At 70.8% G+C, this 112,360-nt stretch carries 108 protein-coding genes, 10 tRNA genes, 1 other RNA gene and 1 pseudogene (2 of these 120 running past the window's edge); 58 read left to right on the top strand and 62 right to left on the bottom strand.

The features are described from left to right. A protein-coding gene (locus AB0B50_RS30205) for a helix-hairpin-helix domain-containing protein (RefSeq protein ID WP_362338840.1) crosses the window boundary here: on the top strand, positions 1–604 show its 3' portion. The gene continues 71 nt to the left of window position 1, outside the view; the window shows 604 of its 675 coding nt (coding positions 72–675); its start codon lies beyond the left edge, outside the window; it ends in the stop codon at positions 602–604. Here AB0B50_RS30205 and AB0B50_RS30210 read toward each other — a convergent pair. Together AB0B50_RS30210 and AB0B50_RS30215 are read right to left on the bottom strand one after the other, a co-directional pair. Next, positions 587–1,243: a response regulator transcription factor gene (locus AB0B50_RS30210; RefSeq protein WP_362339109.1), complete on the bottom strand. Its 657-nt coding sequence runs from the start codon at positions 1,241–1,243 to the stop codon at positions 587–589. The two genes, AB0B50_RS30205 and AB0B50_RS30210, sit on opposite strands and share 18 nt — an antisense overlap. Positions 1,244–1,329: 86 nt before the next feature. After that, positions 1,330–2,439 (bottom strand): histidine kinase, encoded by a 1,110-nt coding sequence (locus AB0B50_RS30215; protein WP_362338841.1) that lies wholly within the window; start codon positions 2,437–2,439, stop codon positions 1,330–1,332. A 205-nt stretch (positions 2,440–2,644) separates the two neighbouring features. Between AB0B50_RS30215 and AB0B50_RS30220 the strand changes: the two genes are divergently transcribed. The 10 genes from AB0B50_RS30220 to AB0B50_RS30265 all read left to right on the top strand — a co-directional run bounded on the left by AB0B50_RS30220 (position 2,645) and on the right by AB0B50_RS30265 (position 14,515). Further along, positions 2,645–3,337, top strand: coding sequence for a hypothetical protein (locus AB0B50_RS30220; protein WP_362338843.1), 693 nt, complete (start codon positions 2,645–2,647; stop codon positions 3,335–3,337). 70 nt (positions 3,338–3,407) lie between these two features. Next, on the top strand, positions 3,408–4,283 hold the full coding sequence (locus AB0B50_RS30225) for a DUF2797 domain-containing protein (RefSeq protein ID WP_362338845.1): 876 nt from the start codon (positions 3,408–3,410) through the stop codon (positions 4,281–4,283). Positions 4,284–4,461: 178 nt separating this feature from the next. Then, a complete protein-coding gene (locus AB0B50_RS30230) occupies positions 4,462–4,842 on the top strand; it encodes an antibiotic biosynthesis monooxygenase (RefSeq protein WP_362338846.1) in 381 nt (126 codons plus the stop codon). A gap of 10 nt (positions 4,843–4,852) precedes the next feature. Further along, complete coding sequence (locus AB0B50_RS30235; protein ID WP_362338848.1) at positions 4,853–5,782, top strand: amidohydrolase family protein; 930 nt, start codon at positions 4,853–4,855, stop codon at positions 5,780–5,782. 84 nt (positions 5,783–5,866) lie between these two features. Next, positions 5,867–6,622: a response regulator transcription factor gene (locus AB0B50_RS30240; RefSeq protein ID WP_362338850.1), complete on the top strand. Its 756-nt coding sequence runs from the start codon at positions 5,867–5,869 to the stop codon at positions 6,620–6,622. Between the two features lie 44 nt (positions 6,623–6,666). Further along, entirely contained in the window at positions 6,667–8,403 is a 1,737-nt protein-coding gene (locus tag AB0B50_RS30245; protein WP_362338851.1) for an ATP-binding protein, read from the top strand. 26 nt (positions 8,404–8,429) lie between these two features. Beyond that, positions 8,430–9,857 (top strand): bifunctional glycosyltransferase family 2/GtrA family protein, encoded by a 1,428-nt coding sequence (locus tag AB0B50_RS30250; RefSeq protein ID WP_362338852.1) that lies wholly within the window; start codon positions 8,430–8,432, stop codon positions 9,855–9,857. Next, on the top strand, positions 9,854–11,995 hold the full coding sequence (locus tag AB0B50_RS30255) for a glycosyltransferase family 39 protein (protein WP_362338854.1): 2,142 nt from the start codon (positions 9,854–9,856) through the stop codon (positions 11,993–11,995). The genes AB0B50_RS30250 and AB0B50_RS30255 overlap by 4 nt, the downstream gene beginning before the upstream one ends. Before the next feature lie 88 nt (positions 11,996–12,083). Further along, positions 12,084–13,637 (top strand): MFS transporter, encoded by a 1,554-nt coding sequence (locus AB0B50_RS30260; RefSeq protein WP_362338856.1) that lies wholly within the window; start codon positions 12,084–12,086, stop codon positions 13,635–13,637. Between the two features lie 83 nt (positions 13,638–13,720). Then, positions 13,721–14,515, top strand: a complete 795-nt coding sequence (locus AB0B50_RS30265; RefSeq protein WP_362338858.1) for a TetR/AcrR family transcriptional regulator — start codon at positions 13,721–13,723, stop codon at positions 14,513–14,515. Positions 14,516–14,543: 28 nt separating this feature from the next. Here AB0B50_RS30265 and AB0B50_RS30270 read toward each other — a convergent pair whose 3' ends face one another. The 3 genes from AB0B50_RS30270 to AB0B50_RS30280 all read right to left on the bottom strand — a co-directional run bounded on the left by AB0B50_RS30270 (position 14,544) and on the right by AB0B50_RS30280 (position 18,658). Continuing rightward, positions 14,544–15,362, bottom strand: a complete 819-nt coding sequence (locus tag AB0B50_RS30270) for a YceI family protein (RefSeq protein ID WP_362338860.1) — start codon at positions 15,360–15,362, stop codon at positions 14,544–14,546. Between the two features lie 202 nt (positions 15,363–15,564). After that, positions 15,565–18,108: a DHA2 family efflux MFS transporter permease subunit gene (locus AB0B50_RS30275; protein WP_362338862.1), complete on the bottom strand. Its 2,544-nt coding sequence runs from the start codon at positions 18,106–18,108 to the stop codon at positions 15,565–15,567. 13 nt (positions 18,109–18,121) lie between these two features. Further along, the gene (locus AB0B50_RS30280; protein ID WP_362338863.1) at positions 18,122–18,658 is read right to left on the bottom strand and encodes a MarR family transcriptional regulator; all 537 of its coding nucleotides are present in this window, start codon (positions 18,656–18,658) and stop codon (positions 18,122–18,124) included. Between the two features lie 175 nt (positions 18,659–18,833). Between AB0B50_RS30280 and AB0B50_RS30285 the strand changes: the two genes are divergently transcribed. Then, the gene (locus AB0B50_RS30285) at positions 18,834–19,034 is read left to right on the top strand and encodes a hypothetical protein (RefSeq protein WP_362338865.1); all 201 of its coding nucleotides are present in this window, start codon (positions 18,834–18,836) and stop codon (positions 19,032–19,034) included. Between the two features lie 122 nt (positions 19,035–19,156). Here the strand turns inward: AB0B50_RS30285 and AB0B50_RS30290 are convergent, their stop codons facing one another. The 9 genes from AB0B50_RS30290 to AB0B50_RS30330 all read right to left on the bottom strand — a co-directional run bounded on the left by AB0B50_RS30290 (position 19,157) and on the right by AB0B50_RS30330 (position 24,828). Continuing rightward, a complete protein-coding gene (locus AB0B50_RS30290; RefSeq protein ID WP_362338867.1) occupies positions 19,157–19,921 on the bottom strand; it encodes a hypothetical protein in 765 nt (254 codons plus the stop codon). 157 nt (positions 19,922–20,078) lie between these two features. Continuing rightward, a complete protein-coding gene (locus AB0B50_RS30295; protein ID WP_362338869.1) occupies positions 20,079–20,942 on the bottom strand; it encodes an RNA polymerase sigma factor SigF in 864 nt (287 codons plus the stop codon). A gap of 244 nt (positions 20,943–21,186) precedes the next feature. Then, positions 21,187–22,023 carry an RNA polymerase sigma factor SigF gene (locus AB0B50_RS30300; RefSeq protein ID WP_362338871.1) on the bottom strand — a complete coding sequence of 279 codons (837 nt, stop codon included), beginning with the start codon at positions 22,021–22,023 and terminating at the stop codon, positions 21,187–21,189. Positions 22,024–22,224: 201 nt separating this feature from the next. Beyond that, on the bottom strand, positions 22,225–22,518 hold the full coding sequence (locus AB0B50_RS30305; protein ID WP_362338872.1) for a Dabb family protein: 294 nt from the start codon (positions 22,516–22,518) through the stop codon (positions 22,225–22,227). A gap of 46 nt (positions 22,519–22,564) precedes the next feature. After that, positions 22,565–22,744, bottom strand: coding sequence for a hypothetical protein (locus tag AB0B50_RS30310; protein WP_362338874.1), 180 nt, complete (start codon positions 22,742–22,744; stop codon positions 22,565–22,567). Between the two features lie 487 nt (positions 22,745–23,231). Beyond that, a tRNA-Ser gene (locus AB0B50_RS30315) sits at positions 23,232–23,316 on the bottom strand. 70 nt (positions 23,317–23,386) lie between these two features. Then, on the bottom strand, positions 23,387–23,818 hold the full coding sequence (tadA, locus tag AB0B50_RS30320) for a tRNA adenosine(34) deaminase TadA (protein ID WP_362339110.1): 432 nt from the start codon (positions 23,816–23,818) through the stop codon (positions 23,387–23,389). An 81-nt stretch (positions 23,819–23,899) separates the two neighbouring features. Continuing rightward, the gene (locus tag AB0B50_RS30325; protein WP_362338876.1) at positions 23,900–24,448 is read right to left on the bottom strand and encodes a hypothetical protein; all 549 of its coding nucleotides are present in this window, start codon (positions 24,446–24,448) and stop codon (positions 23,900–23,902) included. 203 nt (positions 24,449–24,651) lie between these two features. After that, the gene (locus AB0B50_RS30330; protein WP_362338878.1) at positions 24,652–24,828 is read right to left on the bottom strand and encodes a hypothetical protein; all 177 of its coding nucleotides are present in this window, start codon (positions 24,826–24,828) and stop codon (positions 24,652–24,654) included. A gap of 100 nt (positions 24,829–24,928) precedes the next feature. Here AB0B50_RS30330 and upp point away from each other — a divergent pair, with 100 nt between their 5' ends. Further along, positions 24,929–25,564 (top strand): uracil phosphoribosyltransferase, encoded by a 636-nt coding sequence (gene upp / locus AB0B50_RS30335; protein ID WP_362338880.1) that lies wholly within the window; start codon positions 24,929–24,931, stop codon positions 25,562–25,564. Between the two features lie 19 nt (positions 25,565–25,583). Here upp and AB0B50_RS30340 read toward each other — a convergent pair whose 3' ends face one another. Both AB0B50_RS30340 and AB0B50_RS30345 read right to left on the bottom strand, forming a co-directional pair. Next, positions 25,584–26,240 carry a LytR C-terminal domain-containing protein gene (locus AB0B50_RS30340; protein ID WP_362338882.1) on the bottom strand — a complete coding sequence of 219 codons (657 nt, stop codon included), beginning with the start codon at positions 26,238–26,240 and terminating at the stop codon, positions 25,584–25,586. A 119-nt stretch (positions 26,241–26,359) separates the two neighbouring features. Next, positions 26,360–26,656, bottom strand: a complete 297-nt coding sequence (locus AB0B50_RS30345; RefSeq protein WP_003955420.1) for a type II toxin-antitoxin system VapB family antitoxin — start codon at positions 26,654–26,656, stop codon at positions 26,360–26,362. 327 nt (positions 26,657–26,983) lie between these two features. Between AB0B50_RS30345 and AB0B50_RS30350 the strand changes: the two genes are divergently transcribed. Continuing rightward, entirely contained in the window at positions 26,984–28,477 is a 1,494-nt protein-coding gene (locus tag AB0B50_RS30350) for a helicase HerA-like domain-containing protein (protein WP_362339111.1), read from the top strand. 54 nt (positions 28,478–28,531) lie between these two features. Here AB0B50_RS30350 and AB0B50_RS30355 read toward each other — a convergent pair whose 3' ends face one another. Next, positions 28,532–28,729, bottom strand: a complete 198-nt coding sequence (locus tag AB0B50_RS30355; RefSeq protein WP_362338884.1) for a hypothetical protein — start codon at positions 28,727–28,729, stop codon at positions 28,532–28,534. A 94-nt stretch (positions 28,730–28,823) separates the two neighbouring features. After that, a complete protein-coding gene (locus tag AB0B50_RS30360; protein WP_362338886.1) occupies positions 28,824–29,162 on the bottom strand; it encodes a hypothetical protein in 339 nt (112 codons plus the stop codon). 415 nt (positions 29,163–29,577) lie between these two features. Here AB0B50_RS30360 and AB0B50_RS30365 point away from each other — a divergent pair, with 415 nt between their 5' ends. Then, complete coding sequence (locus AB0B50_RS30365) at positions 29,578–31,179, top strand: ABC-F family ATP-binding cassette domain-containing protein (protein WP_362338888.1); 1,602 nt, start codon at positions 29,578–29,580, stop codon at positions 31,177–31,179. A 179-nt stretch (positions 31,180–31,358) separates the two neighbouring features. On the opposite strand, the gene AB0B50_RS30370 is transcribed toward AB0B50_RS30365, so the two are convergent. Continuing rightward, entirely contained in the window at positions 31,359–32,576 is a 1,218-nt protein-coding gene (locus AB0B50_RS30370) for a cation:proton antiporter (protein WP_362338890.1), read from the bottom strand. Between the two features lie 203 nt (positions 32,577–32,779). Between AB0B50_RS30370 and AB0B50_RS30375 the strand changes: the two genes are divergently transcribed. The 3 genes from AB0B50_RS30375 (at position 32,780) to AB0B50_RS30385 (ending at position 35,995) form a co-directional block, all read left to right on the top strand. Then, complete coding sequence (locus tag AB0B50_RS30375; protein WP_362339112.1) at positions 32,780–33,661, top strand: PrsW family intramembrane metalloprotease; 882 nt, start codon at positions 32,780–32,782, stop codon at positions 33,659–33,661. A 339-nt stretch (positions 33,662–34,000) separates the two neighbouring features. Beyond that, complete coding sequence (locus AB0B50_RS30380) at positions 34,001–35,323, top strand: helix-turn-helix domain-containing protein (protein WP_362338892.1); 1,323 nt, start codon at positions 34,001–34,003, stop codon at positions 35,321–35,323. A gap of 45 nt (positions 35,324–35,368) precedes the next feature. Then, positions 35,369–35,995 (top strand): GNAT family N-acetyltransferase, encoded by a 627-nt coding sequence (locus AB0B50_RS30385; RefSeq protein ID WP_362338894.1) that lies wholly within the window; start codon positions 35,369–35,371, stop codon positions 35,993–35,995. Here AB0B50_RS30385 and AB0B50_RS30390 read toward each other — a convergent pair. Next, positions 35,902–36,837, bottom strand: coding sequence for a LysR family transcriptional regulator (locus tag AB0B50_RS30390; protein WP_362338895.1), 936 nt, complete (start codon positions 36,835–36,837; stop codon positions 35,902–35,904). The two genes, AB0B50_RS30385 and AB0B50_RS30390, sit on opposite strands and share 94 nt — an antisense overlap. 189 nt (positions 36,838–37,026) lie before the next feature. Here AB0B50_RS30390 and AB0B50_RS30395 point away from each other — a divergent pair, with 189 nt between their 5' ends. Continuing rightward, positions 37,027–38,007, top strand: a complete 981-nt coding sequence (locus tag AB0B50_RS30395) for a DMT family transporter (protein WP_362339113.1) — start codon at positions 37,027–37,029, stop codon at positions 38,005–38,007. Here the strand turns inward: AB0B50_RS30395 and AB0B50_RS30400 are convergent. From AB0B50_RS30400 to AB0B50_RS30415, 4 genes and pseudogenes are all read right to left on the bottom strand, one after another. Further along, positions 37,944–38,714: pseudogene (locus tag AB0B50_RS30400) on the bottom strand (sensor domain-containing protein); the annotation flags it as partial. The gene AB0B50_RS30395 and the pseudogene AB0B50_RS30400 sit on opposite strands and share 64 nt — an antisense overlap. A gap of 333 nt (positions 38,715–39,047) precedes the next feature. After that, positions 39,048–39,803 (bottom strand): ankyrin repeat domain-containing protein, encoded by a 756-nt coding sequence (locus AB0B50_RS30405; RefSeq protein WP_362338897.1) that lies wholly within the window; start codon positions 39,801–39,803, stop codon positions 39,048–39,050. Beyond that, positions 39,739–40,473: a hypothetical protein gene (locus AB0B50_RS30410; protein ID WP_362338899.1), complete on the bottom strand. Its 735-nt coding sequence runs from the start codon at positions 40,471–40,473 to the stop codon at positions 39,739–39,741. The genes AB0B50_RS30405 and AB0B50_RS30410 overlap by 65 nt, the downstream gene beginning before the upstream one ends. Before the next feature lie 106 nt (positions 40,474–40,579). Beyond that, positions 40,580–40,664, bottom strand: a tRNA-Ser gene (locus tag AB0B50_RS30415). Positions 40,665–40,828: 164 nt separating this feature from the next. On the opposite strand from AB0B50_RS30415, the gene ffs reads away from it, so the two are divergent. From ffs to AB0B50_RS30445, 6 genes are all read left to right on the top strand, one after another. Beyond that, positions 40,829–40,927: signal recognition particle sRNA small type (gene ffs, locus AB0B50_RS30420), an RNA gene on the top strand. 44 nt (positions 40,928–40,971) lie between these two features. Further along, entirely contained in the window at positions 40,972–43,242 is a 2,271-nt protein-coding gene (locus AB0B50_RS30425) for a DNA polymerase III subunit gamma and tau (RefSeq protein WP_362338900.1), read from the top strand. Positions 43,243–43,701: 459 nt separating this feature from the next. Beyond that, the gene (gene purD / locus AB0B50_RS30430) at positions 43,702–44,961 is read left to right on the top strand and encodes a phosphoribosylamine--glycine ligase (RefSeq protein WP_362338902.1); all 1,260 of its coding nucleotides are present in this window, start codon (positions 43,702–43,704) and stop codon (positions 44,959–44,961) included. A 362-nt stretch (positions 44,962–45,323) separates the two neighbouring features. After that, complete coding sequence (locus AB0B50_RS30435) at positions 45,324–47,264, top strand: hypothetical protein (RefSeq protein ID WP_362339114.1); 1,941 nt, start codon at positions 45,324–45,326, stop codon at positions 47,262–47,264. Positions 47,265–47,538: 274 nt separating this feature from the next. Further along, positions 47,539–49,020 (top strand): N,N-dimethylformamidase beta subunit family domain-containing protein, encoded by a 1,482-nt coding sequence (locus AB0B50_RS30440; protein WP_362338903.1) that lies wholly within the window; start codon positions 47,539–47,541, stop codon positions 49,018–49,020. 118 nt (positions 49,021–49,138) lie between these two features. Further along, the gene (locus tag AB0B50_RS30445) at positions 49,139–50,035 is read left to right on the top strand and encodes a phosphoribosylaminoimidazolesuccinocarboxamide synthase (protein WP_362338905.1); all 897 of its coding nucleotides are present in this window, start codon (positions 49,139–49,141) and stop codon (positions 50,033–50,035) included. Between the two features lie 78 nt (positions 50,036–50,113). On the opposite strand, the gene AB0B50_RS30450 is transcribed toward AB0B50_RS30445, so the two are convergent. The 8 genes from AB0B50_RS30450 to AB0B50_RS30485 all read right to left on the bottom strand — a co-directional run bounded on the left by AB0B50_RS30450 (position 50,114) and on the right by AB0B50_RS30485 (position 54,671). Further along, positions 50,114–50,189: transfer RNA gene (locus AB0B50_RS30450), tRNA-Gly, on the bottom strand. 23 nt (positions 50,190–50,212) lie between these two features. Continuing rightward, positions 50,213–50,821, bottom strand: a complete 609-nt coding sequence (locus tag AB0B50_RS30455; RefSeq protein WP_362338907.1) for a response regulator transcription factor — start codon at positions 50,819–50,821, stop codon at positions 50,213–50,215. Beyond that, positions 50,818–52,098, bottom strand: coding sequence for a histidine kinase (locus AB0B50_RS30460; protein WP_362338908.1), 1,281 nt, complete (start codon positions 52,096–52,098; stop codon positions 50,818–50,820). Before AB0B50_RS30460 ends, AB0B50_RS30455 begins: the two co-directional genes overlap by 4 nt. A gap of 51 nt (positions 52,099–52,149) precedes the next feature. Continuing rightward, positions 52,150–52,929, bottom strand: a complete 780-nt coding sequence (locus tag AB0B50_RS30465; protein WP_362338909.1) for an ABC transporter permease — start codon at positions 52,927–52,929, stop codon at positions 52,150–52,152. Further along, the gene (locus AB0B50_RS30470; protein WP_362338910.1) at positions 52,926–53,834 is read right to left on the bottom strand and encodes an ABC transporter ATP-binding protein; all 909 of its coding nucleotides are present in this window, start codon (positions 53,832–53,834) and stop codon (positions 52,926–52,928) included. The genes AB0B50_RS30465 and AB0B50_RS30470 overlap by 4 nt, the downstream gene beginning before the upstream one ends. Positions 53,835–53,981: 147 nt before the next feature. Next, a tRNA-Gly gene (locus AB0B50_RS30475) sits at positions 53,982–54,057 on the bottom strand. A gap of 79 nt (positions 54,058–54,136) precedes the next feature. After that, a tRNA-Gly gene (locus AB0B50_RS30480) sits at positions 54,137–54,208 on the bottom strand. 145 nt (positions 54,209–54,353) lie between these two features. After that, positions 54,354–54,671, bottom strand: a complete 318-nt coding sequence (locus AB0B50_RS30485; protein ID WP_362338912.1) for an Lsr2 family protein — start codon at positions 54,669–54,671, stop codon at positions 54,354–54,356. A gap of 354 nt (positions 54,672–55,025) precedes the next feature. On the opposite strand from AB0B50_RS30485, the gene purS reads away from it, so the two are divergent. The 8 genes from purS (at position 55,026) to AB0B50_RS30525 (ending at position 62,176) form a co-directional block, all read left to right on the top strand. After that, complete coding sequence (gene purS / locus AB0B50_RS30490; RefSeq protein ID WP_362338914.1) at positions 55,026–55,298, top strand: phosphoribosylformylglycinamidine synthase subunit PurS; 273 nt, start codon at positions 55,026–55,028, stop codon at positions 55,296–55,298. Further along, positions 55,295–55,975, top strand: a complete 681-nt coding sequence (purQ, locus tag AB0B50_RS30495; protein WP_362338916.1) for a phosphoribosylformylglycinamidine synthase subunit PurQ — start codon at positions 55,295–55,297, stop codon at positions 55,973–55,975. Before purS ends, purQ begins: the two co-directional genes overlap by 4 nt. Beyond that, on the top strand, positions 55,975–58,224 hold the full coding sequence (purL, locus tag AB0B50_RS30500; RefSeq protein ID WP_362338918.1) for a phosphoribosylformylglycinamidine synthase subunit PurL: 2,250 nt from the start codon (positions 55,975–55,977) through the stop codon (positions 58,222–58,224). The genes purQ and purL overlap by 1 nt, the downstream gene beginning before the upstream one ends. Positions 58,225–58,356: 132 nt before the next feature. Then, complete coding sequence (locus tag AB0B50_RS30505; protein ID WP_362338920.1) at positions 58,357–58,863, top strand: helix-turn-helix domain-containing protein; 507 nt, start codon at positions 58,357–58,359, stop codon at positions 58,861–58,863. A gap of 49 nt (positions 58,864–58,912) precedes the next feature. Next, positions 58,913–59,755, top strand: coding sequence for a M23 family metallopeptidase (locus tag AB0B50_RS30510; RefSeq protein WP_362338922.1), 843 nt, complete (start codon positions 58,913–58,915; stop codon positions 59,753–59,755). A gap of 28 nt (positions 59,756–59,783) precedes the next feature. Next, entirely contained in the window at positions 59,784–60,425 is a 642-nt protein-coding gene (locus tag AB0B50_RS30515) for a TetR/AcrR family transcriptional regulator (RefSeq protein WP_362338924.1), read from the top strand. A 10-nt stretch (positions 60,426–60,435) separates the two neighbouring features. Next, positions 60,436–61,236, top strand: a complete 801-nt coding sequence (locus tag AB0B50_RS30520) for a sterol carrier family protein (protein ID WP_362338925.1) — start codon at positions 60,436–60,438, stop codon at positions 61,234–61,236. 58 nt (positions 61,237–61,294) lie between these two features. Further along, entirely contained in the window at positions 61,295–62,176 is an 882-nt protein-coding gene (locus AB0B50_RS30525; RefSeq protein WP_362338927.1) for an META domain-containing protein, read from the top strand. Between the two features lie 18 nt (positions 62,177–62,194). On the opposite strand, the gene AB0B50_RS30530 is transcribed toward AB0B50_RS30525, so the two are convergent. Together AB0B50_RS30530 and AB0B50_RS30535 are read right to left on the bottom strand one after the other, a co-directional pair. Further along, positions 62,195–63,637, bottom strand: coding sequence for a sulfatase-like hydrolase/transferase (locus AB0B50_RS30530; protein WP_362338929.1), 1,443 nt, complete (start codon positions 63,635–63,637; stop codon positions 62,195–62,197). Positions 63,638–63,686: 49 nt separating this feature from the next. Then, on the bottom strand, positions 63,687–63,971 hold the full coding sequence (locus AB0B50_RS30535; protein ID WP_362338931.1) for a putative leader peptide: 285 nt from the start codon (positions 63,969–63,971) through the stop codon (positions 63,687–63,689). On the opposite strand from AB0B50_RS30535, the gene AB0B50_RS30540 reads away from it, so the two are divergent. The 3 genes from AB0B50_RS30540 (at position 63,961) to purM (ending at position 67,489) form a co-directional block, all read left to right on the top strand. Then, on the top strand, positions 63,961–64,737 hold the full coding sequence (locus tag AB0B50_RS30540; RefSeq protein WP_362338933.1) for a hypothetical protein: 777 nt from the start codon (positions 63,961–63,963) through the stop codon (positions 64,735–64,737). The two genes, AB0B50_RS30535 and AB0B50_RS30540, sit on opposite strands and share 11 nt — an antisense overlap. 114 nt (positions 64,738–64,851) lie before the next feature. After that, complete coding sequence (purF, locus tag AB0B50_RS30545) at positions 64,852–66,378, top strand: amidophosphoribosyltransferase (protein WP_362338935.1); 1,527 nt, start codon at positions 64,852–64,854, stop codon at positions 66,376–66,378. A gap of 37 nt (positions 66,379–66,415) precedes the next feature. Beyond that, positions 66,416–67,489 carry a phosphoribosylformylglycinamidine cyclo-ligase gene (gene purM / locus AB0B50_RS30550; protein ID WP_362338937.1) on the top strand — a complete coding sequence of 358 codons (1,074 nt, stop codon included), beginning with the start codon at positions 66,416–66,418 and terminating at the stop codon, positions 67,487–67,489. Positions 67,490–67,620: 131 nt separating this feature from the next. On the opposite strand, the gene AB0B50_RS30555 is transcribed toward purM, so the two are convergent. Then, positions 67,621–67,872, bottom strand: coding sequence for a DUF3073 domain-containing protein (locus AB0B50_RS30555; protein WP_361172967.1), 252 nt, complete (start codon positions 67,870–67,872; stop codon positions 67,621–67,623). Between the two features lie 311 nt (positions 67,873–68,183). Then, positions 68,184–69,266, bottom strand: a complete 1,083-nt coding sequence (locus AB0B50_RS30560; protein ID WP_362338939.1) for a Glu/Leu/Phe/Val dehydrogenase dimerization domain-containing protein — start codon at positions 69,264–69,266, stop codon at positions 68,184–68,186. Between the two features lie 212 nt (positions 69,267–69,478). Here AB0B50_RS30560 and AB0B50_RS30565 point away from each other — a divergent pair, with 212 nt between their 5' ends. Together AB0B50_RS30565 and bldC are read left to right on the top strand one after the other, a co-directional pair. Further along, on the top strand, positions 69,479–70,324 hold the full coding sequence (locus tag AB0B50_RS30565) for a hypothetical protein (protein ID WP_362338941.1): 846 nt from the start codon (positions 69,479–69,481) through the stop codon (positions 70,322–70,324). Between the two features lie 502 nt (positions 70,325–70,826). Then, positions 70,827–71,033, top strand: a complete 207-nt coding sequence (gene bldC, locus AB0B50_RS30570) for a developmental transcriptional regulator BldC (protein ID WP_003949541.1) — start codon at positions 70,827–70,829, stop codon at positions 71,031–71,033. A gap of 488 nt (positions 71,034–71,521) precedes the next feature. On the opposite strand, the gene AB0B50_RS30575 is transcribed toward bldC, so the two are convergent. From AB0B50_RS30575 to hrpA, 3 genes are all read right to left on the bottom strand, one after another. After that, the gene (locus tag AB0B50_RS30575) at positions 71,522–71,830 is read right to left on the bottom strand and encodes a DUF6274 family protein (protein WP_362338943.1); all 309 of its coding nucleotides are present in this window, start codon (positions 71,828–71,830) and stop codon (positions 71,522–71,524) included. Positions 71,831–72,026: 196 nt separating this feature from the next. Further along, positions 72,027–72,101 (bottom strand) — tRNA-Asp (locus AB0B50_RS30580). Positions 72,102–72,196: 95 nt separating this feature from the next. Beyond that, positions 72,197–76,198, bottom strand: a complete 4,002-nt coding sequence (hrpA, locus tag AB0B50_RS30585; protein WP_362338945.1) for an ATP-dependent RNA helicase HrpA — start codon at positions 76,196–76,198, stop codon at positions 72,197–72,199. A gap of 83 nt (positions 76,199–76,281) precedes the next feature. On the opposite strand from hrpA, the gene AB0B50_RS30590 reads away from it, so the two are divergent. The 4 genes from AB0B50_RS30590 to AB0B50_RS30605 are packed head-to-tail and all read left to right on the top strand — an operon-like array spanning position 76,282 to position 79,467. Further along, positions 76,282–76,689 (top strand): hypothetical protein, encoded by a 408-nt coding sequence (locus tag AB0B50_RS30590; RefSeq protein ID WP_362338947.1) that lies wholly within the window; start codon positions 76,282–76,284, stop codon positions 76,687–76,689. A gap of 59 nt (positions 76,690–76,748) precedes the next feature. After that, complete coding sequence (locus AB0B50_RS30595) at positions 76,749–77,525, top strand: DsbA family protein (RefSeq protein WP_362338949.1); 777 nt, start codon at positions 76,749–76,751, stop codon at positions 77,523–77,525. Next, positions 77,522–78,376, top strand: a complete 855-nt coding sequence (locus tag AB0B50_RS30600) for a cytochrome c biogenesis CcdA family protein (protein WP_362338951.1) — start codon at positions 77,522–77,524, stop codon at positions 78,374–78,376. The genes AB0B50_RS30595 and AB0B50_RS30600 overlap by 4 nt, the downstream gene beginning before the upstream one ends. Before the next feature lie 29 nt (positions 78,377–78,405). After that, entirely contained in the window at positions 78,406–79,467 is a 1,062-nt protein-coding gene (locus AB0B50_RS30605; protein ID WP_362338953.1) for an ABC transporter permease, read from the top strand. Between the two features lie 81 nt (positions 79,468–79,548). Here AB0B50_RS30605 and AB0B50_RS30610 read toward each other — a convergent pair. From AB0B50_RS30610 to AB0B50_RS30625, 4 genes are all read right to left on the bottom strand, one after another. Next, positions 79,549–79,622 (bottom strand) — tRNA-Phe (locus AB0B50_RS30610). Between the two features lie 25 nt (positions 79,623–79,647). Beyond that, positions 79,648–79,722: transfer RNA gene (locus AB0B50_RS30615), tRNA-Asp, on the bottom strand. A 39-nt stretch (positions 79,723–79,761) separates the two neighbouring features. Then, a tRNA-Glu gene (locus tag AB0B50_RS30620) sits at positions 79,762–79,834 on the bottom strand. An 82-nt stretch (positions 79,835–79,916) separates the two neighbouring features. Then, positions 79,917–81,467, bottom strand: coding sequence for a metallophosphoesterase (locus tag AB0B50_RS30625; protein WP_362338954.1), 1,551 nt, complete (start codon positions 81,465–81,467; stop codon positions 79,917–79,919). A 71-nt stretch (positions 81,468–81,538) separates the two neighbouring features. On the opposite strand from AB0B50_RS30625, the gene AB0B50_RS30630 reads away from it, so the two are divergent. From AB0B50_RS30630 to AB0B50_RS30660, 7 genes are all read left to right on the top strand, one after another. Beyond that, the gene (locus AB0B50_RS30630; protein WP_362339115.1) at positions 81,539–81,889 is read left to right on the top strand and encodes a metallopeptidase family protein; all 351 of its coding nucleotides are present in this window, start codon (positions 81,539–81,541) and stop codon (positions 81,887–81,889) included. A gap of 241 nt (positions 81,890–82,130) precedes the next feature. Beyond that, positions 82,131–82,676: a hypothetical protein gene (locus AB0B50_RS30635; protein ID WP_362338956.1), complete on the top strand. Its 546-nt coding sequence runs from the start codon at positions 82,131–82,133 to the stop codon at positions 82,674–82,676. 307 nt (positions 82,677–82,983) lie between these two features. Next, positions 82,984–85,281, top strand: coding sequence for a DEAD/DEAH box helicase (locus AB0B50_RS30640; RefSeq protein ID WP_362338958.1), 2,298 nt, complete (start codon positions 82,984–82,986; stop codon positions 85,279–85,281). Between the two features lie 213 nt (positions 85,282–85,494). After that, entirely contained in the window at positions 85,495–86,259 is a 765-nt protein-coding gene (locus tag AB0B50_RS30645; RefSeq protein ID WP_362338960.1) for a hypothetical protein, read from the top strand. Positions 86,260–86,326: 67 nt separating this feature from the next. Continuing rightward, on the top strand, positions 86,327–87,883 hold the full coding sequence (locus AB0B50_RS30650; protein WP_362338962.1) for an amino acid permease: 1,557 nt from the start codon (positions 86,327–86,329) through the stop codon (positions 87,881–87,883). A gap of 107 nt (positions 87,884–87,990) precedes the next feature. Continuing rightward, a tRNA-Lys gene (locus AB0B50_RS30655) sits at positions 87,991–88,066 on the top strand. Between the two features lie 267 nt (positions 88,067–88,333). Next, positions 88,334–89,593, top strand: a complete 1,260-nt coding sequence (locus AB0B50_RS30660) for an MFS transporter (RefSeq protein WP_362338964.1) — start codon at positions 88,334–88,336, stop codon at positions 89,591–89,593. A 98-nt stretch (positions 89,594–89,691) separates the two neighbouring features. On the opposite strand, the gene AB0B50_RS30665 is transcribed toward AB0B50_RS30660, so the two are convergent. Genes AB0B50_RS30665 through AB0B50_RS30675 form a run of 3 tightly spaced genes read right to left on the bottom strand, consistent with a single transcriptional unit; the run spans position 89,692 to position 91,283 of the window. After that, a complete protein-coding gene (locus AB0B50_RS30665) occupies positions 89,692–90,144 on the bottom strand; it encodes a hypothetical protein (RefSeq protein WP_362338966.1) in 453 nt (150 codons plus the stop codon). 39 nt (positions 90,145–90,183) lie between these two features. Further along, positions 90,184–90,894 (bottom strand): phytanoyl-CoA dioxygenase family protein, encoded by a 711-nt coding sequence (locus AB0B50_RS30670; protein WP_362338967.1) that lies wholly within the window; start codon positions 90,892–90,894, stop codon positions 90,184–90,186. Then, positions 90,891–91,283: a hypothetical protein gene (locus AB0B50_RS30675; RefSeq protein ID WP_362338969.1), complete on the bottom strand. Its 393-nt coding sequence runs from the start codon at positions 91,281–91,283 to the stop codon at positions 90,891–90,893. The genes AB0B50_RS30670 and AB0B50_RS30675 overlap by 4 nt, the downstream gene beginning before the upstream one ends. A gap of 164 nt (positions 91,284–91,447) precedes the next feature. Between AB0B50_RS30675 and AB0B50_RS30680 the strand changes: the two genes are divergently transcribed. Together AB0B50_RS30680 and AB0B50_RS30685 are read left to right on the top strand one after the other, a co-directional pair. Continuing rightward, positions 91,448–92,713 carry a helix-turn-helix transcriptional regulator gene (locus AB0B50_RS30680; RefSeq protein WP_362338971.1) on the top strand — a complete coding sequence of 422 codons (1,266 nt, stop codon included), beginning with the start codon at positions 91,448–91,450 and terminating at the stop codon, positions 92,711–92,713. Between the two features lie 13 nt (positions 92,714–92,726). Continuing rightward, positions 92,727–93,203 carry a hypothetical protein gene (locus AB0B50_RS30685; RefSeq protein WP_362338973.1) on the top strand — a complete coding sequence of 159 codons (477 nt, stop codon included), beginning with the start codon at positions 92,727–92,729 and terminating at the stop codon, positions 93,201–93,203. A gap of 16 nt (positions 93,204–93,219) precedes the next feature. On the opposite strand, the gene AB0B50_RS30690 is transcribed toward AB0B50_RS30685, so the two are convergent. Next, positions 93,220–93,498, bottom strand: coding sequence for a GntR family transcriptional regulator (locus AB0B50_RS30690; protein WP_362338974.1), 279 nt, complete (start codon positions 93,496–93,498; stop codon positions 93,220–93,222). A 161-nt stretch (positions 93,499–93,659) separates the two neighbouring features. Between AB0B50_RS30690 and AB0B50_RS30695 the strand changes: the two genes are divergently transcribed. Then, on the top strand, positions 93,660–94,043 hold the full coding sequence (locus AB0B50_RS30695; protein ID WP_362338976.1) for a hypothetical protein: 384 nt from the start codon (positions 93,660–93,662) through the stop codon (positions 94,041–94,043). 246 nt (positions 94,044–94,289) lie between these two features. Here the strand turns inward: AB0B50_RS30695 and AB0B50_RS30700 are convergent, their stop codons facing one another. From AB0B50_RS30700 to AB0B50_RS30745, 10 genes are all read right to left on the bottom strand, one after another. Next, the gene (locus AB0B50_RS30700; protein WP_362338978.1) at positions 94,290–94,613 is read right to left on the bottom strand and encodes an STAS domain-containing protein; all 324 of its coding nucleotides are present in this window, start codon (positions 94,611–94,613) and stop codon (positions 94,290–94,292) included. 357 nt (positions 94,614–94,970) lie between these two features. Further along, complete coding sequence (locus AB0B50_RS30705) at positions 94,971–95,717, bottom strand: hypothetical protein (RefSeq protein ID WP_362338979.1); 747 nt, start codon at positions 95,715–95,717, stop codon at positions 94,971–94,973. Between the two features lie 35 nt (positions 95,718–95,752). Then, entirely contained in the window at positions 95,753–96,145 is a 393-nt protein-coding gene (locus AB0B50_RS30710) for a hypothetical protein (protein WP_362338981.1), read from the bottom strand. Beyond that, positions 96,142–96,870, bottom strand: a complete 729-nt coding sequence (locus tag AB0B50_RS30715; RefSeq protein ID WP_362338983.1) for a hypothetical protein — start codon at positions 96,868–96,870, stop codon at positions 96,142–96,144. The genes AB0B50_RS30710 and AB0B50_RS30715 overlap by 4 nt, the downstream gene beginning before the upstream one ends. Beyond that, positions 96,867–97,310, bottom strand: a complete 444-nt coding sequence (locus tag AB0B50_RS30720; RefSeq protein ID WP_362338985.1) for a helix-turn-helix domain-containing protein — start codon at positions 97,308–97,310, stop codon at positions 96,867–96,869. The genes AB0B50_RS30715 and AB0B50_RS30720 overlap by 4 nt, the downstream gene beginning before the upstream one ends. Continuing rightward, complete coding sequence (locus tag AB0B50_RS30725; RefSeq protein ID WP_362338987.1) at positions 97,307–97,624, bottom strand: hypothetical protein; 318 nt, start codon at positions 97,622–97,624, stop codon at positions 97,307–97,309. The genes AB0B50_RS30720 and AB0B50_RS30725 overlap by 4 nt, the downstream gene beginning before the upstream one ends. Continuing rightward, positions 97,621–97,989, bottom strand: a complete 369-nt coding sequence (locus tag AB0B50_RS30730; protein WP_362338989.1) for a hypothetical protein — start codon at positions 97,987–97,989, stop codon at positions 97,621–97,623. Before AB0B50_RS30730 ends, AB0B50_RS30725 begins: the two co-directional genes overlap by 4 nt. A gap of 219 nt (positions 97,990–98,208) precedes the next feature. After that, on the bottom strand, positions 98,209–99,726 hold the full coding sequence (locus AB0B50_RS30735; RefSeq protein ID WP_362338991.1) for a phage/plasmid primase, P4 family: 1,518 nt from the start codon (positions 99,724–99,726) through the stop codon (positions 98,209–98,211). Next, on the bottom strand, positions 99,668–100,183 hold the full coding sequence (locus AB0B50_RS30740) for a DUF2742 domain-containing protein (protein ID WP_362338993.1): 516 nt from the start codon (positions 100,181–100,183) through the stop codon (positions 99,668–99,670). Before AB0B50_RS30740 ends, AB0B50_RS30735 begins: the two co-directional genes overlap by 59 nt. A 59-nt stretch (positions 100,184–100,242) precedes the next feature. Continuing rightward, on the bottom strand, positions 100,243–100,506 hold the full coding sequence (locus AB0B50_RS30745; RefSeq protein ID WP_362338995.1) for an integrase: 264 nt from the start codon (positions 100,504–100,506) through the stop codon (positions 100,243–100,245). A 91-nt stretch (positions 100,507–100,597) separates the two neighbouring features. On the opposite strand from AB0B50_RS30745, the gene AB0B50_RS30750 reads away from it, so the two are divergent. Continuing rightward, entirely contained in the window at positions 100,598–101,374 is a 777-nt protein-coding gene (locus AB0B50_RS30750) for an XRE family transcriptional regulator (RefSeq protein WP_362338997.1), read from the top strand. Positions 101,375–101,416: 42 nt separating this feature from the next. Continuing rightward, positions 101,417–103,000 (top strand): site-specific integrase, encoded by a 1,584-nt coding sequence (locus tag AB0B50_RS30755; protein ID WP_362338999.1) that lies wholly within the window; start codon positions 101,417–101,419, stop codon positions 102,998–103,000. 576 nt (positions 103,001–103,576) lie between these two features. Here the strand turns inward: AB0B50_RS30755 and AB0B50_RS30760 are convergent. From AB0B50_RS30760 to AB0B50_RS30780, 5 genes are all read right to left on the bottom strand, one after another. Continuing rightward, the gene (locus AB0B50_RS30760; protein ID WP_362339001.1) at positions 103,577–103,738 is read right to left on the bottom strand and encodes a hypothetical protein; all 162 of its coding nucleotides are present in this window, start codon (positions 103,736–103,738) and stop codon (positions 103,577–103,579) included. Between the two features lie 197 nt (positions 103,739–103,935). After that, positions 103,936–104,202 carry a hypothetical protein gene (locus tag AB0B50_RS30765; protein WP_362339002.1) on the bottom strand — a complete coding sequence of 89 codons (267 nt, stop codon included), beginning with the start codon at positions 104,200–104,202 and terminating at the stop codon, positions 103,936–103,938. Positions 104,203–104,665: 463 nt separating this feature from the next. Continuing rightward, positions 104,666–105,823 (bottom strand): hypothetical protein, encoded by a 1,158-nt coding sequence (locus AB0B50_RS30770; protein WP_362339004.1) that lies wholly within the window; start codon positions 105,821–105,823, stop codon positions 104,666–104,668. A 154-nt stretch (positions 105,824–105,977) separates the two neighbouring features. After that, positions 105,978–107,600, bottom strand: a complete 1,623-nt coding sequence (locus AB0B50_RS30775; RefSeq protein WP_362339006.1) for a tyrosine-type recombinase/integrase — start codon at positions 107,598–107,600, stop codon at positions 105,978–105,980. After that, positions 107,597–108,307 carry a helix-turn-helix transcriptional regulator gene (locus AB0B50_RS30780; protein ID WP_362339008.1) on the bottom strand — a complete coding sequence of 237 codons (711 nt, stop codon included), beginning with the start codon at positions 108,305–108,307 and terminating at the stop codon, positions 107,597–107,599. The genes AB0B50_RS30775 and AB0B50_RS30780 overlap by 4 nt, the downstream gene beginning before the upstream one ends. A gap of 95 nt (positions 108,308–108,402) precedes the next feature. On the opposite strand from AB0B50_RS30780, the gene AB0B50_RS30785 reads away from it, so the two are divergent. The 4 genes from AB0B50_RS30785 to AB0B50_RS30800 form a co-directional block, all read left to right on the top strand. Beyond that, positions 108,403–108,642: a hypothetical protein gene (locus AB0B50_RS30785; protein WP_362339010.1), complete on the top strand. Its 240-nt coding sequence runs from the start codon at positions 108,403–108,405 to the stop codon at positions 108,640–108,642. Positions 108,643–108,881: 239 nt separating this feature from the next. Next, entirely contained in the window at positions 108,882–110,444 is a 1,563-nt protein-coding gene (locus tag AB0B50_RS30790; RefSeq protein ID WP_362339012.1) for a DnaB-like helicase N-terminal domain-containing protein, read from the top strand. A 415-nt stretch (positions 110,445–110,859) separates the two neighbouring features. Further along, the gene (locus tag AB0B50_RS30795) at positions 110,860–111,846 is read left to right on the top strand and encodes a DUF2637 domain-containing protein (RefSeq protein WP_362339014.1); all 987 of its coding nucleotides are present in this window, start codon (positions 110,860–110,862) and stop codon (positions 111,844–111,846) included. A 117-nt stretch (positions 111,847–111,963) separates the two neighbouring features. Next, positions 111,964–112,360 carry the 5' portion of a mobilization protein gene (locus AB0B50_RS30800; RefSeq protein WP_362339016.1) on the top strand. 233 nt of this gene lie beyond the right edge of the window, so 397 of the gene's 630 nt are visible here — the first part of the coding sequence; it begins with the start codon at positions 111,964–111,966; the stop codon falls past the right edge of the window.

Here is a 112,360-nt window from a genome sequence, read left to right on the forward strand (position 1 = left end):
GCTGGCGGCTGTGCCCTTCGGGTGGCTGTCGGGGCGGGTGCGGCGGGTGCGGAACATCGTCATCGCCGCCCTCTACGCGGCCGCCGCCGTCCTCGCCCTCGTGTTCATCCCCGAGGACGAGGCCGCGGCCGACAACTGGGCCGTCGTGATGGCCGCCTGTGTGTGGATCCTCGGCACGGCGCACACGGCCGTCGCCATGAGTGCGCTGCGGCGCGGGGACGCGGGCCAGGAGCGGAGCGTGGGGCAGGTCAACCGCGAGGTGCTGCGGGCCGCGATGGAGCGCGAGGAGTTGCGCAGGAAGGCCCGCGGGCTGCTGGTCGAGCATCCCGTCGCCGCGGCGGAGATGCGGATCGGGCGGCCCGACCTGCCGCGCACCTACGACGACGGCGGCCTGGTCGACGTGAACACCGTGCCCGCCGATGTGCTGGTGCGGCACCTCGGCTGGTCGGCCGAGCAGGCCGAGGAGGTCGTCGCGGTGCGCGAGCGGCTCGGCCGGTTCGCGGACGGCAAGGAGCTCATCGCGTTCACGCAGCTCCCGCCGACGCGGGTGGACGCGGCGCGGGCGGTGCTGGTCTTCTCCGCCCGGCTAGGCGTCGGGGCGTGATGCCAGGCCCGATTCCCAGGCCCAGGCCGCTATGCCCACGCGGTTGCGGGCCTTCAGCTTGGCCTGGATGTTGGCGATGTGGGTCTTGGCCGTGCCCGGCGAGATGAACAGCTTCGTGCCGATCTCCGTGTTCGTGAGGCCGTCCGCGACCAGGAGGGCGATCTCCTCCTCCCGGGCGGTGAGGGGTGAGGGGACGCGGTCCCGGCGCTCCGTGGGCGTGGTCGCCAGGGTCTGCAGGAGGCGGACCGTGATCTGCGGGCTGATCAGGAGGTCGCCGGCCATCGCGGCGCGTACGCCCTCGATCAGCAGGCCGGGGCCCGAGCGCTTGAGGAGGAAGCCGCAGGCGCCGTCGCGCAGGGCCGTGCGGACGTAGTCGTCGTGGTCGAAGGTGGTGACGACCAGGACGCGGGTCGGCTCCGCGGCGTCCGGGCCCGCGAGGCGGCGCGTGACCTCCAGGCCGTCGAGGCCGGGCATGCGGATGTCCGCGATGAGGAGGTCGGGGCGCAGGCGGTGGGCGAGGTCGACCGCCGCGATGCCGTCGGGGGCCTCGCCGATGACCGTCATGTCCGGCTGGGAGTCGAGGATCAGGCGGAATCCACTGCGTACGTCGTCCTGGTCGTCGGCCAGGACTATGCGGATCGGGCCGCCTGGGGCGGCCGGGGCGGCGTGGGTCTCCCGGGTGTCCCGGTGGGGCTCGGGTGCGCTCGCTTCGGGTCCGGGCAGGGTCACTTCGGCTCCTTCTGGGGCTGCGGGGTGTTCGGCAGTACGGCCGTCAGGCGCCAGCCGCCGTTCTCGTGCGGGCCCGCCGTGAGCGTGCCGCCCAGGGCCTCGGCGTGTTCCGTGAGGGCGGGCAGGCCGAGGCCCCCGCGGGTGCGGCGGCCGCGCGGGGCGGCCTCGGGGGAGCGGGCGGGCGCGTCGTTGGTCACCTGGAGCTCCACGCCCGTCGGGGCCGGGGTCAGGGTGATGCGGGCCCGCGGTGCCGTCGGGGCGTGTCTGCGGATGTTCGTCAGGGCCTCGACGACGATGCGGTAGGCGGCCGCGCCCGTCTCGCGGGAGAGGGCGTCGGGCGTGCGCGGGGCCATGCGGAGTTCGGCCTCCGTCGTGCCCGCCGAAGTGAAGTCGTCGATGAGGGCGGGGAGCTGGGCCAGACCGGGGACGGCGTCCTTCGGGGAGGCCTCCGGGCCGTGCAGCATCTCCACCGTGCGGTCCATCGACGCGAGCGCGCTCAGGCCCGCCTTCTCGATGCGTTCCAGGGCGAGGACCGCCTGCGCCGGGTCCGTGGCGGCGACGAAGCGGGCCGCCTGGGCCTGGACGACGATGCCGCTGATGTCGTGCGCCACGAAGTCGTGCAGATCGCGGGAGAGTTGGAGCCGCTGGGCGCGGCGTGCCTCGGTCACCGCGGACCTGCGGCGGAGCTCCACGCGGCGCGGATAGACGCCGGCCGCCACCGCGGCGAGCGCGGGGAGCAGCCAGAACGCGACGATGCCCGTGCTCTCCAGGAACGATCCCTTGATCAGCGGCACGGGCCAGACGGACACCGCGAGGGCCGCGGCCGGGACGGCGGACCACAGCTCCCGCCGGGGCGACCAGCGCGTCACCGCGGCGATGAGGAACAGCAGGAGCGCGGCTTCGGAGAGCTTCCAGCCGGAGCCGGTGCGCAGGTCGATCGCCGGGTAGCCGAAGGTGGCCGCCAGGGACAGGGCCGCGCAGACGGTGGTGGAGTGGGCGTGGCGGTCGGAGCGGGCGCGCGTCAGGGTCCAGGCCAGGGCGCAGGCCGCCGCCGCGGTGGGGAGGGCGCTCAGGGCCGCCGTCGGGATGTGGCCGAGCGTGGTCATCGTGTCTCCCCCCTGGCCCGCTCCCCCTGGGGCCCGTGGTCGTCAGCGTACGAGGGGAAGATCCGTTCGCGCTCTCTGCCGATCGGCAGAGGCGGCGCGCGGGCGGCCTGGATCTTTGTGCTGATCGGCGGATGGGCCCGGGTGGAGGTCGCGGACGAGGCTGGATCCCGTTCGGCAAGGAGCCGTGACAGGACGGGAGTTCACGATGCGGACCATTCAGACCACGCGGGCGGCGCAGACCGGGCAGGCAACGCAGACCGCGCAGGCAGCGCAGACGGTGCGGGGCCTTGAGCCCGAGCAGTCCGGGCAGTCCGAGCAGTCCGGGCAGTCCGGGCAGCCCGAGCAGGTAAAGCAGTCCGTACAGGTCCGGCAGACGGCGCCCGGCGGGTCGCCCCGCGTACCGCGGTCCATCCGTTGGGCCGCGCACGCCGCCGCGTTCACGCTCGTGCCCTCGGGGCTCTGGCGGATCGCCATCGCCTTCGGGTGGGACTCCGGGTTCGGCGGGTTCCTCGACCCCTCCCACTTCCCCGGAAAGGGGTCGTTCTACTTGATCGGCCTGAGTCTGTTCGCCGAGGCGCTCGGGCTGCTGACGCTGGGGCTCGTGCACAGATGGGGCGAGGTCCTGCCGCGGTGGGTGCCGGTGCTGGGCGGGCGGACGATCCCCACGCTCGCCGCGGTGATCCCCGCAGCGCTCGGGGCGGCCGCGGTCACCCTCGTCACCGTCTCCGGTGCGTGCGGATGGAACAACTCGGAGAACATGGGATCGCCCGAAGCGCCGGACGGGGCGCTGTGGTGGGTCATGACCGTCTGCTACGCGCCACTGCTCCTGTGGGGTCCGCTGCTGGCGGTCGTCACCGCGGCGTACTACCGGCGTCGGCGGGGCGGGCGGATCGCGTAGACAAGTGTGGACGCGTACGCACGTCGAATGCGTACGCCGGGACGTATACGTCGGAGGAGGAGTCGCGGGAGTGGAGTGGCGTTGCGCCGGTCTCGGGTGGCCGGAGGGGAAGCCCGTGCTGCGGTGGGAAGGGGGCAGGCGCAGCGCCCTCTCCTACGGGAAGGAGATCGGGTTCCGTGCCGTCGGCGAACGGCGGTGTGTGGGGGCGCGGGGGAACCCGTGCCCCCTGCGGGCCGTGGTGCCGGGGCGGGCCACGCAGGCGCGCTGTCCGGAGTGCGCGCGCCTCGACCGGGCGTTCTCGGTGGCCGCGGACGGGGTGCCCGACGATCCGCGGACGTACCGGGTCTATCTCGCGTGGTTCGGTGCCGGGCTCGTCAAGGCCGGGATCACGGCGGAGGAGCGGGGGGCCGCGCGGCTGCTCGAACAGGGGGCCGTGGCGTTCTGCTGGCTGGGGCGGGGGCCGTTGATGGCGGCGCGGCGCACGGAGGAGCTGTTGCGGGCGGCGCTCGGAGTGCCGGACCGGGTGTCGTACGCGCGCAAGCGCGAGGTGCGGGGCGGGCTGCCCGAATGGGCGGAGCGGGAGCGGGAGTTGGAGGGGCTGTACGGGCGGGCCGTGGGGCTGGACGGATGGGCCGAGGCGTTGGAGCGGCTGCCGTTCGCCGCGGTCGACCATGAGGGGGCGTTCGCGTCGGCCGGGTCGGCCGCCGCTGAGGGCGTGGTGTCGGAGCTGGTCGACGGCGGGGTGGTCGCGGGCCGACTGGTGGCCGCGGCAGGGCCCGACCTGCATCTGGAGGTCGCGGGGCGGGGCGTGCTCGTCGTCGATACGCGGGTGCTGGTGGGGTGGGCGCTGGTGGGGGCCGACGCGGGGGCCGGGGTGACGGTGCCGGTTCAGGAACTGGCCGGGGAGGGCGGCGGCGGGGGTGCCGAGCAGGAGGGGCTCTTCTGAGCCGAGGCCGACCAGTGGCCGCAGGCCGAGGCCGACCAGTGGTCGCAGGCGGAGGCCGACCGTCGGTCGCAGCCGAGGGACGACCGTTTGTCGACCGGAGGGTCAAGTCTGCGCACCCGTGGGTCAAGAGGGGGGTCGGAGGGTGGACACGGGAAGGGCACGGGCCGAGTGTGAAGTCATGAGTGATCACACCGTGGCTCCTGTCGGGCCCTTTGAACCGCCCTACTACGCAGTCGTCTTCACCTCCGTGCGCACCGAGGAGTACGAGGAGTACAAGGGGTACGAGGGGTACGAGGGGTACGAGGGGTACGAGGACACCTCCGCGCGCATGGACGAGCTGGTCCAGGACGTTCCGGGATACCTCGGGACCGAGTCCGCCCGTACGCCGGGCGGCGTCGGCATCACCGTCTCCTACTTCCGTGACGAGGAGTCCCTCGAAGCCTGGCGGAGCAATCTGGAGCACCGCGCGGCGCAGCGGCGCGGGCGCGAGGAGTGGTACGAGTCGTACGCCCTCCACGTCGCCAAGGTCGAGCGGAGCCACGGCTTTGTGCGGGGATAGCGGGGCGGACGTGCCCGGCGCGGGAAGCGCCGACGTCCTTGCCGTACGCCACTTCTGGGAGCGGCTCGGTCTGCCCGGACTCATCGACGTACACACGCACTTCATGCCGGAACGCGTGCTGCGGAAGGTCTGGGCGTACTTCGACGCCTACGGGGCGGACGGCGGACCGGAGTGGCCCATCACCTATCGCCACGAGGAGGGGCAACGAGTCGCGCTGCTCGGGGAGTTCGGGGTGCGGGCCTTCACCTCGATGCTCTATCCGCACAAGGCGGGGATGGCCGAGTGGCTGAACGGCTGGTCCGCCGACTTCGCGCGGCGCACGCCCGGATGTCTGCACACCGCGACCTTCTTTCCCGAGCCGGGGGCGGACCGTTATGTGCGGGAGGCCGTCGAGGCGGGGGCGCGGGTCTTCAAGTCCCATGTCCAGGTGGGGGGTTACGACCCCAACGACCCTCTGCTCGAAGGGGTCTGGGGGCTGCTCGCCGAGGCCGGGGTGCCCGTCGTGACGCACTGCGGGTCCGGGCCCGAGCCCGGCAAGCACACCGGGCCCGAACCGATCGAGCGGCTCCTCGCGCGGCATCCGCGGCTGCGGCTCGTGGTGGCGCACATGGGGATGCCCGAGTACGCCGAGTTCTTCGCGCTCGCGGAGCGGTACGGCGAGGTGCGCCTGGACACCACCATGGCCTTCACCGACTTCAGCGAGGGGCTCATGCCGTTCCCGAAGGGGGAGCTGGGGCGGCTCGCCGACCTGGGGGACCGGGTGCTGTTGGGGAGCGACTTCCCCAATATCCCGTACGCGTACGCCCATCAGCTGGAGTCCCTTGAGCGGCTGGGGCTGGGGGACGCGTGGCTGCGGGGGGTTCTGTACGGCAACGCCTCCGACGTGTTCGGAGTGCGGAAGGGTGTGCAGCACGGGCAGCAGGCGCAGCACGGGCAGTAGGCGCAGCAAGCCCTCTGCCGTTTCTCAGGGAATTCACAGGTTCGCGCAAGAGTGCTCTCAGGGGCGCCCCGCAGGGTGTGGTGCATGACCACGACCACGCCTCAGGCGCGTACCGAACTGCTCAGGCCGGACGGGAGCCCCGTCCGCGTGCTCGTCGTGGACGACGAGGTGTCGCTCACCGAGCTGTTGTCCATGGCCCTGCGCTACGAGGGCTGGCAGATCCGCAGCGCGGGCGACGGCGCGGGCGCGGTGCGGGCCGCGCGCGCGTTCCGGCCCGACGCCGTGGTGCTCGACATGATGCTGCCCGACATGGACGGGCTCTCCCTGCTCGGCAGGCTGCGCCGCGAGATGCCGGACGTGCCCGTGCTGTTCCTGACCGCGAAGGACGCGGTCGAGGACCGCATCGCCGGGCTCACGGCGGGCGGCGACGACTACGTCACCAAGCCCTTCAGCCTGGAAGAGGTCGTGGCGCGCCTTCGCGGCCTCATCCGGCGGGCCGGCGCCGCCGGCAAGCGCAGCGAGTCCACGCTGGTCGTGGGAGACCTGACGCTCGACGAGGACAGCCACGAGGTGACCCGCGGCGGCGACTCCATCCACCTCACCGCCACCGAGTTCGAGCTGCTGCGCTATCTGATGCGCAACCCGCGGCGCGTGCTCAGCAAGGCGCAGATCCTCGACCGGGTGTGGAACTACGACTTCGGGGGCCAGGCCAACGTCGTCGAGCTCTACATCTCGTATCTGCGCAGGAAGATCGACGCGGGCCGGGAGCCGATGATCCACACGCGGCGCGGGGCGGGGTATCTGATCAAGTCCGCCGTCCCCGTCTCCTCACCTTCGTGAGAGTGCCTTCGTCCCCGTCTCCTCGCCCTCGTGAGAGTGCCTTCGTGAGGCACCTCGGCCGGCGGCGGCAGCGGCCGCGCACCCTCCGGACGCGGCTCGTCCTCTCCGCCGTCGCGCTGATCGCCGTCGTCTGCGCGGTCATCGGGACCGTCACCACCATCGCCCTCGAGTCGCATCTGTACGACCAGCTGGACGGGGTGCTCGGCGACGTCGCCAAGCGGGCCGCCGGGCCCGCCGTGCCGCCCGGCGCAGGGCCGCTCCCGGAGGGCGGCAGCGGCCCCGGAACGCACGCCGACCCGCTGGAGTTCGTCTCGCGGGGCCCGCAGGAGCTCGGCACCATCGGCGCGGAGGTCGGACAGGACGGCTCGGTCGGGCGGGCCCTCATCAGCACCGAGCCGGACGGCGACAGCGGCAGCCAGCTGCCGGACGCGACGTCGCTCGGCGAGGAGGAGACCGCCGCGCTCGCCTCCGTGCCCAGGGACGGCGAGCCGCACGACGTCGAGATCCCGGGGCGCGGTGAGTACCGCGCGCAGTACACGAGCGGCGGCAAGGGCGACTTCCTCGTCGCCGTCCCGGCAGCCAAGGCGCAGAACACCCTCGACACGCTGGTCGTCGTCGAGGTCTGCGTCACCGCGGCGGGCCTGGTCGCCGCGTCGCTGGCCGGCGCCGTCATGGTCGGGGTGGCACTGCGCCCGCTCCGCAGGATCGCGAGCACCGCCACGCGCGTCTCCGAACTCCCCCTGCACAGCGGCGAAGTGGCGCTGCACGAGCGCGCCCCCGACGCCGATCCCCACACGGAGGTCGGCCAGGTCGGCGCCGCGCTCAACCGCATGCTCGACCACGTCCACTCCGCGCTCGACGCGCGCCAGCGGAGCGAGACGCGCGTACGCCAGTTCGTCGCGGACGCCAGCCACGAGCTGCGGACGCCGCTCGCCTCGATCCGCGGCTACGCCGAACTGACGCGCCGGGGGCGGGAGTCCGAGGCCACGGGGCCCGACACGCGGCACGCGCTCGGGCGCATCGAGTCCGAGGCCGAGCGGATGACCGGCCTCGTGGAGGATCTGCTGCTGCTCGCGCGCCTCGACGCGGAACAGCAACTGGACGCGGAACAGCCGCTCTCGTACCGGAGCAGTGATCTCGCGCCGCTCGTCGTCGACGCCGTCAGCGACGCGCGGGCGGCGGGCCCCGGTCACCACTGGCGTCTCGAACTGCCCGACGAGACCGACGAGCCCGCCCTCGTCCGCGCCGACACCGCCCGTCTCCACCAGGTCGTCGTCAACCTCCTCGCCAACGCCCGCACCCATACCCCGCCGGGCACGACGGTCACCGCCCGCGTGCGCTCGGACGGGCCCCGGGTGCGCCTGGAGGTCCAGGACGACGGGCCCGGCATTCCGCCCGCGCTCCTGCCCACCGTCTTCGAACGCTTCGCCCGCGGCGACGCGTCCCGCTCGCGTCACGCGGGCTCGACGGGCCTCGGTCTCGCCCTCGTACGCGCCATCGTGAGCGCGCACGGTGGCACGGTGACCGTCGAGAGCGTGCCGGGCCGCACGGTCTTCGCGGTGGCGCTGCCCGCGGAGCCGACACCCGTGCCGGTGGCGCTGCCCGCGGAGCCGATTTCCGTGCCGACCCCGATTCCCGCGGAGCCGATTCCCGTGCCGACCCCGATTCCCGCGGAGCCGATTCCGACAGCCGACCGGGGTGCGACCGAGGCTTCCGCGGCCTCACAGCCGAACCACAGGCTCACCACACAGCCGGATCACAGGCTCACCACACAGCCCTGACAGTCCACTTGACGAGTGTCGGTCCCATGCGAACCGACTCTTCCCCGGGTGCCCTGCCGTCGCGGGAGCACCTTCCCGCCTCCTGGCGCGACGTGCCCGTCCTGGACGTCGTGATCCCGGTCCACAACGAGGAGAAGGACCTCGGTCCGTGCGTGCTCCGGCTGCACGACCACCTCGTCCGCACCTTCCCCTACCCCTTCCGCATCACGGTCGCCGACAACGCGTCCACGGACCGCACCCCGCAGATCGCCGCCGAACTCGCCGCCTCCGTACGGGAAGTGGGCCACGTCCGGCTCGACCAGAAGGGCCGCGGCCGGGCGCTGCGCACCGTCTGGGCCGCCTCCGACGCGCCGGTCCTCGCCTATATGGACGTCGACCTGTCCACCGACCTCAACGCCCTGCTGCCGCTGGTCGCCCCGCTGATCTCGGGCCACTCGGACCTGGCGATCGGCTCGCGCCTCGCGCGCAGTTCACGGGTGGTGCGCGGCCCCAAGCGGGAGTTCATCTCGCGTACGTACAACCTCATCCTGCGCGGCTCCCTGCACGCCCGCTTCTCCGACGCCCAGTGCGGCTTCAAGGCGATACGCGGCGACGTGGCGCGGGTGCTGCTGCCGCTGGTCGAGGACACCGGCTGGTTCTTCGACACCGAGATGCTGGTGCTCGCCGAGCGCGCGGGTCTTCGCATCCACGAGGTGCCGGTCGACTGGGTCGACGACCCGAACTCCACCGTCCACCTGGTGCGCACGGCCACGGACGACCTCAAGGGCGTGTGGCGGGTGGGCCGCGCGCTCGCGGTCGGCGCGCTGCCGCTCGACCGCCTGACCCGCCCCTTCGGCGACGACCCGCGGGACAGACAGCTCACCGGCGTCCCCGGCGGCCTGGCCCGCCAACTCGTCGGCTTCTGCGTGGTCGGCGCCCTCTCGACCCTCTTCTACCTCCTCCTCTACAGCGGCTTTCGTACGTTCACGGGGTCGCAGGCGGCCAACGCGCTCGCCCTCCTGGTGTCGGCGGTGGCCAACACGGCGGCGAACCGGAGGCTCACCTTCGGGGTGCGCGGCAGGGAGCGCGCGGTCCGCCACCAGGCGCAGGGCCTCGTCGTCTTCGGCATCGGCCTGGCCCTCACCAGCGGTTCCCTCGCGGCGCTCGGCGCGGCCTCGGGCGACCCCGCGCACTCCACGGAACTCGCGGTCCTGATCGCGGCGAACCTCGCGGCGACGGTCCTGCGGTTCCTGCTGCTGCGGGCGTGGGTGTTCCCGGACCGCCGTACCGACACGGCCCCTGCCCTCGCATACGACGTCCAGACCCCCGCGTACGACGTCCAGACCCCCGCGTACGAGGTCCAGACCCCCGCGTACGAGGTCCAGACCCCCGCGTACGACGTCCAGACCCCCGCGTACGACATGAACGCGCCCCACGAAACGACCGCACCCCACGACCCGAGGAACGCACGATGACGACCACCTCCCCCACACCGGCGCCGCTCCAGGCGGCACCGGACGGGGCCGCGCACCGGCGTACCCGCGCCCTGCCCGCCCGGCTGTGGCGCGGCCGCCCCGACGACCCCCGCTGGGCGCGCCCCGCGCTGCTCGGTCTGCTGCTCGCCACCGCGGTCCTCTACCTCTGGAACCTCAGCGCGTCCGGCTACGCCAACTCCTTCTACTCCGCCGCCGTCCAGGCCGGCAGCCAGAGCTGGAAGGCCCTCTTCTTCGGCTCGCTCGACGTGGGCAACGCGATCACGGTCGACAAGCCCCCGGCGTCTCTCTGGCCGATGGCGCTCTCCGTACGCCTCTTCGGCCTCAACTCCTGGGCGGTGCTCGCCCCGCAGGTCCTGATGGGCGTCGCGACGGTCGGTGTGCTGTACGCGGCGGTGCGACGCCGCTTCAGCCCCGCCGCGGGTCTGATCGCGGGCGCGGTCCTCGCGCTGACGCCCGTCGCCGCGCTGATGTTCCGCTTCAACAACCCCGACGCGCTGCTCGCGCTCCTGACGACCGGCACGGTGTACTGCGTGCTGCGCGCCCTGGAGAACGGCCGCACCAAGTGGCTGGTGTGGGCGGGCGTCGCGGTCGGCCTCGCCTTCCTCACCAAGACGCTCCAGGCCTTCCTGATCCTGCCGCCGCTCGCGGTCCTGTACGCGGTGTGCGCGCCGGTGAGCCTGCGCAAGCGCTTCGGTCAACTCGCCCTGTCAGCGGGCGCGATGGCCGTCGCGGGCGGCTGGTGGGTCGCGATCGTGGAGCTGTGGCCCAAGTCCTCCCGCCCCTACATCGGCGGCTCGCAGAACAACTCCTTCCTGGAGCTGACCTTCGGCTACAACGGCCTCGGCCGTATCAACGGCGAGGAGACCGGCAGCGTGGGCGGTGGCGGGGCCGGCGGCTTCCGCGGCGGTGGCCCCGGCGGCGGTGGCGGCGGTGGCGGTCAGTGGGGCGAGACCGGTATCGGCCGGATGTTCAACTCCGAGGTGGGCGCGCAGGTCTCCTGGCTGCTGCCCGCCGCGCTGATCCTGCTCGTCGCCGGACTCGTCCTCACCCGCAAGGCCCGCCGCACGGACACCGCGCGGGCGGCGTTCGTGGCGTGGGGCGGCTCGCTCCTGATGACCGCGGCGGTCTTCAGCTTCATGGCGGGGATCTTCCACCAGTACTACACGGTGGCGCTCGCGCCCTCCATCGCGGCGCTCGTCGGCATGGGGGTCACGGTCCTGTGGGAGGAGCGGTCCGCGCGGTGGACGTGCGCCGTGCTCGGCGTGACGGTCGGGGCGACGGCGGTCTGGGCGTACGTCCTGCTGGGCCGGACCCCGGACTACGTGCCGTGGCTGCGCTGGGCGGTGCTGGTCGCGGGTCCGGTCGGGGCGGCGGGCCTGCTCTTCGCGGGGCGGCTCGGGCGGCAACTGGCGCTGGCCACGCTGGGGTTGGGCATGGCGGCGTCCTTGGCGGGCCCGGTGGCGTACACGTTGTCGACCGTGGACAGCGCGCACACGGGGTCGATCGTGACGGCGGGCCCGGCCGCGGCGGGCGGCATGGGCGGCCCCGGGGGCGGCGGTGGCGGCGGTGGCGGCGGGAAGCGGCAGCAGCCGCCGGGCGCCACGGGCCAACTCCCACAGGGCAACGCCCCGCAGGGCAATGCCCCACAGGGCCGACCCGGCGGCGGCATGCCCGGCGGAGGCGCGCTGGGCGGCGGCATGCCCGAGGGCGGGATGCGCGGCGGCATGGGCGGCCTCCTGAACGGCGCGCAGGTCTCCGCCAAGGCGAAGAAGCTCCTGGAGGCGGACGCCGACGACTACACCTGGTCGGCAGCGGCGATCGGCTCCCAGAACGCGGCGAGCTACCAACTGGCCACCGGCGACCCGGTGATGGCGATCGGCGGCTTCAACGGCAGCGACCCGTCGCCGACGCTCGCGCAGTTCAAGCAGTACGTGGCGGACGGTGAGATCCACTACTTCATCGCCGGAGGCATGGGAGGCGGAGGCGGTATGGAAGGCATGGGCGGCGGAGGCGGCAACGGCACCTCGTCGCAGATCACGTCCTGGGTCGAGGCGAACTTCAAGAAGGTGACGGCAGGCAGCGCGACCTTCTACGACCTGACACAGCCCACCAGTTAACGACACAGTCCGCACAGTCCGCACGACCCGAACAGTCCGTACAGTCTGCCGAAAAAACCCTTGTACGCCGTATGGGGCCTGTTCTACGGTGTACGCCGCGCAAGCGTCGTACACCGTAGAACGAGAGAGAGAAGGCTGCATGACGGCAACGACAGCCGAGTCCCCCACCGCCTCCCAGAGGCACCCGCAGCGCTGGCTGATCCTCGGCGTCATCTGCCTCGCCCAGCTCACCGTGCTGCTCGACAACACCGTCCTGAGCGTCGCGATCCCCTCCCTCACCCGGGAGCTGGACGCGTCCACGTCGGACATCCAGTGGATGATCAACGCGTACTCATTGGTCCAGTCGGGCCTGCTGCTCACCGCCGGCAGCTCCGCGGACCGCTACGGCCGCAAGAAGATGCTGATGGCGGGCCTCGCCCTGTTCGGCATCGGCTCGCTGGCCGCGGGGCTCGCGCAGAGCTCCGCGCAGCTCATCGCCGCCCGTGCGGGCATGGGCATCGGCGGGGCGCTGCTCATGACCACGACCCTCGCGGTCGTCGTGCAGATCTTCGACGACACCGAGCGCGTGAAGGCGATCGGCCTGTGGGCCACCGTCAACTCCCTCGGGTTCGCGGCGGGGCCGCTGCTCGGCGGCTTCATGCTGAACCACTTCTGGTGGGGCTCGATCTTCCTGATCAACATCCCCGTGGCGCTGCTCGGCCTCGTCGCGGTGTTCAGGCTGGTGCCCGAGTCCAAGAACCCGCAGGGCGACCGCCCCGACCTCCTGGGGGCACTGCTCTCGACGATCGGCATGGCCTCGGTGGTCTACGCGATCATCTCCGGGCCCGAGCACGGCTGGACGTCGGCGCACGTCCTGGTCTCCGCGGCGGTCGGCGTCCTCGTCCTCGGGGCGTTCGCGTTCTGGGAGCTGCGCATCCCGCACCCGATGCTGGACATGCACTTCTTCCGCAACCAGCGGTTCATCGGCGCGGTGGCGGGTTCGATCCTGGTCGCCTTCGGCCTCGGCGGGTCCCTCTTCATCCTGACCCAGCACCTCCAATTCGTCCTCGGGTACGAGCCGTTGGAGGCGGGTCTGCGCACGGCGCCGCTCGCGGTCACCCTCGTCGTCCTCAACCTCGCGGGCGTGGGCGCGAGGCTGCACGCCAAGCTGGGGACCCCGGTGACGATCGCGTCCGGCATGAGCCTGCTCGCGGCGGGCCTCGCGGCGGTCGCACTGCTCGGCGGCGACGACTACAACGGCATGCTCGTCGGTCTCGTCATCATGGGTGCGGGCATCTCCTTCGCCATGCCGGCCATGGCCAACGCGATCATGAGCGCGATCCCGCCGGAGAAGGCGGGCGTGGGCGCGGGCATCAACGGCACGCTCGCGGAGTTCGGCAACGGCCTGGGCGTCGCCGTCCTCGGCGCGGTCCTCAACTCCCGCTTCGCCTCGCTCGTGGCGGTCTCCGCGGCGTCGTTCCCCGCGGCGATGGCCGCGGCGAAGTCGACGGGCGAGCAGGAGCGGATCGCCGACGCGTTCGCCTCGGGGATCGAGCGGGCCCAGCTGGTGGGTGCGGCGGCGGTGTTCGTCGGCGGCTTCCTGGCGGCCGCGTTGCTGCGGAGGGCGGAGAGGGCAGACTCCGCGGGGAAGACATCGGCATAGCATCGTAGAGAGGGCGGACGGCCCCCTTCCGGAGCGCCGCCCTCTCTCCGGCCTCACCCGCGGAACAACCAGGAAGGTGCGCCATGGTCAAGGCAGCCGGCCGCACGAAGAACCCGGCGCGGACGAGCGTCTGGCTGCACGGCAAGGCGCGACGCGGCAGCGGCCGCAAGGGTGATCAGCCGAGCGGCCTGGACCGGGACCGCATCACGGAGGTCACGGTGCGGCTCCTGGACGCGGAGGGCCTGACCAAGTTCTCCATGCGCAGGCTCGCCGGCGAGCTGAACGTCACGGCGATGTCCGTCTATTGGTACGTGGACACCAAGGACGACCTCCTGGAGCTCGCCCTCGACGCGGTGCTCGGCGAGATGGAACTCCCCGACACGGAGACGGACCCCGAGGCCTGGCGCGACCAACTGCGCGCCCTTGCCGACGAGTACCGCAAGGCGCTGATCGGCCACCCGTGGGTGTCGCAGCTGGTCGGCAGGTTCCTCAACATCGGCCCGAACTGGCTGGCCTTCGCGCTCGCGGTGCAGAACGCGGTACGGAACACGGGGCTTCCGGCGTACACCCAGAACGGCGCGATCTCGGCGGTCTTCCAGTTCGTGTACGGCTTCGGGACCATGGAGGGTCACTTCCTCGCGCGGTGCGCGGAGGCCGGGATGACCCAGGAGGAGTTCTACCAGGAGGCCACCGGCACGATCCGCCACGAGCTGGCGGCGCACGGTGTCATGCAGAACGCGTACGACCTGATGGCGGCGCGGGGCGGCGACACGGTCGAGGAGATGTGGGAACGGGACTTCACGATCGCCCTGGACCTGATGATCGCGGGAATCGAGTCCTTGCTGACCCGAAACCGCCCCGCGGGGGCGCCGGACTGATCGGCGCCCCGCAGCCACGCTCCGCGCCTCACCCCTGCGGCAGCACGTCCCCCTGCACGGCCTGAATGTCCAGCTCGACCTTCAACGTCGTGCCGATCGCCGAGATCCCCGCCTGCACCACCTGGTTGTAGTTCATCGCGAAGTCCTCCCGCCGCAACTCCGCCGTGGCCCGGAACGCCGCCCGCGTCCCGCCCCAGGGATCGGCCCCGGTCCCGAGATAGCTCAGCTCCAGATCCACGGACCGTACGACCCCGTGCATGCCCAGCTCACCATGGACCGTCCACCGGTCCGTGCCGGAAGGCGTCAGACCGTGCGACCGGTACGTGATCTCCGGGTACTGCTCCACGTCCAGGAAGTCCGGCGACTTCAGATGCCCGTCCCGCATGCCGTTCCCGGTGTCGATCGAGGCCGACCGGATGACCGCCTCGACCCGGGACTTCTCCACGTCCTCGGCGATCTCGACGCGGCCCCCGAACTCCGTGAACCGCCCGTGCACGCTGGTGATCCCGAGGTGCTGCGCGACGGCGCCCACGGTCGAGTGCGCCGGGTCGATGGTCCACGGCCCTGGCGGCGGCAGCTCGGTGCCGCCCTGCCGGGCGAGGACGACGTTGCCGACGTCCGCACGCCCGCTGGCCGTGACGAGCGCGGTGGACGCGATGGGCGCGTACCCGACGGCGGTGACGATGACGGTGTAAGGACCCGGAACCAGCTCGGTCCCGTCCCGCACGACGCCCTCCTCGTCCGCCGCGGCCCGCAGCACCTGCGTACCCGTCATGTCCGTCACGGTGACGACGGCGTGCGGTACGGCCCACCCGTCACGCGTACGAATCCGAGCGTTGAGTCCCATCCCGTTCAACTCCTTGCCGGGCTTCCGCATCCGGAAGCCGCACAGTCCAAGCTCGATCAAGCAGAGGGCGGAAAGCAGACGGCCCCCGGCGGCGGTGGCCGGCCGTCCCCTGCCATGAACGCCACCGCCGGCCCGGGGGCCCTTTCCGCGACCGGCCCGGGGCCGCGCCTCCGCTCGGGGCGCGACCGCGGGCCGGGGTCGATCACTCGCCCGGGTGGGCGAGTTCGATGTCGTGGCCGTCGACGCCGCTCCCGGCGACCGAGAGCCCCGTGGCCACCGGCGGGTACCCGGTCGCGATGACCGTGTACTCCCCGCTGTCGAGATCGGTGAAGGCGTACGCACCGTCGGCACCGGTGGTCGCGGTGGCGACGACGTTGCCCGCGGCGTCCACCAGCGTGACGCGGGCGTCGTTCAGCGGCGCACCGCCCGCCCGCACCGTGCCGAGCACCTGCGAGCCGGAGTTGAGCTCCACCTCGACCCGGGTGACCCCGGCGCCGCCCACCTCGACGGGCAGGGCAAGGGGACGGTGACCCGCGGCGTTCACCGCGATGGTGACGGTGCCGGGGACCAGCTCGGCGAAGGTGAACTCGCCCTGCTCACCGGAGAGCCCGGTGGCCAGGACGTCACCGCGGACGTCGGTCACGATGACCATGGCGCCGACGACGGGCAGCTTGCTGTCCGCGTCCCGCACCAGGCCGCTCAGCCCGCTGGTGCCGCTGAGCAGGATGTCGTACGCGAGGGCGTCCTCGCCCACGACGACGGTCGAGGCCTGCGGCTGGAACCCGTCGGCGGAGGCGATGAGCACGTACGACCCGGCGCCGGGGGCGTCGACGGCGTAGGACCCGTCGCCCTGCGCGACCGCACGGCCCAACTGCCGTCCCCCGAGGGAGATCAGCGTGACGGCGGCCTGCGGAACCGGTGCGCTCTCGGCGCCGCGGACGAAGCCGCGTACCGGAATCCCGCCGGTGACCCGGGGCGGAATCCCACCGGCACCGGCCTCGGCGGCCGAGGCCACCGCGGCGAGCTTCTGCGTGCCCTCGGGGCCGGCCTCGGTGTGCGAGGCGACGGAGGCGAGCACGGGCTCGTCGGCGACCGGCGCGGCAGCGGGGGCGGCCGGGGTCGCGCCGTCGGCGGCCTGCGCGGACTCGGAGGCGGCCTGGGCCATCGCACCCGACGTGCGCAGCGGGACCTCCTTGATGAACAGCGTGATCAGGAAGGCGATCAGCGCCATCGGCGCGGCGATCAGGAAGACATCGGCGATGCCGTGCCCGTACGCGCTCTCCATCACCGTGCGGAACGGCTCGGGGATCTTGTCCAGGTCGGGGATGCCACCGCCGCCGGTGCCGCCGTGGCCGAACTCCGCGGCGGCCTTCGGGCCGAGGTCGGTGATGCCGTCCTTGACGTAGTCGGTGATCCGGTTGGCCATGATCGCGCCGAGCGCCGAGACGCCCATCGCGCCACCGAGGGACCGGAAGAAGGTGACGACGGAGGAGGCGGAACCGAGGTCCTGCGGCTCTACCTGGTTCTGCGTGCAGAGCACCAGGTTCTGCATCATCATGCCGATGCCGAGACCCATCAGGGCCATGAAGATCGCGATGTGCCAGTACTCGGTGTCGTACCGGATGGTGCCGAGCAGACCGAGGCCGGCCGTCACCAGGACGCCACCGCTGACCAGCCAGGCCTTCCACTTGCCCGTCTTGGTGATGACCTGGCCCGACACGGTGGACGAGATGAACAGACCACCGATCATCGGGATCGTCAGGACACCGGACATCGTCGGGGACTCGCCCCGCGCCAGCTGGAAGTACTGGCTGAAGAAGACCGTGCCCGCGAACATCGCGACACCCACGAAGAGCGAGGCGAGCGAGGCGAGGGTGATGGTGCGGTTGCGGAAGAGCCGCAGCGGAATGATCGGCTCGCTGGCCCTGGACTCGACGAACACGAAGATCAGGCCGAGCAGGACCGAACCGCCGACCATGGCGCCGGTCTGCCACGACATCCAGTCGTACTTGTCGCCGGCGAAGGTGACCCAGACGAGCAGCAGGCAGACGGCGGCGCTGATGAAGAAGGCACCGGCCCAGTCGACCTTGACGTCGCGCTTGACGACGGGGAGCTTCAGGGTCTTCTGCAGGACGATCAGCGCGATGATCGCGAAGGGCACGCCGACGTAGAAGCACCAGCGCCAGCCGAGCCACGAGGTGTCGGTGATGACACCGCCGAGCAGCGGGCCGCCGACGGTCGCGACGGCGAACGTGGCGCCGAGGTAGCCGGAGTAACGCCCGCGCTCGCGCGGGGAGATCATCGCGGCCATGACGATCTGGGCGAGTGCGGAGAGGCCGCCGACGCCGATGCCCTGCACGACGCGGCAGGCGATCAGCATCCCGGCGCTCTGCGAGAGCCCGGCGACGACCGAACCGCCGACATAGATGATCAGGGCTATCTGTACGAGCGCCTTCTTGCTGAAGAGGTCGGACAGCTTGCCCCACAGCGGGGTGGTCGCGGTCATCGCGAGCAGCGAGGCGGTGACGACCCAGGTGTAGGCGGACTGGCCGCCGCCGAGGTCGCCGATGATCTCGGGCAGGGCGTTGGAGACGATCGTGGACGACAGGATCGCCACGAACATGCCGAGCAGCAGCCCGGAGAGCGCTTCCATGATCTGCCGGTGCGTCATCGGAGCGTTCTCGTCGGGATGGGCTCCGTGCTTGGCATGGCTGCCCCGCACACCGGCTGGTGTGGTTGTTGCCATGGGCTTCCTTTTCTTACGCGGGTGTACGGGTGGTCTCTGAGGTCTGTACGTCGTGGGGGGAGAGGGGGGACTGGGAGGGCTGGGAGCACTGGGAGGACTGGGGAATCCGGGCCGAAGCCGCGCGGCAGTCCCCGAAGCTGTCGCGCAGGCGCGCGAGCAGGGTGCTGAGCTGGTCGACCTCGTCGTCCGACCAGTCGTGCAAGTAGTGGGCGAGTGCCTGCATCGAGAGATCGGAGAGCTCTTCGAACTTCGCCTCACCGGCAGGCGTGAGGCGAAGGATGCGGGAACGCTTGTCCGCGGGGTCGGGATCGCGGTGGATCCAGCCCCGTTCGGCGACGTGGGCGACGTGGCGGCTGGTCACCGACATGTCGACGGCGAGCAGTTCGGCGAGTCTGCTCATCCGCATCTCGCCGTGCCGGTTGAGCAGGGTGAGTACGGCGGCGGACCCCGCCGGGCACTCGGGGGGAAGGACCCGCCCGAGGCCGCGCTTCACGGCGCCGATGGCGCTGAGCTGTCGGGCCAGCTCCTCGTACTGACGCTGCGCGGCCACGGCACCTCCTGAATATTTGTTGCTTAGGGCAACGATAGAAGCAGTTGGTTGCCGCAGGCAAACTAAAACGGGACCAAGGTCCTAAAGAGTCGGCAAAGGTCTGGGGCCGCGGTCGTAAAGTCCCTGGCCAGTGGGGGTTGGGCCGACCGCGCTGGATTCGCTAGGGTCGTGGCCCATGGCACACAACCCCCAGGGTCCCCAGGGCAACCCCGACCCCGCCGGCAGCACGCAGATGTTCCGGGCCTTCGTCGACGAGGCTCCGCAGGGTCGACAGCAGCAGGCGGCCGCGTCCTCCGGGCCTCGGATCGGTCTGATCCTCGGCGTCGTCGTCGGCATTGTGATTGTGGCGGGCGTGGCGTGGCTGGCGCTCAAGTAGGGCGGTAGCGCCCGAAGGGGCGCGGGGAACTGCGCGACCAGCCACAGCGCACCCGCAGACGAAATCCCCGCTACGTGACGCGGCTACGTGATCCCCCTATGCGACCCGGCTACGTGACCCCGCTACTTCCACGTCACGTCCACGTCCTGGGTCTCTATATGCATGCCCAGGGGAACCCGCCACGCGTCCACGCATACCGGCCAGGTCTTTTTCTTCTGCTCGCCGGGGGCGATCGGCGCCGGTAGCCCCACGGTCGACTCGATCGTGTCCCAGTCGACGCCGAGCGCGCCGATGATGTGCGTCCCGAAGGTCACCGTGCCCGAACGCACCGGTGAGCCGCCGGTGTTGCGGAAGGTGACGGTCACCTTCTCGCACCAGCGCTTGTCCGCGGCCTCGCGCTCCGGGGCGCCCACCTTCAGCTCGGCGGGGCCCGCCGGCGGCGTACTCGTGCCCGGCTTCTCTTTTTCGGGGGCGGACGGGCTGCTGCCGGAACCGCCCTCCGTACGACCGGAATCCGTGCCGTTGCCGGGGGAGGATGCGCCGCCCGGCGTGGCCGACGTGTCCGAACTGTCCGTGCTGCCGGGCGACTTCCCCTCCGAGTCGCCCTCGCCGGAACCTTCGCCGCTGCCCGCGCCGGACGGCGCCTTCGACGAGCCGCCGCGTCCTTCCTTGCCCTTGCCACCGGAGGCCTTCGCCTCGTCCAGCGGCACCAGCCTCACGTCGCCGGTCGGGCCCACCGCCTTGCCCGGCGCCCGCTCCGGCGCGGCACCGGCCGCGCCGGTCGCCACATAGCCGTCGCCGCTCTCGCTGCCGCATGCGGCGAGGAGACCGCCGAGGCACACCACGGCCGCACCGGCACCGAGCACGTTCCGCACACCACGTCGCATCGCGCCAGTGTGGCTGACGGTCCGTCAATTAGGAACCCCGTCAGCAACACCGGCCACGCAGCGTGCAGTTGACCTCGGAATCAGCTCGGAATCAGCTCGGAATCAGCCCGGAATCAGTCCAGGAGTGGTCCGGAAGCGGTCCGGAAGCGATCCGGAGTCAGTCCGAGATGAGACCTTCGCGCAGCTGCGCCAGCGTCCGCGTGAGCAGCCGGGAGACGTGCATCTGCGAGATGCCGACCTCCTCGCCGATCTGCGACTGCGTCATGTTCGCGAAGAAGCGCAGCATGATGATGCGGCGCTCGCGCGGCGGCAGCTTGGCGAGCAGCGGCTTGAGCGACTCGCGGTACTCCACGCCCTCCAGGGCGGAGTCCTCGTACCCGAGGCGGTCCGCGAGGGAGCCCTCGCCGCCGTCGTCCTCGGGGGCCGGGGAGTCGAGCGAGGACGCGGTGTAGGCGTTGCCGACCGCGAGCCCGTCGACCACGTCCTCCTCGGAGACCCCGAGGGCCGCGGCGAGTTCGGGCACGGTCGGCGAGCGGTCGAGCCGCTGGGCGAGCTCGTCGCTGGTCTTGGTGAGCGCGAGCCGCAGCTCCTGGAGGCGGCGCGGCACCCGCACCGACCAACTGGTGTCCCGGAAGAAGCGCTTGATCTCACCGACCACGGTCGGCATCGCGAACGTCGGGAATTCCACGCCCCGTTCGCAGTCGAAACGGTCGATCGCCTTGATCAGACCGATCGTGCCGACCTGGACGATGTCCTCCATCGGTTCGTTGCGACTGCGGAAGCGGGCTGCCGCGTAGCGCACGAGGGGGAGGTTGAGTTCGATGAGCGTGTCGCGTACGTAGACGCGCTCCGGGCTGTCCTTGTCGAGCGCGGCGAGCCGCAGGAAGAGGGAGCGGGACAGGGTCCGGGTGTCGATGGCTTCCGAGGCTGGTGAGCTGTGAAGCGCGTCGGGCGCGGAGTCGCTCGGGCTCTTGGTGAGCGTGAGCGTGAGCACCTTCGAGCTGCCCTGGTCTGCGGACATGCCACCCCCTTGAGGTCGCGGACGGTCGCGGCGGGCGCTCCCGTCGGAGGAACGCAGCCTCCACCTGAATACCGGAGGTGGGGCTACGGCAAACGCGGTTCCAGCAGAATGTCACATGTCGGCAACACGCTGTAGTTACTTGTCGACAAACAAGGGTGACATCCGTGCAGGAAAGAGGGGGTCTGGGGGATTTCAGCAAGGAGTGCCGTCGGAAAGATCCCCGACGGCACTCCACTCGTTACGGTTACGCCTCGATCCGATTTGCGGACCGAAGCCGCGCGAAGCTCCTGGCGAGCAGTCTCGACACATGCATCTGGGAAACGCCCAGTTCGGCACTGATCTGCGACTGCGTCAGATTGCTGTAGTAGCGGAGCAGCAGGATTCGCTGTTCCCGCTCGGGCAGTTGGACCAGGAGATGGCGTACGAGATCGCGGTGCTCGACGCCGTCGAGCGCGGGATCCTCGTACCCGAGCCGGTCCAGCAGGCCGGGCAGCCCGTCGCCCTCCTGGGCCGCCTCCAACGACGTTGCGTGGTACGAGCGTCCGGCCTCGATGCAGGCGAGCACCTCGTCCTCGGTGATGCGCAGCCGCTCGGCGATCTCCGCGGTCGTCGGCGAGCGCCCGAAGGCGGTCGTGAGGTCCTCGGTCGCCCCGGTCACCTGCACCCACAGCTCGTGCAGCCTGCGCGGTACGTGGACGGTGCGGACGTTGTCGCGGAAGTACCGCTTGATCTCGCCGACCACGGTCGGCATCGCGAAGGTCGGGAACTGCACGCCGCGGTCCGGGTCGAACCGGTCGATGGCGTTGATGAGTCCGATGGTCCCGACCTGGACGACGTCCTCCATCGGTTCGTTGCGGCTGCGGAAGCGCGCGGCCGCGTACCGCACGAGCGGCAGGTTGGCCTCGATCAGCGCGCCGCGTACGCGGCCGTGTTCGGGGCTGCCCGGCTCCAGCTCCTTGAGCTGGCCGAAGAGCACTTGGGTGAGGGCCCTGGTGTCGGCACCGCGGGTGCTCCCGGTGCCGGGTGAAGCCTTCGCGGGTGGAGCCTCGGGCGCAGTACTGGCCGGCACGGTCAACGCCACCCCTTCTCAGACAGTCACAGTCAAGCTCAGTCGACCTCGGTCAACTCATCCGTCAAAAGCGGTCATAGCATCACAAGACATGTGCACTGTGTGCAAGCACCCGATAACTACGTGTTGAGGGGCAAGTTGGGGCCTGAGACGCGGAACGGCCCCGCACCGTTCCGGTGCGGGGCCGTTCGGGGAGCTGCTGCGCCCGGTGGCTCAGAACTCGTAGTCCGCGATCACCCACGTGGCGAACTCGTGCCACAGCGCGACGCCCGCCTGGTGGGCCGGGTGTTCGATGTACCGCTTGAGCGCATCGGTGTCCTCGACCGCCGAGTTGATGGCGAAGTCGTACGCGATGGGGCGGTCGCTGATGTTCCAGTCGCACTCCCAGAACGTCAGTTCCGGAATCTGCTCGCCGAGCGCGCGGAAGGCCTTGACGCCCTCGACGACGCGCGGGTCGTCGCGCTGTACGCCGTCGTTGAGCTTGAAGAGGACCAGATGGCGGATCACGGGCACTCCTTGGAGAGGGCTGCGGCTGTACGGCCTTGGCCGCCGCTCAGTCCTTGCCTCCGTTGGCGATCCACGTCATGAAGTCGCCGATGCTCTGAGCGGCGCTCGAGACACCCTCGAACCCTATCTGCACGTAGTCCGCGGCCTTGGCGGGGTCGGTGATGATCACATAGAGCACGAAGACGACCAGCACGAAGAGCCCGATCTTCTTCCACTGCACTGCCACGATCTGGCCTCCCCTTACCGCGCCCCGTGTGACCCCTGTGACGGCCGTGAGTCTAACCCGGACCCTACTCACGGGGCTTTTAAGGACCAACGGCCCGGCAGCACAGGCCCTTTGCCTGCGCCGTGCGACTGGCGCGAGGCGCAGGATTGGTGGTGAGCCCGGCGGATCTGGCAGGAATCCGCGGGGTGAGGGACTGGCCCCACTGCGGGGTCCGCGCCGTCTGCTTCCCCCCTGACGGCGGCGCTGACTTGAGGGTCCGGTCCTCGTCGGGGGAAGCGGCTTGTCCCCCCGATGCCGCTTCCCCCGTCCCAGCGGGAGAGAGCCCCGGCGCCGTACAGGCGCCGGGGTCTTCTGCGTATCCGGGTTCTTTCGCGTACGGAGCTCTTTCGAGTACGGGGTTCCTCGCGTACGGGGTCCCTGCGTACGCGGCTCTGTCCGCACAATGACGAAGGGCCCGTCCAGCTGGACGGGCCCTTCGTATCAAGAGCGGTAGCGGAGGGATTTGAACCCTCGGTGAGTTTCCCCACACTCGCTTTCGAGGCGAGCTCCTTCGGCCGCTCGGACACGCTACCGAGAGGAACTCTAGCCCACGATGCCCCGTGGACTGAAATCCGTTTGGCGCAGCTCCGCGCAGCCCCTGCCTCACCGCTTCCGGAAGAAGTCCGTCAGCTGTGCGGCGCACTCCTCCGCGAGGACCCCGAGGACGACCTCGGGCCGGTGGTTGAGCCTTCTGTCGCGCACGACGTCCCAGAGTGAGCCCGCCGCCCCGGCCTTCTCGTCCCGCGCGCCGTAGACCACCCGGTCCACGCGGGACTGCACGATCGCGCCCGCGCACATCGTGCACGGCTCCAGCGTCACGACGAGCGTGCAGCCCGTCAGCCGCCATTCACCGAGCTCGGCGGCGGCCCTGCGCAGCGCGAGCACCTCCGCGTGCGCGGTGGGGTCGCCGGTCGCCTCGCGTTCGTTGTGGCCCGCGGCGAGCACCGTCGTGCCGTCCGGGGACAGCACGACGGCGCCGACGGGCACGTCACCGCCCCGCACGGCCAGCTCGGCCTCGGCCAGAGCGAGCCGCATGGGCGCCCGCCAGCGATCGCGTACGGGATCGGGAATGTCGTTCGGGTCGTTCTGGTCGTTCGGGTCGGTCACACGGGGAACCTAGCGGACGGTCTCGAGCACCTCCGCCGCGCCGAGGATCTCGGCGATCTCTCCCAGTGCGTCGCCGCTCTCCAGGGCGAGCAGCTCCTTCTCCGGCACGCCCAGGTCGGCGAGGATCTCCGTGTCGCCGAGCGGCCCCGAGGGCACCGCGTCGCCGCTGTCGGCGTCCCCGTCGTCCGCGTCGGCGGAGTCCGAGGGCTCGCCGTCCTCCGTGCCGTCGAGGTCGAGGGCGTCCAGATCGTCGGCCGGGTCGTCGCCCGGGTCCCGGCCGAGCATCTCGTCGGTGAGCAGGATCTCCCCGTACGAGCTGCGGGCGGCCGCGGCCGCGTCCGATACGTAGATGCGAGGGTCCTCCTCGCCGTCCACGCGGACGACGCCGAACCACGCGTCTTCCTGTTCGATGAAGACGAGCACCGTGTCGTCGTCGTAATCGACCGTGGCTTCACGGGCCAGATCGGCCAGATCCGACAGGGTCTCCACATCGTCGAGCTCCGTGTCGCTCGCTTCCCACCCGTCTTCGGTGCGCGCGAGCAGTGCGGCGAAGTACACCGTGACTCTCCCACTGGTCATAGGCAGTGCCGGTTGGCGGTTTGGGGTCCCCCCGGCGAGGTCGGGGAGCGGGGAGTGCAGTTTCTAGCCCCGCCCATTCGGAATCGTGGCAGAAACGGCGCCGTCAGGAGAGGTCTTCCGGCCGCTGTGTTCCGCGTCGCGTTCTCCGGTGCCTTCGCGCGGGCCCGCGGCGCGAGGGGCGGCTACCAGCGGAACGTACGCATACGCATCGCCTGCCGCATCCGTGCCGCCCGGGCGCGGCGCGGCTTCACGCGCTCGCGGAGCTCGATGGCCTCGGTGCGTTCACGCAGGAACTGGGCGCGGCGCCTGCGGCGCTCGGCGTCGGTCTCGTCCGCTGGTTCCGGCTTGTGCTCAGCCATGGGCCACACCACCTCAGTCCGTACGTCCCCACCTTCCCCCCGGTGGCGGGGTTGATGCCAGCGAGGGGAGAGCGGCCCCGTCCCGGTTACTGTTGATGTCATGCGGATCCACGTCGTCGACCACCCGCTGGTGGCGCACAAACTCACCACGCTGCGCGACAAGCGCACCGACTCCCCGACCTTCCGGCGCCTCGCCGACGAGCTGGTCACCCTGCTCGCGTACGAGGCCACCCGGGACGTGCGCACCGAGCAGGTCGACATCGACACCCCGGTGACCCGGACCACCGGCGTCAAGCTGTCGTATCCGCGCCCGCTGGTCGTGCCGATCCTGCGCGCCGGTCTCGGCATGCTCGACGGCATGGTCCGGCTGCTCCCGACCGCTGAGGTCGGCTTCCTCGGCATGATCCGCAACGAGGAGACGCTGCAGGCCTCCACGTACGCGACGCGCATGCCGGACGACCTCTCCGGCCGTCAGGTGTACGTCCTCGACCCGATGCTCGCCACGGGCGGCACGCTGGTCGCGGCGATCCAGGAGCTCATCAAGCGCGGCGCCGACGACGTGACCGCCGTGGTGCTGCTCGCCGCCCCCGAGGGCGTCGAGATCATGGAGCGCGAGCTGGCGGGCACGCCGGTGACGGTCGTGACGGCCTCGGTCGACGAGCGGCTCAACGAGAACGGGTACATCGTGCCGGGGCTCGGCGACGCGGGCGACCGGATGTACGGGGCCGCGGAGTAGTTCCCGGGCCCCAGGGGGCCTAGCAGTTCTTCTTGCCGGACGGAGTGGGCGTCGGCGCGGGCTTGGCCAGTTGGGCCAAGGCGGTGTCGGCGTCCTTCTTCTTGGCCAGATTCCTGAACTTGTCGCCGAGGATCAGGTCGACCTCGCCGCCCTTGCGGCCGTCGGTCCTGTGCTCGGCGCCCGCGAGCTGCGTGCCGAGGACCGGGAGCGCGGTGCCGGTGGCCGACCTGGCGCCGAGCAGTATCCCGGTGCCCTTGACCTTCTTGTCGAAGGCCTTCGTCGCGTTGCCGACCTTGCCGATGGCGAAGCCGCGCTTCTTCAGCTCGTCGGCGGTGTCCTTGGCCAGGCCGCCGCGGGGCGTGGCGTTGAAGACGTTGACGGTGATCTGGCCGGGCTTCGGCAGCGGCTTCGGTTTCGACCGCGTCTGCGAGGCCTCGGCGGAGGCCGAGGCCTTGCGGTCGCAGTCCGGGGCGGGGCTCGCGGCCGATGCCTTGTCGCCGCCCGTGAAGACGTCGATGAGCTGCAGGGTGCCCCAGCCGATCAGGCCCACGGCCGCGGTGGACGCGATGATCGCGAGCACGATCCTGCGGCGCCCGCGAGGACGGCGCATTCGCGGATATTTGTCCCCCGTGATGCGGTACTTGCCGCCCATGCCGGGGGGAGTGAGCATGCTCATGGGCGCAGCGTAGTGCCGTGCGACGGCGATGCCTACTAAATGATCATTGCCCGGGGCTCAGTCCAACCCAAAAGGGCCAATGCGGACTTGGGGCCGGTTCGGGCGGGGGAGCGGGCGCGTCAGCCCAGTTCGAGTACGCGCGCGTGGAGCACCTGGCGCTGCTGGAGCGCGGCTCGGACGGCGCGGTGCAGGCCGTCCTCCAGATACAGGTCGCCCTGCCACTTCACGACGTGCGCGAAGAGGTCGCCGTAGAACGTGGAGTCCTCGGCGAGCAGGGTCTCCAGGTCGAGCTGGCCCTTGGTCGTCACCAGCTGATCGAGGCGGACCGGGCGCGGCGCGACGTCCGCCCACTGCCGGGTGCTTTCCCGGCCGTGGTCGGGGTACGGCCGGCCGTTTCCGATGCGCTTGAAGATCACACGGAAAGCCTACCGGTCAAGGCTCTCCGGGCGCAGCCATGGCGACGGAGTGCGACTCTGGGAAATGACGCCGGAAATCGGGGCAAACCGGGAACTCTCAAGCCGGGAACAGGGGCCGAAGTGAGCGAGAGCCAGCCGATGCCGTCCATGTCCGGGAGCAAGAACCGCCCGAACGAGTCAGCGCCGGTCGCGGGGGTGACGGCCGGAAGCGATGGTTCCGGGGATTCGGGAGTTTCCGGGGGCCCCGGGGGCGCGCTTCCCCAGGAGGCCGTGGAGATCGCCGCCGGGTACGCCTTCACCGGGCCCGCCCTCGATCTGGGCGCCCTGATGTGGGGCGGGCAGTGCTACGCGGACGCGCAGATCCGCATCCCGCTGCCCATGCTCAACCGGCACGGCCTCGTCGCCGGGGCCACCGGCACGGGCAAGACCAAGACCCTGCAGCTCATCGCCGAGCAGCTGGCCGCGCAGGGCGTGCCCGTGTTCCTCGCGGACATCAAGGGCGACGTCTCGGGGATCTCGGCCCCCGGTGAGGCGGGCGAGAAGGTCACCGAGCGCGCCAGGGACGTGGGGCAGGAGTGGGAGGCGACCGGGTTCCCGTGCGAGTTCTACGCGCTCGGCGGCATCGGCACCGGCATCCCCGTGCGGGCCACCGTCACCAGCTTCGGGCCCGTCCTGCTGTCGAAGGTGCTGCAGCTCAACCAGACCCAGGAGCAGTCGCTCGGGCTGATCTTCCACTACGCCGACCAGAAAGGTCTCGAACTCGTCGACCTGAAGGACCTGCGGGCCGTGGTCACCTTCCTGACGTCGGACGAGGGCAAGCCCGAGCTGAAGGGCATCGGCGGTCTGTCGACGGTCACCGCGGGCGTCATCCTGCGGGCCCTCACCGCCTTCGAGGCGCAGGGCATGGCGGACTTCTTCGGGGAGCCGGAGTTCGACACGAGCGAGTTCCTGCGGGCGGCCCCGGACGGGCGGGGTCTGGTGTCGGTGCTCGAACTGCCCGCCGTACAGGACAAGCCCCAGCTCTTCTCGACCTTCCTGATGTGGCTCCTCGCCGACCTCTACAACGACCTGCCCGAGGTCGGCGACGTGGAGAAGCCGAAGCTCGTGTTCTTCTTCGACGAGGCGCACCTGCTCTTCAACGGCGCCTCCAAGGCCTTCCTGGAGGCCATCACGCAGACCGTGCGGCTCATCCGCTCCAAGGGCGTGGGCATCTTCTTTGTGACGCAGACGCCGAAGGACGTGCCCGCGGACGTCCTGGCCCAGCTGGGCAACCGCGTGCAGCACGCGCTGCGGGCGTTCACGCCGGAGGACCAGAAGGCGCTGAAGGCGACGGTGCGGACGTTCCCGAACTCGGCGTACGACCTGGAGGAGGTCCTCACCGGGATCGGCACCGGCGAGGCCGTGGTCACCGTCCTGAGCGAGAAGGGCGCGCCGACGCCCGTCGCGGCGACGCGGCTGCGGGCGCCGGAGTCCCTGATGGGGCCGGTCGACGCGGGCGCGCTCGACCGGGCCGTGAAGGGGTCGCTGCTCTACGGGAGGTACGCCGACGCCGTCGACCGCGAGTCCGCGTACGAGAAGCTGACCGCCCAGGAGGCTCAGACGCAGGCCCGCAAGCAGGCCGAGGCGGAGGCGGCCGAGGCGGAGAAGGCGGCGAAGGCGGAGGCGCGGGCGGGGTCCCGGGGGCGGCCGCAGGGGGACGCGTCCGTGGTGGAGCAGGTGGTGGGGAGCGGGATGTTCAAGTCGCTGCTGCGGTCGATGGGGACGCAGATCGGGCGGGAGATCTCCCGGTCGGTGTTCGGGACGGCTCGGCGCAGGCGCTGAGCGAGGCGGGGCGCCGCCTTGAGCAGGCGGCGCCGGGGCGTGGTCTTCCGGAGGTCAGTCCTCCTTGGGGCGAGTCCGGCTCTGGGGCTGGTTCTGGGGCTGGTTCTGGGTTCGGGTCCGGTTCGGGTGCTGCGTGTGTGCGTGCTCGTGGTGGGGGGCCGTTTCCGGCTTCTGGTCCGTGTCGGCGGGAGCCGTGCGTACGGCTTCTGCGCGCAGGAGGGCGTGCAGGGCCGCGTAGGGGTCCATGGGCATGGGGGTGTCGTCCTTCGTCTGCGGTTCTGCTGAAGGGGGGAGAGGAAGGTCGGCCCGGTTCCCCTGCTCGGGGTGTTGGGGCCGGCCGTTCCTGTCAGCAGCGCAGGACCACCGAACGGGGGGTCGGGACGTGGGGGCGCAGACGTGCGGGGGCCGGGCCCGTCGGGGCGGCGGGGGTCCGCGGAGGGCTGACCGCGGTGTGCGGGCGCCGTGTGGGGAGGCGGGTGGTGTGGCGGGTCGGGAGGCGCAGGGCGGTGTCGGTGACGTCCTGCTGGAGCTCGCTCCCGGTCTCCGTGGAGAGGGCGGCCGGCGGGGGCGGGGTCGCGGGGCCCGCGGGGGCCGTGAGGGTGAGGGTGGCGGTGACCAGGGCGAGGAGGGTGAGCAGCGCCCTGGGCCACGTGGTGCGGCGGTGGGGTGCGGGCGGGACGCTCATGCTTGGCATGTCCCCCGGGCGGACCCCGAAGTCGATCGCTCCCCGCCCAGATCCGCCCTCATGGGCTAGGGCGGGGCCTCGCGTCGTCCTACTTCGACGACGCCTTCGCCGCGGCCTTCAGCGCCTGTTTGTGGGCGCGGACCTCTGGAGCGACTCCGGGCCCGTGATGTCCGCGACCGAGGTGAAGGGTGACGTCCATGGGCCGATGATCCCTCGCGGGACCGCCCGTCGCAGTGCGGAGCAGCGGGGAGGGAGCCGGGGGGGGGGAAGCGGCGGGGGGCTGTCGGAAATTCGGGTGCGGGGGTTCGGAGGGGCCCGTTAGCCTCGGGCTCATGTCTACGCCCCGCATTTCCTAGCCAGGACACACGCCTTCACGTCACCCGTGTGTCCATTCGCTATTGCGGAGCGTCATCCCATGATCACCGTACGAGGTGTCGACGTGCGCGTCGGCGCCCGCCTCCTGCTCTCCCGCGCCTCCTTCCACGTCGCCCCCGGCGACCGCGTCGGCCTGGTCGGCCGCAACGGCGCGGGCAAGACCACCCTCATGAAGATCCTCGCGGGGCGGGCGGTGCCTGCCGAAGGTGCCGTCACCCACGCCGGTTCCGTCGGCTACCTCGCCCAGGACCCCGGCGCCGCCGACCCCGCCGTCGCCGTCACCGACCGCATCCTGTCCGCCCGCGGCCTCGACGAGGCGGTCGCGGCCCTGCGTACCGCGGAGACCGCCATGGCACAGGCCGTGGGACCGGCCGCGCAGGAGCGGGCCATGGCCGCCTACGCCCGCGCCGACGACCGGTTCCAGGCCCGCGGTGGCTATGCCGCCGAGGCCGAGGCGGCGCGCGTCGCCGCCGGGCTCGGGCTGCCCGAGCGGGTGCTGCGGCAGGCCGTCGGCGAGTTGTCGGGCGGTCAGCGGCGCCGCGTCGAGCTCGCCCGGATCCTGTTCTCGCGGCACGACACCCTGCTGCTCGACGAGCCGACCAACCACCTCGACGCCGATTCGGTGGAGTGGCTGCGCGGTTATCTGGCCGGATATCCGGGCGGTGTCGTGGTCATCAGCCATGACACCGGGCTGCTCGCCGACACCGTGAACCGGGTCTTCCACCTCGATCCGGCGCGCGCCGCCATCGACGTGCACAACACCGGCTGGCACACCTACCTCGCCCAGCGCGCCGCGGACGAGCGGCGGCGCGCCCGCGAGCGTGCCAACGCCGAGCGGAAGGCCGCCTCGCTGCGCGCCCAGGCCGACAAGATGCGCTCCCACGTCTCCACGGCCACCGCCGCGAAGAACATGGACCGGCGTGCCGAGCGGCTGCTGTCCGGCACGGAGCCGGTGCGGCGCGGCGAGAAGGTCGCGCGGATCCGGCTGCCCGAGCCCGCGCCGTGCGGCCGGATGCCGCTCGGCGCGATCAGTCTCACCAAGGCGTACGGGGCCCATCGCGTCCTCACGGGCGTCGACCTGGCCGTCGACCGGGGCAGCCGGCTCGTCGTCCTCGGGCTCAACGGTGCGGGGAAGACGACCCTGCTGCGGATCCTCGCCGGGCGTGAACTGCCGGACGCGGGACGGGTCGTCGAGGGGCCGGGGCTGCGGCTCGGGTACTTCGCGCAGGAGCACGAGACGCTGGACGGCGCGAGGACCGTCCGGGAGAACCTCGCCGGGGCCGCGCCGCAGCTGACCGACGGCGAGGTGCGGCGTGTGCTCGGGGCGTTCCTGTTCAGCGGGGACGACGCGGACAAGCCCGCCTCGGTCCTCTCCGGCGGCGAGAAGACCCGCCTCGCGCTGGCCGGGCTCGTGCACTCCGGCGCGAACGTCCTGCTCCTGGACGAGCCGACCAACAACCTCGACCCGGCGTCCAGGGACGAGGTGCTGGGTGCCGTGGGGACGTATCCCGGGGCCATCGTGATGGTCACGCACGACGAGGGCGCGATCGACGCGTTGCGGCCCGATCGGGTGCTGGTGCTTCCCGACGGGGTCGAGGACTTGTGGAGCCCGGAGTACCGGGGGCTTGTCGGGCTCGCGTGAGGCGCGGGGTTCACCAGGGATTGCGGGGTTCGCCAGGGATTCCGGGGGGGCACCAGGGATTCCGGGGGCACCAGGGATTCCGGAGAGGGGTCACCAGGACTTCTGGGGGCTCATCAGAGCTTCCGCGGGGGGGGCTCACCGGGGATTCCGGGGGGGGGGGCACCAGAGCTTCCGGGGGTTCACCAGGATTCGGTGCGGTGCATCGGTCTCGTCGGTGGGTTCACCTCGCTCCCGCTCCCCGCGCGCAGCCTCAGCGCGAGGAGCGGGAAGACCAGGACCGACACCATGCCCGCGCCGACCAGCGCCGCCGCCTCGCCCGCGGTCAGCGCCCCCTCGTCGAGGCCGATCGTCGTGATCGCCACGACCAGCGGCAGTGCCGTCGAGTTGTAGAGCATCAGCGCCGTGCGGTCGCGTCGGCCCAGGTCGTGCGGGGCGAGCGCGTAGACGGGCAGGCCGCGTACGACGAGGAAGAGGAGGAGGAAGGCGGGGAGCAGGATCAGCGCGCGGCCGCCGTGCAGCAGGGCGTTCAGGTCGAAGTCGATGCCGGTGACGATGAAGAACACCGGGACCAGGAAGCCGAAGCCCATCGCCTCGATCTTGCCGAGGACGAGCTCGCTGCTCTCGGGGGCCGCGCCCTGCAGCACGAGCCGGGTGAGCAGGCCCGCCGCGAACGCGCCGAGGAGCGTGTCGAGTCCGAAGGCGTACGAGAGGCCGAGCATCGCGGCCAGGAGCAGCATCACGAAGCGGACCGCGAACTGGGCGCTGCTGTGCAGGGTCTTGGCGATGACGTTGGCGAACCAGGGCGGGCGCGGGCGCAGCGCCCAGAACACCGCGCCCGCCGTGACCGCGGCGAAGGCGGCGAGCAGCGCCGTGGATCTGCCCGGGTCGCTGCCGCCGAGCAGCAGCGTCATCGCGATGATCGGGCCGAACTCGCCCACCGCGCCGAACGCCATCATCACCGTGCCGAATCGGCCCTTCAGGTCGCCGGAGTCGCGCAGGATCGGCAGGACCGTGCCGAGCGCGGTGCTGGTGAGCGCCGTGCCGATGACGAAGCTCTTGGTGACCGCGCCGCCGTTCAGGGCGAAGGCGATGCCGAGGCCGAGGACCAGGGCCGCGAGCCAGGCCCACACCGAACGGCGCAGGGTGTCGCCGCGGACCGTCGCGAACTCGATCTCGTACCCGGCGAGAAAGATCAGCATCGACAGGCCCAGATCGGAGAGGACGTTGATGGTCGCGTCGTGGTGGGCGACGCCGAGGACGTCGGGGCCGATCACGATGCCGAGGACGATCTCGAAGATGACCAGGGGAACCGGGATCCAGCGGCCGAGCCCATAGGCGAGGAGCGGGGCGATGACTGCGACGGCCATGATCAGAATGAGGGTCCCCGACTGCGACATACGAAGGTATTTAGCATAAAGTCGGGCGAAGTCGGACGAATTGGGTCGGCGTGAACAGCCCGGCCCGGCCCGGCACAGTCCGGAACGGCCCGGCCCGGAACGGCCCGGAACGGCCCGGAACGGTCCGGCACAGTCCGGCACAGTCTGGAAGGGGTCCCGTGAGCCTTGGTCAGGATTCGGTCGACGGCGGTGACGTGCCGCGCATGAACCCCGGGCTGTGGAAGCGGTGCCTGTGGGGCGGGCTCGGTCTGTGGCTGCTGACCGCCGTCATCACGTACGCCACCAAGAACACCAACCTCCTGCCTACGCTGATTCTGCTGGGCAGCTTCCTGGTCCCCGGCGTCTTCGTCCTGTGGGCCTACGAGCGGCACGGCCGCGATCTCGGTCTCGGCGTGCTGCTGAACTGCTTCGTCGTGGGCGGTGTGCTGGGCGTGCTCGGCGCGTCCGTCATGGAGTACTACCTGCTGCACCCCTCGGTGTGGATCTTCGTGGGGGTCGGGCTCATCGAGGAGGCCGTGAAGCTCGCCGCGCTCATGATCGTCCTGCGGCGCTTCAAGCAGGTGCGGGGGCTACGTGCCGGGCTCGTGCTCGGCGCCGCGGTGGGGTTCGGCTTCGCCGCGTTCGAGAGCTCCGGGTACGCCTTCAACGCCGTGGTCAGCATGCGAGGCCTCGATCTGCGGTCGCTTCTGGAGACCGAGATCCTGCGAGGGCTGCTTGCTCCCTTCGGGCACGGGCTGTGGACGGCGATCGCGGGCGGCGTGCTGCTCAAGTACCGGGAGCCGGGCGGGCGGTTCCGGTTCCCGGGGGCCTTCGTCGTCACGTATCTCGGCGTCTCGTTGCTGCATGCCCTGTGGGACTCGATGCACGGCATCGCCGTCTGGCTCGTCGCCAAGATCACCACCACCGGGCTCGACCGGGAGCTCTTCGCCCAGGGGTACATCCCGGAGCCCACCGCCCAGCAGAAGCATCTGTTCACCGTCTTCTCCGTGGGCGGGCTGGTCCTCGTCTCGCTCGTCGGAGTCGCCTGGCTGCTGTCGCTGTCGAGCGGCGCGAGAACGGAAAGACCAAGCCGCGCCAGGCCGTGAACCACGGCTGCGGGGGGCGGCGGGGAGCCGCCCCCACCCACCCTCGCCTCCTACACACAAGGGCCTGCCGCAGGGCAACGCCACCCACCCTCTGCCCCTACGCGCACGAATCCACCGCGGGGCAACGCCCCCCCCACCCTCTGCCCCTACGCGCACGAATCCACCGCGGGGCAACGCCACCCCACCCTCTGCCCCTACGCGCACGAATCCACCGCAGGGCAAACGGGCGGGTGGGTGGGAGACATCCGCCGCGGAGCGGCGGGCCAGGAGATACCCCCGCGCACCGAAGCACCACGCGCCCCCCATTTCCCGCACGCCGGAGGCATAGGGTGGCGCCGCATGGTGCACACGCTCCCCGCGTTGGGCGACACCGCCCGGCGCCTGGCCACCCGCTGCGAACCCCGCGTCAACGAACTCGCGCGCCGCATGACACGCGACGCCTTCGCCCGCCTGCGCGGCTACGCGGAACTCCCCGCGGACGTGAAGGACGTCGAGATCGCCGCCACCGCCCGGCACGGCCTGCGCCTCTTCCTCGACCGCGTGACCGGCCCCGCGTCCGCCGGGGCCCCCGGCGACTACGAGTACTTTCGCGAGCGCGCCGCCCAGCGGGCGGACGAAGGCATGCCCCTGCACCTGCTGCTCAGCACGCACTGCCTGGGCACCCAGGTGCTGTGGCGCGCCCTGCGCGACGCCGCCCTGCCCGGCGAGGAGGCCGCGCTCGCCGAGCTCAGCGACTACCTGTTCGCCGCGCAGGAACGCATCGTGGCCGCCGTCACCGAGACCTACCTCGACGAGCAGGCCGCCCTCGTGGCCGAGCACCGCGAGGAGCGCCGCTCCCTGGCACGGGCCCTGCTGGAAGGGACAGCGACGGCGACGGCGACAGCGACGACGACGGCGGAGTCGGAGCAGGCCCTGGCGCCCTTCCAAGAGGGAGCCCTGGTCCTCTTTCTGCAGCTGCCCGCCGCAGGCCGCGGCGCCCTCCCCGTCGCCGTCCGCCGCCTGGTACGGCGGCTGCAGGCCACGCTGGACCGCGTCTTCGGCGTCGGCGTACTGACTCTTCTGGACGGCGCGGGCGGCCACGCCGTCGTGCCGGGCAAGGGCGGCGCCTCCGATGACGTACGCGACGACGTACGCGACGACGTACTGGATGAACTGACCGAACTGACCGAACTACTGCGCGAGTTCTGCGGACCCGAGCTCCGCCTCGCCGTCGCCGCCGCCGGATCCCTCGATGAGATACCGGAGGCCGCCCGCACCGCCGAAGAAGTCGTACGCGTCGCCCGTGCCTGCGGCAGGCCCGCCGGGCCGCACCGCTTGGACGACGTACTGCTCGAATACCACCTGTCACGGCCGAGCGCGGGCAGCGAGCGGATCGCCGAGCTGCTCGAACCCGTCGCCGAGCGGCCCGAGTTGACCGAGACCTTGCGCGCCTATCTGGCCCTGCGGCAGGACCGCAGAGCCACCGCGCGCCGCCTCAGCCTGCACCCGAACACGGTCGACAACCGGCTCGCCCGCGTCTCGTCCCTGACCGGGCTCGACCTCACCTCGTCGCACGGCACGGCCCTCGCCCTCGCCGCGCTGCTGCTGCGCGAGATCAAGGAACCGGAGGCTTCACCTCCGCCGCCCCGCACCTCGCGTTCGCCTGCCCGGCGGGCGAGTTGATCGGTAAGCCCTTTCTCGGCCGTACGGCTGTGCTTCCATGCTCCGATGAGACGAGACCGTGCCGCCGACGCGGCCGAAGGCCACCCCGTCCTGCGCATACGGGAGCGGTCCTGCGAGCGCGACCTGGAGGCGTGCGTCGGTGTGCTCGCCCAGGTCCACCGCACCGACGGCTACCCCATGAACTGGCCCGACCGGCCCGCCGACTGGCTGGCGGGGCACACTCCGCTCGGCGCCTGGGTGGCCGAGCTCGACGGCCGGGTCGTCGGCCACGTCAGGCTGTCCCGCCGCGGGCCCGATGACGTGGCGCCCGGTCTGTGGAGCGAGCGCGCGGGCGTCGGCGCCGACGCGACCGCCGTGGTCAGCCGTCTCTTCGTCGCGCCGGACGCCCGCGGCCACGGCATCGGCGCGCTGCTGCTGGGCCGCGTGACGCGGGAGGCACGGGCGCTCGGGCTGCACCCCGTCCTGGACGTCGAGTCCTCGGGCACCTCGGCCGCCGCGCTCTACGAACGCGTCGGATGGCAGCTGTTGGGCGTCGTCGAGCAGGAGTGGCTGCCCGGCCGGCGGGTCGCCCTGCGCTGCTACGCGGCCCCGGGCGCCGACGGCTCCGATGCCGTACGCGATGCCTCCGCCGCCTCGCGCAGCGCCACCAGCAGCCCTCGCAGCGCCGGTTGAACCGGTGAACCGCCCCGCACCGCGGCCTGGATCACACGGACCGGCTCCGGCGCCCTGACCTCACGTACGACCACGTCGGGACGGTGCCCGGCGGCGAGGCCGAGCTCGGGCACCAGGCTGACGCCGAGCCCGGCGGCGACGAACCCCTGAGCCGTGGCGTAGTCGCCGCTCTCCACCACGAAGTCCGGTGTGAAGCCCGCCGAGGCGCAGGCGTCGAGCACCGGGTCCAGACAGGGCCCCGCGGTCTCGCCCGCGACCCAGGGCTCCTCGGCGAGGTCGGTCAGGTCGATCGCCGCGCGCTCGGCAAGGCGGTGCCCCTGGGGGAGCACCGCGCGGTAGCGGTCGTCCAGGAGGTGCACGAACCGGATGCCGTCCACCGCGGCCGCGTCGCGCGGTCGCACCAGCAGCGCCACGTCGGCCCGCCGCGCCTTCACCTCCGGCACCGGGTCGTCGGGGTCGAAGAGCTTCAACTCCACCTGTACGCCGGGATGTTCGCGCCGCATCGCGGCGATCGCCGGGGCCACCAGAGGAGCGCCCGCCGTGGCGAAGTACCGCATCGAGACACGTCCCGTCCGCCCCGCCCGCAGCTCGGCGAGCGCGGTCTCCGCCTCGGCGGCGTGCCGGCCGATGACCGTCGCGTACTCGGTCAGGACCCGTCCCGCGTCCGTCGCTCGCACCCCGCGCCCGGTCCGCTCCAGGAGTGCGATGCCCGCCTCCTTCTCCAGCGCGGCCATCTGCTGGCTGACGGCCGAGGGGGTGTAACCGAGGTTCCGGGCGGCCGCGGTGACCGAGCCGCTGGTGACCACCGCCCGCAGGATCTGCATCCGCCGCATGTCGAGCATGCCCTCAGTGTGCGGCATGCGGGCCGCGGCATACGGGGGTGCGTGGATGTAGCTGGGCTTAATTCTGGGTCCAGATCTTTTCGCTTGTCTTACAGAAGCTCGCGCGGGACGGTACGGGGAAGCCGTCGTCACCGCACCGGAATCAGGAGGCCAGCCGTGCTGAGCGGTCCCCGCGCCACCCATGTCCGCATGGCCGTCCTCGCCCTGCTGTGGGGGTCCGGCTTCCTCTGGATCAAGCTCGCCCTGGAGGGCGGCATCGCACCCCTGCACCTCACGATCGTGCGGTGCGCGCTCGGCGCCGCCGTCCTGCTCGTCCTCGCCCGCTCGGCGGGGCAGCGGCTGCCGCGCGACCGCGGCACCTGGGGCCGGCTCGTGGTGGCCGCCTTCTTCTGCAACGCCCTGCCGTTCTTCCTCTTCGGCTTCGGCCAGCAGAGCGTCGACTCGGGCGTCGCGGGCGCCCTGAACGCCACGACTCCCCTGTGGTCCCTGGCCATCGGCCTGATGCTGCGCTCCGAACGCCGCCTCGGACCGCTCCGCCTGACCGGCCTGCTGCTCGGCTTCGCGGGCACCCTGCTGATCTTCGCGCCCTGGCAGCGGACAGGGCTCGCCAGTTGGGGCGCGCTGGCGCTGCTCGGCGCCGCGGTCAGCTATGCCGTCGCCTTCGCCTACATGGCCCGCCAACTCATCGGCCGCGACGGCGGCGCCCCGCTCGCGCTCTCCGCGGCCCAGCTGTTCACCGCGACCGGCCTGACCACGCTGGCGCTGCCCGCGGCTCCCACGGGCAGCTCGTCGCCGACGCTCCTGGGCATCGTCGCGGTCGTCGTCCTCGGCACGCTCGGCACGGGCATCACCTTCCACCTCAACTCCCGTCTGATCGCGGACGAGGGCCCCACCGCGGCCGCGACCGTCGGCTATCTGCTGCCGGTGGTCTCGATCGCGCTCGGGGCCCTCGTACTCGGCGAGGAGGTCGGGACGCGGGTCGTCGCGGGCATGGCGGTGGTGCTCGTCGGGGTGGGGCTCACCCGGCGCTCCGACCGCGGTCAGCCGAGCAGCGAGCGCACCGCGGCACGGTCGACGTTCGTCAGGGCGCGGATCAGCTTCGGGGTGAGCAGGACGAGTACGGCGCCGACGGCACCGACGGCCAAGACCTGCGCGGGCGAGGTGATGTAGTACTGGTGCCGCTCGCCGCCCGAGGTGAAGTCGTAGAGGCGGTAGCCCGGCCAGCCCACGTAGCGGTGGAAGACCCAGGAGTACGTGGGGAAGAGCGCGACCACCCAGCCGGTGACGAGGAACGTCACCGAGAGCGTGAAGCTCAGGACCCGCCAGGGGAACATCACCAGCTGGAAGAGGAGCGCCTTCCAGCCCGCGGCGTCCGCGAGCCGGGCCCTGACCCCGGCCCACCACCCTTCGCTCCGGGGCGCTTCGAACGCCTCGGGGCCGGCGACGTCGAGCCCGAGCCCCGTGCGGGCCCGACGTCGCTCGGCGGTTCCGAGGCCGCGCGCCGCGGCGAGCGCGGCGGCGAGGACGGGCAGCCCGAGCGCGGTGACGAGCAGACCCGTGCCGAGCGCGAGCATGGTCACGGCGAAGGCGAACCCGGCGATGGCAATGGGCAGCGACGTCAGTACGTGGCCGACCTCCCGGAAGGTGACGGCGCTGAAGGGCGCCCGCCAGAAGCCGGGCCGCCGCGAGGGAACGGCGGTGGGCACGGCAGCTTCCGCGCGCAGGGGAGAGGCCGTGTGCGGGTGAGCGGCCGTCGAAGCGGCGTACGGCAGGGTGCTTGTGCTCATGGCGGGCCTCGAATCTTCGCGGTGGGGAGGTGGGGACGACGTGCCGTGCTGACGTCCTCCACGCTCGCGGATCCGCGGCCCTCGCGGCATACGGTGATGTGGTGTCTTGGGGGTGGTGCTAGGCCCCCTGTCGTCCGGGCGCGGTCCACAGATGCGGTCCGCAGGTGCGGTCCACAGACGCGGCCCACAGGTGCGGATGACCGGCGCCGGTGAACGGCGGCCGGGGTGACCGCACTTCGGCGGGTGTGTGCGGCAGCGGTGTATCCGGCGTCCGGAGCGCCGCGCCGCGAGCGTGCGGGGCGGTGGAATACGCGAACTCGGCGCTCTCCAAGGCGAACACAGCTCTCCGGAGTGTCGCGTCGGGCACGAGCGCTCTACGCAGGACCGGGCCACGCAGGACCGCTGCACGCAGGACCGGGCCGCTCACGCCAACTCCGCCCGCCTTCGCGCGCCGTGGCCGCGCAGCCATGCGGCGACGTCCTCCGCGCCCGCCTCGACGGCGATGTCCAGCGGCGTCATGTCGTCATAGCCGGCCCAGTCGAGCTCGGCGCCCCGCTCCAGCAGATACCGCGCGGTCGCCAACTGCCCGCCGTGGCAGGCGCCCCAGAAGGCGCTGGTGATGTCCTCGGCATCGGGTCGGTCCGCCGCCACGCCGCCCTCCACGCCGCCCTCCACGCAGGCCTTGACGCGGTCGACGAGCCCCAGCGTCGCCGCGTCCTGCAGGGTCGTCCGCGCCCCGTGCTCCAGGAGCCGCCGCGCCGCACGCCACTGCCCGAACCCGCGGGCGTCGGCCAGCGGTGTGCCGCCCCCGATGACGGCGCCGGTCGCCTCGATGTCCGCGCCGGCCGCGATCAGGGCGTCGAGCGCGGCCACGTCGTCGTTGCTCGCGGCCCAGTGCAGCGGAGTCTCGGCATGCGCCCCGACGAACCGGGCGCCGGGGTCCGCGCCCGCCGCGACCAGTACGCCGATGACCTCGGGCCCCGCGGGGAAGTGCCCCGGCCAGTCCGTGGCGATGTGCAGCAGGCTGCGCGTCCCCGCGGCCTCGCCGTCCTGTCTGATGCCCGCGGAGGCGAGAGAGGGATGCGCGCCGAGCAACTCGCGCAGGGCGGGGACGTCACCGGCGCGGATCGCCTCGGTCACCGCGACGGCCAGCGGATCCCGCGCTTCGAGAACTGCCATGCCCGACCTCCTGATCGACTGCTCCCGAGTCTGACAGCGGCCACTGACAACGCACGGCGGCGAGGGCCATCGCGACGGCCACGGCGATCAGATGCTCGCGCCCGGCGAGGTTGGGCTCGGCGATCGAGCCGGCCACCGTCGGAACGACGGCGGCGAGAAAGAGAAGCGGCGCCCGCATCCGCACGGCCGTGTAGGCGAAGAGCCCGACTATCGCCGCGGAGGCACCGGTGTCCACCGCGTGCGCGGCATCGGCGGGCAGCCCGAGTCGGTCGGGGCCGAGCGCGACCATCACACGCGCCCCGAGGGTCCCGGCGAGCGTGACGGCGTACGCCACCACCAGCGCGCGCGCACGCCCGAAGAGGAGCTCGGCGAGCGCGAAGGAGAGGAACAGCCGGGGCAGTCCGCCCCACACCGCCAGATCCACGGCGGGCACGAACACGGAGACGGGCGTACGTATCAGGGACAGCCAGAGCGGCTGGTCGGCCCGCACCTCGCTGAGCACCCGCACGACATCGGCGCCGACGGCGGTCTGCTGGAACTCGTGCAGCCCGATCACGGCGACGGTGGCGAAGAGGGCCAGCGAGACGCCCAGGGGGCCGCGCTCCAGAAGACGGCGGCACGGCACGGCCACGACACCCCGCCACTCACGCAACAGAACATCGCGCAACACTGCCCAATCCCCTTCCAGGCCGCCCTGTCCGGGCGGAGAAGGCGGAGAACGTCGAAGGCCCCAACCGCGAACGGTTGGGGCCTTCGGCTGCCCTTGCGGGCGAGTGCGGAGGATACGAGATTCGAACTCGTGAGGGGTTGCCCCCAACACGCTTTCCAAGCGTGCGCCCTAGGCCACTAGGCGAATCCTCCGCCGCAAACAATACAAGACGTTGGGCAGTGCTCGCGAACACGATCCGTTCGAGGACTCCCCGAGGACTCCCCGAGGACTCCCCGAAGACTTCTCGACGGCTTCCCGAGGTCGGAAGGGTGCCACCCGGCGTCGCTTCCGCGCCCGGGGATCCGCTAGGGTGGGCGTCAGCCCCTCACGTGGCGCTATCTGACTGAACTCCCCCAGGGCCGGAAGGCAGCAAGGGTAGGTCGGCTCTGGCGGGTGCGTGGGGGGCGCTTTGCGTTGGGGCGGTCCAGGTTGTCAGTGGTCCCCATTAACCTCGTATGCGTGTCGTCTCTCGCGCTGTACCGCCGCTATCGCCCGGAGTCGTTCGCCGAGGTCATCGGGCAGGAGCATGTAACCGACCCGCTGCAGCAGGCGCTGCGGAACAACCGGGTCAATCACGCATACCTGTTCAGCGGCCCGCGCGGCTGCGGCAAGACGACGAGCGCGCGCATCCTGGCCCGCTGTCTGAACTGTGAGCAAGGTCCCACTCCCACGCCCTGCGGCGAGTGCCAGTCCTGCCGAGACCTGGCGAGGAACGGGCCGGGTTCGATCGACGTCATCGAGATCGACGCCGCGTCGCACGGCGGCGTGGACGACGCCCGTGACCTGCGCGAAAAGGCCTTCTTCGGCCCCGCGTCGAGCCGGTACAAGATCTACATCATCGACGAGGCCCACATGGTCACCTCGGCGGGCTTCAACGCCCTCCTGAAGGTGGTCGAGGAGCCTCCGGAGCACCTCAAGTTCATCTTCGCGACGACCGAGCCCGAGAAGGTCATCGGCACGATCCGGTCGCGTACGCACCACTACCCCTTCCGCCTGGTGCCCCCCGGCACGCTCCGGGACTATCTCGCCGAGGTCTGCGGCCGCGAGTCCATGGCCGTCGAGGACGGGGTGTTCCCGCTGGTCGTGCGGGCCGGTGCCGGTTCCGTGCGTGACTCGATGTCCGTCATGGACCAGCTCCTCGCCGGCGCGGGCGACGCCGGTGTGACATACGCCATGGCGACCTCCCTCCTCGGGTACACCGACGGTTCGCTGCTGGACTCCGTGGTCGAGGCCTTCGCCTCCGGGGACGGCGCCGCGGCCTTCGAGGTCGTGGACCGCGTCATCGAGGGCGGCAACGACCCGCGACGCTTCGTCGCCGACCTCCTGGAGCGGCTGCGGGACCTGGTGATCCTCGCGGCCGTGCCGGACGCCGCCGAGAAGGGGCTCATCGACGCCCCCGCCGACGTCGTCGAGCGGATGCAGGCGCAGGCCGGTGTCTTCGGAGGCGCCGAGCTGAGCCGCGCCGCCGACCTCGTCAACGAAGGCCTCACCGAGATGCGCGGCGCCACCTCGCCGCGGCTCCAGCTGGAACTGATCTGCGCACGCGTGCTGCTCCCCGCCGCGTACGACGACGAGCGCTCGGTCATGGCCCGCCTCGACCGCCTGGAGCGCGGCGGGAACTTCATGCCCGGCGGCCAGGGCCCCGCCATGGGGTACGTCCCGGGGCCCGACGCCCACGCGGGCGTGCAGCAGCCCGGCGTGGCCATGCCCGCGGGCGGGCCGCCGCCGGTTCCGCAGGGTCCGCCGGTTCCGCCCGGGGGAGGCCCTGCCGCCGCGCGCGCGGCGGTGCGAGGCGGGACGCAGGGCGGCCCCCCCGGGCCCCCGGAAGCGACGGCTCCGGCAGCTCCGGCCGCCCAGCCCGCCCCCGCGGCTCCGGCTGCCCCTGTGGCTCCCGCCGCGCCTGCGCCTGCCGCCGCCCCGCCTGCCGCCGCCGAGCGGCGCCCCGGGGGCTGGCCGACGGCTTCGGCGCCGGGAAGCGGTCCGGCACCCGCGGCCGCGTCCGCTCCCGCCGCTCCGGAGACGGCGCAGCGGCCGGGCGGCTGGCCCACGGCGGCGTCCGCGGGAAGCGGAGCCCCGGCACCGCAGCAACCCCAGCCCCAGTCCCCGCCCCAGGCCTCGGCTCCGGCCCCGCAAGCCCCCGCCCCGATGGCCGCCGCGGCGCCTGCCGCGGGCGGGCTCGACCCGCGCAGCCTGTGGCCGAACATCCTGGAGGCGGTGAAGAACCGCCGCCGCTTCACCTGGATCCTGCTCAGCCAGAACGCCCAGGTGGCGGGCTTCGACGGGACGACCCTCCAGATCGGCTTCGTCAACGCCGGAGCGCGGGACAACTTCGCGAGCAGCGGCAGCGAGGACGTGCTGAGGCAGGCGCTGTCCGAGCAGTTCGGCGTGCAGTGGAAGGTCGAGGCGATCGTCGACCCGTCGGGCGGCTCCGCGCCCCCGCCGGCCGCGGGCAACTTCGGCGGCGGAGCCCCGGCGGCCCCGCGCCCCGCGGCACCCCCGCAGCAGCAGCCGTCGCCGCCGGTATCGAGCCCGTCCCCCCAGAACCCGCCCCCGCCGGCCCCGGAACCCACCCCGCCCCCTCAGTCGGCCCCCGCCCCGGAACACGTGGCCCCCGAGGACGACATCCCCGAGGACGACGACCCGGACCTGGTCGAATCGGCCCTCTCCGGCCACGACCTGATCATGCGAGAACTGGGCGCAACGGTGGTCGACGAGTACCCGAACGAATAGCCCCCGGGGGGATGGGGCCCTGCACGGAGGGTGCCGAAACCCGGCGCCCCCCCCAGCCTGAGACCGCAGGGCAATCGCCTTACTCCACCCGCACCCGCACCTCACCCGCACCTGCACCTCACCCGCACCTGCACCTCACCCACACCTGCACCTCACCCACACCCGCACCTCACCCGCACCCCCACCCGCACCCGCACCTCACCCGCACCCCCACCCTCACCCGCACCCCCCCCGCACCCCACCCCCACCCCTCCACCCCGGGGCAATCGGGTGGGTGGGAGACATCCGCCGCGGAGCGGCGGCCCAGACCGGATACGGCCCGCACCCGAAAACACCGAGCCCTCAGCCAGGGCCAGGCACCCCCAGCCCCGCCGAGCTGGAGGAACGTACAACCACCGAAGCCCCCCGACCTGGCGGCCCGTACAAACGCACCGCACCCCGCGGGCTAGGCTGACCACCGTGAAGGTCCTCGTCATCGGCAGTGGTGCCCGCGAACACGCCCTGTGCCGCTCTCTGTCCCTCGACCCCGACGTCTCCGAGCTGCACTGCGCCCCCGGCAACGCCGGCATCGCAGAGGTGGCCGAGCTGCACCCGGTCGACGCCCTCGACGGCGCCGCCGTGGCCGCCCTGGCGACCGAGCTCGGAGCCGGGCTCGTCGTGGTGGGCCCGGAGGCCCCCCTCGTCGCCGGAGTCGCCGACGCCGTGCGCGCCGCGGGCATCCCCTGCTTCGGCCCGTCCAAGGAGGCCGCGCAGCTGGAGGGCTCCAAGGCCTTCGCCAAGGACGTGATGGCGGGCGCGGGCGTGCCGACCGCGCGGTCGTACGTGTGCACCACCCCCGAGGAGATCGACGAGGCCCTCGACGCCTTCGGGGCGCCGTACGTCGTCAAGGACGACGGGCTCGCCGCGGGCAAGGGCGTCGTCGTCACCGAGGACATCGAGGCGGCCAGGGCCCACGCCCGCGCCTGCGACCGTGTCGTCATCGAGGAGTTCCTCGACGGCCCCGAGGTCTCCCTCTTCGCGATCACCGACGGCGAGACCGTCGTCCCGCTCCGGCCCGCCCAGGACTTCAAGCGCGCGCTGGACGGGGACGAGGGCCCCAACACCGGCGGCATGGGCGCGTACTCGCCCCTCCCGTGGGCCGACCCGAAGCTGGTCGACGAGGTCATGCAGAGCGTGCTGCAGCCGACCGTGGACGAGCTGCGCCGCCGGGGCACCCCGTTCTCCGGGCTGCTGTACGCGGGCCTCGCGATCACGAGCCGCGGCGTACGCGTCATCGAGTTCAACGCCCGCTTCGGCGACCCCGAGACCCAGGTCGTCCTCGCCCGCCTGAAGACCCCGCTCGCCGGCATCCTGCTGGCGTCGGCGAACGGCACCCTCGCCGACCTGCCCCCGCTGCGCTGGAGCGACGACGCCGCGGTGACCGTGGTCGTCGCCTCGCACAACTACCCCGGTACGCCCCGCACGGGCGACCCCATCGAGGGGCTCGACGAGGTCGCGGCGCAGGATGCCCCGTACGCGTACGTCCTGCACGCCGGGACGAAGCGCGACGGCGACGCCGTCGTCAGCGCGGGCGGCCGTGTGCTGTCCGTGACGGCGACCGGAGCGGGCCTCACCGAGGCCCGCGAGCGCGCGTACGCCGCACTGTCCCGCATCCGCCTCGACGGCTCCCAGCACCGCACGGACATCGCCGCGAAGGCGGCCGCGGAGGCGGCTTCGTAGCCATGTGCCGCGTGGTTCCGACGACGTGAACCGTCTGGTTCACGCACGGAACACGTCACTTTCAGCCAACTTCAGGCCCCGGATCTGACACTGGATCCGGGGCCTTTTCGGCGGCCAGCTTTAGCCAAAGCCATTCCATCGAGTGACCGATGGCCCATCCGGCTGACGACGACCGGCACCCCAACTAGGGTGCGGCGCAAGCGTTCAGAGCACCCAGAGCCAAACAGACCACCGGCATTGCGATGTCGGTGGCGGGTGCCACAGTGGGGGAGTGAGCAACACCAACGCCATTGATGTGCGCCGCCGGTGCGAGCCGGCGGCCGAGCAGTAGGCAGCAGGGGGTGCCATCGGTCGTGTCAGGTATGGGTGTGGAGGTGGGCGCGCAGGCCGCGCGCTCCCGGGCCCTCGCCGTGCTGCGTCTGCGCAGCCGGGCGCTGGCCGTCGCCCTGCTGCCCGCGGCCTTCGCCGTCGTGCTGCTCGCGGCCGGTGCCACGGGCCATGCGGGCGGCGGGAGTTGGGACGTCGTCCGCTGGATCGTGACGGTCTTCGCCGTGCTCGTGCTGCTCGCCGCGGCAGGCGTCGCGCTCGTCGTCGCGAGGGCCAGGCCCGCCCTGAGCCCCACCGTCCCGATCGCCGAGGAGTCCGCCCCCGATCTGTACCGCCTGGTGCGGGACCTCGCCGACCGCCTGGACGTCCCGGCGCCCTCGGCGATAGCGCTCACCCCGGACTGCGACAGCTGGCTGGAGGACCGCGCCCACCCCGCGCACGGCCCGCCCGCGCGGGACCGCGACGACACCTCGGCGGCGGGCGGCGCGGCATCCGACGGCGTCCGTGGCGGCGGTGCCTCGCCCCGCCAGGCGCCCGTCGCCCCCGTGCTCGTCATCGGCTCCCCGTTCCTGTGGTGGATGCGGGTCGGCGAGCTCCGCGCGGTGCTCGCCCCGGTCGTCGCCGGGACGGGCCCCTCCGCGCACCCCGACATAGCCGCCGCCCGGCGCTTCGTGCGCGGGCTCGACGCCGCGGTCGCGGTCGCGGCGGCCCCCGGGCGCGGCCCCCTCGCGCGCGTGGTGCTCGGCGGCATCGGCCGGGTCGCCCGGCTCCTGCTGCGCAACTGCCGGGTCCACGCCGCCGAGATGGAGCGCGGCGTCGCCGCGGCCGCCGCCGAGCGCGCCCAAGCCGTGGACTACGGCGTCCGGATCGTCGCCCAGGAACAGGTCGGCCTCGCGTACGCGGGCTGGGACCGCCTCCTCACCCGCGTCGCACTGCCCGCCTGGCGCATGGGCCGCTGGCCCTCCCGGCTGGACGCGGGCGTGGTCTCGGCGCTCACGGAGCTCTCCCGCAGGGACCGCCTGGCGGAAGGGTTCGCCTCGCGCCTGGGCGAACGCCCCGCCTGTGACCTTCTGGAGGAGCCCGGTTCGGTGGACGAGGCGGCCTCGCTGCTCGCCGCCCGCCTCTTCCACGGCGGCCCCGCGGAGGCGGGCCCGGACTGGGCGCCGGTGGCCTGGCAGGAGTATCCGGACGAGGTCGTGGACCGCAAGTGGCGCATGGACGCCGCCCGGCTGCACCGCGTCCTGGACTCCCTGGGCGTCGGCCGCTCCGCCGACCCGACGGCCCCCGACCCCGAGGGCCCGACCCTCGAGCGCGTACTGGATCACCTCACGGCGGAAGACCTCGGCACCTCCTCTTTGGCTACGGAGAGTGACGGTGCGGCCGTCGTCCCACCGAAAACGGCCGTCCCATCGAAGACACCGGCCCCCGCAGCCCCTGAGGGCACCGCGCCCGACACCGCCGCCGACGCGCACCACCACCTCGCCCTCGACGCCGACGCAGACATCGACGCGGGCGCTGGCTCGGCCACCGACGCAGACACCGATGCCGGTACCGACGCAGACACCGACGCCGACGAGGAAGGCCCCGGCGGCATGCTCGCCGCCGGCCTCAGCGCCGAGCTGGCCCGCGAGGAGGCCGCGGCCCCGCCCCGCCCCGCCCCCACGGGACAGGGCCCGGACGAGTCCCTCTGGGACGACGGCGCCCTGCCGCTCTTCCCCCTGCAACCGCCCCGCTCGGGCCGCGAGTTGCTCGCCGACCACGTCACGGCCATGGTGTGCTGCGCGGCGGTGGACACCGCGGGAGCCGCCCCCGGCCTCGACTGGCTCGACGGCCCCGCCCTCCTGGTGGACGGCGAGCGCGCGGCGGATCTCGCGCCGCGCGTCCTGAGCCTCGTCGAGGACGGCGATCCGTCGCCCCTGCGGGACTGGCTCACCCGCCTGGGCATCCGTCCGGAGAAGCCGGTCCGGCTCGTCTGACTCCCCTCCGGCCCTCTCCGCCACCGCCCGCGCGCGGGCCGCCCACCGTCCCCGTCCGCAAACCCGCAGGCAGACGCCACCATCCCGCCACCCCGTTCCGCTCCCCTCCCGCCACCCCAGTCCGCCACCCCACCCGGAAGGTCACGTTCCGTTCACGTCAATTCGCGACGAACGGTGACGGGGTGCGTGCGTAATGTGATGTGCTGGGACCCGCCGCCGGGCCTCGGGCACCGAATCGGCGCCGCAGGCTCGGGGGAGCGAGGGAGGGGACGTCATGGGATCGGAGCCGATCCGCCGCTGGGAATCGGGCGCGCTGGCGCATGCCGTGTCGGACCCTTTCGGCCAGGGCCCGCTGCCCTGGCTGCGCGGATCCGAGCACTACTTCGACGACACCGGCAAGGTCGTTCCCTGGTACGTCGACCACGCCCCGGCCCCCGGCGCCGCGGACATCCCGGCCCCCCGCACCGGCGGCCCCCTCACCGCCGACGACGTGCACCGCCAGATCAAGGGCTTCACCTCCACCGGCGCCGCGGCCCCGGGCGAGGCGATCGACTTCCACGTCACGGTCGACCCGCCCCAGCAGTTCAGTGTCGACATCTACCGCATCGGGCACTACGGCGGGGACGGTGCCAGCAAGATCACCACCAGCCCCCGCCTCTCCGGCATCGTGCAGCCGCCCCCGCTCGCCGCCGACCGCACGGTCTCCTGCCACCACTGGTGGCTCTCCTGGCGCCTGCAGATCCCGACGTACTGGAGCATCGGGGCGTACGTGGCGGTCCTCACCACCGCCGACGGATACCGCTCGCACGTCCCCTTCACGGTCCGCGACAGCCACCCCGCCGACCTCCTGCTGCTCCTGCCGGACGTCACATGGCAGGCGTACAACCTCTATCCGGAGGACGGCAGCACGGGCGCCAGCCTCTATCACGCATGGGACGAGCAGGGCCGCCTCCTCGGCGAGAGCGAGGCCGCCGTCACGGTCTCCTTCGACCGTCCCTACGCGGGCGCGGGCCTGCCCCTGCACGTCGGCCACGCCTACGACTTCATCCGCTGGGCCGAGCGCTACGGCTACGACTTGGCCTACGCCGACGCCCGCGACCTGCACGCGGGCCGCATCGACCCCACCCGCTACCGCGGCCTGGTCTTCCCCGGCCACGACGAGTACTGGTCGACGAACATGCGCCGCACCACGGAACTGGCCCGCGACGGCGGCACCTCCCTGGTCTTCCTCTCCGCCAACACCATGTACTGGCAGGTGGAGTTGGGCCCGTCCCCCTCCGGAGTCCCGGACCGCCTCCTCACCTGCCGCAAGCGCCGCGGCCCCGGCAGGCCGGCTCTCTGGCGCGAGCAGGACAAGGCCGAACAGCAGCTGCTCGGCATCCAGTACGCGGGCCGTGTCCCCGAGCCGCACCCCCTCGTCGTCCGCAACGCCGACCACTGGCTGTGGGAGGCGACCGGGGCGCACGAGGGCGACGAGATCCAGGGCCTGGTCGCGGGCGAGGCCGACCGCTACTTCCCGCGGACGCCGCTGCCCGAGCACCAGGGCCGCATCCTGCTCGCCCACTCCCCGTACGACGACGCGGAGGGCGTCACCCGCCACCAGGAGTCGTCCCTGTACCGCGCCCCCTCCGGCGCCCTGGTCTTCGCGTCCGGCACCTTCGCCTGGTCCCCGGCGCTCGACCGCCCCGGCCACGTGGACACCCGCGTCCAGCGCGCCACGGCCAACCTCCTGGACCGCATCTGCAAGCGCGACTGAGCCCCCACCGGGCCCGTTGCCCCGCGCGTCACCCCGCTCTCCGCCCAACCCCTGGCCAAGACCGCACTCCCGATCAGGGAGAATCGACAGCACTTGGCCAGAACCACGGGAGGGAACCGTGTCCGGATTCGTAGAAAAGCCCGAGCCCCTTGAGGTCCCGGGCCTGGTCCACCTCCACACCGGCAAGGTGCGCGAGCTGTACCAGAACGAGGCGGGCGAGCTCGTCATGGTCGCCAGCGACCGCATGTCCGCCTACGACTGGGTGCTGCCCTCGGAGATCCCCGACAAGGGCCGTGTCCTCACCCAGCTCTCCCTGTGGTGGTTCGACCAGCTCGCGGACCTCGTCCCCAACCACGTCATCTCGACCGACCTGCCGCAGGGCGCGCCCGCCGACTGGGAGGGCCGCACCCTCGTCTGCAAGTCGCTGGAGATGGTCCCGGTCGAGTGCGTGGCCCGCGGCTATCTGACGGGCTCGGGCCTCCTGGAGTACAACGAATCGCGCACCGTCTGCGGCCTCGCCCTGCCCGAGGGCCTGGTCGACGGCTCGGAGCTGCCCGCGCCGATCTTCACGCCCGCCGCGAAGGCCGCCGTCGGCGAGCACGACGAGAACGTGTCGTACGAGGAGGTCGCCCGCCAGGTCGGCGCGGAGACGGCGGCCCAGCTCCGCCAGACGACCCTCGCGGTCTACGGCAGGGCGCTGGACATCGCGCGCGAGCGGGGCCTGATCCTCGCGGACACGAAGTTCGAGTTCGGCTTCGAGGGCGAGCGGCTGATCCTCGCCGACGAGGTCCTGACCCCGGACTCCTCCCGCTTCTGGCCCGCCGACCAGTGGGAGCCGGGCCGCGCCCAGCCGTCGTACGACAAGCAGTTCGTGCGGAACTGGCTGACCTCGCCGGCCTCGGGCTGGGACCGCAAGAGCGAGCAGCCGCCGCCGGCGCTGCCGCAGGACGTGGTGGACGCCACCCGCGCCAAGTACATCGAGGCGTACGAGCGCCTGACCGGCACCGCCTGGTAGCCGGAGCGGTCCCGAAGCGGTCCGTAAGCGGTCGCAACACGAAGAAGGCCCCGGTCGATTCGACCGGGGCCTTTCATCTGGAGCGGACGACCAGGTTCGAACTGGCGACCTCAACCTTGGCAAGGTTGCGCTCTACCAACTGAGCTACGTCCGCGCTGCGCCGAAGCGCGAGGACAACTATACCCAACCTCGCTCGCGTGCGAGACGCACTGCCGCATGACGGTTCTCGGCGCCGACTTTGGTGGCCGCCGACGAGAGGTAGTTGCGGACGGTTCCCTGGGAGAGCGCGGCGCGCTGGGCGATCTCCGCGACGGGCGCCCCGTCGGCGGCGAGTTCGAGCACTTCGGCCTCGCGGTCGGTCAGCGGCGAGTCCCCCGCGGAGATCGCGTCGGCGGCCAACTCCGGGTCCACGTAACGGTTTCCGGCGTGCACGGTGCGGATGATCTCGGCGAGTCGCTGGGCGCTCACGGTCTTCGGCACGAAGCCGCGCACCCCCACCGCGAGGGCTCGCTTGAGATGTCCCGGTCTGCCGTGACTCGTCACGATCATGGTGCGGCAGTGCGGGAGTTCGTCGCGCAGGGATGTGGCGACACTCACACCGTCGGCGCCCGGCATCTGGAGATCGAGCACCGCGACATCCGGCCGGTGGGCCCGCGCCATGGCGAGCGCCTCGGGCCCGGACGCGGCCTCGGCGACGACCACGAGGTCGTCCTCCAGTGCGAGCAGGGCGGCGAGGGCCCCGCGGATGAGGTGCTCGTCATCGGCGAGCAATACGCGAAGACTCACGCGGCCACCTCTTCGTCGTCCCGCTCATCCCACTCGTCCCGATCGTCCCGCACCTGCGGCACGGAGCCCTGTGCCCGAGGCAGCGGCACCTCCACGGTGAGCCGGAACGCCCCGTCGCCGGAAGCGAAGTCCAGCGTCCCGTCCACCGCGGCCAGCCGCTCCCGGAGCCCCGCGAGCCCGGACCCCCGCCCGCTGGGCGCGGTCTCCGGCACCCCGTCGTTCTCCACGGTCAACGTCGTACGCTCCTCACTCACCGCCAAGGCGATGTCGCACCGCTTCGCGTCGCCGTGCCGCAGCACGTTCGTCGCCGCCTCCCGCACGGCCCACCCGAGGGCGGACTGCACGGCGACCGGCAGCTCGGCCGCCGACCCGGTCACCCGGCAGGCGATCCCCGCGGCCTCCAACACACCTTGCGCACCGGCGAGTTCAACCCCGAGGTCGACCTCCCGGTACCCCCGCACCACCTCGCGCACCTCCCGCTGCGACTCCTGCGCGATCCGCTGCACCTCGACCATCTGGTCCACCGCCTCGGGGCGCCCGCGCCGCGCGAGCTGCACCGCGAGCTCGCTCTTGAGCGCGATGACGGCGAGGTTGCGGCCCATCACGTCGTGCAGGTCCCGGCCGAACCGCAGCCGCTCCTCGGCGACCGCGAGCCGGGCCTCGACCTCGCGGGCCCGGTCGGCCTCCCACATCACGGAGAGCGTCCAGGCGCCGCAGCGCGTGGTGAACAGCATCAGGACGCCGCCGAAGGCGATGAACCCGGCGAACCCGGCGAGCTGCCCGCCGCGCACACCCGCCACGGCCAGGGCGCCCACGGCCACGGCGTCGATCAGCGCCAGCCGCAGGAGGAAGCCCCGGACGCTGACGGCGAAGGCGAGCGACTGCCCGAACGGCACCACCAGGTACAGCACGGTGAAGCCGAGCAGCCCGTCGGTGACGCCGTCCACCGCCTGCAGTGCGACGGTGAGCCCCAGCGCGACGGCCATGAGGGTGCTGCCCACGGCGAGATCGCGGCGCGGCAGCGGGCCCCGGTTCAGGTAGTGGTCGAGGGAGCGCCGCAGCGAGCGGTTGACGTGCACGCTCTGCAGGGCGGCCACCGCGATCAGCGCCCAGCCGAGGATCTGCGCGGCGGGCTCGTGCCGCAGGTTCAGGCCCAGCGGCAGCGAGCCCCAGCTGAGGAAGAAGATCCAGGGCATCGCGTGCCACATGGCCACGCTCTGGAACTCGACCTTCTCGATCTTGCGGCGGCCGTGCCAGCCGCGCTGCCAGGTCCGCATCCGGTCGAGTAGCACCCCGGGTCCCCTTCCTCAGTGCCGTGTTTCCCGGCCTCAGTGCCGCGGTTCCCAGCGGAACCACCGTCGTACAGCAAACACCGAGAGCAGGGTCCAGGCCACCGCCGTGGCGACGGCGGCCGCGGTGTCACCGGACGAGAGGTGGCCGGCCCAGCCGCCGCGGATCAGCTCGATGACGGGGGAGAGCGGGAGCAGCTCGCAGACCGAGGCGAGCTTGTCGGGCATGACTTCGAGCGGGATGAAGAGCCCCGAGCCCATCATCGAGACGAAGATCAGCGGCAGGCTCATGACCTGCGCGGACTCGGTCGACCTGCTGAAGCTCCCGGTGACGGCGGCCAGCGCGGCGAACATCACGAGGCCCAGGGCGACGCCGAGCACGACGAGGTGGGGCGCGCTCGGCGCCCCGGCGTCGAGGAGCACCGCACAGCCCACGGCGAGGACGAGGGACTGCACGACGCCGATCGCGACCGACGGCAGCGCGGCGCCCGCCAGGATCTCGTTGTCCCGCAGCTCGCCGGTGCGCAGCCGCTTCAGCACGAGTTCCTCACGCCGTGCGACGTAGACGGCGGTCAGCGCGGAGTACACGGCGAAGAGCAGCGAGAAGCCGAGGGCACCCGGCAGCACGACGGTGCCGACATCGAGCCCGGTGCCCTTCAGGTCCATGTCCTTGGCGGCCTGCTTCATGCTGACCGGGATGACGAAGGGCACGAACAGCGCCGCGAACAGCGTCCCCTTGCTCCGCCCGAGCAGCGTCAGTTCGGCGCGGGCCAGCGCCCGCATCCGCCCCGCGGGGGTCGTCACAGCCATGGTGCTCATACCGCCATCTCCTTCTCGGCGAGGTGCCCGGCGCGGGCCCCGTCCGCCGCGCTCTCCGCGTCCTTGGCGATCCGCAGGAACGCCTCCTCCAGCGAGGCCGCCCGCACATCGAGCCCGCCGAGCTCGACCCGCGCGTCCCTGGCCCACAACAGCAGCTCGGTGGCGGTCCGTTGGAGTTCGTCCGTACGCAGCACTAGTCGGCGCCCCGCCAGTTCGTGCCCGGTCACGCCGAGCTCGGCGAGCGAACGGTAGGGCGGCAGGCGGGTGCCCGGCGGGAGCCGTCCCTCGCGCAGGATGGCGAGCCGCTCGGCGAGCTCCTCGGCCTCTTCCAGGTAGTGCGTGGTGAGCAGCACGGTCGTGCCGTTGTCGCGCAGCTCGCGGACCAACTCCCAGGTCTCGCGCCGCCCTTCGGCGTCGAGCCCGGTGGTGGGCTCGTCCAGGAAGAGCACCTCGGGCTGCCCGATGAGCGCCATCGCGAGGTCGAGCCGCCGCTTCTCGCCGCCGGAGAGCTGCTTCACGCGGACCCCGGACCGCTTGCCGAGCCCCACGGTGTCCAGCGCCTCATCGACGGGCCGGGCCCCGCTGGTGCAGCCGGCCCACATCCGCGCGGTCTCCGCGACCGTCAACTCGGCGGGGAATCCGCCCTCCTGGAGCATGACGCCGATGCGCGGCCGCACGGCGGAGCGCTCGGTGTACGGGTCGTGCCCGAGCACCCGCACCCGCCCGCCGGCCGGTGCCGCGAGCCCTTCGAGGAGTTCGACGGTGGACGTCTTGCCGGCGCCGTTGGTCCCGAGGAGCGCGAACAGTTCCCCGCGCCCCACGGTGAAGGAGATCCCCCGCACCGCCTCGAAACCGCCCCCGTACACGCGCCGCAGATCGGTCACGTCGATCACTTGGTCAGTCATGGGAAAAGCGTCCCCCGGCGCCGGGAGCCGGAGCAGTGCGCGCTGTCACCGACCCTCATGACAAATGTCAGACGCCCGGCTGCGTACGTACACGCTGCGTACGTATACGAAGAAGGCCCCGGTCACTGGGACCGGGGCCTTCTCATCTGGAGCGAACGACGAGGTTCGAACTCGCGACCTCAACCTTGGCAAGGTTGCGCTCTACCAACTGAGCTACGTTCGCATTGCCTCCGACCGGCCTTCACCGATCGGTGCGAGCACCAGCCTACCGCAACCAGAGGACTGGTCCGTAAGCGATGCGGAGCGGGTGACAGGGATTGCACACTGCGCCTTCCCCCTGGAAGGGGGATGTTCTACTACTGAACTACACCCGCACGACTCCGTGAGGTCCGGCCTTTCGGCCTCGCCCCTCGGCGTGCTCCAGACTCTAGCTGACCAGCGGGGGTGCAGCGCAAGTCGGTTGCCGCGAGGGGCTGCCGACACCGTGGGGTCCGCGGTCGACCGACCGCGGACCCGAGGTCAGTTGGCCGCCTCAAAGGCCTCGTAGACCTTCTTCGGGATGCGGCCGCGGGGCGGGACGTCCATCTGGTGCGAGCGGGCCCAGGCGCGGACCGCCGACGGGTCGGGACTCACGGCTGTGTGACGGAACACCTTCCCGGACTTCGACTGCTTGCGGGCCGCCTCCAGGTACGGTGCGAGTGCCGTGCGCAGTTTCTTTGCATTGGTTTGGTTGAGGTCGATCTCGTACGACTTGCCATCAAGACCGAACGCGACCGTTTCTGCCGCTTCCCCGCCGTCGATGTCGTCAAAGAGAGTGACCACGACACGCTGCGCCACGAATATCGGTCCCTTCGTGCGGCTCTACCGCGTTGACGTGCGGTGATGCCGACTGTCCGGCTGTTTAGGGGCAAAGTATCGGGTATTGCCAATTCCTTTGTACAGTGCCTGGCATTGAATTGTGAAGCCCGCCCTATTACCTCCGCGTGTCCGCCTTGATTGCGGATCCGTGATCTTTTCCCGGATTCTTCGTGAAGGTGTCCTGTTCGAAACCTGCCCGGGCGCCGGAACGTGACCGTCATCACGTAGGTTGCTACGAATCTACGCGAGTAGAAATTTTGTGCCGGTAGTCTGAAGGAACCTGCTCAGCACCTCGCAAGCAGCACACGCCAGCACCACACACCGGGAGTGCCAGTGGCACGCGTCGTAGTCGACGTCATGCTCAAGCCGGAGATCCTCGACCCCCAGGGCCAGGCGGTGCAGCGTGCACTGCCGCGCCTCGGTTTCCAGGGCATCTCCGACGTACGTCAGGGAAAGCGCTTCGAACTCGAGGTGGACGGGCCCGTCGACGACGCGGCCCTCGCCCGTATCCACGAGATGGCGGAAACCTTCCTCGCCAACACCGTGATCGAGGACTTCGTCGTAAAGGTCGAAGAGGCGGAGAAGGCCGAGGAGGCCGCGAAGTGACTGCTCGAATTGGAGTCGTCACTTTCCCGGGAACCCTCGACGACCGCGACACCCAGCGCGCCGTCCGGGTCGCCGGCGCCGAAGCCGTGCCGCTCTGGCACAAGGACAAGGACCTCAAGCAGGTCGACGCCGTGGTGCTGCCCGGCGGTTTCTCCTACGGCGACTATCTGCGGGCCGGCGCCATCTCGCGTTTCTCCCCGGTGATGGAGTCCGTCATCGAGCAGGCGAAGGCCGGAATGCCGGTCCTCGGCATCTGCAACGGCTTCCAGGTGCTCACCGAGACGCACCTCCTGCCCGGCGCGATGCTGCGCAACAACCACCTGCACTTCATCTGCCGCGACCAGAAGCTGCGGGTGGAGACGGACAAGACGGCCTGGACCGCGGACTACACCCCGGGCCAGGAGATCTCGATCCCGCTCAAGAACATCGACGGGCAGTACACCGCCGACGAGCGGACCCTGGACATGCTGGAGGCCGAGGGCCGCGTCGCCTTCCGCTACCTCGACATGAACCCCAACGGCTCGCTCCGTGACATCGCCGGCATCACGAACGAGGCGGGCAATGTCGTCGGCCTCATGCCGCACCCCGAGCACGCCGTGGAGCCGCTGGTCGGGACCGGCCGCACCGACGGCCTCGGATTCTTCACCTCGATCCTGAAGAAGCTGGTCAACGCCTGATGACTCTGGACACCGTCAAGCACGCGGCCGAGACGCCCGACGTCGAGCTGCCCTGGGCCGAACTGGGCCTGAAGGAAGACGAGTACGAGCGCGTCCGCGAGATCCTCGGCCGCCGCCCGACCGGCGCCGAGCTCGCCATGTACTCTGTCATGTGGTCCGAGCACTGCTCGTACAAGAGCAGCAAGATCCACCTGCGGCAGTTCGGCGAGAAGGCCCCCGAGAACGACGCCATGCTCGTCGGCATCGGCGAGAACGCCGGCGTCGTCGACGTCGGCCAGGGCTACGCCGTCACCTTCAAGGTCGAGTCGCACAACCACCCGTCGTACGTCGAGCCCTACCAGGGCGCGGCCACCGGCGTCGGCGGCATCGTCCGCGACATCATCGCGATGGGCGCGCGCCCGGTCGCGGTCGTGGACCCGCTGCGCATGGGCGCGGCCGATCACCCCGACACCAAGCGGGTCCTCCCGGGTGTCGTCGCCGGCATCGGTGGCTACGGCAACTGCCTGGGCCTGCCCAACATCGGCGGCGAGCTCGTCTTCGACGCCTGCTACCAGGGCAACCCGCTGGTCAACGCCGGTGCCATCGGCGTGATGCGGCACGAGGACATCCACCTCGCCAAGGCGAGTGGCCCCGGCAACAAGGTCATCCTGTACGGCGCCCGCACCGGCGGCGACGGCATCGGCGGCGCCTCGATCCTGGCCTCCGAGACCTTCGACGACACCAAGCCGTCGAAGCGCCCCGCCGTCCAGGTCGGCGACCCCTTCCAGGAGAAGCTCCTCATCGAGTGCACCCTGGAGGCCTTCGCCGAGAAGCTCGTGGTCGGCATCCAGGACCTCGGCGCGGCCGGACTCTCCTGCGCGACCTCCGAGTTGGCGTCCAACGGCTCCGGCGGCATGCGCGTCGAGCTGGACGACGTACCGCTGCGCGACTCCACGCTCACTCCCGAGGAGATCCTCATGAGTGAGTCGCAGGAGCGCATGTGCGCCGTCGTGGAGCCGGAGAAGGTCGATCGCTTCCTGGAGATCTGCGAGAAGTGGGACGTCATCGCCACCGTCGTCGGTGAGGTGACGGACGGCGACCGCCTGGAGATCTTCTGGCACGGCGAGAAGATCGTCGACGTCGACCCGCGCACGGTCGCGCACGACGGCCCGGTCTACGAGCGTCCCTACGCCCGCCCGTCCTGGCAGGACGCCCTGCAGGCCGACGACGCGGGCAAGCTGGCCCGCCCGGCGAACGCGGACGAACTGCGCGAGCAGGTCCTCAAGCTGGTCGCGGCGCCGAACCAGGCCGCCAAGTCCTGGGTCACCGACCAGTACGACCGTTTCGTGCAGGGCAACACCGTGCTCGCGCAGCCCGAGGACTCCGGGATGATCCGGGTCAACGAGGAGACGGGCCTCGGCGTCGCCATCGCCACCGACGGCAACGGCCGGTTCGCGAAGCTCGACCCGTACACGGGCGCCCAGCTCGCGCTCGCCGAGTCGTACCGCAACGTCGCCGCGTCCGGCGCCAAGCCGCTCGCGGTCTCGGACTGCCTGAACTTCGGTTCGCCCGAGGACCCGGACGTCATGTGGCAGTTCGCCGAGGCCATCCGCGGTCTCGCGGACGGCTGCCTGGAGCTGGGCACCCCGGTCACCGGCGGCAACGTCTCCCTCTACAACCAGACGGGCGAGGCGGCGATCCACCCGACGCCGGTCGTCGCCGTGCTCGGTGTGATCGACGACGTCGCACGGCGCACGCCGATCGCCTTCGAGGAAGAGGGCCAGCTCCTCTACCTGCTCGGCGAGACGCGCGAGGAGTTCGGCGGTTCGGCCTGGTCGCAGGTCGTCCACGACCACCTCGGCGGGCTGCCGCCCAAGGTCGACCTGGCGCGCGAGAAGCTGCTCGCCGAGATCCTCATCTCGGCCTCGCGCGACGGCATGATCGACGCCGCGCACGACCTGTCGGACGGCGGTCTCGTGCAGGCCGTCACCGAGTCCTGCCTGCGCGGCGGGAAGGGTGCGCGCCTTGTCGTTCCCGACGGCCTGGACGCGTTCACCTTCCTGTTCAGCGAATCGGCCGGGCGCGCGGTCGTCTCCGTGCCGCGCAGCGAGGAGCTGCGCTTCACCGACATGTGCGGGGCGCGGGGTCTGCCCGTCACGCGCATCGGTGTGGTCGACGGCGACGCCATCGACGTACAGGGCGAGTTCGCGCTGCCGCTGAGCGAGCTGCGCGAGGCGCACGAGGGGACGATTCCGGGGCTCTTCGCCTGATCCGTCTTCCTCCTCGAAGCCCCCGCTTGGACCTGGTCCGGGCGGGGGCTTCGGCGTTCTCGGGGGCCGGGTGCGTCACGCGTGCGGAGTTCGGGGTTGCGCGTAATTACGTAACTACGTAATCTCAAGATCATGAATCTGGAAGAGCGCGTCGCCGAGCTGGAGCGGCGCATGGCGGAGCTGGAGAGCGCGGGACCGGCCGCGCCCGCCGTGGGCGAGGGCGACTTCTGGGCCCTCGACGCGCTGAAGGCCCGGCACCCGGTGTCCGACGACGCGGACGGCGCGGTCCTGTTCACCGGAGCGGTGCGCGTGCCGACGGGACATCGGTACGAGTGGCAGTACGGCCAGCTCACCGAGACGGTCTTCGAGGGCGACTGGTCCGAACTCGCCGACTCCTTCGCCGCGCTCGGCAATCCCGTACGGCTTCGGCTGCTGCGGGAGATCCTCGGCGGTCTGCGCACCGCCGCCGAGCTGGCCGGTCTTGAGGACATCGGCACGACCGGCCAGATCTACCACCACCTGCGCCAACTGACCGGCGCGGGCTGGCTGCACACCACGGAGCGCGGCCGCTACCAGGTTCCTGTCGGGCGGGTGGTGCCGCTGCTCGTGGTGCTCACGGCCGCGCGTCCGGTGGCCTGACCGTTTTCAGTGACGAGTTTCCGTACGAGTTCCGTACGAGGGGGATGTTGTGTCCGTTGGTCAACGCAAAATCGCCGCGCTGGTCAAGCGTGTGCTCTGGCTGGTCTTCTTCGCCCAGGCCATCGCCAGCTCCTTCGTGGACCTGCCCTACAACTACTGGCTGGGCTGGCTGCCCGCGCTCGGCGCGATCGCCATCAGCGTGGTGACCCGCCGCTCCGTCCAGCAGCAGATCGCGGTGGAGCGCCCGGCGCCGGTCGAGGTCGAGCCCCCGGTCACCGGCCGCTGGTCCGCCCTCAACAGCCCCGCCGACAAGGTGCCGAGCCACGGTACGCACAGCCTCGGGCAGACCTACGCGATCGACATCACGGCCGAGTCGGAGGACCCGGAGCACGGCCGTCCGAGGCCGGTGTGGTTCTGGCCCATCGCCTGGCGCAACCAGGACTTCCCCGCCTTCGGGGCGCCGCTGTACGCGGTGGCCGACGCCACCGTCGTGCACGCCGAGGACGGCCAGCGCGACCACCTCAGCCGCAGCTCCCTCGCCGGGGTCCTGTACTTCTGGCTGATCGAGGGCGTCGGCCGGAGCATCGGCGGCACCCGCCGCATCGTCGGCAACCACGTCGTCCTCGACCTCGGAGAGGGAACGTACGCCGTGTACGCACACGTCCGGCAGGGCTCGCTGAAGGTCCGCGCCGGCGACAAGGTCCTGGCCGGGCAGGTGCTCGGCCAGTGCGGCAACTCCGGCAACTCCACCGAGCCGCACGTGCACTTCCAGCTGATGGACGGGCCCGACCTGGACACGGCACGGGGCGTTCCCTTCACCTGGCGCGGGGTCGGCGTGCCGGCGAACGGCGAGGTGTTCACCGTGGCCGAGGCCTCGACCACGGTCAGTTGAACCAGGGGGCGCCCCGTACAGTGCGGGAATGGCTGAGGAACCCCTGGGGCTGCGTGAGCGCAAGAAGCGGCAGACCGCGTCGCGGATCTGGCGGACCGCGCTCGACCTCTTCCTGGAGCGCGGCTACGACAAGGTCTCCGTCGCGGAGATCGCCGCTGCTGCCGAGGTCTCGAAGATGACGGTCTTCAACTACTTCGGAACCAAGGAGGACGTGCTCCTCGGCCCCATGGAGGAGCACGTCGGGGACGCCGCTGACGCCGTGCGCCGCCGTGGGCCCGGTGAGTCCGCGGTCGACGCGATCCGCCGCCAGTTCCTGGACAAGATCGCCGAGCGTGATCCCTCCATCGGCCTCTCCGACGACGCGCGCCTGGTCCAGCTGCGCCAACTCATCAGCGACACACCGGCGTTGGCACGCAGGGCCATGCTCTTCCAGATGCGCGGCGTCAAGCTCCTCGCCGACGTGCTCGCCGAGGAGACCGGCGACCGGCTCATGGCGAGCATCGCCGCCCAGCAGCTCGTCGCCGCGCGGAACGCGGTCATCCTGGAGAACCACCGGCGCCTGGTCGCGGGCGACAAGGCCGAGGACATGGCCGACGACTGCGCGGCCCTCGCCGAGCGCGCCTTCGACCTGGTGGAAAAGGGGCTTCAGGGGTATCCGGAGAAGGCTTAGGCTCGGCACCATGCCACCGGCCAAGAAGCGCACGCGCACGTACGACCCCGCCAAGATCCGCACCGCCGTGCTCACCCAGTTCGGCCACGTACGAGACGCCGTCAGCACCCTCACGCCCGAGCAGCTCGCGCGGCCCACGCGCCTCGGGGACTGGACCGTGCACGAACTCTCGGCGCACCTCGCCATGGTCCTCGGCACCGTCCACCGCTACCTGGGCATGCCCGAGCCCGCAAAGCACGAAGTCCCGCTCATGGACTGGCCGTTCGCGACGATCACCGCCGCCGCCCAGGTCGACGAGGACACCCGCGCCATCGCGGAGAGCGCCGGCACGGAACTCGACGAGCTGTTCACGCGCACCCTCATCGGCATCGAGGAGTCCCTGGCCGCCGCCCCGGACGAGCGCCTGGTGCAGTCCCGCTTCGGCGCCATGACCCTCGGCGACTTCCTGGTCACCCGTACCGTCGAACTCACCGTCCACACCGACGACTTGAACGACGCGGTGCCGGGCCTCGACGTGGCGTACGACCGCCAGTGCGTGGCCGCCTGCACCCGGCTGCTCGCCGACGCCCTCGCGGTGAAGGCCCCGGGCGCGTCGACCGAGGTGCGCGTCCCGCCGTACGCGGTCGTGCAGTGCGTGGAGGGCCCGCGGCACACCCGCGGCACCCCGCCGAACGTCGTCGAGACCGACCCGCTCACCTGGATCCGCCTCGCGACCGGACGTACGGACTGGGCGACGGCCCTGGACGCCGCGCAGGTCAGCGCGAGCGGGGAGCGGGCCGACCTGGCGGGGCTGCTGCCGATCATGGGGTGATCGGCGGGCGATCGGCGGGGGATGGAACCGGTACCCCCACTTGCCCCGTCACATCGTCATGCACACGCAGCGTCTGACCCTCACCCTGACCGCGCTGGCCTCCGCCGGGCTGCTGCTCACCGCATGCGGCACCGAGTCGGGAGCCGGCTCCGAAGGCGGCTCCGGCGGCCGTTCCGTGAAGACCGAGCTGCCCATCACCGGCGTCCGGTGGAACGTCGACAGCCTCACCGTGGGCGGGAAGAAGTACGACGCCCCGGCCGGCGCCCATCTCAAGATAGGCAAGGACGGACAGGCCGGCGGCAGCTACGGCTGCAACCACGTCGGTGCCAAGGTCTCGGTCCGGGGCGACACCCTGGACTTCGGCGAGACCCAGATGACGAACATGGCCTGCGAGGACGGCCGCATGAAGTTCGAGGAGGACCTCTCGCGCGCCCTCGGCAAGGAGAAGTTCACCGCCAAGGTGGACGGCGACCGCATGACCCTCACCACGGCCAGGGGAGACCGCGTGGACTTCACCTCGAAGCCGGCGGAGCCCGACGCCCCGCTCACCGGCACCAAGTGGACGGTGAACGGCATCGGCGACGGCAAGGTGACCGCCACCCTGCCCAAGGCGGTGTCCGGCAAGGTCCATCTGACCTTCGGCAAGGACGGCAAGGTGCGCGGCAACCTCGGCTGCAACGACGTCACCGCCAAGGCCGAGGCGAAGGACGGCAAGGTCACGTTCGGCACCCCCGCGAGCACCCGGAAGATGTGCCCGGGTGACGCGATGACGACCGAACGCAAGCTCCTCAAGCTCTTCGACGGCAAGGCGAGTTACGAGGTGAAGCAGGACGTGCTGACGCTCACCGCCGCCGACGGCACGGTGATCCACGCGAACGCCGCGCAGAAGAGCGACGACAAGCAGAAGAACGACGACAAGCAGAAGAACGACGTCAAGTAGCCCTGCTCCGTACCCGGCTCAGGCCCCTCCACCCTGAGCCGGGTACGGCAGCAACCCCTTGTCCGTCCGCTCCCACGCCGCCTTCAACTCCGTGAGCAGCGCGGGCTCGGCGGCGCTCCGGTCGGCCTGCTCCCGCCGGTCGTCCGCGAGGTTGAACAGCTGGTCGCCCCCGCCCTTGCCCTGGTAGTACTTCCAGTCCCCGCGCCGCAGCGCCCGCTCCCCGCGCACCCGCCAGAACAGCTCGCGCTCGGCGACCTCCTCGCCCTTCAGCAGATAGGGCGCGAGGCTCGTGCCGTCCAGCGGATACGCGGAGTTGGGCCGGGCCCCGGCGATCTCCAGAAGGGTCGCCGTCCAGTCCGGCGTGTAGACGGGCTCGTCGCTGACCTGCCCGCCGTCGATCCGCGCGGGCCACCGCACGATCGTCGGCACGCGGATCCCGCCCTCCTTGAGCGAGCCCTTGTTGCCGGACAGCGGCCAGTTGTACGAGAAGCGCTCGCCGCCGTTGTCCGACGCGAAGAACACGAGCGTGTCCCGCTCCTGCCCGGACTTCTTCAGGGCGCGCAGCACTTCACCGATCGACCGGTCCAGATCCTGCACCATCTCCGTGTACTTCTCGACGGAGCCGCCGTCCTGGTGCCAGAGCGCACCCTTCTGGCCCGCCTTGATCCGCCGTACGATCTCGGCGCTCTCCTCCTCGTCCCCGTCGGCGATCCAAGGCCAGTGCGGGGTGGTGAAGTTGAGGTTGAGCAGCCACGGCTTGTCCCCGTGGTCACGCCGCACGTACTCGCTCGCGCGTTCGGTCAGGATGCGCGTGTAGTACCGCAGGTCCTTGTACTCGGCGTCGCCCTCCCGCACGTCGCCTTCGTAGAGGTCGTACTCGCCGCCGAGCCCCAGCTTCGAGTAGTACTCCAGGGCCCCGCCGAAGTTCCCGAAGAACTCGTCCCAGCCCGACTTGGTGGGGGAGTGGTCCGGCAGATAGCCGCAGTGCCACTTGCCGATCAGCGCGGTCGCGTACCCGGCGTCGCGAAGGAGCGAGGCGAGCGTGGGGTGCGTCGGTTCGAGCCCCACGGACTTGTCGGCGATGGGCTCCGCGAGCCCGCCCTTCGTCCGCCCCGGGAAGCGGCCCGTGTAGAGGCTGAAGCGGGTGGGCGAGCAGGTCGCGGACCCGGAGTAGGCGTCGGTGAACCGCACGCCCTGGCGCGCGAGGCGGTCCAGGTTCGGGGTCTTGATGTGCGGCGAGCCGTAGGCGGACAGATCGGCCCAGCCGAGGTCGTCGCCGAGGATGAAGAGAATGTTGGGCCGCTTGGCCCGCCGGTGCGGCGCGGCCCTGAACGGCCTTTCCCCGTCGGCGACTTGGGCCTGCGCCTCGGCTGCGGGCAGCCCGACCGCGGCGGCGGCAGCGGAGGCGCTGACGACGCCGCCGAAGGCACGCCGGGACAGCTTGGATTCATGACGGGACACGGGAGCGCTCCTGAACGGAGAGAAAGGAGAAGAGGGAGGGAGGCGGGGTTCAGGCAGCGCAGCGACAGATCGCGCTCGCGACACGGACGAGGTCTACGTGGCGGCGCTCCACAAGCGTGACCGTCGGGCCACTGAGGGGCTGCATGGGCCAGGAGCCTGGCCGGGGCATCGTGTACGTGTCAACGATCTGGCCCGCCTGTTCACACGGGCTTCGTACTCCGTACGCACCCCCTGAAATCGCGAGAACACGCAGAGTCCCCTTGGCTGACTGTGCGTACTCATTCACGTACGTATCCACAGAACCCCAAGAAGAAGGCACTCCCATGCGACGCATATCCCCCCGCGCCACCGCGACGACTGCCCTGTTCGCCCTCGCCCTCACCGCCGTCCCCGCCACCGCATCGGCCGCCGAGCCGCCCCCGCCCCCGGCCAAGGAGGCCAAGCCCGCGAAGGACGTCCCCGTCGACGGCGGCTTCGTCAAGCTCACGCTCGACGCCGAGCTGCTCGCGGGCCTCAAGGCCAAGGGCGTCGTCCTCACCCAGCTGACCACCGACTGCAAGGTCCCCAAGGACCCCAAGGGCAAGCCCTACGTACCGCCCGTGACCGCCCTCAGCCTCGGTGTGACGGCCGGCGACATCGCCGCGGTGGACGCCAAGGTCGGCGGCAAGCTGACCTTCGCCAAGACCTGCCTCGGCCTGGTGAACGTGAAGACCAAGGCGGGCGTGACCCTCTCCGGCCTGGAGGCGGACCTGTCCACCGGCGTCCTGATCGGCACGCTCCACGACGCCAAGGGCACCGCCGAGGTCAAGCTCGGCACCTTCGAGCGGGCCGCCCTGGACAAGAAGACCGTCGACACCGCCGCGAACTCCGTCTCGCTGAACGCCGACGTGAAGGTCGACGCGGCCCTGGCCGCACGCCTCAACGCGGGCCTCGGCGTGGAAGCCGTCGCCGCGGGCACCGCCCTGCTCACCGCGGACACCGACCTGTCCCTGCAGGCGGACGCCGACCTCAGCCTCGACCTGGGCCTGAACGTGAACACGGAAGTCTCCACGGGCCTCGACCTCGGCGTGATCCTGGGCGGTCTGCTCGGCCTCAAGTGAGGCCCAGCGACAAACCGTGCGACAACGGGAGCCGACCGTCACCGCGATCACGGTCCGTACAGATTCCGTATCCCCAATTCGGACCAGTGGTCGATCTCGCCTACACTCGGTGCCGTGCCACGTGGTGACGGTCGACTCAATCACGATCTGCTCCCCGGCGAGAAAGGCCCCCAGGACGCGTGTGGCGTCTTCGGTGTCTGGGCTCCGGGCGAAGAGGTCGCAAAGCTCACGTACTTCGGGCTCTACGCCCTCCAGCATCGGGGCCAGGAATCCGCGGGAATCGCGGTCAGCAACGGCTCCCAGATCCTCGTCTTCAAGGACATGGGCCTCGTGTCCCAGGTCTTCGACGAAACCTCTCTCGGATCCCTCCAGGGTCATATCGCGGTCGGTCACGCCCGCTACTCGACCACCGGAGCCTCCGTCTGGGAGAACGCCCAGCCGACGTTCCGTGCGACCGCGCACGGCTCCATCGCGCTCGGGCACAACGGCAACCTCGTCAACACGGCCCAGCTCGCCGAGCTGGTCGCCGAACTGCCGAAGGAGAACGGCCGCGCGACGCAGGTCGCCGCGACCAACGACACCGACCTGGTGACGGCTCTCCTCGCGGGCCAGACCGACGACGACGGCAAGCCGCTGACCATAGAGGAAGCCGCCGCCAAGGTCCTCCCGGACGTGCGGGGCGCCTTCTCCCTCGTCTTCATGGACGAGCACACGCTGTACGCCGCCCGCGACCCGCAGGGCATCCGCCCGCTGGTGCTCGGCCGCCTGGAGCGCGGCTGGGTCGTCGCCTCGGAGTCCGCGGCGCTCGACATCTGCGGCGCCAGCTTCGTCCGCGAGATCGAGCCCGGCGAGTTCGTGGCCATCGACGAGAACGGACTGCGAACGTCCCGATTCGCGGAAGCGAAGCCCAAGGGCTGCGTCTTCGAGTACGTCTATCTGGCGCGCCCCGACACGGACATCGCGGGCCGGAACGTCTACCTCTCGCGCGTCGAGATGGGCCGGAAACTCGCCAAGGAAGCTCCGGTCGAGGCCGACCTCGTCATAGCGACTCCCGAATCCGGCACCCCCGCCGCGATCGGTTACGCGGAGGCGTCGGGCATCCCCTTCGGCGCGGGCCTGGTCAAGAACGCCTACGTCGGCCGGACCTTCATCCAGCCCTCGCAGACGATCCGCCAGCTCGGCATCCGCCTCAAGCTGAACCCCCTCAAGGAAGTCATCAAGGGCAAGAAGCTGGTGGTCGTCGACGACTCGATCGTCCGCGGCAACACCCAGCGCGCCCTGGTCAAGATGCTCCGCGAGGCCGGCGCCGCCGAGGTCCACATCCGGATCTCGTCCCCGCCCGTGAAGTGGCCGTGCTTCTTCGGCATCGACTTCGCGACCCGCGCCGAGCTCATCGCCAACGGCATGACCATCGAGGAGATCGGCACCTCGCTGGGCGCCGACTCCCTCTCGTACATCTCCATCGACGGCATGATCGAGGCCACCACCATCGACAAGCCGAACCTCTGCCGCGCCTGCTTCGACGGCGAGTACCCGATGGAGCTGCCCGACCCCGAGCTGCTCGGCAAGCAGCTCCTGGAGACGGAGCTGGCGGCAGGCCCTGCCGCCACGGCAGCGGCCGACGCGATCCGTCGCCCGTAAGCCCCACGTAGTAACGACACGAAAGCTCTCACCACCCATGTCTGAGACCACCGGTGCCAGCTACGCGGCCGCAGGCGTAGACATCGAAGCGGGCGACCGCGCCGTCGAGCTGATGAAGGAGTGGGTCAAGAAGACCCAGCGCCCCGAGGTCGCGGGCCTCGGCGGCCTCGGCGGCTTCGCCGGGCTCTTCGACGCCTCCGCCCTCAAGCGCTTCGAGCGCCCCCTGCTCGCCTCCGCGACCGACGGCGTCGGCACGAAGGTCGACGTCGCCCGCCAGATGGGCGTCTACGACACCATCGGACACGACCTCGTCGCGATGGTCATGGACGACATCGTCGTGTGCGGCGCCGAGCCGCTCTTCATGACCGACTACATCTGCGTGGGCAAGGTCCACCCCGAGCGCGTCGCCGCCATCGTGAAGGGCATCGCCGAGGGCTGTGTCCTCGCGGGCTGCTCGCTGGTCGGCGGCGAGACGGCCGAGCACCCGGGCCTGCTCGGCCCGGACGACTTCGACGTCGCGGGCGCCGGCACGGGCGCGGTCGAGGCCGACCGCCTGCTCGGCCCGGATCGCATCCGTAAGGGTGACGCGGTGATCGCCATGGCGTCGTCCGGTCTTCACTCCAACGGGTACTCGCTGGTCCGGCACGTGGTCTTCGACCGCGCGGGCTGGTCCCTGGACCGCCAGGTCGAGGAGTTCGGCCGCACGCTCGGCGAGGAGCTCCTGGAGCCCACCAAGATCTACTCCCTGGACTGCCTGGCGCTCACCCGCACCACGGACGTCCACGCCTTCAGCCACATCACCGGCGGCGGCCTCGCGGCGAACCTCGCCCGCGTGATCCCGGACCATCTGCACGCGATCGTCGACCGCGAGACGTGGACCCCGGGCGCGGTCTTCGACGTGGTCGGCAGGACCGGTCAGGTCGAGCGCCTGGAGCTGGAGAAGACGCTGAACATGGGCGTCGGCATGATCGCGATCGTCCCCGAGGAGTCGGCGGACGCGGCGCTCACCACCCTCGCCGACCGCGGCGTGGAGGCCTGGGTCGCGGGCGAGATCACCGACCGGGGCGACCGCGCGACGGGCGCCGAGCTCATCGGTGACTACGCGAAGTAGGGCTCTGGTGCTGCCCTTGGGGCAGCACAAAACCCGGTCCGGTGTGGTGACCACCCCGGACCGGGTGAGGTGCAGTTGCTATGAGAACTGCGAATACTGCGTAAGCAACAAATACTGCGTATGCAACGAGGTCAAGCGCCGCGGCGCTGCGACGACGGACCGGACTCGTCGTCCTCGTCCTCGTCGTCGTTATACAGATCCGCGTACTGGGCGTACGGGTCGTCTTCCTCGTCGTCGTCCTCGAACGGCTCGCCATTCGGCGGCTGTTGCGAAGTCGAAGCGCCCAGCTCATTGGCCAGACGCGACAGATCCGTCCCGCCGCTGCTGTACTTCAGCTGGCGGGCGACCTTCGTCTGCTTGGCCTTTGCCCGGCCGCGCCCCATGGCTCGACCCCCTCGGATACGGGGCTCGACGGCCCCAGAGTCTTGACACGCGTTCATGATCTGGAACGGGCTCTCCGTGGAGAGACCGGTCCGTAGGGCTTCCACGGTACCTGCTCCTGCGGCCATACGGTACGTCGCCCGCAGGACGCGCCTCGGCGCACAACCCGCGAGGAGCCCCGTCCTCGCTGGTCAACTGCGATTTTAACCTCTTCTTGTCGGGCGACCCGCCGACGGGGGTGAGTCTTGTCTCTCGTGTACGTCGACGGGGCCCTGTCAAAACGTCGTACGGCCCCCGAGGGGCGAGCGGGAGATCAGCGTCCGAGTGCCTCCGCCATCCGCTGCTCGGCGATCCTGTCCGCCGCCGCGGCGGGCGGAATGCCGTCTTCCTTTGCGCGAGCGAATATGGCGAGCGTGGTGTCGAAGATCTTCGACGCCTTCGCCTTGCACCGGTCGAAGTCGAAGCCGCGCAGCTCGTCGGCGACCTGGATCACGCCGCCCGCGTTCACCACGTAGTCGGGTGCGTACAGGATCGAGCGGTCGGCGAGGTCCTTCTCCACACCCGGGTGCTCCAGCTGGTTGTTGGCCGCACCGCACACCACCTTCGCGGTGAGCACCGGCACGGTCTCGTCGTTCAGGGCGCCGCCGAGCGCGCAGGGAGCGTAGATGTCGAGCCCCTCGACGCGGATCAGGGCCTCGGTGTCCGCCACCGCCGTCACCGAGGGGTGCCTGTCGGTGATCCGGCGCACCGACTCCTCGCGCACGTCCGTGATCACGACCTCCGCGCCGTCCTCGATCAGGTGCTCCACGAGGTAGTGCCCGACCTTGCCGACGCCGGCGACGCCGACCTTGCGGCCGCGCAGCGTCGGGTCGCCCCACAGGTGCTGGGCCGATGCGCGCATGCCCTGGAAGACACCGAAGGCGGTGAGCACGGAGGAGTCGCCCGCGCCGCCGTTCTCGGGGGAGCGCCCGGTGGTCCAGCGGCACTCGCGGGCGACGACGTCCATGTCCGCGACGTACGTACCGACGTCGCAGGCCGTGACGTACCGGCCGCCGAGGGAGGCGACGAAGCGGCCGAAGGCGAGGAGGAGTTCCTCGCTCTTGATCCGCTCGGGGTCGCCGATGATCACTGCCTTGCCGCCGCCGTGGTCGAGCCCGGCCATGGCGTTCTTGTACGACATCCCGCGTGCGAGGTTCAGCACGTCGGCGACGGCCTCTTCCTCGGTCGCGTACGGGTAGAAACGAGTGCCGCCGAGGGCTGGGCCCAGGGCGGTGCTGTGGAGGGCGATGACGGCCTTGAGGCCGCTGGCGCGGTCCTGGCAGAGCACGACTTGCTCGTGGCCCCCCTGCTCCGAGTGGAACAGGGTGTGCAGGACGCCGTTGTCTGCTTCGGTCACTGTGGTGACTCCCGGTCGAATAGCGGCGGTTGGGCGGGCCCCCGTAAGGGTGGCGGGCGGCCCGATGGGCATGAGACTAGAGCCTGTCCACCGCCCTTGACCGCCCAGTCCGGAGGATCACCCCTCTCCCGGAGTACGCGCGGGTGCGACGCAGTTCGGCCATGGCACGCTGTGCGGGGTTTTTCAGCCGGGAGTCGGGGGAGAGAGCAGCCGTGCCCAAGGTGTCATCGGTGACGGTTCCATATGCGTCCTACCTGCGTGTGTACGAGCCGCTGGCCGCTTTCCCCCAGCCGGAGCGCGACCACTGGACGCGCTACGCCCGCCGCCGGGACCTCCCCTCCTACCAGGACGAACTCCGCCGCTCCCTGGCCGACCTGGTGCCGACCCCGCCCGTGCCCGTGCCCGTGCACGAGAGCAGCGACGCCTTCGTCGTGGAGGTCGACGGGGTCCTCTGCGTCTGCCCGTGGCGGACCAGGCTGCGCGGCTGGCAGGCCATGGGGGAGCTGGCCGAGCGGCTGCCGATGCCGGTCCTGGACGCGGTGCTGCCGCCGGTGCTGCGCCGCCAGACGACCGCGGACTACGAGGAGTGGCTGGCCGGCAACCCCGACGCGCGCCCCTGGATCCGTACGTCCACGTGGCAGGTCCCGCTGCACTGGTTCGTGCTCGTCGCGGACGAGGAGCGGAGCTACGAGCGGGACGAGAAGGCCGGCGCCCCGCCCGTCCTGCGCTACCGCACCCCGATGGTGCAGGCCCGGCGCCGGGTCGCGCGCGGTCTGAAGGCGCTGCGCGAAGCGCTGGACGAGGGCCCGCTCATCGACGGCCTCGTCGACGTCGGCCGGTGGCTCGAGGAGTTCCACCCGCGCTCCCTGGTCGAGCTCGACTACGGAGGGCTCGTGCACGCGGTCTCCGCCGAAGAGCTCGACGAGGACCACTCGGCGGCGGACGTCGCCGAAGGAATCGAGGCGCTGCGCAACGGCGACGGCGAGGTGGCCGGCGAGGCGTATGCGAGGCTCGTGGAACGTTGGCGGGCGGTTCGGGACCTTCAGTTCGCGAACTGAGGACGGCTCCGGCAACGGAACCGAGGACGGCTCCGGCAACGGAACCGAGGACGGCTCCGGGACGTAGGTCCCGATCCGGGCTTTTGCCTCAAGCGTGATGGACCGCACTTACTGGGCCCTTGCGCCCATCGCCCCCCCTCGTGCCAAAATAGGACAAGGAGTCCGGGGAGGGCTCCTTCCGCCCAACTAAGGGCGGATTGCTCAGCATTGCACTCTATGGGGGGTCTGTTGACTCCTGATCGCTCTGTGACTGATCGTCACTGTGGCGTGACTGTCCGCTATGGCATGGTCCATCGGCTTCCGTCGGTGATGAACACCTGGGAGGGCAATTCCATCGGTTTGGCCGACGCGGCTGGACGGATGGTGTAGTTGTAGTGCCGAGGACAAGCCGTTCGTCCTATAACCGACTCGACTCGCGTCCGCCATTTCGGGCAACGCGGGTCAAGGTGCAGAATTTAGAGGAATGAACCGAGAAGGTTCGGTTCTCCCGAGGAGGCCGCTCATGACCGCTCGCACCCCTGATGCCGAGCCGCTGCTGACCCCGGCTGAGGTCGCCACGATGTTCCGCGTCGACCCCAAGACGGTCACGCGCTGGGCGAAGGCTGGCAAGCTCACGTCGATCCGCACGCTCGGCGGTCACCGCCGTTACCGCGAGGCTGAGGTCCGCGCACTGCTCGCGGGTATTCCGCAGCAGCGCAGCGAGGCCTGAACTACCGCTTAACCAGCAGTAACCCGCACAACTCGGGCGAAGAGCACCACTGCTGCCGGGTCCCCCAACCTGGCCGTACGTCCGACATATAGCTACACGCGACGAGGGTCCCGCCCCAACGGGATCCACGCCCGAGACTCATGGGTGCGTCGTTTGATCGCGCTGGACTCCGCCGGGTCCAGCGCGATCTTTTTGTGTGCCGAGGATCTGCTGGTGGGCGGGTCCGTGAGCGCCCTTGTTGGTCTCTGGGGGGTCCCTGCGAGGTCACGTGGTGAGCGCTGTGGAGGTGGTGCAATTGCACATATTAAATTGGCCTGTTGTAGGGAGGGTGTAAGTTCCGGGGTTCCCAAAACTTGTTCGGTGACACCCGTCACATGCCGTGAATCTTGTTGCGCGCGATGGCCTTGCGCTAGTGGGGGCACGGCGTGATGTGAAGCCCTGTGACTCACAGCCTCCCACCGAGGGGGCGGACCATGCGTCGGCTTTGGTCATGCGTTGGAGGGACTTTCGTCCCCGCCGGACTTGGTGCCGGGCTTGCCGCCGGACCTGGCGCCGGACTTCTCGCCGGACGGGGTGTCGGGGTCGGACTCGTCGCGTACGGCGCCCTGCCGGACGAAACCGGCCTCGGGCGCCTCGCACCCGTCAGAACCGCGCTGAGAGGGCTCCAGGGCGAGCCTGAGCAGTTGGTGGCAGATCGGGCAGTGTCGCGTCAGATGGCGGTAGCTGGTGGCCGCCGCGAGGTGTGCGCGCAACAGGGCGCGCGTCTCGTGCCGCGCGGACGCCGGAGAAGCGGACATGCGTCACCTCCTGGGGAGCCTCCCGCCGGCTCCCTGCTGTCTGGGTTACCGGCGGAATGTGACGCAGTCAAGGCACGAACACGAGAACGGGCCGCATTCACAGGGGGCGTGGAGGGGGCCTGGGGGCGGGGCCACGGTGCGGCGCCGTGAACGCGAAAGCGGGTCGCACCTTCTGGTGCGACCCGCTTGCTTGATGCGGTCCTGACGGGATTTGAACCCGCGGCCTCCACCTTGACAGGGTGGCGAGCACTCCAAACTGCTCCACAGGACCTTGCTTCGCTGCGCTGGTTTCTGCGTTGCGCTGCGAGATGAGACTGTACAGCAGTGCAGGCCCGGCGGTCGAACTCACCCTGTGTGCCTGCCCGGTTACGGAACCGCCGCGTCGATCGCCTTCACGATCCGCTTGTCCGAGACGGGATACGCCGTGCCGAGCGCGTGCGCGAAGTAGCTGACGCGGAGTTCCTCGATCATCCAGCGGATGTCCAGGACCTCCTGCGGCACGGGCCTGCCCTGCGGCATCTGCTCCAGGAGCCACAGGTACTCGTCCCGCATCTCGCGGACCTTCTCCATGCGCGTGGTGTCCCGCTGGACGTTCGTCGGCATCTGCTGCAGGCGCCGGTCCGCCGCCACCATGTACCGCATCAGGTCAGGAAGGCGCCGCAGGCCGGTCTCCGTCACGAAGCCCGGCTTGATGAGGGAGTTCAGCTGCTCCCGCACGTCCGAGAGGTTCGCGAGCAGCGCGGGGCTCTTCGCCGACTTCAGGCGCCGCTCGCACGCCTGCCAGGCGGCAAGCACCTGCTGCACCTGGGCGACCGCCTTCACGGTCGTGTCCACGATCTCCGCGCGCACCTTGTCGAAGAGCTTGCGGTACGACTCCTCGTCCCAGACGGGCCCGCCGAAGTCCGCGATCAACTTGTCCGCCGCCGCCATCGCGCAGTCGTCGAAGAGCGCCTGCATGGAGCCGTGCGGGTTCGCGGACAGGGCGAGTTTCTGCTGGTTGCTCAGCTTGTCCGAGGCGAACTTGGCCGGATTCACCGGGATGTTGCGCAGGATCAGGCGGCGCGTGCCGCGCCACATCGCCTGCTGCTGCTCCGCCTCGGTGTCGAAGAGGCGTACGGAGACGGTGTCCCCGTCGTCCACGAGCGCGGGGTACGCCTTCACCGGCTGGCCGGCGCGGCGCGTCTCGAAGACGCGCGTGAGCGTGCCCAGGGTCCAGTCCGTGAGGCCCGCGCGCTCGACGGCCGCGCCGCCCGTCCGCTCGGCCGTCGCCGCGGCCGCCTGCGAGAGCGCCTTGCGGGCCTTCGGCTTCAGCCGAAGCTTGAGCGCTTCCAGGTCCTTGTCCTCGGCGAGCTTCCTGCGCCGCTCGTCGGTGATCCGGAACGTGATCTTCAAGTGGTCCGGTACGCGGGTGAGGTCGAAGTCGTCCGGTGCGACCGGGACCCCGACCATCCGCTGGAGCTCGCGCGCCAGCGTGACGTGCAGCGGCTCCTGCAACGGCACCGCCCGCTCCAGGAACGCCTTCGCGAAGTTCGGCGCCGGGACGTAGTTCCGGCGGATCGGCTTCGGCAGGGAGCGGATCAGCTCGATGACCACGTCCTCGCGCAGGCCCGGGATCTGCCAGTCGAAGCCCTCGTCCGTGACCTGGTTCAGGACCTGGAGCGGGATGTGGACCGTGACGCCGTCCGCGTCCGTGCCCGGCTCGAACTGGTACGTCACCTTGAACTTCAGCTGCCCCTGCCGCCACGAGTCGGGGTAGTCGTCCTTGGAGACGTCCCCCGCCTTCTCGTTGATCAGCATCGACCGCTCGAAGTCGAGCAGTTCGGGCTCGCCCCCTGCTTCGGCTCGCTTCTTCTTCCACCAGGAGTCGAAGTGCGCGCCCGACACGACGTCCGCGGGCACCCGCTGGTCGTAGAAGTCGAAGAGCGTCTCGTCGTCGACGAGGATGTCGCGGCGCCGCGCGCGGTGCTCCAGCTCCTCGACCTCGGTCAGGAGCTTGCGGTTGGCGGCGAAGAACTTGTGGTGCGTGCGCCAGTCGCCCTCCACCAGCGCGTTGCGGATGAACAGGTCGCGGGAGACCTCGGGGTCGATGCGGCCGTAGTTCACCTTGCGGTCGGTGACGATCGGGACGCCGTACAGCGTCACCTTCTCGATCGCCATCACCGCGGCCTGGTCCTTCTCCCAGTGCGGTTCGCTGTACGTCCGCTTCAGGAGGTGCTGGGCGAGCGGCTCGACCCACTCCGGCTCGATGCGGGCGTTCACGCGGGCCCACAGGCGCGAGGTCTCCACCAGCTCGGCCGACATGATGAAGCGCGGGGGCTTCTTGAAGAGCGCCGAGCCCGGGAAGACCGCGAACTTGGCGCCCCGGGCGCCGATGTACTCGTTCCGCCCGCCGCCGCGCTGCTTCGGGTCGTTGTCCTTGGCGGACCTGCTCTCCTTCGACTCCTTCACGTCCTTCATCCCGATGTGGGACAGGAGGCCGGACAGGAGCGAGATGTGGACGTGCTGCTCCGGGGCGTCGTCCTCGTTGAGGTGTATCCCCATCTGCTTGGCGACCGTACGCAGCTGCGTATAGATGTCCTGCCACTCGCGGATGCGCAGGAAGTTCAGGTACTCCGCCTTGCACATCCGGCGGAAGGACGACGAGCCGCGCTCCTTCTGCTGCTCGCGCACGTACCGCCACAGGTTCAGGAAGGCGAGGAAGTCGCTCGTCTCGTCCTTGAAGCGGGCGTGCTGCTGGTCGGCCTGTGCCTGCTTCTCGGAGGGGCGCTCGCGCGGGTCCTGGATGGAGAGCGCCGCGGCGATCACCATGACCTCGCGTGCGCAGCCGTTCTTGTCGGCCTCCAGGACCATCCGGGCCAGGCGCGGGTCGACGGGCAGCTGGGCGAGCTTGCGGCCCTGCTGCGTCAGCCTCTTGCGTACGTCCTTCTGGGTGGGGTCCAACGCGCCCAGTTCCTGGAGGAGTTGGACGCCGTCACGGATGTTGCGGTGGTCCGGCGGGTCGATGAAGGGGAACTTCTCGATGTCGCCCAGGCCGGCCGCCGTCATCTGCAGGATGACCGAGGCGAGGTTCGTGCGGAGGATCTCCGCGTCCGTGAACTCGGGGCGGGCGAGGAAGTCGTCCTCGCTGTACAGGCGGATGCAGATGCCGTCCGACGTACGACCGCAGCGGCCCTTGCGCTGGTTGGCGCTGGCCTGGCTGATCGCCTCGATGGGCAGGCGCTGCACCTTGGTGCGGTGGCTGTAGCGGGAGATGCGGGCCGTGCCCGGGTCGATCACGTACTTGATGCCGGGGACGGTCAGGGAGGTCTCCGCGACGTTCGTCGCGAGGACGATGCGTCTTCCCGTGTGCTGCTGGAACACGCGGTGCTGCTCGGCGTGCGAGAGCCGGGCGTAGAGCGGGAGGACCTCGGTGAACTTGTAGTTCTTCTTGTTCAGCGCGTCCGCCGTGTCGCGGATCTCGCGCTCTCCGGAGAGGAAGACGAGGATGTCGCCCTTGCCCTCGGCCTGGAGCTCCTCGACGGCGTCGGTGATCGCGGTGATCTGGTCGCGGTCCGAGTCCTCGCTGTCCTCTTCGAGGAGGGGGCGGTAGCGGACCTCGACGGGATACGTGCGCCCGCTGACCTCGACGATCGGGGCGTCCCCGAAGTGTCTGGAGAACCTCTCGGGATCGATGGTCGCCGAGGTGATGACGACCTTCAGGTCCGGGCGCTTCGGGAGCAGTTGGGCCAGATAGCCGAGCAGGAAGTCGATGTTGAGCGAGCGCTCGTGGGCCTCGTCGATGATGATCGTGTCGTACGCGCGCAGCTCGCGGTCCGTCTGGATCTCGGCCAGCAGGATGCCGTCCGTCATCAGCTTGATGAACGTGCCGTCCTGGTTGACCTGGTCCGTGAAGCGGACCTTCCAGCCGACGGCCTCGCCGAGCGGCGTGTTCATCTCCTCGGCGACGCGCTCGGCGACCGTGCGGGCCGCGATGCGGCGCGGCTGGGTGTGGCCGATCATGCCGCGCACGCCCCGGCCGAGCTCCAGACAGATCTTGGGGATCTGCGTCGTCTTGCCGGAGCCGGTCTCGCCCGCGACGATCACGACCTGGTGGTCGCGGATCGCCTCGGCGATCTCGTCCTTCTTCTGGCTGACCGGCAGCTGTTCCGGATACGTGATCGCGGGCACACGGGAGCCGCGTTCGGCCATCCGCGCCTCGGCCTTCTCCACGTCCGCCGCGATCTCGGCGAGGACGGCGGCACGGGCCTCGGGCTTGCGGATCCGGCGCGCACCCTCCAGCCGCCGGCCGATCCGGTGCTCGTCGCGCAGCGAGAGCTCGGTGAGGCGGGGGGCGAGGGTGTCGAGGGCGAGGGCGGGCTGCGTAGACATACGGCGTCCAGGATCTCACCCGCTCCTCGGCAGTGGCGAACCGATTTCCCGCGGGGCGCCGGGCAGCACGTACGATTCCGGGCATGCCGACCCGCACCCGCACACCCTGGAGCCCCCTCGCGGTGGTCTTCCTCGTCGTGCTCGGGCTCGGGATGTTCTGCGGGCCCGCGGCCGCCGCGCAGCAGCGGGTGGCCACGGCCGCCGAGGCCGCCGGGGTGTTCGCCGCCCACGAGGCCGCCCCTGCCGCTCATGAGGCCGACGCGCAGGGCTCGCCCGGCTGCGGCAAGGGCACCGACCGGGGCGGCGACCAGGCCCCCGGCACTCCGCAGCGCCCCGGAACGGCGTACGAACTGCTGCCCGCGCTGCACGACACCCGCGCGGCGTCCGGCTCCTGGGGCGCCGACCAGGCCGTTCTCCTGGTGGCGCCGGGCCGGGCCCCGCCCGCGCTCACCCCGCCCTCACCGATAGCTCTCTCGATCCTGCGCGTGTAGGAGGCCCCTGACTCAGGGGCCCTTCATCGACGTACAACAGGACAAGAGAGAGCACATCCATGCCCAAGAACGGCAGCAAGAAGACCCAGAACAACAAGAGCCGCAACATCGCCATCGGCGCGGGCGTCGCCGTCGCCGCCGTGCTGCTCGGCGTCGCCTCCTACACCGCGACCAAGCCCGAGGACGCCGGCGGCAGCACGGTGAAGGAGGAGGCCGCGGGCTCGGCTCCCTCCGCCGGGGAGCAGCCCGGCGTCTACCCCGAGCTGGAGAAGCTCGCCCGCCGCGACGCCAAGGACCCGCTCGCCCAGGGGCGCGCGGACGCGCCCGTCGTGATGGTCGAGTACGCCGACTTCAAGTGCGGCTTCTGCGGCAAGTTCGCCCGCGACACCGAGCCGGGCCTCGTGAAGAAGTACGTCGACGAGGGCACCCTGCGCATCGAGTGGCGCAACTTCCCGATCTTCGGCGAGGACTCCGAGCGGGCCGCGCGCGGCGCGTGGGCGGCGGGGCGGCAGGGCCGGTTCTGGCAGTTCCACGAGGCCGCGTACGCCGAGGGTTCCAAGGAGAAGGGCTTCGGCGACGACCGCCTGAAGGAGCTGGCGAAGGACGCCGGGGTCGAGGACGTCGACCGGTTCGTCGCCGACGTGGACAGCGACGCCGCCAAGGCCGCGGTGAAGAAGGACCAGGAGGAGGCGTACGGCCTCGGGGCCACCTCGACGCCGTCCTTCCTGGTCAACGGGCGGCCCATCTCGGGCGCGCAGCCGGACCAGGTCTTCGACCAGGCGATCGAGGCGGCGGCCAAGAGCGCGAAGCCCGCCGGCAAGGGCGGTTCCAAGTGACCGCCGATGTGGGGTACTTCGCCGCGTTCCTCGGCGGGCTGCTCGCTCTGGTGAGTCCGTGCAGCGCGCTGCTGCTGCCCGCCTTCTTCGCGTACTCGATCGACTCGGCCTCGCGCCTGGTCGCGCGGACCGGCATCTTCTACGCCGGGCTCGCGACCACGCTGGTGCCGCTCGGCGCGGCCGGGTCCTTCGCGGGGCGGTTCTTCTTCGGCCACCGCGACCAGCTGGTGCTCGCCGCCGGGTGGCTGATCATCGGGCTCGGTGCGCTGCAGATCCTCGGCATGGGGTTCGCCTCGCGGAAGATGGCCGAGCTTTCGGGGCGGATCAGACCGACCACCGCGTTCTCCGTGTACGCGCTCGGGGCGGTGTACGGGCTCGCCGGGTTCTGCGCGGGACCGATCCTCGGCAGCGTCCTGACGGTCGCCGCGGTGAGCGGGAGTCCGGTGTACGGAGGGCTGCTGCTCGCGGTCTACGGGCTCGGCATGGCCGTGCCGCTCTTCCTGCTCGCGCTGCTCTGGGAGCGGTTCGACCTGGGGCGGCGGCGGTGGCTGCGGGGGCGGACGTTCACGGTGGGGCGCTTCGAACTGCACACGACCTCGCTGCTGTCCGGGCTGTTCTTCATCGGGCTCGGTGCGCTCTTCCTCGCGTACGACGGGACCACCGCGCTGCCCGGTCTGCTCGATGTGGACGACTCGTTCGCGGTGGAGCAGTGGGCGGGGCGGCTCGGGCGGTCGGTGCCGGACGCGGTGCTGCTGATCGGGGTCGTGGCGCTGGTGGGGGTGGTGCTCGCGGTGCGGGGACGGCGGCGGAGCCGTGAGCGGGACGCGGCTGTGGAGGCCCCGGAGGGGTAAGTCCCTTTTGGGTGTTTTAGCGTGGTCGTATGTCTGACCACGGTGATCACGGTGCGCACGGGCGGGTTCCCACGAGGAGCGAGCGGTGGGCCGCCTTCAAGCAGTCGCCGTTCCTGCCCGCGACCGTGCTCGTGTTCATCCTGGCGGCCGCCGCGGGGCTCTTCGCGGGTTCGTACACGTACTCCATGGCGAACCCGACGCCCCACCGGATCCCCACGGCGGTCGTCGGCGCGCAGGACACGGGGCGGGGCAAGGCCTTCCTCGACGGCATGGAGAAGGCGCTGAACGCCTCGCTCGAGGTGCGGCGCTACGACAGCCGGGCGGCGGCTCGGCAGGACGTGGAGGAGCAGCAGGTCTTCGCGATCCTCGATGCGGGTCCTGGCGACAAGGTCACCCTGGACGTCTCGGGGGCGTCCGGGGCCTCGGTCGCGCAGGTGCTCGCGGAGACCGCGCCGAAGGTGGGCGCGGAGGTCGGGGTGCCGGTCACCGTGAAGGACATCAAGCCGCTGCAGGAAGGCGATCCGCGGGGCCTCGCCATCTTCTACATCTCGCTGGCCGCGGTGATCATCGGCTTCGTGGGGGCGATTCAGCTGAGCGTGCACGCGCGGGGGCTGAATCCGGCGGAACGCATCGGCTTCACGGCGCTGTACGCGCTCCTCGGCGCCTTCGTCATCGCGGCGGTCGTGGACTGGTGGCTGGGGGCGGTGGATCTGCCGTTCGTGGAGTCGTGGCTGATCCTGGCGCTGACGATGTTCACCTCGGGCATGGTCTTCACGATGTTCAACACCCTCTTCGGGCGCTGGGCGATGATCCCGACATGGGGCCTGATGGTCCTGCTCGGCAATCCGTCGTCGGGCGGCGCGGTGTCCTGGCCGCTGCTTCCCTCGGTGCTCGGTCACATCGGACGGTGGCTGCCGCCGGGGGCATCGGTGAACGCGCAGCACACGGCGGTGTACTTCGGCGGCCACCAGCACGCGTTCCCGTTCCTGGTCCTGGGCGGATGGGCGCTGGTGGCCTGCACGGTCTTCTGGGTCTGGCGGCATCGGCATCCGGGCGGCCGGGAATCCGCGCCGGCTCATGCGGGGGTGTGAGCGGGGGCGGCCGCGAGCCACCGCCGGTCGCTCCCCGGAAACGCAGAAGCCCCGCCGGTGAGGCGGGGCTTCTGGAAGAAGTGGCTGGGGCCGGGATCGAACCGGCGACCTATCGCTTTTCAGGCGATCGCTCGTACCAACTGAGCTACCCAGCCACGCGATTCACAAAGGAATCGCAAGCGGTCCTGACGGGATTTGAACCCGCGGCCTCCACCTTGACAGGGTGGCGAGCACTCCAAACTGCTCCACAGGACCAAGCGTTGTGCGAGCACCAGTCTCGCACAAGGTGTTGCGTGCCCCCAACGGGATTCGAACCCGTGCTACCGCCTTGAAAGGGCGGCGTCCTGGGCCACTAGACGATGAGGGCTAAGAGGCCCGCCGTGTGCGCCTCGCAGCGCGTCGGGGACGTGAGAAGCATATGGGATGTGGGGAGCTATCGCCAAAACGGTTTAGGGGGAGGGCTTCGGCGAGGACGGCGACGGGGTCGCTCCGGGCTGGTTCTCCTTGGGCAGATGCCGGCTGACCTCCGCCTTCGTGAGCCCCAGACCGCCGAGTTCGATCTCGTCCCAGGCCTGCAGCCGCTTGGTCGTGCGGTCCAGGTAGAGGATCGACGCCTCGACCGGGTCGGGGTACTTGCCCTCGACCGCCCGCAGCCCGCTGCCGCCCGTCGACCCCTCGACGCGCAGCCGCGTGCCCTTGTCCATGACCTCCATCTCCTGATGGTGGACATGCCCCGCCAGGGCGAGCGGCACCTCCCCGTCCGTCTCGCGCGCCGCCGTCGGGTTGTGCGCGATCGCCACGTCGACCGGCGTACCCGCGGCCCGCTCGGCGCGCAGGGCCGACGCGAGACGGATGCCCGCCATGTTCTGGACGGCGTCGCTCCCCCGCTTCACCGAGCGGTCAGGGGTGTACTGCGGGTCGCCGATGCCGGCGAAGCGCAGGCCCGCGACGGTCTCGGCCTTGCCGTCGTCGAGCACGTGCACGTTCTTGAAGCGCTCCAGATAGCGCTGGGTGGTGTGCGAGTCGTGGTTGCCGCGCACCCACACGTACGGCACGCCCAGGTCCTCGATCGGGTCGAGGAAGGCGTTCTCGGTGGCCGAGCCGTGGTCCATGGTGTCGCCGGAGTCGACGATGACGTCGATCTCGTACTGCTCGACGAGAGAGGCGATGATCCGCCAGCTCGCCGGATTGAGGTGGATGTCCGAGACGTGCAGGACCCTCATCGTGGTGGGGTCCGGTTGGTACGTGGGGAGCGTGGACGTCACGTCGTAGAGCTTCGTGACGTTGGTGACCAGGCGTGCCAACTCCTGTTGGTAGACGTCGAATTCGCTCACGATGCTGCGGGCGTTGCCGACGACGGAAGGGGCGCTGCTGAGCAGTCCCGAGAACTTCGGTTCCAGGACCGACTTCGGGTTCCAGGTGGCGTACGCGGCCGCGCCCGACGCCGCCAGCAGGGCGAGGGCGAGCCCGCCGGCCGCGAGTGCGCGGCGCGGGCGGCGGTAGACGGCGAGACCGAGCGCGGTGGCGCCCGAGACGACGGCGACGCAGGAGCGCACGGCCAGGTCGAGCGTGCCGTGGCCGACGTCGCGCACGACCTCGTCCTGGAGCCCCGAGAGCCGCTCGGGATGGTCGACCAGGGCCTGGGAGCGCACCGGGTCCAGGCGGTCCACGTCGACGTCCAGGCGGATGGGGGCCGTGTGGGAGCGGAGCTCCAGGGCGCCCAGCGGCGAGACGTTGATCTTCGTGCCGCCGGAGACGGACGGGCGCAGCGCCATCCGGGTGTCCATCGGGCCGACCGGCGCGCGCACGCTGCCCACGATGAGCAGGCCCAGCCAGGCGCCGAGCAGCACGACCGCGATCAGGCCGAGGGCGCGGGCGTAGGGGTGGGGTGTGCTGACCAGCTCGGTGGTGGGGTGGGTGCGGCGAGCGCGGTAGTGGCCTACGAGGGCGGTGCCCACCCTTCGTACGCCCTGGAGAACGACTGTGAAGTCGCGGGCCATTGGTCCCGTATGCCCAATTGGGAGGACGGGTATGCCGGGACGGAGGCGGTGGCGTGGCCGACAATGGGGGCGTGCTGGAGATGACGCGCGAGGAGTTCGAGGAACTGGTCGCCGAGGCGCTCGACCGGATTCCTCCGGAGCTGACTCGGCTGATGGACAACGTGGCCGTCTTCGTCGAGGACGAGCCGCCCGCCGACGATCCCGAGCTGCTCGGGCTCTACGAGGGGACGCCGCTGACCGACCGGGGCGAGTGGTACGCGGGTGTCCTGCCGGACCGCATCACGATCTACCGGGGGCCGACGCTCCGGATGTGCGAGTCGCGCGAGGACGTGGTCGCCGAGACGGAGATCACCGTGGTGCACGAGGTGGCCCACCACTTCGGGATCGACGATGCCAGGCTGCACGCGCTCGGGTACGGGTGAGGCTCGCGGGGCGGGTGAGGCTCGCGCTTCGGGTGGGCCGGGGTTCGGGTGGGCTTGCGGGGTGGGTGAGCCGGGGTGCGGGTGGGGCTTGCGAGGTGGGTGAGTCCCGGGCACGCGTGAGCGAGGGCGTCCGCCCTGGTGTGCGGGGCGGTGCGGGCTGGGGTGGACGTCCGTGTCCTCTTGCGGGCCGCGGGAGTTGGGCAGTGCGTCCCGATTCTCAGCGCCTCGGAGGTGCTCGGCCGTGCGCCAGTTGTACGTTCCCGTCCGTTGGGCCGCGGTCGCGGTGGCCGTCGCGGCGTCCGCGGGCTGCATGAGCATCAGTGACGACGGGAACGCCCCTGGGCCCGATCGCTCCGCGGGGCAGCGCAGCGGGGCGGCCGCGCCCGACGGCGGTCCGGTGACGCAGGGCGGTGACCTCGCCTCCGGCGGTGAGCGGGGGCAGGGCCGCGGGCGGGGCAAGGGCAAGGGCGGCGACAAGGCCGAGCCGAGCGCGAGCGAGTCCGCCTCGGGGGCCGCGAAGCCCTCGGCGTCCTCGTCGGCATCGGCCTCGGCGGAGCCGTCGAAGCCGGGCAAGCCGGGGAAGCCGTCGCCGACCCGGCCGAAGCCGGCCCCGACGAAGACCAGTGCGACGCCCACTCCGCCGAAGCCCACGCCGCCGGACCCGACGCCGGACCCGACCACCCCGGAGCCGTCGTCGTCCGAGGGCTCGGGGCAGGACGCCCAGCTGCAGCGGCGGGACGACGAGATCGCGGGGCGCGAGCCTTCGCCTCAGGCGGGGCCTCGGTAGCCGCCGGTTCGTCGGTAGTCGCCGGTAGCCGCCGGTCCGTCGTCAGCCGCTGGTCTGCCGGTAGCCGCCGGTTCGCCGGTAGGCGTCGTCGCAGGTGGAGGGGGCTCCGGGGAGGGCGGTTTGCCATTTGGGGTGGAGGGTGCGTATGGTGGTAGATCGTTTGATCCCATTTGCCCGGCGCCGCCACAGAAGAGCGCCGCGTGGCGCGTACTCTCCCTTGCCGTGGCTGACCGCATAGAGGCGGTCCATTGCGAAATCACGGAGTTGACGGGCGCGTGCCGAGACTCCGGAAGGTTTCGCATTTCGCATGTCCATTTCCAGTTCTGACCACGCCGTCCTGCCCGAGAACGAGACCGTCGAGATCGTCGAGTCCGTCGGGAACGACGCCGTAGACGCCGTCGTCGTCGCCGACGCCGTCGAGACCGTCGAGTCCATCGAGGCCACGGACGTCACCGAGGTCACCACCGACGCCGACGCCGAAGCCGTAGAGGCCGACGCCGACGCCGAGCCCGAGATCACCTTCGGCGACCTCGGTCTGCCCGACGGTGTCGTCCGCAAGCTCGCGCGCAACGGCGTGCACACCCCCTTCCCGATCCAGGCCGCGACCATCCCGGACGCCCTGGCCGGCAAGGACATCCTCGGCCGCGGCCGCACCGGCTCCGGCAAGACCCTCTCCTTCGGTCTGCCGACCCTGGCGCGTCTCGCCGACGGCTACACCGAGAAGAAGAAGCCCCGCGCGGTCATCCTGACCCCGACCCGCGAGCTGGCGATGCAGGTCGCCGACGCCCTCCAGCCCTACGGCGACGTCCTCGGCCTGAAGATGAAGGTCGTCTGCGGCGGTACGTCGATGGGCAACCAGATCTACGCCCTGGAGCGCGGCGTCGACATCCTCGTCGCCACCCCCGGCCGTCTGCGCGACATCATCAACCGCGGCGCCTGCTCCCTGGAGAACGTCGAGGTCGCCGTCCTCGACGAGGCCGACCAGATGTCCGACCTGGGCTTCCTGCCCGAGGTCACCGAGCTGCTCGACCAGGTCCCGGCCGGCGGCCAGCGCATGCTGTTCTCGGCCACGATGGAGAACGAGATCTCCACGCTGGTCAAGCGCTACCTGAACAACCCGGTGACGCACGAGGTCGACGCCGCCCAGGGCGCCGTCACGACCATGACGCACCACATCCTGATCGTGAAGCCCCGCGACAAGGCGCCGGTCACCGCCGCGATCGCCGCGCGCAAGGGCCGCACCATCATCTTCGTCCGCACCCAGCTGGGCGCCGACCGCATCGCGGAGCAGCTGCGCGACGCCGGTGTGAAGGCCGACGCGCTGCACGGCGGCATGACGCAGGGCGCCCGTACGCGGACGCTGGCGGACTTCAAGGACGGCTACGTCAACGCGCTCGTGGCGACGGACGTGGCCGCGCGCGGCATCCACGTCGACGGCATCGACCTCGTTCTGAACGTGGACCCGGCCGGCGACCACAAGGACTACCTGCACCGCTCCGGCCGTACCGCTCGCGCGGGCCGCTCCGGCACGGTCGTGTCCCTCTCGCTCCCGCACCAGCGCCGCCAGATCTTCCGCCTGATGGAGGACGCGGGCGTCGACGCCTCGCGCCACATCATCAACGGCGGCGGCACCTTCGACCCGGAGGTCGCCGAGATCACCGGCGCCCGTTCGATGACCGAGGTGCAGGCCGACTCCGCGGGCAACGCCGCGACCCAGGCCGAGCGCGAGGTCAAGGACCTCACCAAGGAGCTGGAGCGCGCCACCCGTCGCGCCGCCGAGCTGCGCGAGGAGGCCGACCGCCTCACCGCGCGGGCCGCCCGTGAGCGCGGTGACGACCCGGAGGTCGCGGTCGCCGAGGCCGCTGCCGCTGCCGAGGCCGTCGTCGAGGCCGCCGCCTCGGTTCCGGAGCAGCCGGTGGCCGAGCGTGCCGAGCGCTTCGAGCGTCCGGCTCGCGAGGAGCGTTCCTCTTCGTACGAGAACCGCCGTCCGCAGCGTGACGAGCGGGGCAACTACGAGCGCGACCGCCGTGGCGACCGTGGCGGCTTCAACCGCGACGACCGTCGTGACGACCGCGGTGGTCGTTCCTTCGAGCGTCGTGACGACAACCGCGGTGGCGGCTTCCGCCGTGACGACAACCGTGGCGGTGGCTTCCGCCGTGACGACAACCGTGGTGGCGGCTTCAACCGCGACCGCCGTGACGACCGTCGTGACGACCGCGGTGGCCGTTCCTTCGAGCGTCGTGACGACCGCGGTGGTCGTTCCTTCGAGCGTCGTGACGACAACCGTGGTGGCGGCTTCAACCGCGACCGTCGTGACGACAACCGTGGCGGTGGCTTCCGCCGTGACGACAACCGTGGTGGCGGCTTCAACCGCGACCGTCGTGACGACAACCGCGGTGGCGGCTTCCGTCGCGACGACCGCCCCTCCGGCGGCCACCGCGGCAGCGACCGTCCGTTCAACCGTGACCGCCGCGACGACCGCCCGGCCGGCGGCCACCGCGCCGGTGGCCACGACCGCCCGTCGTACAACCGCCGCGACGACCGCTCCGGCACGGGTTCGTTCGGCCGCCGCGACGACAAGCCGCGCTGGAAGCGCAACGGCTGACCTGTAGTCAGGACCGCCTGAACGAAGGGCCCGCACGACGTTTTCGTCGTGCGGGCCCTTCGGCGTATCCGGTCCGTCGTGCGGGCCCCGGCGTATCCGGCGTGTGAGGCACATCAGGATCGCTCGATGTGTCGCTGTCAGTACCCGCTGTTACTGTCGAGCTTGATCGAGGTGAGGTCCGGTGGGGAGCCGGATCGACAGGGAGGGGACCCCATGGTTCGTCATGTCTTCGTACGCTGCGCGGTCGCGGTCGCGGTCGCCGTCGCGCTCGGCTCATCGGCCGTCGTCGCCACGCCGTTGGCGGCCGTGGCGGCGGAGAACCGGCCGCCGGAGCAGCCGGTTCTGTCCGAGCTCGCGACAGGGGACAAGGGCTGTGTCAGCGGCGCGGAGAGACCGTATGTCCGTACGCGACCGCAGCTGAGAGCGGTGCTCCGCGATCCGGACGCGCAGCCGGTCTCCGCGGAGTTCGAGGTCTCCTGGAAGGACGGTGACGGACAGACGCAGGTGCGTTCCGTCCAGACGATCGCCAAGGGAAGCGGGTCGACGTTCAGCTGGACCGTTCCGTCGGACGTGCCCGCGTTCACCGAGGTGGGCTGGCGCGTGCGGGCGTCGGACGGCTCTGCTCGGGGGCCTTGGAGCGCCGACGGAAGCAAGGGCGCCTGTGAGTTCGTCTACGACAACAAGGCGCCGGAGAAGCCTTCGGTGTCGTCGCCGGAGTACCCCGACGACGACGCGTGGCACGGCGGCGTGGGCGTCCGCGGCACGTTCACGGTCGATTCCTCCTCCGAGGACACGGTGGCGTACGTCTACACCTTCACGGGCGGGACTCCGCAGACGGTTGAGCCCGAACTGCCCGGCGGCAAGGCCGAGTTCAGCTGGATTCCGGGGCGGGCGGCCCCGATGACGCTCTCCGTCCAGGCCCAGGACCGGGCGGGGAACAGGAGCGAGCCGACGACCTACCGGTTCCGGGTGGCGTAGGGGCGTAAGCCCGCCGCCCACGGGAAGCGGCGCATGTCGTGCCCCTGGCGAGGGAATCGCTGGGGGCATGACAAATGAATCCCGTGGAGCGCCCAACTCGCCGCCGCCTCAAGCGGGTTCGGACGAGGAGCGGCTCGCACAGCTCGGCTACACGCAGGTCCTCGCGCGCCGGATGTCGGCGTTCTCCAACTACGCGGTCTCGTTCACGATCATCTCCGTGCTGTCCGGGTGCCTCACCATGTACCTGTTCGGGATGAACACCGGTGGCCCCGCCCTGATCACCTGGGGGTGGGTCGCGGTCGGGCTGATGACGTTGTTCGTGGGGCTCGCCATGGCCGAGATCTGTTCCGCGTATCCCACCTCCGCCGGGCTCTACTTCTGGGCGCACCGGCTCGCGCCCGCCCGTTCGGCAGCCGCGTGGGCGTGGTTCACCGGGTGGTTCAACGTCCTCGGACAGGTCGCCGTGACCGCCGGGATCGACTTCGGCGCGGCGTCGTTCCTCGGCGCGTATCTGAACCTGCAGTTCGGCTTCGAGGTCACCGAGGGGCGCACCATCCTGCTCTTCGCCGCGATCCTCGTCCTGCACGGGCTGCTCAACACCTTCGGCGTGCGCATCGTCGGGCTGCTCAACAGCGTCAGCGTCTGGTGGCACGTCCTCGGGGTCGCCGTCATCGTCGGCGCGCTCGCGTTCTCGCCGGACTCGCACCAGTCGGCGTCCTTCGTCTTCACCGAGTTCGTGAACAACACCGGGTGGGGCAGCGGTCTGTACGTCGTGCTCATCGGGCTGCTCATGGCGCAGTACACCTTCACCGGCTACGACGCCTCCGCGCACATGACCGAGGAGACCCACGACGCCTCGACCGCGGGCCCGCGCGGCATCGTCCGCTCCATCTGGACGTCCTGGATCGCGGGCTTCGTGCTGCTGCTCGGCTTCACCTTCGCCATCCAGTCCTACGACGGCGCGCGCGAGTCGCCGACGGGCGCGCCGCCCGCCCAGATCCTGCTCGACGCGCTGGGGGCGACGGCCGGCAAGCTGCTCCTGCTCGTCGTCATCGGCGCCCAGCTCTTCTGCGGCATGGCGTCCGTCACCGCCAACTCCCGCATGATCTACGCCTTTTCGCGGGACGGAGCGCTGCCTTTCTCGCACGTCTGGCACTCCGTCAGCCCGCGCACACGGACGCCCGTGGCCGCGGTCTGGCTCGCCGCGCTCGGCGCGCTGGTGCTCGGCCTGCCGTATCTGATCAATGTCACGGCGTACGCGGCGGTGACGTCGATCGCCGTCATCGGGCTCTACATCGCGTACGTCGTACCGACCCTGCTGAGGCTGCGCAAGGGCGACGCCTTCGAGCGCGGGCCCTGGCACCTGGGGCGCTGGTCACGCCCCGTGGGGATCGTCGCGGTGGCGTGGGTCGGCGTGATCACGGTCCTGTTCATGCTGCCGCAGGTCTCGCCGGTCACCTGGGAGACCTTCAACTACGCCCCGATCGCGGTGCTCGTCGTCCTCGGCTCCGCGTCGGCCTGGTGGTTCGCCTCGGCACGGCACTGGTTCCTCAACCCCGAGCACGAGCGCACGCGGGCGCGCGACGCGGCGCGGGCGGGGCTTCCGGAACCCCGTGATCCGTAACCCCTCCGGACATCTCCGGACAATCTCCGGACTCTCTCCGGCCCTCGACGGCGATACCCGATCGGACGGCGGGGCCCATCCCGCTATGCTCGGGGGTGCACCGACGGGGACCGTTAGCTCAATTGGCAGAGCAGTGGACTTTTAATCCATTGGTTCAGGGTTCGAGCCCCTGACGGTCCACCAGGAAGACAGCCCCTGACCTGCGGCGAAAGCCGGAAGTCGGGGGCTGACCTCGTCTCAGTGATCATTTGCTGGCCCCCTGCTGGCCCGAGAGGAACTAGCGAGGCGCGAGTCGTACGCCGGTGCAGTTCTGTTGCGGGGGTGAGCCCTGCCACGTTCGCGTGAGGTGTCCGGGAACAGGGCGTCCGCTGGGGCCCGCGGGCCTAGGGTTGGCGCCGGTTCGGCGGGGGCGCCTGCCTCCGGTCCCGTACGGCTCGCCCCGGAGGGTGCATGGGTTACCTGCGACTGCTGCGGCAGCGCTCCGTCCTGGTGCTGTGGCTCGCACAGAGCCTGTCCGTCCTCGGGGATCGGCTGTACGCGCTCGCGGTCATGTGGGTCGTCTACGCCTCAACCGGCTCGGCATCGCTCATGGGCCTTGTCGCGGTCGTCGAATCGCTGCCCTACATCGTGCTCGGGACGGCGGGGCGTCACGTCGTGGCGCGGTTCTCGACGTTCGGGCGGCTGGCCCGGGTCGACGCCGCGCGGGCGCTGGTCGCAGTCTCGCTGCCATTCCTGTGGTCGCCGGACCCGTGGGGCGTGGCGCTGCTGCTTGTCGGCGTGCTGCTGCTCGGGAGCCTCGGGGCGCTGTTCGATCCGAACCTCGGCGCCCTGGTGCCCGACCTCGTCGAGCCCGAGCGGGTGCAGCACGTCACGGGCCTGTTCGACCTCACGGGGCGTATCGCCCGGATCGCGGGCCCGGCAAGTATCGGCCTGCTCCTGCTCGCTGTCTCCGAGGTGCAGCTCTTCGCGCTGAACGGCGTGACGTTCGCGGTGTCGTCGGTGGCTCTCGGGTGGCTGGCCCGGCGGTACGCCGCGGCGGTCGGCGGGGGAGCGGTCGAGCGACCCGGTAAGGCGCGGCCCGCGGTTCGCGCGTGGCCGGTGGTACGGGCTCACCCTCGCGTCGGTCTGGCGGTCGGGCTGCACGGCGTCGCCCTGTTCTGCTCCGCCGTGACGGCGGTCGGTATGCCCGCGCTGCTCGCCACTCGGTACGGCGCTGGGGCGGCCGTCTACGGTCTGGTGACGGCCGCTGTGGGCGTCGGGGCGCTGCTGGGTAACCCGCTCGCCAGTAGCCGCCGTTCGGGCGGCTGGCTGGCCGTGTACTGCGGCGCATGGGCGTTGCAGGGCGTCGCGACGGCATGCATGGGGTTGGTGCTGAACCTGCCCGCGCTGCTGCTGCTCGCCCTCGTCAGCGGTCTGGTCACCCCGGCGACGAGCGTCACCCTGCGGGCGCACCTCGGGGCGTTCGAGCCTGCCGAGCGGCTGCGGCTGATGTCCGTGGACCAGACCGTCATCCGTACCGGCGGCACGGCCGGAATGCTGCTGCTGCCGTTCCTGGTCGATGCCTCACCGCGCGGTGCGTTCGTCGTGGGCGGGGTCATGGTGGCGGGCTCGGCGCTCGCCGCACTCGTCGTTTCCTCTCGGGTGCTGCGGCCCGACGCTGCCCTGCCGTTGCCCGCATCGGCACGAGGTAGCGCGGTGGCTGCGGAGTAGCGGCAGACGTGCCCCGGCCCCCGCCGCGTGATGCAGACGCGACAGGGGCCGAGGTGCTTGCGGTGTGGCCGCTTGCGCAGGCGGCCGACTCCGAGCGGCTATGTGGACGGCTGCTCGGGCTTCCACTGGGCCGCCTCAAGCGCGAGCCAGTGCTCTACGGTGACGTTCTCGAAGGGGATTCCGATCTGGCCGTAGATGCGGGTATGCATGGCGCCGAACCAGGAGCCGCGCCGGTCGTCGAAGAACGCGCGGTCGTACCAGGCGACGCCGAGGATGATCGTCCCGCCGCCGTTCTCGTTGTCCGGGTCGGCCTCGAAGTACGTGCATTCCCAGTCCCAGAGCATCTGCTCTTCGGGGCGGGAGCGCAGCCGGTCGTCGCTGTCGCGCAGGTGCGCGATGCACCGCTCGACGGTGGCGGCGTCGGGGCAGTAGTACCGGCAGTCGCTGAACGCGATGACCTTCTTACTGCCCCGGCGTGCAGGGTCGGCGTCCTCTCCGGTGAGGACGCGGACGCGGGTGATCGGTGGGGCGCTGGTTTCGAGGGTGGTCACGGGTGGTGCTCCTCTCGATCTCGGGTGGTGCCTTGTGGGTCACCAGTCCGACCCGGTGAGCGGGTACAGGCTGGGGCTGTGGGGGCCGCTCGGGCGGATCGCGCCGGGAGCGACGTAGCGGACGTTCAAGCCGACGCGAGCGCCGACGGTCATGTTGCTGTCGGATCGGTGAATCAGTCGGACGTCCATCAGGCAGGCTTGTCCGGCATCGAGCGGAAGCCACACACCCCGTTCATGCGGGGTGTTGGGCATGCCCTGTACGCCGAGCGCCTTGCCGCGCCGTGCGTCGCTCTCCTCGCGGCCGTAGTCGAGGTATCCGGCGGCGTGCGAGCCAGGGACTACTTGCAAGCAGCCGTTGATGGTGGTCGCGTCGGTCACGGCCAGCCATGCGGCGACGGAGAGTTCGGGGTCGAGTTGCATGCGCGGGTTGGTCCCGTCTTGATGCCACGGCACGGTGAAGTCCCGACCGGGCCACTTGATCATCAAGAAGGTGTTCTCGACAGCGACCGAACCGCCGATCGTCTCCTGTACGACCCTGAGCAGGTCCGGGGAGCGCACGGCGTGCGCGGCCCAGTCGAAGAGCAGGTGAGCGCCGCGTACGACCTCGGTCTGTCCGGCACGGTGCTCGGTGATGATCTCGGCAGCACGGGCGCGGGCGCGACCGTTGGTATTCCACTCCAGACCGGTGCGGTAGCCGCTCTCCCCGAGCGGGCTCGGCCCCGCGTAGCGGATCTCTGCGGTATGGCTCACCCTTCCGCGTCCTCTCCCGTGACGACGGCGGCGACCAACGACTCGGCGAGGTCGTCCGTAAGGGTGTGAGCGGGCCCGTCCGCCGGGTCGTGGAGCCACCGCAGGAGGCCACGCCAACCGGGCGGAGCGAGGACAACCCAGGATCCTGAGCCGAGCGCCTGAGTACCGTCCTGCTGCCACTCCTGAGCGGTGCCGGGCGGGGTGAGGAAGTACGCCTGCCCATTGCACGAGTCGTGCAGCACAGGACCGACGGGAACGCCGCGCGCCTCCAGATCGCGGACCGCGCGCATTCCAACGTCGGCCGGTACGCGTACGACGTCCCAATCCTCCCCAGCCGCAAGTAGCTTCGGCCTGTCGAGGTCACGGGGCCATGCGGGTCTGCGCTGCATCACTGCTGCTTTCTCCTCGGGTATGAACGCGAGGAGATGAGGGAACCGCGCAGGGCAGTGGGCGAACCAGCGATGATGCGCAGGGCTCATGCGCGTATGCGTCGGACGCATTTCCGCGCTCGCAAACCCGGTGCGCGGTACCTACCGTTGAGGGGCAGGCACGCATGGACTGGTCGGACACCGCTGCGAGAGAGGCGTCGAGCGCTGGCGACTACGGACGGGTGCTCGAACTCGCCCGGCGTGCAGTGCGGATGACACAAAGACAGCTCGGCGACGTCATCGGCTTATCGCAGTCCGCGGTATCCCGAATGGAGAAGCGGGGCGTCGGTACCTACGACATGAACACCCTCGCGAGAGCCGCCCACCACCTCGGCATTCCGCCCGGATTGGTCGGCCTCGCCGACAGCGGCGCGGCTCCAGCCGCGCCTATGGAAGGGCTCAACTCAGTGGAACGGCGCAAGTTCCTCGGCGGGGCACTCGTCACGGTGGCGGCCCCCGTGCTCGGTGCAGCGGCGCCCGCGCCTCTCGAATGGGGTGCGAGCCAAGCTGACGTCCTGCGTGTCGCGACCACCGCGTACCGGCGCATGGACGCCACCGCGTCGGCGCGTCAACTCGCGGACACCGTGCAAGGACACATGCGCCTCGTACAGACTGTCGCGAGCCAGGCGCCCGACCAGTCATCGCGCGCCCAACTCGCGGCCGTGGGAAGCGAAGTCGCGAGCCTTGCCGGGTGGTTGTCCTGGGACATGGCCGACGCTGGTTCGGCGCGAACCTGGTACGGCGGGGCGATCAAGGCGGCTCGACGCTCGGGCGACCGGTTGCTCATCGCGTATCAGCAGGGCAGCCTCGCGCAGTTCGAGATCGAGGCGGGCAACGTCGCGCAAGGGTTGAGCCTGATCCGTACGGCTCGGCGGCAGCTCGGCGGCGAGGGTCCGGCCATCGCCGCGGCGTGGCTGTCGTCCGTGGAGGCGGTAGCGCACGCCACGGGTGGCGATGAGCGGGCAGCCGAACGGGCACTGCGCGCCAGTGCGGCCGAGGTCGAGCAGATGCCGGGCGAGGAACCGCCCCCGTGGCCTTGGGTGTTCGCGTTCGACCTCCGCAAGGTGGCAGCGGCGCGGGTCACCTGCGGTGCGCGCCTGGCACGGCCCCGGTGGGTGCTCAGCTCGCTCGACGATGCCACCGCCGCACTGTCCTCGAACCATGAGAAGCAACGGGCGTTGCTCGGCCTCGATGTGGCGAGCGGACACATGGCCTCAGGGCACCTTGACACAGCGTTCGCGCTCGCTACGCGCTCGCTCGACGTAGGGCTGCGGTTGCGTTCCGGTCGTGTGGTCGAGCGAGCCCGGTCGTTCCGGCGCAGCTACTCGTCGGCGACCCCGCCCACGATCGTCCGCGAGTTCGACACGCGGCTGCACGACGCCTACCTATGACCGAGAGGGAGACATGAGAGTCGGGATCACGGGACACCGCGGACTGGCTGGCGAGGTCGAGCGGCAGGTACGCCGTGCCTTGGCCGAGGCGGTCGAGGCTTACGAAGCTGCCGAGTTGGTCGGCGTGAGCTGCATCGCGGACGGGCCCGACGCATGGTTCGCGCAGGCCGTACTCGACCACGGCGGCAGGGTCGAGGTCGTGATTCCCGCCGAGCAATACCGCGCCGACCTTCCTGACTGGCACCACCCCACGTACGACGATCTGCTGCGCCGGGCGTCGGCCGTGCACCGAACCGGCCTCGACGGGTCCGACTCGGACGCGCACATGAGGGGCAGCGAACTACTCGTCGACCAGGCCGACGAACTGCTCGCGGTCTGGGACGGTCAGCCCGCCCGCGGCTACGGAGGCACGGCCGACGTCGTCACCTACGCCGAAGGTAAGGGCGTGCCCGTACGGGTGCTCTGGCCTGAGGGAGCGACGCGCGACTGACGACTGCGGGGTGCGCTCACTCGCTCGGCGTCTGGCCCTCGGGCTTCTGCTTGGCGACGTACGTGCCTCTGCCCGGTACCGCGTACACGAGTCCTGCCTCGGCGAGGACAGCGATGGAGCGGCGGACCGTCGGGCGGGAAAGGTCGTACTCGTCGGCGAGGGCGTTCTCACCGGGAATGGCGCGGTCGGGCTGCCAGTCGCCCCGCTCTATGCGGGCCCGCAGGATCGCTGCGAGTTGCTGAAACGGCGCCGTGGGCGCATCGCGCTCCACCTGGTCATCCGGCCCGTACTCCATGGGCCGAAGGTATCCGGCCGGTCTCGGAGCAGCATTCCCTGACAGGCTCATACAAGCCTTTACAGGCTTTTACAGGTAGGGCTAGGTTCGGCCCACGAAAGACCCCCGCGACGCGGCGAACGTCCGGGGGCGTGGCCCATCAGCCCTAGGAGCTGACGAACGTGACCGACCTTATCGCGCGCCTTGTAGCGCGCCTGCTGTGCTTACTGCTCTTCCCTGCCGACGGGCGGCCCCGCACCACCCTGGTTCCGGGACCGGTGCTTACCCCCGATCAGCCGCCCCGGCCCGCGCTGTCCGAGCACAAGAGCCCGTACGCCCGTGAGGCTGCCGAGCACCGGCCCTTCGTGGACACGATCAACCCAGTGCGTCCCTACGTCACCGCACCTCTTCGCAGGTGCCCAGATGATCCGAAGCGGGTGGAACAGGCACAGCACCGTTGGGAACTGGAGATGCACGAGCGTGGCTTCGACGTGGGCCCGACCGTGATTCACGGCGTGCACATCCGGCCTGGTGGCCGCACGCTGCGGGTGGCGGTGGGCGTGTGAGCTCCTCCGTGTGCTGCCGCTGTGAGCGGGCAACGCTCGCCCCCGTCGCCGTGCGTCACATCGAGCGGCCGACCGGACCCGGTGTGACGCTGTACGCCTGCCCTGACTGTGCCCCGCACCTGGCCCCCGGCCCTCTCCCCCTCGCCGTCGAAATGGCCCCGCCGAGGCGCGGCTGACCCTGCCGCCCCTGCCCCGCCCGGATTCATTCCGGGCGGGGCATCTCAATGTCCGGCGTCAGGCCTCGGGCTAGCGGGTGAAGGGCAAGAGATCACGAATTCCGGATCGGTCCAGAGTCTTGCGGACGCAGGAACTCGCCGACGTGAGAGCGAGACTGCCGCCCACGTGGCTAGCAGCGTGCCGCATCCCGAGCAGGGTGTAGAGGCTTCCGCTGTCGCAGTACGTGATCCCGTCGAGGTCGAGCAGCAGATGCCGGTGCCCTGCCTCCAGTTCACGCACCACGGTGTCGGTGAGCTTGCCGATGTTGATGATGTCCAGTTCCCCGAAGAGGGTGAGCGTGAGAAACGCGGGGCTGCCGCCGGAGGAAGTCTCACGGATGGCCAATCGTTCCATGGTTCCACTCTTGCATGCCGCAAAGGCGGGAGAGCTGGGCCGATGGGCACGCGGAAGCGGCCGACTGGTACCCATCCGCGTGCCCCAAGTAGCCGCATTGGTAGGCCATTTGGGACGTGCCAGTGCGTCGAGGGAGTCGAGACGCTGTCATCAGGCGGAGGAACGCAGCTCGATCTCCCGCCGAGTTGCCGTCGGCAGCTCCGCCAGAGGGGCGGTCCCGAAGAGTCCCTCCCGGTCCTTGCAGCATCGTCTCGGGGAGGAGCGAGCGCAAGGACCGGTACGGGCCGGACGCGGACCACGCTCATGGTTCTAAGGCTTCGTCGTTCCCAAGCCGCCATGGGGCGCGTTGTCGGGTGTCTACGCGACCTGCCGGGCGACGTCCTGGTCGGCGAAGCGGGCGGCGATCGCGGAGCGCAGGGCGTCGCTGCCGTCGGCGGTGCCGTCGACCTGGCGGCGGAGTCCGGCGAGGGTTTCGCGTAGTCCGGGCTCGGTCTTGTCGAGGTCGAGGCGCAGGCGCAGCGCGGCCCCCTGGTGCTTGGGCAGCTTGCCGACGAGCGCACGGTCGATGGTGCGCAGCACGGGCGTGGGGTCGGTCTCGGTGAAGTCGGCTGCGGCCATGCCTTGGGGCTTGGTGCGCTGCGCGGCGAGGTAGGTGGGCAGCTCGGCGCGGAGTGCTTGCAGGGTGTCGAGGTCGGCGCCGCTGATGATGTCGGCGGTGCTGCGTCCGGCCTCCAGCAGGGCGCGGGCACGGTCCCAGGCGCGGCCCTGGCGGGCCTCGGCGAGCAGTTGCTCGGCGGCCTCGCGCGGGGCCGGTGCGGTGGTCTGCTCGGCGTAGGCGCGTATCTGCTGGCCCGCGGTGGTCGTGGCGCGCTCGATCTGGTCGAGGTCGGCGGCGGCCTGCTCGCGCGCCTTGCGCTCCATGTCGGCGCGGCGGCGGGTGTTGGCTTCGTCGGTGAGGTCGGGGTCGCGGAAGGTGTGGGCGGTGCTGAGGGCGGTGTCGAGGCGGCGGCGCAGCTCAACGAGGTCCGTCGAGCGGGCGCGGCGCACGGTGCCGAGGGCGAGCTGTGCGTCAACGATGCTGCGGCCGTACGCGGGGGTGGTCATGGTCTCGGGCTCCAATCGGTCGGGACGGCGGCGGGTCAGTAGAAGCGGACGCGTACGGGCTGGCCGTGCTCGTCGAGGGGCAGGGGGCGGGCGGGGCGCATGGTGTGCAGCTCGGCGTAGCGGCGTAGCGCGTCGACCTGCTCGCGGTGCTCGGCGGGCGGGCCGCCGGGGGCGTCCTCGATCGTGAGCGTCTGCCCGGCCTGGGCGGCCTGCTCGCGGAGGTGGCCGAGCCATCGGCCGTTGTCGGTGAACAGGACTCCCTCAACCCACCACGGGGCGGTGTGCACCATGCCGTGCTCGCCCATCGTCGGATGGGTGCTCACCGGTCCCGAGCGGGCGTCGGGTGCGGTGACCTTGCGCCACGGGATACGGCGGTCGTCGGGCGTCTGGTCAACCCACTGGGACCGGTCAACGTCGGTCGTGGTCACTTGGCGCCTCCGCTCGGCTGCTCGGCGAGGGTGTCGAGCGCAGGGCGGAGTGCCCCCCGTGCCCGGTGCGCCTGCTCAACGATGTGGTCGCGGGTGAACTCCGGGGCGAGCGCAGTCTTACGGATGCCGTGTGCTCGGTCGAGGTCGTCGAGCAGCACGGCGAGGCGGGGGCCGGATCCGTCGGCGTTCCGTACGTCGCCCTTGCCGAGATCGACCATTGCGCTACCGAATCCGGCATGCCAGCGGGGAGCGGTCGGCGAGGCGGGCGGGCCTTCCATGTCCTCGGGGGAGCCTGCGCACTGCGGGGCGCCTGTGTCCTTGAGCAGGCGGGCGGCCTCGGTGACGGCGTCGTCGAAGGCGTCGGATGCCGCGATGAACTCGGCGAGGGCGTCGCGGGCGGCGGCGTACTGGGTGGCGAGGGCTTGCGGGGGCTGCTCGGCGAGCAGGGCGAGAGCGCGCTCGGTCGTACGGCGGCGCTCGGTCTCGGCGGCCTTGGCAGCGGTGCGCTCGGCCTTGCGGTGGGCGGCCTCGGCGCGCAGGCGGGCGAAGCGGCCGAGTTCGCGGGCCGCGGCGAGCTGCGCCGGGGTCACGTCCTCGTCTCCGTCGCGTACGCGTTCCTCCATGGCGGTGAGTGCCCGCTCGGCCTCGGCCGCCTGCTGCTCGGCCTGCTCGACGGCGGGGGCGGCCTCGGGCCCGTCGGCGGTGGTGGTCGGGGTGCTGGTCACGGTGCGGTGTCTCCTTGGTGGTGGCGGTAGTGGTCGAGGGCGGCGCGGTCGATGGCCCATACGCGGGCGCCGAGGCGTTCGGCGGGCAGTCGGCCGGTGGTGATCAGGTGCCGTATCCAGCGCGGCGAGCACTCCATGAGGGCTGCCGCTTCGGCTACGGGCACGCTGACCGTGCCCGACAAGGCGGGGGTGCTTCCGGTAGCGGCAGAATCGAACGGCGCGGTGACGAAATCGAACGCGGTCCGGTCGGCGTGCTGCGCGGCGGCTTGCAGCTCGACGAGCAGACGGCGGGCGGCGCGCGAGAGTTCGCCCCCGTCGGTGCGGGCGCGGGCGTCGAGGTGTGCGAACAGGATGCGCGCCACCTCGCCAGCCACGGAGGGCGGCACGACCACCGACCCGTTTGCCCGCACGAGGCGGCGCCCCGGCTGAGGGCGGCTCATGCTGACCCCCCTCCCTCGGCCTGCTCGGCGTCGACAACTTGGCGGGCAAGGTCGACGGCGAGGCGGCCGAGCATCGAGGCTTCGCTGTCGTCGGCGACTCGGGCGAGCAGTCGCAACTCGCGTGAGAGGGCCGGGCGCTCGTCGAGCGCGGTGTCGTCAGTTCGGACGATGGCCTCTTGCAGCGCGTCGAGGACGGCGCCGATGGTGAGTGAGGCGGTGGTGCCATCGGTGAGGGTGAAGTGCCAGCGGTCGGCCCGGTTGGCGTTCTCCAGAGCAGTAAGACGGTCGCGGAAGTCACGGCGGCGGCGCGTCATCGACGTCCCTCCTGGTCGTTCTCGGCGGTTTCCAGGGCGGCGAGGCGCTGTTCGAGGTCGAGGGATTCCCGCAGGGCGAGGCAGGCATCGAGCAGAGTGCGCGCGGCCTGTACGCGGGCCTGGCCGCGCTCGTTGTCGAGGGCGTCGACCAGGGCGTCAACGGCCTTGGTGGAGGCCGCGGCAAGGCGACCGACGGCTAGGTGCAGCAACTCGGTTCGTGCGTCGGTGACTTCCTGATGGAACGAGGGCTCGTCCAGCCACCGCAGGATGGTGCGGCCGGAGACTCCGGCGGACTTGGCGGCTTGCCCGGTCGTGCGGCCCTGGGCGAGGGCGAGCACGGCGGCGGGTCGGCGTGTGCTGGTCAAGGTTCAGAACTCCAATCGGCCTCGCGCACGCGCGCGAGACGCGGAACGTCGCGGATGGACATGGGGAGTGGCCGCACGCCTCGCGATACGGCAGCGGGCGCAGGCTTTTCGCAGGCCAAGGGCGGGTGTGTAGGGGTGTGCAGGGATTTCCGGTGATCCCCGTACACACCTGCGTAAGGGAGTTTCGGAAACCCCTACATGGCCCTACATGCGAGCCGGTCATGGCACGTCGTCGTCGGTCCCGGCGAGCATCAGGCCGAGGTAGAACTGCCCGGCGCTGCGACGAGTCTTGGTGTGCCCCCGCTTGGTCATGGACTCGGCGAACGCGGCCTCGTTGCCCGGCTGTTCGCCGCTCTCTGCGCACCAGCGTGACCAAGCGGAGAAGAGGTCACGGGCTTTGACGGCGCTGTGCGGGTTCGTGAGCGCGCGCTCGTCGAGGAAGCGGGCCAGGACGTCGCTGTCTGCCTGATAGGCCGCGGTACGAGCACGCACGGTTTCGGGTGGATTCAGGCCCTGCGTCTGGTAGTCCCGCCATCCCTGGTAGGCCCATGCGAGCACCGCCGGTGCGGCTTGCTTGAGGCGGTCGGGCAATCCGGGATCGCGCTCCGCCTCGGGGATCACGACGTCGAACGGAACGACATGGATGCGGCGCCATATGGCCGGGTCGTCGCCGGACACCTGGGGCAGGAAGTTGGTCAGCATGACCAGCGTGTGTGACGGGTCGAAGGTGATCGGGTTGCGGTGCATGAGGTTGGCCTCGATCGGGTCGCCGCCGACCAGGCGCTTCATGGTGGCCTCGGCGAACCGACGCCCCTTCTCGGTCTCCGAGCAGAACGCGAGCCGCGAGCCGCGCAACCGCATCTTGAACGCGCCGTGCCGCTCGTGCTTGGACTCCATGAGGATGGCCGGGTCGACCTCGATCGCGTAGTCGCCGAAGGCAGACATGATGGCGTCGCGCAGGGTGCCCTTCCCGTTGGCCCCGGTGCCGGTGAAGATCGGCATGACATGCTCGCGGACCTCGCCCAACATTGCGTACCCGAAGAGGCGTTGAACGAAGGCGCGTACGGTCTCGTCGGGCAGGATGCGAGCGAGGAATGCGGCCCATTCGACGTCGTGCTCGGCGGCGAGCGGCCCGCCGGCCACCTTGGTCAGCAGGTCCGCCCGGTCGTTGGCGTGAACGGTGCCGGTGCGCAGGTTCACCGTGCCCGCGGGGGTGTTGAACAGGTACGGGTTGGCGTCCAGCGCACGTGACGGGGTGGAGATCGGCGGGAGCGCGGAAGCGATCCGCACCATGCCGTCGATCCCGTTGGCGGACTCGGCCTTGCGTACGTCCTTGAACAGGGCGGTGCGCTCAGGGCTTTCGAGCCGGTCGAGTTCACCAAGGGCGGTCTTGATCGTGGCGACGGCGGCCTCGACGTCGGCGCGCTGCTCGTCGACGGCCCACCGCGCCCCGTCCCAGTGGTGCCAGCCGATGCCGTGCACGTAGCGCAGGTGGTCGGCGTGCTCGGTCACGAAGCGCTCGGCCATTCTCAGGTGCCCGCGGTGGCGTTCCGGCCCCGGGACCGGCGTGGCGGCGAGCGGGACGTCGTTCGCGCGCGTGGAGGTAGGCGCGACCGGTCGCGCGGGCACCTCGAACTCGTTGCACAGCGGCGGGGCGGTGAGCATCGTCACCGCCGGGTCAAGCGACGGCCGGGGTTCGCCGTGCGCTGTGGGCGGTTCCGGGTGGTGCGAGGTCACGCGGAGACTCCTGGGGCAGTTGGCGGGGGCGGTCGAGCTGGCGGCCGTCGGGGGTGAGAGTGCGCACCCATCCGGGCCGTCCGGGGATGGCGATGGGCGGCCATCCCTGCGTGGCGGTCACGGGGCGGGCGGGAGCGGATGGGGCACGGCGCCGGGCGGCGAGTTCGTCCTGCGTGGGCCGACGGGCAAGGCCGCCCACGACAGTGCGGGCGTAGGCATTGGCGTCCGCAGTTACGTGGGCGAACCACTGCTCGGGGTCGTGTGTGAGCAGGTGGTCGAGCCATGCCTCGCGGGCCGTGTGGCGGCGCCATTGCTCGGCGGCGGTGAGGATGGCCGCCGCGCGACCTGGGTCGCTCGCCCGAAGCGCACACCATGCAGGACTGCCGTATTCGGGGAAGTCTTCGACGCCAAGCGCCGTCACCTGAGCTGAGACCCATAGGGCGACCTGGTCGGGCATGGCGGGTTCCTCTCTCCCCATGGGCAGGCTTGCGGGCCGCGCTGCGTCGCGTTGCAGGTCTAGGCAGCGTTGGGTGTGCTGTCAGGGACGTTTGAGCCGGGGGCGGCCCCGTCTCCGTTTCGGATGCCAAGCAGTTCGAGCAGGTCTGCGGTCGGCACTCGGTACGCCGTGCCGACCCGCAGGAGACGTACGGGGAACTCGCCACTCTGGGCCAGCTCGTAAGCCTTCGATCGTCCAAGGGACAGGGCTCGCCCTGCCGTGACCAGGTCGACGGCTGCGGGGAGGGCGAGGAGGTCGGATCGCGACATGCCGCGCTGTGTCATTGGGTGTCTACCTCCGTAAATTTGGCACCTGATGGACACAGATTGCCTAGCCGTGCTGGACCGTGTCAATGAATTTCGATACTGTGCTTCCATGACACAAGAGGACTGGTCGGTGCGACTGGGGCAGAGGATCGCTGGCGAGGTCAGGCGCTTCCGGCGGCATCGAGGTATGAGCGCTCAGCAACTGTCGGACCGGTGTGCGGAACTTGGGATGCCCATCGCGCGCTCGGTACTCGCAAACTTTGAGAGCGGGCGGCGGCCGACTCTCGCGATTGCGGAACTACTGGTAATTGCCCAAGCGTTGCGGGTTCCGCCGGTAACGCTTGCGTTTCCCGTCGGATTCGAGGAGGAAGTCGAGGTTCTGCCGGGGCAGACGGCGAGCACTTTTGAAGCGGCTCGCTGGTTCACCGGCGAAGCTCCGGGACACACCGGCGAGAACTGGCGCTACACGGACCAGGACGCGGACGACTACGAGGACACACCGTACGGAATCGAACGGTTCAGGCGGCATGACGCCCTGGTCCGGGCGCTTGTGTCTCATCAGTTGAGGGCTGACGAGAAGCTTAAGCGGGCCACGAAGATGTCCGACGAATGGCCCGATGCTGAGCTTCGTCGTGCTCTCTTGGACGTCGCCGAAGAAATGGAGGAAATGACGTACAGGGGGGCTGGGGAGGTCGAAGATATTCGTCGTGAAATGCGTGAGGACGGGCTCACTCCTCCGCCCTTGCCTTACTACTTGAATGCCTATTTCCGCGAGGACATCGAGAAGCCTGAGGTGTCCTCGTCGCTCCGCGCCTTGCTTGAGCAAGAGGACAGGGAGAAGGCAGCCGGTACAGGTGGGGCGGAACAGGCTGAGGAGGGCGAGTGACTCGGTTAGCGGTGTCACCAGTGATTGAGGGGGAGCGGATCAATGGCCGGTAGCCGCCGCGGAGGTGCCGTCTACAGGCGGTGTGAGTGCCGAGATGGCAACGGAAGGCTCCTGGGCGCCGCGTGCCCGGACCTCGCGAAGCGCACTCATGGGCGCCCGGCGATACGCCAAGAACTGCCACGCGACGCCGACAGCAAGCGCCGTACGTTCCGCCGCACCGGATACGACAAGGTCAAGGATGCACAGGCCGACCTCGATCGCGTCCGCGCCATCCTCGACCTTGCGGGGGATGACCAGGATGCGCAGCAGCGAGTCGGTGACCTTCTGGCCGACGTAGCCAAGCGCCGGGCGTCGATCCCGGCGCCTGCCGAGGTCTCTCGCCGTCTCGGGGTCGGTGTGCCGCTCGACGGCAAGATGACCGTCGGCGAGTGGCTCGACAAGTGGTTCGCCGCCAAGAAGACCCGGAAGACGACGAACAACGGCTATGCCTCGCACATCCGCGTGCACCTGAAACCGCGGTTAGGGCACCTCCGCCTCGACCGTCTGTCGGTCGGCCACGTTCAGGAGATGTTCGACGCCATCGCCGACGAGTCCGACGTGATCCGTGCGGAGAATCAGGCCCGGCGCGAGCAGGAAGCGCGTTGCCGGTGGGGGAAGCCGGGACGCCCGCCTGCCAGCGAGCGCCAACGGCTCGCAGCGGAGCGCGCCAAGCTCGATGAAATGAAGCCGTACCGCAAGGCGAACGGCCCATCGACTCGGCAAGCGATCCGCCGGACGCTGCGCACCGCCCTGAACAAGGCGATTGCGCAGCAGTTGATCACGTTCAACGCAGCGGCCCACGTCGAGTTGGAGGCGGCGGCTCGGCCCAAGGGCCTTCTGTGGACCGCCGAGCGGATAGCGCGTTGGCGAGAGACGGGCGAGGTTCCGGGGCCCGTCATGGTGTGGACTCCCGAACTGCTCGGTGAGTTCCTGGACGCGGCCGAGGGCCATAGGCTCTACGCCCTCTATCACCTGATCACTCATCACGGCCTGCGTCGTGGCGAGGGTGTGGGCCAGGGGTGGGCGGACTGCCACCTTGAGCAGGCACCGCCACGGGTGGACGTGACTACCGAGATCGTCGTCGATGGGTGGACGCCGATTGAGACCGCGCCGAAGACGGACGGCTCGGCGGCCTCGGTCATGATCGATTACGGCACTGTGCTCGTGCTGAATGAACACAGGGTTCGCCAGTCCGCAGAGCGCGACGCCTGGAACGCCATGGCGGCGAGGGAGCGGGAAGCGGGCAAGGACGTGGCCGACTGGCAGAACACGGGGAAGGTGTTCACCGCCGAGGACGGCAGTTGGCTTCACCCGGACGTCGTGAGCCGGGAGTTCGACAAGATCGTGAAGAGGGCTGACCTTCCGCCGGTCAACCTCCGCGACACTCGCCACAGTGCCGCCGGACTCGTGAAGGCCGGAGGCGGCGACTTGCACGACGCCAAGAAGAAGCTGCGTCACTCCACCATCGCGCTGACCTCGGACACGTACATGGAACTGTTCGAGGAGTACGAGCAGGACTTGACCGAGCGCGCGGCGGCGGCCGTGCCGCGCGCACGGAGGCGTGCCACGGAGGAACCAGCGGCGTAGCGTGGTCGGCGAACGGGCCCTGTCACCGCAGGTGGCAGGGCCTTTTTGCTGGCCCGCTGCTGGCCCGGATGCTGCCAAACGGTGCCGGAGAGGGCGCATGGTCCGTCATGGACCATCACGTCTGAACTAGGCATGACCTGCTGTTTTACCTATGCTGCGGCACTCGGCGGCACGATCCGGAACGGCCCGACAGTGATCGTTTCGGCCTCTCCGGAGACTTTTAATCCATTGGTTGTGGGTTCGAGTCCCACACGGTCTACCTCAGGCAGGGCGAGGAAAACCCCCTCTGACCTGCTATGCAGCGTCCGGGTCCACTTCGGTGGGCTCGGACGCTTCTTCGTTTTCCGGCGCGTGCGTGAGCGATGCGTGAGCGGACGGGGCATCATCAGGGCTCTCGTCAGCGGATACCTCGGCCTTCCGGGCCCGGGGAATCAGGTTCGCGGCCTTCTCGGCGATCTCGCAGGGCAGGCTCATATACGTGCCCGAGGTGAGCGTGGTGGTGGAGTGCCGCAGCGCACAGCACGCTGCGCCGGAGAGGGGTGGCCTGCCAGGCGGGCCACCCCTGGGGCTTCGGAGCTACGAGGCCATTCCCGCCGCGGTCACGATGACGGTCACGATGGCGATGGCGACCATCAGCGGCTTCGCGATGGTCGGGTGTTGGTGCGTGACATACGCCCCGAAGGCAGCAGCGATTGCCGTTGCCACGACGAGGGCCAGGACATCGGGCCCAATGTGCATTGCGTTCTCCCACGGATAGAGCGGTCGGATGGGTGGCTCCGGAGCCGTGAGAGAGGTTGGAGGAGGAGGGGCCAAGCCACGCAACTCTCGCGAAAATCCGTCTGACACTCCTGTTTTCGCAGCTCACAGGGCTGTCAAGCTCTCGCGACGTCGGGTGAGGCGATGGAGCATTCTCGGTATCGGGAGAACTGGAGCTGTCACAGTTGGGCCGACACCTGCGACGCCGAATGGGCAACGTTCCCTCGGCGCAGCGCGTCGTCTTCGCCCGGCCCAGTGAAGTGGCGTACTTCTGGCGCATGCTTGCGATCGGCATCGGCGATGAGAAGCGCCCCACTGTAGGGGGTGGTGGTGTTGAGCTGCGATGGATGCGGCGCGCGACGCAGCGGGGAAGTCGAGGTACCAGCCATGGACCAGACCATGATCTCGGGCCCCATGATGTCCCAGGAGAACATGCGGCGGATCATGTCCCATTGCCTTGCACGCGTAGCGTTCGCGGGCTGGCACATCGAACGAGACGACATCCAGAAGTGCCCCAGCTGTCGGCCACAAGCCTGTCAAGCGAACTCCGAGGCCGACACACGCTGCGACTGCTGGAGATCATGAGCGGGCAAAACCGGGGCGAGGGCAGCGCTGGGGCGTCCCTGATGATGAGTGAGTCCCGTCGGCGGTGACGCGAGCGTGCCAAACCATGTCCTCGTCCATGGCCGGAGGGTGGCCGAGCTGGGCACCGCGGGCTGGTGCCTGAGCGTGTTCCCCGTGGGCGCCCTGCACGATCAGTTCCCGGATGAACTCCGCGGGCGCACGACTACGACCTCCGATGCCTGGATCTAGGACAGTGGCCATGGCCGGCACACCATAGGCTCAGGTCCAGGACGGGCGTGAGTGGTACATAGCCTCCGAGCCCCACAGCCGGGGCAGCGGTGTCGGTCAGGCGGAGGCAGAGGCGGAGGAATCCTGTCCTTCCACGAGTTCCTGTATCGCGGTCAGGACCCTCGTCACCGCTCCAGGTTCGGATGCAAGATCAGTCAAGGGCACGGTCGGCCACCCCTTGTAGCCCTTTTCGGGCTGCACCTCCAGCTTCGCCTTCAACTCACCGACGGCCGGCAGAGAATCCGCGAACGCGGCTGCGACGTCAAGACCGAGATGGTGGGTGATCGACGCGAAGCTGAAGCCGAGTTCGGTCTTTTCGCTGTCGTGCAAGGACAGAGTCCAGATCGGTACCTGTCGGTCCCCGGCCCGATAGTGGGCGGACATGCTCGGGTACTTGGCCGTGCCGCCCTCCAGCCGCCCCATCGAGGTCGCGTGATCGAGCAGCTCTGACGCTGCGCGTCGCAGATCCGGGGTGAGGTGATCGCGCAGTGCCGCATCCATATCCGTCCGTGTCGTCCGCTGGCTGCCACGACGGCCGGTTGGGGACTTCGCCGCCGTAGCAACTTCTCCATGGATGCGCGGCACGAGGACCCGTAGGTCGCCTCCGCCTCGGTACTGGGTCAGCTCGACCGCGTACACATCGGTCTGCCGCATCTGCCGGTTGAGGAATTCGACGATCGCCCGCAGCTCCAACGGGATGCGGTCGGCGACGAAGAGCAGACGCATCTGTCCGGCCGCCAGCCGTTCCTCGACCGTCGTCCAGAAGTCCTCCGGGGACTGCTCGCCGAGGAGTTCCGCGTACGCCTCCTCCACGGACCTGCCATCCGCCGCGCAGGTCTCCTCGAAGGAGCGCTGCAGCAGGGCGGCTGGCCAGTAACGGGCTCCATTCGCCGCGTAGTCGAGCATTTGCCCTACGACTTCTCGACGTATTCGGGTGTCGGTCGCCCGCTTGACCTCCACCAGGGTCGGAACCCCATCAGCGTCGACGAAGAGGTGGTCCAGCCAGTACGTAGGGCCGCTCTCCGCGCTCGTTGCGACCCCCATCTCCCGCGCCACGAGCACCAGCCGCAACGGCTGGCCGTCCGCGAGCGAACCGAAGTCAAGGACCCGCGGATGCCGGGCGAGGAGTTCTTGGAACTCCGCCTCGGTCTCGAACGCGGTCGGCTCGAGAGCGTGGAAGCCCTCACCCAGGACGAAGACCGACTGGTCAGTCATGTGTTAACCCACCCCATCTGAATCTGCGTATCCGTGACCGTGGTCAGTGGTCACGTGCAGACACATTCGTACCCGACGGCACTGACAACGCGTTCCCGCCGTCCGCCCGGCAGCAACCAGCGACAGGAGGAATCCACGTCGTGGTCCACGGCGCCTACGCGGCATCCGAGTCCGACTCGGTGGGCTCCGACGCTTCTTCGCCCTCCGGCTCGTGCGCGAGTGATGCATGAGCGGACGAGGCATCAGAAGGGCTCTCGTCAGCGGATGTTCCGGTCTTCCGGGCCCGAGGGATCAGGCCCGTGGCCTTCTCGGCGATCTCGCGGTCGACCTCGGGGAGCAGACTCGTGTACGTGTCCGAGGTGAGCGTGATGGTGGAGTGCCGCAGGGTCTCCTTCACCGCGTGGATGTCGCCGCCACCGCCGTGGGTGAGGGTCGCCGCGACGTGGCGCAGGTCGCGAAGCGTGATGGGCGGGAGGTCGGTCGTCGCGAGAATGCGGCGGAAGGTCTCGGAGACCGTCTCAGGGTGCAGCCAGGAGCCGTCTTCCTGGGTGAAGACCTTGCCCGTGTCCTGCCAGGCGGTGCCCCACTTGGCGCGCTCCTTGTCCTGGAGAGCCTTGTGGTCGCGGAGCACGGTGACGTTCGCGGAGTCCAGCGCGATGGTGTTCGCGCTGCCGTCGGTCTTCGGCTCGGACTCGTACGGGTCCCAGCCGTCGACCACGATCTCCTTGGCCGGAGTGATGAGGCCGGCGTCGAGGTCGATCTCGTGCCAGTCCTGGCCGACTGCCTCGCCTCGGCGCAGGCCGCGGGAGCCCATGAGGTGGAAGATCGCGTAGAGCCGGTCCTCCTCGGCCGCGTCCAGGAAGACACCGAACTGCTGAGGCGTCCAGACCATGACCGGACCGGGTATCTCGCCCGTCTCGCGCCAGCGCCGTACGCGCTCGTCGGTCCACAGCAGGGGCTTCGGCCGCTTGCCCGATGCGAGTTCGACGTGGGCGGCCGGGTTGAAGGTGATGAGCTGCTGAGCGATAGCCGAGTTCAGCGCGGCGCGCAGGGTGCGGCGGATGGCCTGCCAGGTGCTGGGGCCGCTCACCTTCCGGAACGGCTTCATCTCGGCGAGCTTCGCGCGCTCGGGGGCGAGGCGCTCCCGCTCGGCGGCGACGGGGCGGCCGGGCTTGCTCGGCTTGCAGCGGGCGATCTGTTCGCGGCGGGCCTGGTTCTCGGCCGCGATGACCTCGTTGGCGTCGGCGATGGCGTCGAACATCTCCACCAGGTGACCGACGTTGAGGCGGTCGAGGCGGACGTGCCCGATGCGCGGCTTGAGGTGGACGCGTATGTGCGAGGCGTAGCCGTTGAGCGTGGTCTTGCGGCGCTTCTTCGCGGCGAACCAGCTGTCGAGCCACTCGCCGACGGTGAGGCTGCCGCGGAGGGCTATGCCCGCGTTGAGGCGCCGCCTCGTCTCCTCGACGTCGGGCAGGGGTGCCTTCTCGGCAACGATCTCCTCCAGCATCGCGACGAGACGGGTGATGCTGTCGGCGTCGTCCGAGTCGGCTAGACCGATGAGAGAGCGGATGTGGTCGAGGTCGGCCTGGGCAGCCTTGAGAGACTCGTAGCCACTGCGGTTGAAGGCGCGACGGGTGCCGTCTTCGTGGGGTGGCAGTTCCTGGCGTATGGAGTACGAGCCGTGCTTGCGGCTGGCGCGCTTGGGGCAGTTCTTGCCGAGCGGCTTGCCGGTCTTGGGGTCGCGGCAGTAGCAGCGGCGGTGGGTGGAGCCCTTCAAAGATCAATCTCCTCGGTGGTGTTGGGGTCGGTTCCGGGCGGGTCGATTTCGGCGGCGAGGTCGGGCCACAGGTAGGGAGGCGTGACGCCGTCCTTCCGGATGAAGGCGCGGACCCGGCGCAGACGGCTCTTGGCGGTCGCAGCCTCCTGGGCGGCATGGGCCTGGGTGCGGAGGGCCTCGGCCTTCCGGTCGGCGTTCGGCGCGGTCTCGGCGTGGTAGCGCGCGTACTCCTCGTCGCCCTGTGCGTTCCGGAGCTGCTCCTCGGCGGCCTGGTGGGCGCGGAAGTAGCGCAGCATGTCGTTGTCCGTGCCGAGTGCGGCACCCTCCCCGGTGAACCAGCTCAGGGCGTTCAGCGTTGAGGTGGGGTGCTGGAGAGGGAGGCGCTGCACATCGTCGATGTAGCCGACGGGATAGATGAGGCAGATGGGGGGCGTGTTCAGGGCCTGGGCCAGGACCATGACGTCGACCAGGGGCAGGTTGGAGCGGCGTCCGGACTCCATGTTGGCGATCACGTTGCGGGGGATGGGGTGGCCGATCTCCTCGCACTTGTCGGCCAAGTCCTGTGCGCTCCAACGCAGTTCCTTCCGTCGTCTGCGGACTTCGGCGGCCACGGTGGCCATGACCTGGTCCGCCCATTCGAGGACGTCGTCCTCGTCGTCCTCGACGTCGTCCTTCTCGTATCCATGGTCCGAACGGTGTTGTGTCATGGAGACACAGTAGCTCGCTTAGCGTTGATATCAGGGCCGGGAGACGTGCGCGATCGTCGTGTTCGCCGAGGGCTCAGTCATGGATGGACGCGTGTATGCGAGAGAACGAGACCGTCGGCCGCGAGACCGGCGTGAAGGGCATGAGCCGGGAGGAGCTGCTGACCCTGCCCGTCGCTGTTGACCTGGAGACAGGTAACCGGGCGCTGGGGCTGGGACGGAGCAAGGGGTACGAGCTTGCGAAGCGGGGCCAGTACCCGTGCAAGGTGCTGCGGCTGGGCAACGCCTACCGGGTCGTGACCGCCGACCTGCTGGCCCTGCTGGGCCTGGCCGCTTGAGCGAGCGAGCGCGTAGCAGACGTGTCTGCGCTGAGCTGACACAGAAACGCTGGACTGTGGCAGGACGTGGACGTACTGTCCGTGTTCCCTCGCGGGAGTGGAGCCGCCGCGCACAGCGAACGAGCCTCCGGCGATGGCACGCCGGAGGCCCCAGAGGGCTCCTCGTATGACCACCCATTCACAGCGACCAACCGAAGTGCGGCCTGGCAGGGCCTGATGCACCTCGGGGAGGTACCCCTATGCCCAAGCCTACGGGCACCGCACCAACCACCACGCTCTCCGCAGCGCACTTTCCCCACTCCTCCACGCCGGAGGCCACGGGGGGCATGTTCACCGGCATGCCGATGAACATGCCCAGGAACCCGGAGGCCGAGAAGGCCGTGCTCGGCGAGTGCATGTTCCGCATGGAGGCCATCGACGAGGTCCGCCAGCTCATCGAGCCGTCGGACTTCTACGCGCCCGCGCACACCGCCATCTGGCAGGCCCTGCTGGAGCTGCGGCGCCAGGGCGCGCCCACCGACCCCATCGCGCTCACCCACCAGCTGCGGCGCACGGGTGACCTGCAACGGGTGGGCGGCCCCGCGTATCTGCATGCCATGGCCACCGGTGCCCCCGTTGGTGGGGCCGAGTATTACGCGGGCATCGTGCGGCAGCTGGCGGACCTGCGGGCCATGCACAGCATGGCGGTACGAGTGCTGCAGGGCGTCACCGCGGAGGGCGCGGACCCCGAGGAGGTCCGCGCGCTGGTCAACACCGCGGTCCAGGAGCTCGCGGTCCGCTCACGCCACAGCGCGGGCGGGCGGCTGCAGCAATACGCCGAGGACGGCTGGAGCTTCGTGACCTCCACCCCCGAAGAGGCCGACCCCATCTGGGGTCAGCGCGGCAAGGCCGCCTGGGAGGCCGGGGAGAGCCTGATGCTGGTCGGCCCGCCCGGCGTGGGCAAGTCCACGATCGCCCAGCAGCTCGTCCTGGCCCGCCTCGGCCTGCTGGCCCAGGTGCTGGACATGCCGGTCAAGGAGGGCAAGAAGGTGCTCTACATCGCGGCGGACCGGCCCAGCCAGCTCGCCCGCGCCTTCAACCGCGTCGTGCACCCGGCCGACAAGGAGATCCTTCAGCGGCGGCTGGTGTTCTGGTCCGGTCCGCTGCCCGCCTCCCTGACCGCTGAGCCGCAGCTGCTGGCCGACCTAGCCGCCGAGCACGGCGCAGACACCGTGGTGATCGACAGCCTCAAGGACGTCGTCGGCAAACTCACCGACGACGAGGCGGGCATCGCCTACAACAACGCCCGCCAGCAGCTGATCCGCGACGGAGTCCAGCTCCTGGAGCTGCACCACCAGCGCAAACAGGGCGCGGATGCCTCACGCAACCAACGCCCCGTCCTCGACCAGGTCTACGGCTCGGCCTGGTTCACCGCCGGAGCGGGCAGCGTCCTCTTCCTCGCCGGCGCGGCGGGTGATCCGATCGTCAAGCTGCACCACCTCAAGACGCTCAATGAGGAGATCGGCCCCCTGCCCGTCGTCCACGACCACGCCCGCGGGCTCTCCCGCGTCGAGGACACCCTCGACCCGCTCACGCTGATGCGCCAGGCCGGGCCGAAGGGGATGACGGCCCGCCAGCTGGCGGAGGAGATCACCGGCGAGGCTAACCCCGACCCGGCGGACGTCGCGAAGGCCAGGCGCCGCTTGGACGCCCTGGTCAAGACCGGGCACGCCGAGCAGGACAAGGGTGCTGGGGGTGGCGCGGGCGGCGGCAAAGCCACCGTGTGGAGGGCCACCGCACGCCCCATGGCCGTTGTCTCCTGACCTCCCGCGGCCCCCTTGAACCGCGTACGCGGTCCCGTACGCGCCCTGGCCCGCCAAAACCGCCTACGCGGCGCCTACACCGCGTACGAAATCCGCGAAACCGCAGGTCAGACGCTTACGCGCGACTGTATGCCCGCTACGGCGCCCAGCGCCTACGCGCTGCCCCCTCTTTAGAGAGGGGGCAGCGTAAGCGCCCCGATCTTCAAGCCACCGCACAAGCCCCACTTCCCCACCCTGGAGCCTGCCCTTGCCCTCCCCTGCCCCAAGCGCCCCGGCAGCCACACGCAACAGCCACAGCATCCGCGCTGGCATTGCCCTGGTCACCGCTCGCCTCAGCCGCCGAGGACGAGATCCTCGCCAGCATGACGGCCCTGGCGATGCTGGCCGAGCACCCGCACTCGCTGGGGGCCGTCGCGTGGGCCTCGCGACACGCATCATCCTCGTCGTCGGCCTGGTGGCCGTCGTCCTCATGGCCTTCCGGGTCTCGTGGAACGCGCTGTCCGACGTGGCCCGCGCCATCGGCGCCGACTCCACCGCCGCCCTGCTCTACCCGATCGTGATCGACGGGCTGATGGCCCTCGCTCTGGTCGCCACGCTCGTGCTCACCGGTCCCGACCGGAAGTTCGCGCTGCGGGTCCTGGCGGCCTACGCGATCGCCAGCCTCTTGCTGAACTACGTGCACGGCCTCATCCCAGCCCTGCACACCATGTCGACCCAGCAGGGCCGACTGGCCGACCAGGACCCTGTGAACTGGGCCCTCGTGCTGCTGGCGACCTCACTCCCGGTTGGATCGATCTACTTCGGGTCGGACCTCGTAGCGAAAGTGCTGCACCACAACCCGGCCGAGTCAGCCGACTCCGCCGACACGGCCTCTGACCAGTCGGTCAGCCAACAAGCTGACGAGCAGGCCACACGGTCGAGGTCTGACCAGGTCGAATTGGCCCCCGAGCAGCCGACCGAGTCGGCCCCCGTGAAGCTCGCCGAGGCGCCCATGACGAGGCTGACCGAGGCCAACAGGTCGGCCCCCGCTGCCCGACCGCCCCGGTCGGCCGCCGTGGCGGAGTCGACCGGAGCCGCCCCGCGTCGGGCGACCAGTCGAGTCCGCGCCGCCGAATCGACCGCCGACCGTCCCCGCAAACGCACCGACGCCGAAGTCCTCGACGAGGCCCGACTCCTGACCGCCGACTGGAGCGACGACCAGCTGACCGCCAAGCGTCTGCGCGACGAACTACGCATCAGCCAGAAGCGTGCCCCCACCGTGCGCAACCAGCTGAAGGCCGAGCGCACCGGCCAGGCCGATACCGCAGCGCACGACGGCTCCAAAGCTGAACCTCTCGACGGATTTGACGAAGCCGCCTCCCAGCAGCAGGACTCGCCCAACACCCTTGCTGGCACCGCCTGATTCCTCACGCTCACCTCACCCTCGCGGCTGGCCCTGTGTCCCTTCAGGGGACAACGCGGGGCTACCGAGGCCGGACAGTGTGGCCCTCGACACCAGCACCCCACGGAGAACCGACCCATGCACGATCCGCATCACGAACCCCTCGCAGCGCAGCAGCAGATGACCGCCACCCCCGTCACACGCACAGCAAGTTGGAGGTTCGGACACTCCCCCGCAGGGGGAGCGTCCGAACCCGACCCCGCCCCGGGGGTGGCGGGGCCCGTCCGGCGCCAGGGGGCGCCGGACGGGAAGGCTGCGACCGAGGGCGGATCGCAGCCAGGAAAGACCGGCCGTAAGCGCCGGACGAAGATCAAGGGGAAGGCGCGTCCGCGCGACAAGAAGCAGCGTCCCGCCCAGAGCGTCCGCCTCAGCGATCAAGAGCATGCCCTCATCCAGGCCGGCGCCGACGCCGTCGGCATGAGTGTGGCCGGCTTCCTCGCTCACTCCGCGCTGGCCGCCGCCCGTGACCAGTCCC

This window comes from Streptomyces sp. NPDC041068 (genome assembly GCF_040647455.1).
In the GTDB taxonomy this organism is placed as follows: Bacteria; Actinomycetota; Actinomycetes; order Streptomycetales; family Streptomycetaceae; genus Streptomyces.

Coding starts and splice junctions, on each gene's coding strand:
- AB0B50_RS30215 (WP_362338841.1), bottom strand. CDS start 2,439: ATGACCACGCTCGGCCACATCCCGACGGCGGCCCTGAGCGCCCTCCCC.
- AB0B50_RS30220 (WP_362338843.1), top strand. CDS start 2,645: ATGCGGACCATTCAGACCACGCGGGCGGCGCAGACCGGGCAGGCAACG.
- AB0B50_RS30230 (WP_362338846.1), top strand. CDS start 4,462: ATGAGTGATCACACCGTGGCTCCTGTCGGGCCCTTTGAACCGCCCTAC.
- AB0B50_RS30240 (WP_362338850.1), top strand. CDS start 5,867: ATGACCACGACCACGCCTCAGGCGCGTACCGAACTGCTCAGGCCGGAC.
- AB0B50_RS30250 (WP_362338852.1), top strand. CDS start 8,430: ATGCGAACCGACTCTTCCCCGGGTGCCCTGCCGTCGCGGGAGCACCTT.
- AB0B50_RS30255 (WP_362338854.1), top strand. CDS start 9,854: ATGACGACCACCTCCCCCACACCGGCGCCGCTCCAGGCGGCACCGGAC.
- AB0B50_RS30265 (WP_362338858.1), top strand. CDS start 13,721: ATGGTCAAGGCAGCCGGCCGCACGAAGAACCCGGCGCGGACGAGCGTC.
- AB0B50_RS30270 (WP_362338860.1), bottom strand. CDS start 15,362: ATGGGACTCAACGCTCGGATTCGTACGCGTGACGGGTGGGCCGTACCG.
- AB0B50_RS30275 (WP_362338862.1), bottom strand. CDS start 18,108: ATGGCAACAACCACACCAGCCGGTGTGCGGGGCAGCCATGCCAAGCAC.
- AB0B50_RS30285 (WP_362338865.1), top strand. CDS start 18,834: ATGGCACACAACCCCCAGGGTCCCCAGGGCAACCCCGACCCCGCCGGC.
- AB0B50_RS30290 (WP_362338867.1), bottom strand. CDS start 19,921: ATGCGACGTGGTGTGCGGAACGTGCTCGGTGCCGGTGCGGCCGTGGTG.
- AB0B50_RS30295 (WP_362338869.1), bottom strand. CDS start 20,942: ATGTCCGCAGACCAGGGCAGCTCGAAGGTGCTCACGCTCACGCTCACC.
- tadA (WP_362339110.1), bottom strand. CDS start 23,818: ATGCGGCTCGCTCTGGCCGAGGCCGAGCTGGCCGTGCGGGGCGGTGAC.
- AB0B50_RS30330 (WP_362338878.1), bottom strand. CDS start 24,828: ATGGCTGAGCACAAGCCGGAACCAGCGGACGAGACCGACGCCGAGCGC.
- upp (WP_362338880.1), top strand. CDS start 24,929: ATGCGGATCCACGTCGTCGACCACCCGCTGGTGGCGCACAAACTCACC.
- AB0B50_RS30340 (WP_362338882.1), bottom strand. CDS start 26,240: ATGAGCATGCTCACTCCCCCCGGCATGGGCGGCAAGTACCGCATCACG.
- AB0B50_RS30350 (WP_362339111.1), top strand. CDS start 26,984: ATGTGGGGCGGGCAGTGCTACGCGGACGCGCAGATCCGCATCCCGCTG.
- AB0B50_RS30355 (WP_362338884.1), bottom strand. CDS start 28,729: ATGCCCATGGACCCCTACGCGGCCCTGCACGCCCTCCTGCGCGCAGAA.
- AB0B50_RS30360 (WP_362338886.1), bottom strand. CDS start 29,162: ATGAGCGTCCCGCCCGCACCCCACCGCCGCACCACGTGGCCCAGGGCG.
- AB0B50_RS30365 (WP_362338888.1), top strand. CDS start 29,578: ATGATCACCGTACGAGGTGTCGACGTGCGCGTCGGCGCCCGCCTCCTG.
- AB0B50_RS30370 (WP_362338890.1), bottom strand. CDS start 32,576: ATGTCGCAGTCGGGGACCCTCATTCTGATCATGGCCGTCGCAGTCATC.
- AB0B50_RS30375 (WP_362339112.1), top strand. CDS start 32,780: ATGAACCCCGGGCTGTGGAAGCGGTGCCTGTGGGGCGGGCTCGGTCTG.
- AB0B50_RS30380 (WP_362338892.1), top strand. CDS start 34,001: ATGGTGCACACGCTCCCCGCGTTGGGCGACACCGCCCGGCGCCTGGCC.
- AB0B50_RS30385 (WP_362338894.1), top strand. CDS start 35,369: ATGAGACGAGACCGTGCCGCCGACGCGGCCGAAGGCCACCCCGTCCTG.
- AB0B50_RS30390 (WP_362338895.1), bottom strand. CDS start 36,837: ATGCTCGACATGCGGCGGATGCAGATCCTGCGGGCGGTGGTCACCAGC.
- AB0B50_RS30395 (WP_362339113.1), top strand. CDS start 37,027: ATGGCCGTCCTCGCCCTGCTGTGGGGGTCCGGCTTCCTCTGGATCAAG.
- AB0B50_RS30405 (WP_362338897.1), bottom strand. CDS start 39,803: ATGGCAGTTCTCGAAGCGCGGGATCCGCTGGCCGTCGCGGTGACCGAG.
- AB0B50_RS30435 (WP_362339114.1), top strand. CDS start 45,324: ATGGGTGTGGAGGTGGGCGCGCAGGCCGCGCGCTCCCGGGCCCTCGCC.
- AB0B50_RS30440 (WP_362338903.1), top strand. CDS start 47,539: ATGGGATCGGAGCCGATCCGCCGCTGGGAATCGGGCGCGCTGGCGCAT.
- AB0B50_RS30460 (WP_362338908.1), bottom strand. CDS start 52,098: ATGCGGACCTGGCAGCGCGGCTGGCACGGCCGCCGCAAGATCGAGAAG.
- AB0B50_RS30465 (WP_362338909.1), bottom strand. CDS start 52,929: ATGAGCACCATGGCTGTGACGACCCCCGCGGGGCGGATGCGGGCGCTG.
- AB0B50_RS30470 (WP_362338910.1), bottom strand. CDS start 53,834: ATGACTGACCAAGTGATCGACGTGACCGATCTGCGGCGCGTGTACGGG.
- purL (WP_362338918.1), top strand. CDS start 55,975: ATGACTCTGGACACCGTCAAGCACGCGGCCGAGACGCCCGACGTCGAG.
- AB0B50_RS30505 (WP_362338920.1), top strand. CDS start 58,357: ATGAATCTGGAAGAGCGCGTCGCCGAGCTGGAGCGGCGCATGGCGGAG.
- AB0B50_RS30515 (WP_362338924.1), top strand. CDS start 59,784: ATGGCTGAGGAACCCCTGGGGCTGCGTGAGCGCAAGAAGCGGCAGACC.
- AB0B50_RS30520 (WP_362338925.1), top strand. CDS start 60,436: ATGCCACCGGCCAAGAAGCGCACGCGCACGTACGACCCCGCCAAGATC.
- AB0B50_RS30525 (WP_362338927.1), top strand. CDS start 61,295: ATGCACACGCAGCGTCTGACCCTCACCCTGACCGCGCTGGCCTCCGCC.
- AB0B50_RS30540 (WP_362338933.1), top strand. CDS start 63,961: ATGCGACGCATATCCCCCCGCGCCACCGCGACGACTGCCCTGTTCGCC.
- AB0B50_RS30535 (WP_362338931.1), bottom strand. CDS start 63,971: ATGCGTCGCATGGGAGTGCCTTCTTCTTGGGGTTCTGTGGATACGTAC.
- purM (WP_362338937.1), top strand. CDS start 66,416: ATGTCTGAGACCACCGGTGCCAGCTACGCGGCCGCAGGCGTAGACATC.
- AB0B50_RS30555 (WP_361172967.1), bottom strand. CDS start 67,872: ATGGGGCGCGGCCGGGCAAAGGCCAAGCAGACGAAGGTCGCCCGCCAG.
- bldC (WP_003949541.1), top strand. CDS start 70,827: ATGACCGCTCGCACCCCTGATGCCGAGCCGCTGCTGACCCCGGCTGAG.
- AB0B50_RS30575 (WP_362338943.1), bottom strand. CDS start 71,830: ATGTCCGCTTCTCCGGCGTCCGCGCGGCACGAGACGCGCGCCCTGTTG.
- hrpA (WP_362338945.1), bottom strand. CDS start 76,198: ATGTCTACGCAGCCCGCCCTCGCCCTCGACACCCTCGCCCCCCGCCTC.
- AB0B50_RS30590 (WP_362338947.1), top strand. CDS start 76,282: ATGCCGACCCGCACCCGCACACCCTGGAGCCCCCTCGCGGTGGTCTTC.
- AB0B50_RS30595 (WP_362338949.1), top strand. CDS start 76,749: ATGCCCAAGAACGGCAGCAAGAAGACCCAGAACAACAAGAGCCGCAAC.
- AB0B50_RS30605 (WP_362338953.1), top strand. CDS start 78,406: ATGTCTGACCACGGTGATCACGGTGCGCACGGGCGGGTTCCCACGAGG.
- AB0B50_RS30625 (WP_362338954.1), bottom strand. CDS start 81,467: ATGGCCCGCGACTTCACAGTCGTTCTCCAGGGCGTACGAAGGGTGGGC.
- AB0B50_RS30640 (WP_362338958.1), top strand. CDS start 82,984: ATGTCCATTTCCAGTTCTGACCACGCCGTCCTGCCCGAGAACGAGACC.
- AB0B50_RS30645 (WP_362338960.1), top strand. CDS start 85,495: ATGGTTCGTCATGTCTTCGTACGCTGCGCGGTCGCGGTCGCGGTCGCC.
- AB0B50_RS30650 (WP_362338962.1), top strand. CDS start 86,327: ATGACAAATGAATCCCGTGGAGCGCCCAACTCGCCGCCGCCTCAAGCG.
- AB0B50_RS30660 (WP_362338964.1), top strand. CDS start 88,334: ATGGGTTACCTGCGACTGCTGCGGCAGCGCTCCGTCCTGGTGCTGTGG.
- AB0B50_RS30675 (WP_362338969.1), bottom strand. CDS start 91,283: ATGCAGCGCAGACCCGCATGGCCCCGTGACCTCGACAGGCCGAAGCTA.
- AB0B50_RS30680 (WP_362338971.1), top strand. CDS start 91,448: ATGGACTGGTCGGACACCGCTGCGAGAGAGGCGTCGAGCGCTGGCGAC.
- AB0B50_RS30685 (WP_362338973.1), top strand. CDS start 92,727: ATGAGAGTCGGGATCACGGGACACCGCGGACTGGCTGGCGAGGTCGAG.
- AB0B50_RS30690 (WP_362338974.1), bottom strand. CDS start 93,498: ATGGAGTACGGGCCGGATGACCAGGTGGAGCGCGATGCGCCCACGGCG.
- AB0B50_RS30700 (WP_362338978.1), bottom strand. CDS start 94,613: ATGGAACGATTGGCCATCCGTGAGACTTCCTCCGGCGGCAGCCCCGCG.
- AB0B50_RS30705 (WP_362338979.1), bottom strand. CDS start 95,717: ATGACCACCCCCGCGTACGGCCGCAGCATCGTTGACGCACAGCTCGCC.
- AB0B50_RS30720 (WP_362338985.1), bottom strand. CDS start 97,310: ATGAGCCGCCCTCAGCCGGGGCGCCGCCTCGTGCGGGCAAACGGGTCG.
- AB0B50_RS30725 (WP_362338987.1), bottom strand. CDS start 97,624: ATGACGCGCCGCCGCCGTGACTTCCGCGACCGTCTTACTGCTCTGGAG.
- AB0B50_RS30740 (WP_362338993.1), bottom strand. CDS start 100,183: ATGCCCGACCAGGTCGCCCTATGGGTCTCAGCTCAGGTGACGGCGCTT.
- AB0B50_RS30745 (WP_362338995.1), bottom strand. CDS start 100,506: ATGACACAGCGCGGCATGTCGCGATCCGACCTCCTCGCCCTCCCCGCA.
- AB0B50_RS30750 (WP_362338997.1), top strand. CDS start 100,598: ATGACACAAGAGGACTGGTCGGTGCGACTGGGGCAGAGGATCGCTGGC.
- AB0B50_RS30755 (WP_362338999.1), top strand. CDS start 101,417: ATGGCCGGTAGCCGCCGCGGAGGTGCCGTCTACAGGCGGTGTGAGTGC.
- AB0B50_RS30760 (WP_362339001.1), bottom strand. CDS start 103,738: ATGCACATTGGGCCCGATGTCCTGGCCCTCGTCGTGGCAACGGCAATC.
- AB0B50_RS30765 (WP_362339002.1), bottom strand. CDS start 104,202: ATGATCCGCCGCATGTTCTCCTGGGACATCATGGGGCCCGAGATCATG.
- AB0B50_RS30770 (WP_362339004.1), bottom strand. CDS start 105,823: ATGACTGACCAGTCGGTCTTCGTCCTGGGTGAGGGCTTCCACGCTCTC.
- AB0B50_RS30780 (WP_362339008.1), bottom strand. CDS start 108,307: ATGACACAACACCGTTCGGACCATGGATACGAGAAGGACGACGTCGAG.
- AB0B50_RS30785 (WP_362339010.1), top strand. CDS start 108,403: ATGCGAGAGAACGAGACCGTCGGCCGCGAGACCGGCGTGAAGGGCATG.
- AB0B50_RS30790 (WP_362339012.1), top strand. CDS start 108,882: ATGCCCAAGCCTACGGGCACCGCACCAACCACCACGCTCTCCGCAGCG.